Source organism: Pseudomonas sp. NFACC39-1, from assembly GCF_900110355.1.
Classification (GTDB): domain Bacteria; phylum Pseudomonadota; class Gammaproteobacteria; order Pseudomonadales; family Pseudomonadaceae; genus Aquipseudomonas; species Aquipseudomonas tehranensis.
On record NZ_FODL01000004.1, the window covers coordinates 1 to 111,983 of the forward strand.

General features: G+C 60.7%; 103 protein-coding genes and 1 tRNA gene (1 of these 104 running past the window's edge). 44 read left to right on the forward strand and 60 right to left on the reverse strand.

What is annotated here, in order from left to right:
- Positions 1-8 precede the first annotated feature (8 nt).
- Positions 9-85: transfer RNA gene (locus BMY45_RS09410), tRNA-Met, on the reverse strand.
- Positions 86-366: 281 nt separating this feature from the next.
- On the opposite strand from BMY45_RS09410, the gene dinB reads away from it, so the two are divergent.
- On the forward strand, positions 367-1,428 hold the full coding sequence (gene dinB, locus BMY45_RS09415; protein WP_092396932.1) for a DNA polymerase IV: 1,062 nt from the start codon (positions 367-369) through the stop codon (positions 1,426-1,428).
- A 175-nt stretch (positions 1,429-1,603) separates the two neighbouring features.
- Here the strand turns inward: dinB and BMY45_RS09420 are convergent, their stop codons facing one another.
- From BMY45_RS09420 to BMY45_RS09435, 4 genes are all read right to left on the reverse strand, one after another.
- Positions 1,604-2,557 carry a hypothetical protein gene (locus BMY45_RS09420; protein WP_092396934.1) on the reverse strand — a complete coding sequence of 318 codons (954 nt, stop codon included), beginning with the start codon at positions 2,555-2,557 and terminating at the stop codon, positions 1,604-1,606.
- A 17-nt stretch (positions 2,558-2,574) separates the two neighbouring features.
- Positions 2,575-4,290, reverse strand: coding sequence for a proline--tRNA ligase (locus BMY45_RS09425; RefSeq protein ID WP_092396936.1), 1,716 nt, complete (start codon positions 4,288-4,290; stop codon positions 2,575-2,577).
- Positions 4,291-4,419: 129 nt separating this feature from the next.
- Positions 4,420-5,985 (reverse strand): AmpG family muropeptide MFS transporter, encoded by a 1,566-nt coding sequence (locus tag BMY45_RS09430; protein WP_092396939.1) that lies wholly within the window; start codon positions 5,983-5,985, stop codon positions 4,420-4,422.
- Between the two features lie 44 nt (positions 5,986-6,029).
- A complete protein-coding gene (locus tag BMY45_RS09435) occupies positions 6,030-6,401 on the reverse strand; it encodes an MGMT family protein (protein WP_256573638.1) in 372 nt (123 codons plus the stop codon).
- A 145-nt stretch (positions 6,402-6,546) separates the two neighbouring features.
- Between BMY45_RS09435 and BMY45_RS09440 the strand changes: the two genes are divergently transcribed.
- A complete protein-coding gene (locus BMY45_RS09440; protein ID WP_092396943.1) occupies positions 6,547-7,554 on the forward strand; it encodes a DUF481 domain-containing protein in 1,008 nt (335 codons plus the stop codon).
- A gap of 194 nt (positions 7,555-7,748) precedes the next feature.
- On the opposite strand, the gene BMY45_RS09445 is transcribed toward BMY45_RS09440, so the two are convergent.
- Complete coding sequence (locus BMY45_RS09445) at positions 7,749-7,958, reverse strand: cold-shock protein (RefSeq protein WP_002554837.1); 210 nt, start codon at positions 7,956-7,958, stop codon at positions 7,749-7,751.
- Between the two features lie 354 nt (positions 7,959-8,312).
- Here BMY45_RS09445 and dcd point away from each other — a divergent pair, with 354 nt between their 5' ends.
- Positions 8,313-8,879: a dCTP deaminase gene (gene dcd / locus BMY45_RS09450; protein ID WP_003184751.1), complete on the forward strand. Its 567-nt coding sequence runs from the start codon at positions 8,313-8,315 to the stop codon at positions 8,877-8,879.
- A gap of 102 nt (positions 8,880-8,981) precedes the next feature.
- On the forward strand, positions 8,982-9,191 hold the full coding sequence (locus BMY45_RS09455) for a hypothetical protein (protein WP_092396945.1): 210 nt from the start codon (positions 8,982-8,984) through the stop codon (positions 9,189-9,191).
- A gap of 15 nt (positions 9,192-9,206) precedes the next feature.
- Here the strand turns inward: BMY45_RS09455 and pdeM are convergent, their stop codons facing one another.
- From pdeM to BMY45_RS09490, 7 genes are all read right to left on the reverse strand, one after another.
- Positions 9,207-9,863, reverse strand: coding sequence for a ligase-associated DNA damage response endonuclease PdeM (gene pdeM, locus BMY45_RS09460; RefSeq protein WP_092396947.1), 657 nt, complete (start codon positions 9,861-9,863; stop codon positions 9,207-9,209).
- Positions 9,863-12,349: a ligase-associated DNA damage response DEXH box helicase gene (locus BMY45_RS09465; protein ID WP_092396949.1), complete on the reverse strand. Its 2,487-nt coding sequence runs from the start codon at positions 12,347-12,349 to the stop codon at positions 9,863-9,865. The genes pdeM and BMY45_RS09465 overlap by 1 nt, the downstream gene beginning before the upstream one ends.
- Positions 12,350-12,551: 202 nt before the next feature.
- Positions 12,552-13,316 carry an ABC transporter ATP-binding protein gene (locus BMY45_RS09470; protein ID WP_092396952.1) on the reverse strand — a complete coding sequence of 255 codons (765 nt, stop codon included), beginning with the start codon at positions 13,314-13,316 and terminating at the stop codon, positions 12,552-12,554.
- Positions 13,317-13,329: 13 nt separating this feature from the next.
- Positions 13,330-14,448, reverse strand: a complete 1,119-nt coding sequence (locus tag BMY45_RS09475; protein WP_092396954.1) for a succinylglutamate desuccinylase/aspartoacylase family protein — start codon at positions 14,446-14,448, stop codon at positions 13,330-13,332.
- Between the two features lie 27 nt (positions 14,449-14,475).
- The gene (locus BMY45_RS09480; RefSeq protein ID WP_092396956.1) at positions 14,476-15,186 is read right to left on the reverse strand and encodes an ABC transporter permease; all 711 of its coding nucleotides are present in this window, start codon (positions 15,184-15,186) and stop codon (positions 14,476-14,478) included.
- Positions 15,183-15,911, reverse strand: a complete 729-nt coding sequence (locus BMY45_RS09485; RefSeq protein WP_092397737.1) for an ABC transporter permease — start codon at positions 15,909-15,911, stop codon at positions 15,183-15,185. Before BMY45_RS09485 ends, BMY45_RS09480 begins: the two co-directional genes overlap by 4 nt.
- A gap of 57 nt (positions 15,912-15,968) precedes the next feature.
- Complete coding sequence (locus BMY45_RS09490) at positions 15,969-16,751, reverse strand: transporter substrate-binding domain-containing protein (RefSeq protein ID WP_092396958.1); 783 nt, start codon at positions 16,749-16,751, stop codon at positions 15,969-15,971.
- A gap of 325 nt (positions 16,752-17,076) precedes the next feature.
- Here BMY45_RS09490 and BMY45_RS09495 point away from each other — a divergent pair, with 325 nt between their 5' ends.
- Positions 17,077-18,987: a hypothetical protein gene (locus BMY45_RS09495; RefSeq protein ID WP_092396960.1), complete on the forward strand. Its 1,911-nt coding sequence runs from the start codon at positions 17,077-17,079 to the stop codon at positions 18,985-18,987.
- 36 nt (positions 18,988-19,023) lie between these two features.
- On the opposite strand, the gene BMY45_RS09500 is transcribed toward BMY45_RS09495, so the two are convergent.
- The 4 genes from BMY45_RS09500 to BMY45_RS09515 form a co-directional block, all read right to left on the reverse strand.
- Positions 19,024-20,715, reverse strand: a complete 1,692-nt coding sequence (locus BMY45_RS09500) for an ATP-dependent DNA ligase (protein WP_092396962.1) — start codon at positions 20,713-20,715, stop codon at positions 19,024-19,026.
- Positions 20,712-21,737 carry a ligase-associated DNA damage response exonuclease gene (locus BMY45_RS09505; RefSeq protein WP_092396964.1) on the reverse strand — a complete coding sequence of 342 codons (1,026 nt, stop codon included), beginning with the start codon at positions 21,735-21,737 and terminating at the stop codon, positions 20,712-20,714. Before BMY45_RS09505 ends, BMY45_RS09500 begins: the two co-directional genes overlap by 4 nt.
- Positions 21,738-22,003: 266 nt before the next feature.
- Complete coding sequence (locus tag BMY45_RS09510) at positions 22,004-24,454, reverse strand: penicillin acylase family protein (protein ID WP_092396966.1); 2,451 nt, start codon at positions 24,452-24,454, stop codon at positions 22,004-22,006.
- Positions 24,455-24,735: 281 nt separating this feature from the next.
- Positions 24,736-25,380 carry a glutathione binding-like protein gene (locus BMY45_RS09515; RefSeq protein ID WP_092396968.1) on the reverse strand — a complete coding sequence of 215 codons (645 nt, stop codon included), beginning with the start codon at positions 25,378-25,380 and terminating at the stop codon, positions 24,736-24,738.
- 140 nt (positions 25,381-25,520) lie between these two features.
- Between BMY45_RS09515 and BMY45_RS09520 the strand changes: the two genes are divergently transcribed.
- Positions 25,521-26,078, forward strand: coding sequence for a cysteine hydrolase family protein (locus BMY45_RS09520; protein WP_092397739.1), 558 nt, complete (start codon positions 25,521-25,523; stop codon positions 26,076-26,078).
- Positions 26,079-26,343: 265 nt separating this feature from the next.
- On the opposite strand, the gene BMY45_RS09525 is transcribed toward BMY45_RS09520, so the two are convergent.
- The 4 genes from BMY45_RS09525 to BMY45_RS09540 form a co-directional block, all read right to left on the reverse strand.
- Positions 26,344-26,547, reverse strand: coding sequence for an SEC-C metal-binding domain-containing protein (locus BMY45_RS09525; RefSeq protein WP_047228413.1), 204 nt, complete (start codon positions 26,545-26,547; stop codon positions 26,344-26,346).
- A 5-nt stretch (positions 26,548-26,552) separates the two neighbouring features.
- The gene (locus BMY45_RS09530) at positions 26,553-27,038 is read right to left on the reverse strand and encodes an LEA/WHy family protein (RefSeq protein ID WP_092396970.1); all 486 of its coding nucleotides are present in this window, start codon (positions 27,036-27,038) and stop codon (positions 26,553-26,555) included.
- 67 nt (positions 27,039-27,105) lie between these two features.
- The gene (locus BMY45_RS09535; RefSeq protein ID WP_092396972.1) at positions 27,106-27,582 is read right to left on the reverse strand and encodes a YchJ family protein; all 477 of its coding nucleotides are present in this window, start codon (positions 27,580-27,582) and stop codon (positions 27,106-27,108) included.
- 14 nt (positions 27,583-27,596) lie between these two features.
- Positions 27,597-28,094: a DUF6231 family protein gene (locus BMY45_RS09540; protein WP_092396974.1), complete on the reverse strand. Its 498-nt coding sequence runs from the start codon at positions 28,092-28,094 to the stop codon at positions 27,597-27,599.
- Between the two features lie 193 nt (positions 28,095-28,287).
- Between BMY45_RS09540 and BMY45_RS09545 the strand changes: the two genes are divergently transcribed.
- The 4 genes from BMY45_RS09545 (at position 28,288) to BMY45_RS09560 (ending at position 30,968) form a co-directional block, all read left to right on the forward strand.
- A complete protein-coding gene (locus BMY45_RS09545; RefSeq protein WP_092396976.1) occupies positions 28,288-28,983 on the forward strand; it encodes a PA1041 family peptidoglycan-binding anchor lipoprotein in 696 nt (231 codons plus the stop codon).
- Between the two features lie 90 nt (positions 28,984-29,073).
- Positions 29,074-29,799, forward strand: a complete 726-nt coding sequence (locus BMY45_RS09550; RefSeq protein ID WP_092396978.1) for a PA1041 family peptidoglycan-binding anchor lipoprotein — start codon at positions 29,074-29,076, stop codon at positions 29,797-29,799.
- 145 nt (positions 29,800-29,944) lie between these two features.
- Positions 29,945-30,217: a DUF1145 domain-containing protein gene (locus tag BMY45_RS09555; protein ID WP_047228407.1), complete on the forward strand. Its 273-nt coding sequence runs from the start codon at positions 29,945-29,947 to the stop codon at positions 30,215-30,217.
- The gene (locus BMY45_RS09560) at positions 30,210-30,968 is read left to right on the forward strand and encodes a hypothetical protein (protein ID WP_092396980.1); all 759 of its coding nucleotides are present in this window, start codon (positions 30,210-30,212) and stop codon (positions 30,966-30,968) included. The genes BMY45_RS09555 and BMY45_RS09560 overlap by 8 nt, the downstream gene beginning before the upstream one ends.
- 154 nt (positions 30,969-31,122) lie before the next feature.
- Here the strand turns inward: BMY45_RS09560 and BMY45_RS09565 are convergent, their stop codons facing one another.
- Positions 31,123-31,587, reverse strand: a complete 465-nt coding sequence (locus tag BMY45_RS09565; protein ID WP_092396982.1) for a CopD family protein — start codon at positions 31,585-31,587, stop codon at positions 31,123-31,125.
- A gap of 99 nt (positions 31,588-31,686) precedes the next feature.
- Between BMY45_RS09565 and dinG the strand changes: the two genes are divergently transcribed.
- The 4 genes from dinG to pdxH all read left to right on the forward strand — a co-directional run bounded on the left by dinG (position 31,687) and on the right by pdxH (position 37,167).
- A complete protein-coding gene (gene dinG / locus BMY45_RS09570; protein ID WP_047228404.1) occupies positions 31,687-33,831 on the forward strand; it encodes an ATP-dependent DNA helicase DinG in 2,145 nt (714 codons plus the stop codon).
- A 286-nt stretch (positions 33,832-34,117) separates the two neighbouring features.
- On the forward strand, positions 34,118-35,263 hold the full coding sequence (locus BMY45_RS09575; protein ID WP_092396984.1) for a serine hydrolase domain-containing protein: 1,146 nt from the start codon (positions 34,118-34,120) through the stop codon (positions 35,261-35,263).
- 119 nt (positions 35,264-35,382) lie between these two features.
- Positions 35,383-36,495, forward strand: coding sequence for an OmpA family protein (locus BMY45_RS09580; RefSeq protein WP_092396986.1), 1,113 nt, complete (start codon positions 35,383-35,385; stop codon positions 36,493-36,495).
- Positions 36,496-36,519: 24 nt separating this feature from the next.
- Positions 36,520-37,167 (forward strand): pyridoxamine 5'-phosphate oxidase, encoded by a 648-nt coding sequence (gene pdxH / locus BMY45_RS09585; RefSeq protein WP_092396988.1) that lies wholly within the window; start codon positions 36,520-36,522, stop codon positions 37,165-37,167.
- Here the strand turns inward: pdxH and BMY45_RS09590 are convergent.
- Complete coding sequence (locus BMY45_RS09590) at positions 37,115-37,399, reverse strand: hypothetical protein (RefSeq protein WP_092396990.1); 285 nt, start codon at positions 37,397-37,399, stop codon at positions 37,115-37,117. The genes pdxH and BMY45_RS09590 overlap by 53 nt on opposite strands.
- Before the next feature lie 172 nt (positions 37,400-37,571).
- Here BMY45_RS09590 and BMY45_RS09595 point away from each other — a divergent pair, with 172 nt between their 5' ends.
- Entirely contained in the window at positions 37,572-38,036 is a 465-nt protein-coding gene (locus tag BMY45_RS09595; RefSeq protein ID WP_047228399.1) for an outer membrane lipoprotein, read from the forward strand.
- 1,078 nt (positions 38,037-39,114) lie between these two features.
- On the opposite strand, the gene nhaA is transcribed toward BMY45_RS09595, so the two are convergent.
- A complete protein-coding gene (gene nhaA / locus BMY45_RS09600; protein WP_092396992.1) occupies positions 39,115-40,305 on the reverse strand; it encodes a Na+/H+ antiporter NhaA in 1,191 nt (396 codons plus the stop codon).
- 266 nt (positions 40,306-40,571) lie between these two features.
- On the opposite strand from nhaA, the gene BMY45_RS09605 reads away from it, so the two are divergent.
- Complete coding sequence (locus tag BMY45_RS09605) at positions 40,572-41,666, forward strand: PLP-dependent cysteine synthase family protein (protein WP_092396994.1); 1,095 nt, start codon at positions 40,572-40,574, stop codon at positions 41,664-41,666.
- A 154-nt stretch (positions 41,667-41,820) separates the two neighbouring features.
- Here the strand turns inward: BMY45_RS09605 and BMY45_RS09610 are convergent, their stop codons facing one another.
- From BMY45_RS09610 to BMY45_RS09620, 3 genes are all read right to left on the reverse strand, one after another.
- On the reverse strand, positions 41,821-43,434 hold the full coding sequence (locus BMY45_RS09610) for an NAD(P)/FAD-dependent oxidoreductase (protein WP_092396996.1): 1,614 nt from the start codon (positions 43,432-43,434) through the stop codon (positions 41,821-41,823).
- A 74-nt stretch (positions 43,435-43,508) separates the two neighbouring features.
- Positions 43,509-44,183 carry a COG3650 family protein gene (locus BMY45_RS09615; protein ID WP_092397741.1) on the reverse strand — a complete coding sequence of 225 codons (675 nt, stop codon included), beginning with the start codon at positions 44,181-44,183 and terminating at the stop codon, positions 43,509-43,511.
- 59 nt (positions 44,184-44,242) lie between these two features.
- Positions 44,243-44,842, reverse strand: coding sequence for a short chain dehydrogenase (locus BMY45_RS09620; RefSeq protein ID WP_092396998.1), 600 nt, complete (start codon positions 44,840-44,842; stop codon positions 44,243-44,245).
- A 104-nt stretch (positions 44,843-44,946) separates the two neighbouring features.
- Between BMY45_RS09620 and BMY45_RS09625 the strand changes: the two genes are divergently transcribed.
- Positions 44,947-45,861 (forward strand): LysR family transcriptional regulator, encoded by a 915-nt coding sequence (locus tag BMY45_RS09625; protein ID WP_092397000.1) that lies wholly within the window; start codon positions 44,947-44,949, stop codon positions 45,859-45,861.
- Positions 45,862-45,987: 126 nt separating this feature from the next.
- On the opposite strand, the gene BMY45_RS09630 is transcribed toward BMY45_RS09625, so the two are convergent.
- The 9 genes from BMY45_RS09630 to BMY45_RS09670 form a co-directional block, all read right to left on the reverse strand.
- On the reverse strand, positions 45,988-46,464 hold the full coding sequence (locus BMY45_RS09630) for a DoxX family protein (protein WP_092397002.1): 477 nt from the start codon (positions 46,462-46,464) through the stop codon (positions 45,988-45,990).
- On the reverse strand, positions 46,461-47,231 hold the full coding sequence (locus BMY45_RS09635) for an HvfC/BufC N-terminal domain-containing protein (protein ID WP_092397004.1): 771 nt from the start codon (positions 47,229-47,231) through the stop codon (positions 46,461-46,463). Before BMY45_RS09635 ends, BMY45_RS09630 begins: the two co-directional genes overlap by 4 nt.
- The gene (locus BMY45_RS09640) at positions 47,228-48,097 is read right to left on the reverse strand and encodes an MNIO family bufferin maturase (RefSeq protein ID WP_092397006.1); all 870 of its coding nucleotides are present in this window, start codon (positions 48,095-48,097) and stop codon (positions 47,228-47,230) included. Before BMY45_RS09640 ends, BMY45_RS09635 begins: the two co-directional genes overlap by 4 nt.
- A 25-nt stretch (positions 48,098-48,122) precedes the next feature.
- On the reverse strand, positions 48,123-48,428 hold the full coding sequence (locus BMY45_RS09645) for a BufA1 family periplasmic bufferin-type metallophore (RefSeq protein WP_092397008.1): 306 nt from the start codon (positions 48,426-48,428) through the stop codon (positions 48,123-48,125).
- A gap of 285 nt (positions 48,429-48,713) precedes the next feature.
- Positions 48,714-49,415, reverse strand: coding sequence for an ABC transporter ATP-binding protein (locus BMY45_RS09650; RefSeq protein ID WP_092397010.1), 702 nt, complete (start codon positions 49,413-49,415; stop codon positions 48,714-48,716).
- A complete protein-coding gene (gene livG, locus BMY45_RS09655) occupies positions 49,416-50,183 on the reverse strand; it encodes a high-affinity branched-chain amino acid ABC transporter ATP-binding protein LivG (RefSeq protein ID WP_047228388.1) in 768 nt (255 codons plus the stop codon).
- Positions 50,180-51,436, reverse strand: coding sequence for a high-affinity branched-chain amino acid ABC transporter permease LivM (locus tag BMY45_RS09660; protein ID WP_092397012.1), 1,257 nt, complete (start codon positions 51,434-51,436; stop codon positions 50,180-50,182). Before BMY45_RS09660 ends, livG begins: the two co-directional genes overlap by 4 nt.
- Positions 51,433-52,356 carry a high-affinity branched-chain amino acid ABC transporter permease LivH gene (gene livH, locus BMY45_RS09665; protein ID WP_047228386.1) on the reverse strand — a complete coding sequence of 308 codons (924 nt, stop codon included), beginning with the start codon at positions 52,354-52,356 and terminating at the stop codon, positions 51,433-51,435. Before livH ends, BMY45_RS09660 begins: the two co-directional genes overlap by 4 nt.
- A 230-nt stretch (positions 52,357-52,586) precedes the next feature.
- Complete coding sequence (locus BMY45_RS09670; RefSeq protein ID WP_092397014.1) at positions 52,587-53,714, reverse strand: branched-chain amino acid ABC transporter substrate-binding protein; 1,128 nt, start codon at positions 53,712-53,714, stop codon at positions 52,587-52,589.
- A 340-nt stretch (positions 53,715-54,054) separates the two neighbouring features.
- Here BMY45_RS09670 and BMY45_RS09675 point away from each other — a divergent pair, with 340 nt between their 5' ends.
- Positions 54,055-54,360 carry a DUF2288 domain-containing protein gene (locus BMY45_RS09675; RefSeq protein WP_092397016.1) on the forward strand — a complete coding sequence of 102 codons (306 nt, stop codon included), beginning with the start codon at positions 54,055-54,057 and terminating at the stop codon, positions 54,358-54,360.
- Between the two features lie 297 nt (positions 54,361-54,657).
- On the opposite strand, the gene BMY45_RS09680 is transcribed toward BMY45_RS09675, so the two are convergent.
- On the reverse strand, positions 54,658-56,835 hold the full coding sequence (locus BMY45_RS09680) for a hypothetical protein (RefSeq protein WP_092397743.1): 2,178 nt from the start codon (positions 56,833-56,835) through the stop codon (positions 54,658-54,660).
- A 363-nt stretch (positions 56,836-57,198) separates the two neighbouring features.
- Between BMY45_RS09680 and BMY45_RS09685 the strand changes: the two genes are divergently transcribed.
- A complete protein-coding gene (locus BMY45_RS09685; RefSeq protein WP_092397018.1) occupies positions 57,199-58,548 on the forward strand; it encodes a spinster family MFS transporter in 1,350 nt (449 codons plus the stop codon).
- Positions 58,549-58,686: 138 nt separating this feature from the next.
- On the opposite strand, the gene BMY45_RS09695 is transcribed toward BMY45_RS09685, so the two are convergent.
- Positions 58,687-60,222: an MDR family MFS transporter gene (locus tag BMY45_RS09695; RefSeq protein ID WP_092397022.1), complete on the reverse strand. Its 1,536-nt coding sequence runs from the start codon at positions 60,220-60,222 to the stop codon at positions 58,687-58,689.
- A 51-nt stretch (positions 60,223-60,273) separates the two neighbouring features.
- The gene (pobA, locus tag BMY45_RS09700; protein WP_047228382.1) at positions 60,274-61,464 is read right to left on the reverse strand and encodes a 4-hydroxybenzoate 3-monooxygenase; all 1,191 of its coding nucleotides are present in this window, start codon (positions 61,462-61,464) and stop codon (positions 60,274-60,276) included.
- Between the two features lie 163 nt (positions 61,465-61,627).
- On the opposite strand from pobA, the gene BMY45_RS09705 reads away from it, so the two are divergent.
- Positions 61,628-62,521 carry a helix-turn-helix domain-containing protein gene (locus tag BMY45_RS09705; RefSeq protein WP_092397024.1) on the forward strand — a complete coding sequence of 298 codons (894 nt, stop codon included), beginning with the start codon at positions 61,628-61,630 and terminating at the stop codon, positions 62,519-62,521.
- 7 nt (positions 62,522-62,528) lie between these two features.
- Here the strand turns inward: BMY45_RS09705 and BMY45_RS28150 are convergent, their stop codons facing one another.
- The 6 genes from BMY45_RS28150 to arcD (BMY45_RS09735) all read right to left on the reverse strand — a co-directional run bounded on the left by BMY45_RS28150 (position 62,529) and on the right by arcD (BMY45_RS09735) (position 68,276).
- Positions 62,529-62,705 carry a hypothetical protein gene (locus BMY45_RS28150; protein ID WP_177193333.1) on the reverse strand — a complete coding sequence of 59 codons (177 nt, stop codon included), beginning with the start codon at positions 62,703-62,705 and terminating at the stop codon, positions 62,529-62,531.
- Positions 62,706-62,959: 254 nt separating this feature from the next.
- Positions 62,960-63,319, reverse strand: a complete 360-nt coding sequence (locus BMY45_RS09715; protein WP_092397029.1) for a DUF5064 family protein — start codon at positions 63,317-63,319, stop codon at positions 62,960-62,962.
- Between the two features lie 64 nt (positions 63,320-63,383).
- Complete coding sequence (gene arcC, locus BMY45_RS09720) at positions 63,384-64,313, reverse strand: carbamate kinase (RefSeq protein ID WP_092397031.1); 930 nt, start codon at positions 64,311-64,313, stop codon at positions 63,384-63,386.
- A 166-nt stretch (positions 64,314-64,479) separates the two neighbouring features.
- The gene (locus BMY45_RS09725) at positions 64,480-65,490 is read right to left on the reverse strand and encodes an ornithine carbamoyltransferase (protein ID WP_092397033.1); all 1,011 of its coding nucleotides are present in this window, start codon (positions 65,488-65,490) and stop codon (positions 64,480-64,482) included.
- Positions 65,491-65,558: 68 nt separating this feature from the next.
- Positions 65,559-66,815 carry an arginine deiminase gene (gene arcA, locus BMY45_RS09730; RefSeq protein WP_092397035.1) on the reverse strand — a complete coding sequence of 419 codons (1,257 nt, stop codon included), beginning with the start codon at positions 66,813-66,815 and terminating at the stop codon, positions 65,559-65,561.
- 33 nt (positions 66,816-66,848) lie between these two features.
- Complete coding sequence (gene arcD / locus BMY45_RS09735; RefSeq protein WP_092397037.1) at positions 66,849-68,276, reverse strand: arginine-ornithine antiporter; 1,428 nt, start codon at positions 68,274-68,276, stop codon at positions 66,849-66,851.
- Between the two features lie 400 nt (positions 68,277-68,676).
- On the opposite strand from arcD (BMY45_RS09735), the gene arcD (BMY45_RS09740) reads away from it, so the two are divergent.
- Positions 68,677-70,104 carry an arginine-ornithine antiporter gene (arcD, locus tag BMY45_RS09740; RefSeq protein WP_092397039.1) on the forward strand — a complete coding sequence of 476 codons (1,428 nt, stop codon included), beginning with the start codon at positions 68,677-68,679 and terminating at the stop codon, positions 70,102-70,104.
- An 88-nt stretch (positions 70,105-70,192) separates the two neighbouring features.
- On the opposite strand, the gene BMY45_RS09745 is transcribed toward arcD (BMY45_RS09740), so the two are convergent.
- From BMY45_RS09745 to gap, 7 genes are all read right to left on the reverse strand, one after another.
- On the reverse strand, positions 70,193-71,539 hold the full coding sequence (locus tag BMY45_RS09745) for a CoA transferase (RefSeq protein ID WP_092397041.1): 1,347 nt from the start codon (positions 71,537-71,539) through the stop codon (positions 70,193-70,195).
- A gap of 33 nt (positions 71,540-71,572) precedes the next feature.
- Complete coding sequence (locus BMY45_RS09750) at positions 71,573-72,016, reverse strand: YbaN family protein (RefSeq protein ID WP_092397043.1); 444 nt, start codon at positions 72,014-72,016, stop codon at positions 71,573-71,575.
- Between the two features lie 135 nt (positions 72,017-72,151).
- A complete protein-coding gene (locus tag BMY45_RS09755) occupies positions 72,152-72,742 on the reverse strand; it encodes a biliverdin-producing heme oxygenase (protein ID WP_092397045.1) in 591 nt (196 codons plus the stop codon).
- Positions 72,743-72,909: 167 nt separating this feature from the next.
- On the reverse strand, positions 72,910-75,504 hold the full coding sequence (locus BMY45_RS09760; RefSeq protein ID WP_092397047.1) for a TonB-dependent receptor: 2,595 nt from the start codon (positions 75,502-75,504) through the stop codon (positions 72,910-72,912).
- Between the two features lie 118 nt (positions 75,505-75,622).
- Positions 75,623-76,585, reverse strand: coding sequence for a FecR family protein (locus BMY45_RS09765; RefSeq protein ID WP_092397049.1), 963 nt, complete (start codon positions 76,583-76,585; stop codon positions 75,623-75,625).
- A 112-nt stretch (positions 76,586-76,697) separates the two neighbouring features.
- Positions 76,698-77,216 (reverse strand): RNA polymerase sigma factor, encoded by a 519-nt coding sequence (locus BMY45_RS09770; RefSeq protein ID WP_092397051.1) that lies wholly within the window; start codon positions 77,214-77,216, stop codon positions 76,698-76,700.
- A gap of 177 nt (positions 77,217-77,393) precedes the next feature.
- Entirely contained in the window at positions 77,394-78,395 is a 1,002-nt protein-coding gene (gene gap, locus BMY45_RS09775) for a type I glyceraldehyde-3-phosphate dehydrogenase (RefSeq protein WP_092397053.1), read from the reverse strand.
- 219 nt (positions 78,396-78,614) lie between these two features.
- Between gap and edd the strand changes: the two genes are divergently transcribed.
- From edd to BMY45_RS09830, 11 genes are all read left to right on the forward strand, one after another.
- Positions 78,615-80,441, forward strand: a complete 1,827-nt coding sequence (gene edd / locus BMY45_RS09780; RefSeq protein ID WP_047228367.1) for a phosphogluconate dehydratase — start codon at positions 78,615-78,617, stop codon at positions 80,439-80,441.
- Positions 80,438-81,397, forward strand: a complete 960-nt coding sequence (locus BMY45_RS09785) for a glucokinase (RefSeq protein WP_047228366.1) — start codon at positions 80,438-80,440, stop codon at positions 81,395-81,397. Before edd ends, BMY45_RS09785 begins: the two co-directional genes overlap by 4 nt.
- A 180-nt stretch (positions 81,398-81,577) precedes the next feature.
- Positions 81,578-82,309, forward strand: coding sequence for a response regulator (locus BMY45_RS09790; protein WP_092397055.1), 732 nt, complete (start codon positions 81,578-81,580; stop codon positions 82,307-82,309).
- A 31-nt stretch (positions 82,310-82,340) separates the two neighbouring features.
- Positions 82,341-83,768 (forward strand): ATP-binding protein, encoded by a 1,428-nt coding sequence (locus tag BMY45_RS09795; RefSeq protein ID WP_371264111.1) that lies wholly within the window; start codon positions 82,341-82,343, stop codon positions 83,766-83,768.
- 244 nt (positions 83,769-84,012) lie between these two features.
- Positions 84,013-85,272: a D-mannose isomerase gene (locus tag BMY45_RS09800; protein ID WP_092397059.1), complete on the forward strand. Its 1,260-nt coding sequence runs from the start codon at positions 84,013-84,015 to the stop codon at positions 85,270-85,272.
- Between the two features lie 117 nt (positions 85,273-85,389).
- Positions 85,390-86,691: an ABC transporter substrate-binding protein gene (locus BMY45_RS09805; RefSeq protein ID WP_092397061.1), complete on the forward strand. Its 1,302-nt coding sequence runs from the start codon at positions 85,390-85,392 to the stop codon at positions 86,689-86,691.
- Between the two features lie 117 nt (positions 86,692-86,808).
- Entirely contained in the window at positions 86,809-87,717 is a 909-nt protein-coding gene (locus BMY45_RS09810) for a carbohydrate ABC transporter permease (protein ID WP_092397063.1), read from the forward strand.
- Positions 87,710-88,555 (forward strand): carbohydrate ABC transporter permease, encoded by an 846-nt coding sequence (locus tag BMY45_RS09815; protein WP_092397065.1) that lies wholly within the window; start codon positions 87,710-87,712, stop codon positions 88,553-88,555. The genes BMY45_RS09810 and BMY45_RS09815 overlap by 8 nt, the downstream gene beginning before the upstream one ends.
- Before the next feature lie 2 nt (positions 88,556-88,557).
- Positions 88,558-89,718, forward strand: a complete 1,161-nt coding sequence (locus BMY45_RS09820) for an ABC transporter ATP-binding protein (protein WP_092397067.1) — start codon at positions 88,558-88,560, stop codon at positions 89,716-89,718.
- 221 nt (positions 89,719-89,939) lie between these two features.
- Entirely contained in the window at positions 89,940-91,286 is a 1,347-nt protein-coding gene (locus tag BMY45_RS09825) for a carbohydrate porin (RefSeq protein ID WP_092397069.1), read from the forward strand.
- 316 nt (positions 91,287-91,602) lie between these two features.
- Positions 91,603-92,457 carry a D-hexose-6-phosphate mutarotase gene (locus tag BMY45_RS09830; protein WP_092397071.1) on the forward strand — a complete coding sequence of 285 codons (855 nt, stop codon included), beginning with the start codon at positions 91,603-91,605 and terminating at the stop codon, positions 92,455-92,457.
- A gap of 157 nt (positions 92,458-92,614) precedes the next feature.
- Here BMY45_RS09830 and BMY45_RS09835 read toward each other — a convergent pair whose 3' ends face one another.
- Positions 92,615-93,475, reverse strand: a complete 861-nt coding sequence (locus BMY45_RS09835; RefSeq protein ID WP_171061416.1) for a MurR/RpiR family transcriptional regulator — start codon at positions 93,473-93,475, stop codon at positions 92,615-92,617.
- Positions 93,476-93,671: 196 nt separating this feature from the next.
- Between BMY45_RS09835 and zwf the strand changes: the two genes are divergently transcribed.
- From zwf to BMY45_RS09850, 3 genes are read left to right on the forward strand one after another with little or no spacing between them, the layout of a single operon-like run.
- Positions 93,672-95,141 carry a glucose-6-phosphate dehydrogenase gene (gene zwf / locus BMY45_RS09840; RefSeq protein WP_092397073.1) on the forward strand — a complete coding sequence of 490 codons (1,470 nt, stop codon included), beginning with the start codon at positions 93,672-93,674 and terminating at the stop codon, positions 95,139-95,141.
- Complete coding sequence (gene pgl, locus BMY45_RS09845; protein ID WP_092397075.1) at positions 95,128-95,841, forward strand: 6-phosphogluconolactonase; 714 nt, start codon at positions 95,128-95,130, stop codon at positions 95,839-95,841. The genes zwf and pgl overlap by 14 nt, the downstream gene beginning before the upstream one ends.
- 17 nt (positions 95,842-95,858) lie before the next feature.
- On the forward strand, positions 95,859-96,524 hold the full coding sequence (locus tag BMY45_RS09850) for a bifunctional 4-hydroxy-2-oxoglutarate aldolase/2-dehydro-3-deoxy-phosphogluconate aldolase (RefSeq protein ID WP_092397077.1): 666 nt from the start codon (positions 95,859-95,861) through the stop codon (positions 96,522-96,524).
- Between the two features lie 243 nt (positions 96,525-96,767).
- On the opposite strand, the gene BMY45_RS09855 is transcribed toward BMY45_RS09850, so the two are convergent.
- Positions 96,768-97,955: an aminotransferase class V-fold PLP-dependent enzyme gene (locus BMY45_RS09855; protein ID WP_092397079.1), complete on the reverse strand. Its 1,188-nt coding sequence runs from the start codon at positions 97,953-97,955 to the stop codon at positions 96,768-96,770.
- 12 nt (positions 97,956-97,967) lie between these two features.
- Positions 97,968-98,204, reverse strand: coding sequence for a DUF3820 family protein (locus tag BMY45_RS09860; protein WP_092397081.1), 237 nt, complete (start codon positions 98,202-98,204; stop codon positions 97,968-97,970).
- Positions 98,205-98,409: 205 nt separating this feature from the next.
- Here BMY45_RS09860 and BMY45_RS09865 point away from each other — a divergent pair, with 205 nt between their 5' ends.
- The 4 genes from BMY45_RS09865 to BMY45_RS09880 all read left to right on the forward strand — a co-directional run bounded on the left by BMY45_RS09865 (position 98,410) and on the right by BMY45_RS09880 (position 102,104).
- The gene (locus BMY45_RS09865) at positions 98,410-98,877 is read left to right on the forward strand and encodes a PA2169 family four-helix-bundle protein (protein WP_092397083.1); all 468 of its coding nucleotides are present in this window, start codon (positions 98,410-98,412) and stop codon (positions 98,875-98,877) included.
- Between the two features lie 159 nt (positions 98,878-99,036).
- On the forward strand, positions 99,037-101,037 hold the full coding sequence (locus BMY45_RS09870; RefSeq protein ID WP_092397085.1) for an FUSC family protein: 2,001 nt from the start codon (positions 99,037-99,039) through the stop codon (positions 101,035-101,037).
- Complete coding sequence (locus BMY45_RS09875; protein ID WP_092397087.1) at positions 101,024-101,230, forward strand: DUF1656 domain-containing protein; 207 nt, start codon at positions 101,024-101,026, stop codon at positions 101,228-101,230. The genes BMY45_RS09870 and BMY45_RS09875 overlap by 14 nt, the downstream gene beginning before the upstream one ends.
- A gap of 10 nt (positions 101,231-101,240) precedes the next feature.
- A complete protein-coding gene (locus tag BMY45_RS09880) occupies positions 101,241-102,104 on the forward strand; it encodes an efflux RND transporter periplasmic adaptor subunit (RefSeq protein WP_092397089.1) in 864 nt (287 codons plus the stop codon).
- A gap of 155 nt (positions 102,105-102,259) precedes the next feature.
- Here BMY45_RS09880 and BMY45_RS09885 read toward each other — a convergent pair whose 3' ends face one another.
- Both BMY45_RS09885 and BMY45_RS09890 read right to left on the reverse strand, forming a co-directional pair.
- Positions 102,260-102,730: a MaoC family dehydratase gene (locus BMY45_RS09885; RefSeq protein ID WP_003184579.1), complete on the reverse strand. Its 471-nt coding sequence runs from the start codon at positions 102,728-102,730 to the stop codon at positions 102,260-102,262.
- A gap of 40 nt (positions 102,731-102,770) precedes the next feature.
- Entirely contained in the window at positions 102,771-103,715 is a 945-nt protein-coding gene (locus tag BMY45_RS09890; protein WP_092397091.1) for an alpha/beta hydrolase, read from the reverse strand.
- A gap of 246 nt (positions 103,716-103,961) precedes the next feature.
- Here BMY45_RS09890 and fadD2 point away from each other — a divergent pair, with 246 nt between their 5' ends.
- Together fadD2 and fadD1 are read left to right on the forward strand one after the other, a co-directional pair.
- A complete protein-coding gene (gene fadD2 / locus BMY45_RS09895) occupies positions 103,962-105,650 on the forward strand; it encodes a long-chain-fatty-acid--CoA ligase FadD2 (RefSeq protein ID WP_092397093.1) in 1,689 nt (562 codons plus the stop codon).
- A gap of 343 nt (positions 105,651-105,993) precedes the next feature.
- Complete coding sequence (gene fadD1, locus BMY45_RS09900) at positions 105,994-107,685, forward strand: long-chain-fatty-acid--CoA ligase FadD1 (protein WP_092397095.1); 1,692 nt, start codon at positions 105,994-105,996, stop codon at positions 107,683-107,685.
- A 226-nt stretch (positions 107,686-107,911) separates the two neighbouring features.
- Here the strand turns inward: fadD1 and BMY45_RS09905 are convergent, their stop codons facing one another.
- A complete protein-coding gene (locus BMY45_RS09905; protein WP_025212261.1) occupies positions 107,912-108,289 on the reverse strand; it encodes a hypothetical protein in 378 nt (125 codons plus the stop codon).
- A 195-nt stretch (positions 108,290-108,484) separates the two neighbouring features.
- On the opposite strand from BMY45_RS09905, the gene BMY45_RS09910 reads away from it, so the two are divergent.
- From BMY45_RS09910 to def, 3 genes are all read left to right on the forward strand, one after another.
- Complete coding sequence (locus BMY45_RS09910; protein ID WP_092397097.1) at positions 108,485-108,676, forward strand: CsbD family protein; 192 nt, start codon at positions 108,485-108,487, stop codon at positions 108,674-108,676.
- Between the two features lie 174 nt (positions 108,677-108,850).
- On the forward strand, positions 108,851-109,795 hold the full coding sequence (locus BMY45_RS09915; RefSeq protein WP_092397099.1) for a YihY/virulence factor BrkB family protein: 945 nt from the start codon (positions 108,851-108,853) through the stop codon (positions 109,793-109,795).
- 2 nt (positions 109,796-109,797) lie between these two features.
- A complete protein-coding gene (gene def / locus BMY45_RS09920; RefSeq protein WP_092397101.1) occupies positions 109,798-110,337 on the forward strand; it encodes a peptide deformylase in 540 nt (179 codons plus the stop codon).
- Positions 110,338-110,464: 127 nt separating this feature from the next.
- Here the strand turns inward: def and BMY45_RS09925 are convergent, their stop codons facing one another.
- Positions 110,465-110,887 carry a GNAT family N-acetyltransferase gene (locus BMY45_RS09925; protein WP_092397104.1) on the reverse strand — a complete coding sequence of 141 codons (423 nt, stop codon included), beginning with the start codon at positions 110,885-110,887 and terminating at the stop codon, positions 110,465-110,467.
- A gap of 292 nt (positions 110,888-111,179) precedes the next feature.
- On the reverse strand, positions 111,180-111,983 hold the 3' portion of the coding sequence (locus BMY45_RS09930; protein ID WP_092397106.1) for an HTH-type transcriptional regulator GntR. Its footprint extends 228 nt past the window's final position; 804 of the gene's 1,032 nt are visible here — the last part of the coding sequence; its start codon lies off the right edge, out of view — the gene reads right to left on this strand; the stop codon is at positions 111,180-111,182.

Genomic DNA, 111,983 nt, shown 5'->3' on the forward strand with positions numbered 1-111,983 from the left:
TTGATGTTTGGTTGCGGGAGCCGGATTTGAACCGACGACCTTCGGGTTATGAGCCCGACGAGCTACCAGACTGCTCCATCCCGCGTCTGTGTGGCGGCATTCTACAGAGGATCGGCTGGCTGTCAACCCTGGCGCGAGGAAAATCTGTTCAGCTTCAATTGCTTAGCCTAAGTCATTGGCATTGTGACAGCGCTGTGACGCAAGCCTGGCAAGGGCTGGCGCTCTATTGGACGCTTCGCTGCGATTGAAGAAATAAATTCAGGTGGGTTTTTTCCAGTCGCAGTGAAGGATTTTTCAACTACTGGTGCTATATACAGTTGTCGGTGCGATACTGGCGTCCCGACTCGTCGCACATCCGCTTCTCTTATGACGCAACGCAAAATCATCCACGTCGACTGTGACTGCTTCTACGCCGCTATCGAGATGCGCGATGACCCGCGGCTGGCCGGCAAACCCTTGGCGGTCGGTGGTTCGGCGGACCGGCGCGGGGTCATTGCGACCTGTAACTACGAGGCCCGGGCCTACGGCGTGCGCTCGGCCATGTCATCCGGACACGCCTTGAAGCTCTGCCCCGACTTGACCATCGTCAAGCCGCGGATGGAGGCCTACCGGGAGGCGTCGAAGGAAATTCATACGATCTTCAGCGATTACACTGACTTGATCGAGCCGCTTTCCCTGGATGAGGCCTATCTGGATGTCTCCGCCAGTGCCCATTTCGGTGGGAGTGCCACCCGCATCGCCCAGGACATTCGGCGGCGGGTTTCCAATCAACTGCACATCACGGTGTCCGCTGGCGTCGCCCCCAACAAGTTTCTGGCCAAGATCGCCAGCGATTGGAAAAAGCCCAACGGCTTGTTCGTCATCACCCCGGATCAGGTCGAAGACTTCGTCTCGGCCCTGCCGGTGAGCAAACTGCATGGGGTGGGCAAAGTGACCGCCGACAAACTGAACCGGCTCGGCATTGTCGACTGCCTGCAGTTGCGTCAATGGGACAAGCTGGCGCTGGTGCGCGAATTCGGCAGTTTCGGTGAGCGACTCTGGAGCCTGGCTCGTGGGATTGATGAACGTCTGGTGCACAATGACAGCCGAAGGCAGTCCATCAGTGTGGAAAACACCTACGACGTCGATCTGCCTGATCTGACAAGCTGCCTCGATAAGTTGCCGGAGCTGATGCAGTCCCTGAGTGGGCGCATCGCACGGATCGACAGTAGTTATCGACCGGGCAAGCCGTTCGTCAAAGTGAAATTCCACGACTTCACTCAGACCACCCTGGAGCAGGCCGGGGCAGGGCGCGATCTGGGCAGTTACCAGTTGCTATTGACCCAGGCGTTCAACCGCGGGGGCAAGCCGGTGCGTTTGTTGGGGATAGGGGTACGGCTGGAGGATCTGCGAGGCGGGTTTGAGCAGTTGGAGTTGTTTGAGCGGTGAGGCTGCCACTTACATGAAGGCCTTGCCGGCTCTTGTGGCGAGGGCTGTAGGAGCTGTCGAAGGCTGCGATCTTTTGATCTTTTGATCTTTCGCTTGAGACTCAAGTGTCTGGGGAAAGATCGCAGCCTCGCTTCGCTCGACAGCTCCTACAGGTCCAGTGGGAGCAAAGGGGATTTCAGTGAGCCCCCGGATCCGCCACCAAGCGCCCGCCATCCTTGGTCAGGGCTTTCAGAAACTCGGTCTGTAACTCCGGATCATTGCGGGTCAGTTCGATCAGGCTCTGTTCCAGTTCGCTGGCTTCTTCTTCAAGCCCCAGCTCCGATAGTCGCTTGACCCGATGAACCCATTGCTCCACTTCGTCATCTTCCAGATCGTCGTAGATCAGCGCGTGGGCTTCCACCAGCTTGCTGCGCAACGTGCTGCTGATGCTCAGGGACGAGTCGGTGTGTACCTCGTCCAGGGCGTCCGTCACGCTGATCTGCAACTTGCCGAAGTGGCTCAGATCATGCTCGGCGAATGGGCTTTCCAGCAGATTCAAACGCAACACGCCATTGCGGTCGGTGCTCAGTTCGAAGGTCTGCCGGGCAGCCTTGACCTGTACTGGGCGTTCGCTCCAAGGCAGGCTCGTGTGTTCGACGCGTTTGTCGTGTTGCACTTCGTCGATTCCGGCCAGGTTCTGCTGGGCGCGGCCATGGGATGGCACGTTCATGAAGGGATTGAGCCCAGCGAAACCGTAGCTGATCCAGTCTCGGGTCGCGCTCTCCGGGAGGTTGCCAAGGGCGAACACATTGACCACATTGGCGCCGACACCCGCCACCACTGCCACCGCGCCCAGCGGAATTTCGTAAACTTCGCGCCAGGGCTGATACGGCGTATAGCGATCATAATGGCGGGTGACTTCGAATTCGGTGACTTCGAAGGTCTTCTGCTCATTGATCCGCACCCGACGTTGCGGCAGTTCGAGCACTTTGGGCTCGCCCACTTCGATATGCAGGCTATGGTCGAGCAGTTTGCGCTCGACCCGCTCTTCGTGCTCGCTGCGCTGCGACATTTGGTTGGCACAGCCGCTGACCAGCAGGGCGCCGCATAGCGCGGCGCCCCCGAGGCCTAAGGTGTTTCGCTTGAACATGACGTCTCTATCTGGTGTCAGCGGCGGATACGGGCCTGGAGGAACGACAGCACGTCAGCGACCGGCAGCGCTTGCGGCTCGGCCTCGGTGCGACTTTTGTATTCCAGGTTGCCTTCGGCCAGGCTGCGGTCACTGACGACGATCCGATGCGGGATGCCGATCAGTTCCATGTCTGCGAACTTGATGCCGGGGCTGGTTTTTTTGTCGCGGTCGTCCAGCAGCACTTCGAAGCCGGCCGCCGTCAGTTCGGCGTAGAGCTTGTCGGTGGCTTCGCGAACCAGTTCGGTCTCGTAGCGCAGCGGCACCAGGGCGATCTGGAATGGCGCCAGGGCGTCGCTCCAGATGATTCCTTTCTCGTCGTTGTTCTGCTCGATGGCCGCGGCGACCACGCGGGATACGCCGATGCCGTAGCAGCCCATTTCCAGGGTCACCGGCTTGCCATTCTCGCCCAGCACTTCGCACTTCATCGCCTTGCTGTATTTGTTGCCCAGCTGGAAGATGTGCCCGACTTCAATGCCGCGCTTGATTTCCAGGACCCCTTTGCCGTCCGGGCTCGGATCACCGGCCACGACGTTGCGCAGGTCGGCCACGGTCGGAACCGGCAGGTCGCGCTCCCAGTTCACGCCGAAGTAGTGCTTGTCATCGATGTTGGCGCCGATGGCGAAATCGCTCATCAACTCCACCGAACGGTCGATGATGATCGGCAGCGGCAGGTTCAGCGGGCCTAGGGAACCGGCACCGGCGCCGATGGCGTCGCGCAGTTCGGCGTCGGTGGCCATGACCAGGGGGCTGGCAACGCCAGGCTGGTTGCCGGCCTTGATTTCGTTCAGCTCGTGATCGCCACGGATGATCAGGGCGATCAGCTTGCCTTCTTCTTCGGCGCGCACGATCAGGGTCTTGATGGTGCGTTCGATCGGCAGGTTGTAGCCTTCCACCAGTTGGGCGATGGTCTTGGCGTTTGGCGTGTCCACCAGGCGCAGTTCTTCGGCCGGTGCAGGACGGGAGGTTTCCCGGGGCACGGCCTCGGCTTTCTCGATGTTGGCGGCGTAGTCGGAGCCGTTGCTGAAGACGATGTCGTCTTCGCCGGACTCGGCCAGTACGTGGAATTCGTGGGAGCCGGCGCCGCCGATGGAGCCGTTGTCGGCCTCAACCGGGCGGAATTTCAAGCCCAGGCGGGTGAAAATGTTGCAGTACGCCTGGTGCATGCGGTCGTAGGTGACTTGCAGCGAGGCCAGGTCGGTGTGGAACGAGTAGGCGTCCTTCATGATGAATTCGCGGCCGCGCATCAGGCCGAAGCGTGGACGGATTTCATCACGGAATTTGGTCTGGATCTGGTACAGGTTGATAGGCAACTGCTTGTAGCTGCTCAACTCGTTGCGCATCAGGTCGGTGATCACTTCTTCGTGAGTCGGGCCGGCGCAGAAGTCACGACCGTGACGGTCTTTGATGCGCAGCAACTCCGGGCCGTACTCTTCCCAGCGCCCCGATTCCTGCCACAGCTCGGCCGGTTGGGTGCCCGGCATCAACACTTCCAGAGAGCCGGCGGCGTTCATTTCTTCGCGAACGATGGCTTCTACCTTGCGCATCACACGCAGACCCATCGGCAGCCAGGTGTACAGGCCCGAGGCAAGTTTGCGGATCATGCCGGCACGCAGCATCAGCTGGTGGCTGATCACGACGGCGTCGGAAGGCGTTTCTTTCTGTGTGGCGAGCAAAAATTGACTGGTGCGCATGGTTGGCCGTTGTCGGTTGCTGATGACGAGAAGTGACGGAGCATTGTACGGGCGAGATGCCCTGGCGTACAGGCGCGTGGCTGGTCGCCAGGCACGAGCGCCGGTTTCGCCGGCGCTTGCTGAAGTTTCCTACGATTCTTGCGCAGGTCGCGTGGGTGTCGGTTCCGGGTCCGAAGCCGAGCCTGAACCCTGGCGGCGGTTTTCCTGATACCAGTGCAAGGCGATCAGCAACAGGGTCGGAACCCCCAGCAGGGCGGTGATCAGGAAGAAGTCGTGATAGCCGAATTTCTCCACCATCACCCCTGAGTAACCGCCGATCAAGCGCGGCAGCAACAGCATGATCGAGCTGAGCAGGGCGTATTGGGTGGCCGAGAACTTCAGGTTGGTCAGGCTCGACAAGTAGGCGACGAACGCCGAAGTGGCCAGGCCTGAGCTGAAGTTGTCCAGGGAGATGGTGACAACCAGCATCTGCAGATTTGCGCCCATGTCGGCGAGCATCAGAAACAGGATATTGGTGCCGGCGGAGGCCACGCCGCCGATAAACAGGATCGGCAGAATGCCGAAACGCACGATCAACAAGCCGCCCATGCCAGCGCCGACGAGCGTCATGATCAGCCCGAAAATCTTGCTGACGCTGGCGATCTGGTCCTTGGTGAAGCCTTGGTCGATGTAGAACACGTTGGCCATGACGCCCATGACCGTGTCGGACATCCGATAGGTGGCAATCAGCCCAAGCAGCAACAGGGCCTGCCAGCGGTAACGCAGGATGAAATCGTTGACCGGTGTCAGCACCGGCGCCAGCCCGCGGCGCCCCATGGCCGAGAGGCACAGGGCAGTCAGGGTGATATAGAGGATGGCCCGCAGGAAGGCGCGGTCTTCGAGAAGCAGGTCCAGCAGGCTGACGCCTTCGAACAGGACGCTGGCAAAGTCGGTGTTATAGAGCTGGGTGAACATCGCCGGCACCGACACCAGCAGCACGATGAGGACGAACACCGAGGCCAACTGGTGGACGAAGCTATAGCGACCGGCCTGCAACTGGGTGCGCAGCGGCACCGGCGGTTCGCGCATGAACAGCGAGGTGAGCAGGGCAGGGACCATCAGCACGCCGAACAATAGATAGGTGCCTGCCCAGGCCGAGTGTTTATAGCTGAAACCGGTGGAGCCGAAGCCTTCGGCGAAGAACAGTGCGCCGGCGGTGGCCAGCAATGCCGCGATTCGGTACCCGGACATGTAGCTGGCGGCGAGGGCCGCCTGGCGGGTGTCGTCGGCGATCTCCAGGCGATAGGCATCGACGGCGATGTCCTGGGTGGCCGAAGCGAACGCCACGATCACGGCGATGGCGATCAACCATGACAGGTGTTTTTGCGGATCGCAGAAGCCCATGCCGATCAGACCGAGGATCACTAGGGCCTGGGAGAGCACCAGCCATGAACGCCGACGTCCGAGTTTGCCCAGCAGCGGCAGGCGCCATTGGTCGAGCAAGGGGGACCAGACCCATTTAAAGGCATAGGCCAGGCCGATGAGGCTCGCGTAACCAATGGTCTCGCGGGCCACGCCGGCTTCGCGCAACCAGACCGAAAGCGTGGAAAACACCAGCATGTAGGGCAAGCCGGCGGCGAAGCCAAGCAGCAACAGCACGAGCGTCGAGGGACTGGCATAGGCGGCGAGGGCGGCGCGCCAGGTTTTACGGGGCATGGGCTGGAGTCTGCCTCAAAAATTGCGAAAACAAAGCGCGCACTCTAACCGCTGTGCTCTACCGGGCGCCAGCCATGGCGCTGAATATCAACACGATTATTCAGGACACTGACCCCTTCCATGCGCAGGCGCGCGCGTTGTTCATCCCCTGAAGCGCTGCCGACCGGCAGGCTTATCCGACCACCGGCGCCCAACACTCGATGCCATGGCAGCTTTGTGTCGTTCGGCAGCTGACTGAGGGTACGCCCTACCCAGCGCGCCGCTCGGCCCAGACCGGCCATCTCGGCGAGCTGGCCATAGGTCACGACCTTGCCGGCCGGCACTTGTGCCAGGGTCAGGTAAAGGGTGGTGCGGCGGATCTGGGCGGCGTTCTCTGGGGCCGCGGGAGCATCAGTCACGTCAGGTGTCCTGGGCAAGGGCGTATTGCCGTTTGTAGATTAAATGCCGCAAGGTTGGTTGAGAAATGAACTCATTACAAATACTTCGGTCAGTCCTTGCTAAGGTGTCGTCCCGGGGGATAATGCCGCCTTTTTACCGCAAACTTGAGCTCTTTATACGCTTATGTTGTCTAGAACCCTGCTATGCCTAGCTGTCACCAGCGCCTCCATGCCATTGCTTGCCGATACCGTCTGGTTGAAAAACGGTGACAAGCTCAGCGGCAAGATCACCGTTTTCGATGGCGGCAAGTTGCTGATCCAGACCGATTACGCTGGCGCGATTCCCATCGACTGGAAACAGGTCAAGACCCTTGAGAGCGACCAGCAGTTGCTGGTCAAGCAGGATGCCTACACCGGCGAAAAAGCCAAGGCGCTGCAGGCGGCCGAGGACGGCAAGGTGACCCTGGCCAATGGCGATGGGCCCAAAACCGTCGAGCTGGCGAGTATCCAGCAAATCCTCAAACCCAAACCGGTGGTCGAGGATCTGGTGTGGAAGGGCAATATCGATGCTGCCCTGGATTATCAGCGCGCGGAAAACGATACCGATGACTACGACATCGATTTCAAGACATCGGCGCGCCACGGCAGATGGCGGCATACCGCTGAGGGCGAATACAATCGTGAATTCCAGGATGACGTGGTTTCCACCGACAACTGGAGGCTGGAGTATTCCCTCGACCGATTCCTGACGGATAAATGGTTCTGGCAAGGGCGTCTGAACTACAAGCGCGACAAAGTCGAAGATCTGGCCCGCCAACGCGTGGTGGGTACCGGTCCGGGCTACCAGTTCTGGGATGACGAACTGGGGGCTTTCTCGTTGGGCTCGCTGTTCAACCGCACCGATTACGAATACCGCGACGGTGGGACCGACAACTTCTATTCCATCGCCATGAAGTGGGACTACAACCGCTACCTGATTGGCAAGCGCGTCGAATTCTTCACCAATGGCGAAGTCGGCAAGCCGCTGTCCAGTGTTGCCGAATACGCCTACGACGCCGAGGTGGGGCTGCGCTACAAAGTTACCGATTGGGCTTCGCTCAACCTCAAGGCCGAGAAAGATGTCATTGAGGGCACCGAAGACAGCGACTTGAGCAAGACGCGCTACACCGCCGGGTTTGGCGTGACCTGGTAATCCCGGGCTAACCAACAAACCAGTGTGGGAGCGGGCTTGCTCGCGAAAGCGGGGTGTCAGTTAACGTTAATGTTGCTGATCCACCGCTTTCGCGAGCAAGCCCGCTCCCACATTTTTTGTGCGTGGGCAAAAACACACAGGCACAAAAAAGCCCCGCTTTTGAGGGCGGGGCTTTTTACTAAAGCAAGGACAAGTTAGATAACTTGAACTTCTTCAGCTTGCATGCCTTTCTGACCGCGGGTAGCGATGAAAGAAACCTGTTGGCCTTCTTTCAGGCTTTTGAAGCCGTCGGATTGGATTGCTTTGAAGTGAACAAACAGGTCGTCACCGGATTGTGGAGTGATGAAGCCGAAGCCTTTTTCATCGTTGAACCACTTAACGGTACCAGTTTGGCGATTAGACATGGTGTAACTCCTTGAACAAAGATAACTGCGACTCAGGAAGAACCCTGGCCGAGACTGAGTGCAAAGAGCAGGAAAAATTCTTGTAGATGGTTGGATCGAAATTCAACATATCGTGTAGAGATTCTCAGTGACACAAGCAGCACAGTGGCGCCACCTTAACCCTTTTTCCGGTACGTGCCAATGGTCTTTGCGAAGGTTTCTCGGTTTTGGTGACTGACGGCGAGCGGTATTGCCGTCAGGACCAGGAAATCAAGGTGGATCGGCGAGATTTACGTCCCGCACTTTGAACCCGGCCTCGTGCCCCGGTAAGATGCCGGACGTATTTTTTCCACCTCGCTATTTCAGGAAACCGCCATGAGCATCAAATCGGACAAGTGGATTCGCCGCATGGCGCAAGAGCACGGCATGATCGAACCCTTCGTCGAGCGCCAGATGCGTGGCGAAGGCGCCGATCGGCTGATTTCCTTCGGCGTCTCCAGCTACGGCTACGATGTGCGCTGCGCCGATGAATTCAAGGTGTTCACCAACATCAACTCGGCCACCGTGGACCCGAAGAACTTCGACGAGAAGAGCTTCGTCGACGTCAAGAGCGACGTCTGCATCATTCCACCGAACTCATTTGCCCTGGCGCGCACCGTCGAGTATTTCCGTATCCCGCGTAACGTGCTGACCATCTGCCTGGGTAAAAGCACGTACGCGCGCTGCGGCATCATCGTCAACGTCACGCCGCTGGAGCCTGAATGGGAAGGCCATGTGACCCTGGAGTTCTCCAACACCACGACCTTGCCGGCAAAAATCTATGCCAACGAGGGTGTGGCGCAGATGCTGTTCCTTGAGTCCGATGAAGAATGTGAAGTGTCCTACAAGGACCGTGGTGGTAAATACCAGGGCCAGCGCGGCGTAACGCTGCCGCGTACCTGATTCTGACGAACAGTTTGAATTCCTGGGCGGGCAGGCACTCTATGGGGTGTACTGCCCGTTTTTTTGCCTCAGCGCAGCGGGCCTTCGCCCAGGAGTTGCTCTATGAAGATCGATCCGCGAATCAGTGCCGAACTGGCAAAGCTTGAGCCCAATCAGATCGGTGTCATGGCGTGGTCACTATTGGCCCACCCTGCCGAAGCGGCGGGCGGTATTCCAGGTCAGCCTGATCCCGATACCCCTAATGAACCACCCGCTGAGCCTGATCCCGGCGAGCCTACGCGGCCGGACGAGCCCCCTCCAGTTGTTACCTGATGGATGGGTGGCCTGTTAGCTGACCGGCCATATTTCGTCATCGCCGATGACGAAAATGCTGCAGTCGTTGTCCTGCTTGACCCGATAGCCCCCCGTGAATGCGCCGAACGCCGGCAGCAGGCTGATTTGCGTGCCCAACCGGAAGCACGCCAGGCGCAGCCGTTGCCGACCTTTGCCGCTCAGGTGGTAGACGGGATGCACATGGCCGGCCAGGACGTGGCGGCTGGGATGCGGATCGGGCTCATGTTGTACGGCGAAAGGCCCGAGCAACAAAGGCTCCGGCACGACCCGGATGTTCAGCGCTGGCGGCGGATCGCCGGCGCGTTTGTCGTGATTGCCGCGAATCAGCGTCATGGCCAGGTGCTGATGGCGTTCACGCCAGCTAAAAAGGGCCTTCAACGTGCCGGGGGCATGGGAACCTGGACCGTGGAGAAAGTCGCCCAGGAAGATCAGTTGGCGACACCGCAGGCTCGCCAGTAGCCCGTCCAGCACGGCGATGTTGCTGGCCGTCGTGCCATGGGGCACCGGTTGGCCAAGGCTGCGATAAGCAGCGGCCTTGCCGAAATGCACATCGGCGACCATCAGGGTTTGCTGGGCGGGCCAATACAGGGCTTTTTCCGGCAATAGCCAGAGCTCTTCACCGGCCAGGCTGACGGGATAGGGCGCCGGCATCAGGCGTCACCACGGTCGGCGGTCTTTTCCAGTTCGCTGACCATTCGCCGGATGCGATCGGCGAGCTTCTCCGAACTCATGCTTTCCCTGAATCGCTCCACCAGCAATGGGAAACCCAGTGGGGTGGGGCGTTTGATGGTATGCAGGTCGAGCTTCAAGGTCTTGAGGCGTTCCAAGGTCTGCTCCAGTCGACGTATATCCAGTTCTTCACGCAGGACTTCCTCCCCGGCCTGGGCCAGCAGGAGGTTGTCGGCGTCATATTGCTTGAACACCTTAAAGAACAACCCGCTGGACGCCTGGACTTGGCGGGTACTTTTGGGCGCGCCGGGATAGCCGGCAAATACCAGTCCGGCGATCCGGGCGATTTCGCGAAAGCGTCGAAGCGCCAGCTCTCCGGCGTTCAGGCTCGCCAGCACATCGGCCAGCAGGTGGTCGGCGCTCAGGAGTTCCGGCCCCAGGTGCTGCGTCCAGTCCAGTGCCGTGGCGCTGAGCAGTTCCAGGCCGTAATCGTTCACTGCGATGGAAAACGTCACCGGCTGTTGTTGGCTGACGCGCCAGGCCAGCAGGCTCGCCAACCCCAGATGAACCTGACGCCCGGCAAAGGGATACAGAAACAAGTGCCAGCCCTCGCGGGATTTAAGGCTCTCGGCCAACAGTGTTTCTTGCGTGGGCAAACCGGACCAGCGTTGTTGAGTTGATAACAAGGGCTGCACGGCGTTCATCTCCGGGCCATCGAAGCGACCTGCGGCGGCCTCGCTCAGACGGGCCACGACGGCGGCGGCCAGCTCGCTGGAAAGCGGCATCCGCCCACCGTTCCAGCGCGGCACGGCGGCTTTTTTGGCCTGACTGCGTCGCACGTAGGCGGTCATGTCTTCAACGCGGACCAATTCCAGCAAGCGTCCGGCAAACAGAAAGCCGTCTCCGGGCCGCAGGCGAGCGATGAAGCCTTCCTCCACGCTGCCCAAAGTCTTGCCGCCACCGCCTTTGCTCCAGAACTTCAATTGCAGGCTGGCGTCGCTGACGATGGTGCCGATGCTCATGCGATGTCGTCGGGCCAGTCGCGCATCGGGGACTCGCCACACGCCGTGTTCGTCCGGCTCGACCCGCCGGTAGTCGGGATAGGCGGTCAATGACAGCCCGCCATGGCGCACGAAGGCCAGGGCCCAGGCCCATTCGGCTTCGTTGAGGTCCCGGTAGGCCCAGGCACCGCGCACTTCCTCGAACAGTTCGTCAGGCAGGAAGCCGCCGCCCAGGGCCATGCTGACCAGATGCTGGACCAACACATCCAGCGGCTTGTGGGGCGATTCCCGGGGTTCGATGCGCCGTTGAGTCACGGCGTCTTGCGCGGCGGCGGCTTCGATCAGCTCCAGGCTGTGGGTCGGCACCAGCGTGACCCGCGAGGTCCGCCCCGGCGCATGACCGGAACGCCCGGCGCGCTGCATCAGCCGCGCCACGCCTTTGGCCGAACCAATTTGCAGGACTCGTTCGACTGGCAAGAAGTCCACCCCCAGATCCAGGCTGGAGGTGCAGACCACCGCCTTGAGCTGCCCTTCCTTGAGGGCCTGCTCTACCCAGTCGCGAGTTTCCCGGGACAATGAACTGTGATGCAGCGCGATCAGCCCGGCCCAGTCCGGTCTGGCTTGGAGAATGGCCTGATACCAGATTTCCGATTGCGCCCGGGTATTGGTGAAAACCAGACAACTGTTGCTCGCGTCTATTTCAGCAATGACCTGGGGCAGCATCTTCAGACCGATGTGGCCGGCCCACGGGAAACGTTCGGGGGCCGGGGGGAGCAGCGTATCGACCCGTAGCGCCTTGCCGTTGGCCCCTTGCACGCTAATGCCGTTGCCTTGTGGGATGAGTACCTGCGCGGCGTGGGACTGGTTACCCAAGGTGGCGGAGACGCCCCAGACGATGAGCTGGGGATGCCAGCGCCGCAAGCGCGCCAAAGCCAATTGCAACTGCACCCCCCGTTTGTTGCCAAGCAACTCGTGCCATTCATCCACCACGACCATGCGCAGCGTCGAGGTGGCCGTTTGCGCATTGGCACGGGCGAGCATCAGGGTCAGGCTTTCGGGTGTGGTGATCAGCGCAGTGGGCAGGCGTCGGCCCTGGCGGGCGCGTTCGTTGGCGCTGGTATCGCCGGTGCGAAGGCCGACGCTCCAGGGAATCTGCAGCTCTGCCAGGGGGGCTTCGAGGGCTTTGCCTGTATCGGCGGCCAGCGCGCGCATCGGCGTGATCCACAAGACCGTCAGCGGTTCGGCCACGGGTTTGCGTTTACGGGGTTTATCCGGCGGTGGCGCCGGGCGGGCGAACCGGTTGAGCGCCGCGAACCACACAGCGTAGGTCTTGCCGGCCCCGGTGTTGGCGTGCAACAGCCCGGATTCGCCACGTTTGACCGCAGCCCACACTTGTTTTTGAAAGGCGAACGGCTTCCAGCCGCGGGCGCTGAACCATTGGTTTGCGAAATTGCTGGATGTCGCCATACCCGCCGCGTGCGCTCTGAAAGTCTTCTTTCAGTGACCGCGGCGGGATGTGAAAGGTTTTAACGCATCATGTACGAGCTGCCCTGTAGGAGCTGCCGAGTGAAACGAGGCTGCGATCCTTTCCACTGCAATTGAGTCCCGAGCGAGGCATCAAGATCAAAAGATCGCAGGCTTCGCCAGCTCCTACGGGTTGCATCGAGGTTTATTTCAGGTTGCCACTGAGAAATTGCTGGAGCCGCTCGCTCTTGGGATTGCCCAGCACGTCTTGCGGCGCGCCTTCTTCTTCCACCAGGCCCTGGTGCAGAAACAGCACCTGATCCGACACTTGGCGGGCGAAGCTCATTTCGTGGGTCACCATGATCATGGTCCGGCCTTCTTCGGCCAGGCCCTGGATCACTTTCAAGACTTCTCCCACCAACTCCGGGTCAAGGGCTGAGGTGGGTTCGTCGAACAGCATTACCTCCGGCTCCATCGCCAGTGCGCGGGCGATGGCCACGCGCTGTTGCTGGCCACCGGAAAGAAACGCCGGGTATTGCTCGGCCACTCGCGCCGGCAGGCCGACCTTGTCGAGATAACGACGGGCACGGTCCTCGGCCTCCTGCTGACTGACGCCCAACACCCGGCGCGGCGCCATGGTGATGTTTTCCAGTACGGTCATGTGGCTCCACAGGTTGAAGTGCTGGAAAACCATGGCCAGGCGGGTGCGGATGCGCTGCAGCTCATTCTCGTCGGCCACGCGCATGCCGTGGCGGTCGTTGATCATGCGGATCGCCTGGCCGTCCAGGGTCATTGCGCCGTCGTTGGGTTGTTCCAGAAAGTTGATGCAGCGCAAAAAGGTACTTTTGCCCGAGCCGCTGGCGCCGATCAGACTGATGACGTCGCCGGTCCTGGCCTTGAGCGAAACGCCTTTGAGCACCTGATGTTCGCCATAGCTCTTATGCAGGCCTTCGATGGTCAGTTTGTACATGGGGCATGCATCCTCAAGGCGAAAGTAGGTAGCCGCTGCGGTAGGCTTCGGCGCCGGCGATATGGGCGATCACCATGCCGGCAGTGGCCATGCGACGCAGCGAGCGGGCGTACAGCAGCCCGGCATTGCAGCAATGAACGGGGGTGACGGTGTCGTTGATGGGGTCGATGATTTGCGCCACCTGTTGCCCCGCCTCCAGGTACTCCCCGGGCACGGCGCTGTAGACCAGCAGGCCGCCGACCGGCGTCGCCACCGGCTCCACGCCGGCCAGCGGCGTAGCCGGGTAGGGCAGGTCGGGCAAGGGCATCGGTTCGCCGTCAATGGCGCCGAAACGGATCAGGTATTCGATCAGGGCCTGGCAGTCGAGGCTCGCCAGGTCGTGGGTGACGTCGCCCTGGCCGCGCAGTTCGACGGTGACCGAAAAACTGCCCAGCGGAATTTCGAACTGTTCGCCGAAGCGCTCCTTGAGTTGCCACCAGAGCAGGGTGAAACATTCATCGAACGACTGACCGCCCGAATCCGTGGCCAGCAGGCTCGCCTCGGCGCCGATGTAGCGGGCCAGCGGCTCGACCTGGGGCCAGGCTTCGGGGGTGGTGTAAAGGTGGGCGACCGCTTCGAAATCACAATGCAGGTCCAGCACCATGTCGGCGTCGCAGGCCAGTCGTTGCAGGACCAGGCGCTGTGATTGCAATTGCGTGCTGGCGGTCTGGCGGGCGAGGGCGTCGCGCAGGTGTTTGCGGATCAGCATCAGGTTGTGCTGTGGATCGTCAGTGAGCTGGCCTTCGATCTGGTTGCCGATCTCTTCGCTCAGGTCGACGAACCGGCGGTTGAAATTCTGCCCGCTCTCCATTTCGTAGCGGCCCAGCGGCACGTCCATCAGCACTTGTTCCAGGCCGATGGGGTTGGCCACGGGCACCAGCACAATCTCGTGCCGCAGGTGGCCCGAAGCTTCCAGTTCGGCCAGACGCTGCTTGAGGTGCCAGGCCACCAGCATGCCGGGCAACTCGTCGGCGTGCAGGGACGACTGGATGTAGATTTTGCCGACGGCTTTTTCCGGGCCGAAGTGAAAGCTGTGGATTTTGCGTGCGGTCCCCGGCAGTGGGGCCAGCAGGTCATGAATCTGGTGGCGCATGTGCGTGTATGTCCTGAAACAGAAGCCCTAGTGAGTCGGCCCGAGAAAGGCCAGCCAGCGGCGTTCGGCGAGGCGGAAAAGGCCCACCAGTGCAAAGGTCACGGTCAGGTAGATCAACGCGGCGATACCGAACGACTGGAAGGTCAGGAAGGTGGCCGAGTTGGCGTCCCGGGCGACTTTGAGCACGTCTGGAACGGTAGCGGTGAACGCCACGGTCGTCGAGTGCAACATCAGGATGACTTCGTTGCTGTAGTACGGCAGCGAACGCCGCAACGCCGAAGGCATGATCACGTAGGCGTACAGCTTCCAGCCCGTCAAGCCATAAGCCTTGGCTGCTTCGACTTCGCCATGGTTCATGTTGCGAATCGCCCCGGCGAAAATTTCCGTGGTGTAGGCGCAGGTGTTCAGGGCGAAGGCCAGGATCGTGCAGTTCATGGCATCGCGAAAGAAGCTGTCGAGCAGGGGCTGGGCGCGCACCGCTTCGAGGCTGTAGATGCCGGTGTAGCAGATCAATAGCTGTATGTAGAGCGGCGTGCCGCGGAACAGGTACGTATAGAACTGCACGGGCCAGCGGATGTAGACCTTGGGTGAAACCCGGGCGATGGACAGCGGGATCGAGATCACGAAGCCGATCAGCAGCGAGGCGCTGAGCAGCCACATTGTCATGGCCAGGCCCGTGATGTGATTGCCGTCGCTGTAGAGGAACGGCCGCCAGTATTCCTGAAGAAGTTCGATCATCGCACCGCCTCCCGTGCGCCGGCAGCGTAACGGCGTTCAAGCCAGCGCAGGACGACATTGGACACGCTGGTGATCAGCAGGTAGATCAGCGCCGCGAGCACGAGGAAGTAAAACAGTTGGTAAGTGCTTTTGCCGGCATCCTGGGCGGCCTTGACCAAATCGGCCAGGCCGATGATCGACACCAGTGCGGTGGCCTTGAGCATCACCATCCAGTTATTGCCAATGCCCGGCAGGGCAAAGCGCATCATTTGCGGAAACACTACGAAACGGAACCGCTGGCCACGCTTGAGGCCATACGCCGTGGCGGCTTCGACCTGGCCCCGGGGCACCGCGAGAATCGCGCCGCGAAAGGTTTCGGTGAAGTACGCGCCATAAATGAAGCCCAGGGTGATGACCCCGGCGCCGAATGGGTTGATCTCGATGTATTCCCATTCCATGAAGTCGGTAAAAGAGGTCAGCCAGGTTTGCAGGCTGTAGAAGATCAGCAGCATCAGCACCAAGTCCGGCACGCCACGAATCAGCGTGGTGTAGAGCTGGGCCGGGATACGCAGCAGTTTGACGCTGGACAGCTTGGCGCTAGCCCCCAGCAGGCCGAGCAAAACGCTCAGTAACAAAGACAGGACCGCCAGCTTGATGGTCATCCAGGTGCCCTGCATCAGCAGCGGGCCGAAGCCCTGCAGGCTGAAGGCGCTGAGCCCCAGATTTTGTAGGAGTTGTTCGAACATGAAAGAGGCCTTTGGCAGAAAAAAAGCGCCCATCCGAGGCCGGATGGGCGCTGCGCATTATTTGCCGCTGTACAGATTCAGATCGCCAAAGTGTTTCTTCTGGATCTTGGCGTACGTGCCATCGTCGTGTAACGCTTTGATACCTTTATCCAAAAGTGCCTTCAGCTCTTTGTTACCTTTCATGATGCCGATGGCGGTCTTGGAAGGCAGCAGTTCGCTGTCCACGGGTTTGCTGACTTCATAGTCACCCCCTTTTGGCGATTTCAAGAAGCCCAGTTCGGCCTGCAGCATGTCCTGGATCGACGCATCGAGGCGGCCGGAGGTCAGGTCGGCATAAACCTGGTCCTGGTTCTGGTAGGCCTGGGTCTTGACCCCAGCCTTGTCCAGTACGGTTTTGGCATAGGTTTCCTGGATGGTGCCTTGCTCGTAACCGACGGTCTTGCCTTTGAGAGACGCGACATCTTCACTCAGGCCGGAACCCTTCTTGAACACATACGAGGTCGGGCCGGAGAACAGCTCGTTGGAGAAGTCGATGACTTTTTCTCGCGCCGGGGTCACGGTCATGGACGAGATCACGCCGTCGAACTTGTTGGCCTTCAGGCCCGGGATCATGCCGTCGAAATCGCTTTCGACCCAGCGGCACTTGACCTTCAATTCGTCGCAGATTGCATTGCCCAGGTCGATATCGAAACCTACCAGGCTACCGTCGGCGGCCTTGGATTCAAACGGGGCATAGGACGGGTCGACACCAAAACGCAGTTCCTTGTATTCCTTGGCCGTGGCGACGCCGGCGGCCATGCACAACGCCAGTGCAGAAAGGGTCAGCAGTGCTTTTTTCATTATTCAATCCCTAAAACCAATATGAGCGCTTGTGGCGCGTAAGTATTGTTACCGGTGAAGGCGAGAACGGTATGACGGCATAAAGGTAGCAATTTCCGAACCAGAGTGCCGAACAAGCGTTTTAAAAACTTTGGCGGCAGCCGACGGGACGTGATGGTGCGCGGGGAGGAACAGACCTCAAAAGGCGCACCAGAATGACGCGGACGCGATAGGCGCTGGGGGAGATTCACACTATTTTCCTCACGCCTGTTTCATAGCGGCTACTGTATAGGTCGATGATGGCAGTGCGCCAAGCGCCTAAGTTGAAGACTGTGGAAAGCACACGATGAAATGCATTGCTGTGATAGTCACGCTAGCGTTCAGCAGTCTGGCTCTGGCCGCACCCATGCGCTGGGGCGATGTTCGGGACGGCAGTCTCTATTTGCAGGCGGGGCGCGACGACACGTTGCACGTCAGTTGGGTACCGGCCTGGCAAGACGATGCTAATGAAGAACGTATTTACCTGCTGGACGGGCAGGGGCAGTTGCGCGACGAGCGTTTTATTTCCGCCAGCGAAGGTAGCGGCAAACAAGACTGGGCATTGCCCGCCAGCGCCGCCAGCTACCGCGTCGAAGTCCCGGGCTATAGCTTCAGGCGCTATCGCTTCGAGCACGACGACAAGACTGTCGCCCTGTTCGCGCCGACGAAAGTGCACTTCAGCGTTGAGACTCCCGCCAACGTCGAGTTGTATTTCAAGGTCCGCGGCGGCGAGCAGGCGATCTTGGCAGGCAAGTATTTCGGCGGCGTCAGGGCTCTGAATGCCGAGCGCCTGGGCGATGGCAAAAAAGTCGAACTGAGGCTCAAGCCCTACCAGGAGTATCCGAAGTTCGACCAGATAGCCTTACCCGTCAGCGATAAGGATCAAGATTGGCGCCTGCGCCTGCAAGGCAAAGGCAAAGCGGCTTTCTGGCTGGACGGTACCGCCAACCTGTTCGCCCAGCGTCCTCAGCACTTGCAGCCGCTGCGACAGGACAGCGGCCGTACCGAACTCGCCCTGCACCCCGAAATGCTGGGGCCCACGCCGCGCCTGGGCTTAGCCTTGCCCTACCTGCTTGCGCCGCCGGCAAGCTATGACGCTCTCGAGGCGCTCAAGCCCCGCGCGGGTAGCTTTTACAGCATTATCGACGTCATGGCCGCTGAGCCCCATTACGAAGATGCTTTCAGGCGTTTTTATCTGGAACGCGGTGGTATCGATACCAACGTCACCTTGCTCGCAGGCTCCGGGCGTAAGGCCGACCTGGAGGCCGACAGCCAGACCTTTGCCGGCCTGAACGCCTGGCTGGCGGCCACCGTGGCCCTGGGTAGCGGCAGGCACTACCTCTCGTTTGCCGACGAACCCAACTACAACTATCCGGATTATGCGACGTACAAGCGCTTCTTCGACGTCATGTATCGTCAGGTGCTCAACTACCCAGGGGCGCGGGAGGCCGGCGTGCGTATCGCCATGCCCGCCAGCTCGCGCTTCGTCAACGGACCGTTTATGCGACGAGGTGCCCAGCACCGTGGCATCGACTGGGCTCGGCGCATGCTCGAAGAATCGGCACCGAAAATCGATGCCTTGGCCTGGCACGAGTGGATGATTCGCGACCTGCTGGCTACGCGGGTCTATCGCGACTCCGTGCGCCGGGCCGCCGAAGTCGTCGGCCTGCAAGCCGATGGCCGGCCACGCAAGGCGTTGTTGCTGGACCAGACCAATATCTCCAGTGGCTCAAGCGTGAGCCCCTACGAACAGGAGACGCACTTCGCATCGCTCTGGTGGGCCTCGGTTGCGATCAACTCAGCCCAGGATGGTTTGCTCGACGTGCTCAATTGGTTTCCGGCCGCTGACGATCCGCATCACCTCAAAGGCATGATCCGCCTGACAGGTCCTGATCGCTTCGAGCTCAAACCGGTAGGCTTGGCGCAGCAATTCATCCAGTCGCACTGGCTCGATCAGGTTGTGCGTATGGACAACAGCGCGTTCGAGGTCGATGCCCTGGCGATGGCCCGCGGCAACGAACGCAGCGTGCTGGGCGTAAACAAGGGCGACCGTCTGCAACGGATCAGCCTGCAGGGCGCGGGCACTGCCTGCCCATCCCTCGTCCTTTTCGGTCCTGATAGCCGCCAGCGCGATGCCCCGGTCCAGTGCCGGGATGGACGCATCCGTTTTGAAGTGCCGAGTGAAAGTATTTTCGCCTTGACGTGGAGGGCGTCATGATCCGGGCCGACGCTGGCCCTGTTCGGAGCAGAGCGGTCACGCTTTCAACAGATCCTGAAGCGCCGCCAGCGTATCCGCCTCCTCGACGCTCTTGTCCTGGCGCCAGCGCAGCATCCGCGGGAAGCGCACAGCGATCCCGCTCTTGTGGCGCTTGGATAATGCAATGCCCTCGAAGCCCAGCTCAAAAACCAGGGTCGGCGTGACGCTGCTCACCGGGCCGAATTTCTCCACGGTGGTCTTGCGCACGATGCTGTCGACCTGACGCATTTGTTCATCGGTCAGCCCCGAATACGCCTTGGCGAACGGCACCAGTGTGCGTTCGCGGCTGCCCGGCGGGTTGTCCCAGACAGCAAAGGTGTAGTCGCTGTACAAGCTGGCGCGGCGGCCATGCCCGCGTTGCGCATAGATCAGGACCGCGTCGACACTGAACGGGTCGATTTTCCACTTCCACCACACCCCCATGTCCTTGGTCCGGCCAACGCCGTACAGTGCGTCGCGGGCCTTGAGCATCATGCCTTCGACGCCGAGGCTGCGGGATGCTTCGCGCTGCCGGGCGAGGTCGAACCAGTCATCGCCAGTGACGATCGGCGACGTCAGCAGCACCGCGCTGCGACAATCGGCAATCAGCGCCTCCAGCTGCTCGCGGCGCTCGGTCTGGGGACGACTGCGCCAGTCCGCGCCTTGCCATTCCAGCAGGTCGTAGGCCATCACCACCACGGGGGCGTCTTCGAGGACTTTCTTGCCCAGGGTTTTGCGGCCGATGCGTTGTTGCAGCAGGGCAAAGGGCTGCACCCTCGGTTCCAGCGGCGCATCCGGATCGAAGGCATCCGCGGTGGTTGGCGGCGCGGCTTTCCAGACCACGATTTCGCCGTCGATCACCGTGCCGTCGGGCAACGCCTGCGCCAGGCTGTGCAATTCGGGGAAACGCTCGGTGACCAGCTCTTCGCCCCGGGACCAGACCCACAAATGGCCATCGCGCTTGACCACCTGGGAACGGATTCCGTCCCACTTCCATTCCACCTGCCAGTCGCTGGCCGGCCCCAGCGTCGTGTCGAATTGCTCCACCGCTTGCGATAACGCGTGAGCCAGGAAGAACGGATAAGGCTGGCCGCCGCGCTGGGCGTGCTCATCCTCGGATTCGGCAGCGATGAGCTTGAGGTAGCCAGCAGCGGTCGGACGATGGGACAGGTCGGTATACCCCACCAGCCGCTGGGCGACCCGTTTGCTGTCCAGCCCGGCCATGGCGGCCAGCGCGCGGGTGACCAGCAACTTCGACACACCCACCCGGAAGCTGCCGGTGATGAGCTTGATGCACAGCATCAGGCTGGCTCGGTCGAGTTGCGCCCACAACGCCGGCAGCCGCAGCGCCAGCACCTCGGGCGATTCACCGCGCAGCGGCAGGAGTTTCTCTTCGATCCACAGCGCCAGGCCTTCGTCGGAGCGGTGAGGTGACTCCGGCAGCACCAGCGAGATGGTTTCAGCCAGATCGCCCACGGCCTGATAGCATTCTTCGAACAGCCACAGCGACAAGCCGGATATCTGCACCGCCAATTCCCTCAAGGTCTTGACCGGCACCAGTTGTCGCGGACGCCCTCCAGACAGGAAATACACGGCCCACGCGGCATCCTGGGGCGGGGCCTTGGTGAAGTAATCCTGCATGGCAGCGAGCTTGGCATTGCTGGAAGTGGTGGCGTCCAGTTCGGCATACAACTGGGCGAAGGCTTTCATAATGCGTCCTCGCCGGTGGCGCTGCCCAAGTCTTCTTCATCGTCACCGTATTCGGTGCTGAAGCCTTGGGCATCCAGGCCTTGCTCGCACAAATGGCGCACCAGTACGCCCACTGAGCCGTGGGTGACCATCACTCGCTCGGCGCCGGTCTGTTCGATGGCCCAGAGCAGGCCGGGCCAGTCGGCGTGGTCGGACAGCACAAAACCCCGATCCACGCCGCGCCGCCGACGGGTGCCCCGAAGGCGCATCCAGCCGCTGGCGAAGGCGTCGCTGTAGTCACCGAAACGGCGCATCCAGGTACTGCCACCGGCTGAAGGTGGGGCGATGATCAGCGCCTGGTTCATGATCGGGTCGTTCTTTTTGATATCGCCGGCATAGATCGTCGCTGGCAAACGGATCCCGGCTTCGCGGTAGACCCGGTTGAGGGGTTCTACCGCGCCATGGGCCAGGATCGGCCCCAGGCTCTCGTCGATTCCGTGGAGAATCCGCTGGGCCTTGCCAAAGGAATAGCAGAACAGCACGCTGGCCCGGCCGGCGGCAATGTTGCCGCGCCACCACTGATTGATTTCGTCGAAGACCTGCGCTTGTGGCTGCCAGCGATAGATCGGCAGCCCAAAGGTGGATTCGGTGATGAACGTATGACACCTCACCGGCTCGAACGGCGCGCAGGTGCCATCGGGTTCGACCTTGTAGTCCCCGGATGCCACCCAGACCTCGCCTTTGTATTCCAGGCGCACCTGGGCCGAACCCAGTACGTGGCCGGCAGGATGAAAACTCAAGGTCACCCCGTGGCGCAGCAAGCGCTCGCCGTAGGCCAGGGTTTGCAGGTTGATGTCCTGGCCCAGCCGCGACCGCAAAATGCCTTCGCCGGGGGCCGCTGCCAGGTAGTGTTGGTGGCCACCACGGGCGTGATCGCCGTGGGCGTGGGTGATGACCGAACGTTCCACCGGACGCCAGGGGTCAATGTAGAAATCTCCAGGCGGGCAGTACAGGCCTTCGGGGCGGGCAATGACAAGATCCATGCATTCACCGGGAAGATGGGCTTGTCTGGTAGAGGCGGGGGCGGGAAGAGAAGTTCTATCGGGTTTTGTTGCGCGCCAGCACCGAGAATCTTGGACTGCACGCTCTGACTGGGCAGCGCCCCTGTAGGAGCTGTCGAGTGTAACGAGGCTGCGATCTTTTGACCTTTCGCTCAGGACTCAATTGGAGCGGGTAAAGATCGCAGCCTCGTTGCACTCGACAGCTCCTACAGGGGGTGCTAGTGCCCTTGCCGTCGTAAACCCTGCGGTTATTTGCCAGGCACCAGGGTCAAGCGCGCCTTGCCATACGCCCGCTCAAAGTTCTGCGGCTGCAGTGGCAGGTTCTGATAGTGCCCCTTGATCCATGGATCAATGCCGTTGACGTAGTTCGGGCTGGCGGGGTTGCCGGACTGGCCGGTGCCGCCCTGAATCATCAACGGCTCGGGCTGGCCGAAGTCGACGATGAACCGCATGGCCGGCGCCAGGGTGGTGTTGAAATCCTTGCCCCAGGAGAATGCCGAGCTGTTGAGCGTGGAGGCATCGCCGCCAGCAGGCAGCGGGCCGCGCACGCTTTGGCCGCTGCTGTTCTTCCATTCGTAACGATGCAGCTTGCCCCACTGCCAGGCCTTGTGGTCACCGCCCAACAGGCTGTCGCCAGCCGTGATGGCTGCTGCCAGGCTGCGGGCCAGGATCACCGATTTGTCTTCCTTTTGCGGTGTGCGCACGTCGTCCCAGAACGGGCTGTCTTCGCGACCGAGCAAGTGATCGGCCTGGGCCGAGTAGGACAATTGGCCGTTGGCGAGCAGCGCTTTCCACGCCGGGCTGCTGTCCGGGCCAAGTTCGTCGAGGAAGATCTGCTGCATGCTTTCCTGCAGAAACAGTTCATAAATCGCCGCATCGGCGGAGCCTGGGCTGAGCCGGCCATCGAAAGCCATCAGTCGGGTATAGGCCTCGCGAGCCTTGGCCCGGTCCGCCACTGGCAGCGCGTCGATCGCCTGCTTGAGCGGTTGGGCCATGCCCGGGGCTTCGAAGACTTTCTTGAGCTTGGCGGCAAAGGTCGTGGTCTGGTCATATTGCATGGCAGTCAGGCTGCGGCTGTCGTGCTTGCCGGCCCCGGCCAGCTCGGCCATGCGCTCGCCGCGCTCCGGTGCGCCCCAGGAATTGGACAACTGCATGCCGTAGCCGTCGGGAATGACCCGCTGGTTGGCGGCGCCGAGCCAGCCCTGGGTCGGATCCTGATCGTAGGGGTGCAGCATCGGGTCGGCGTAGCCATCCCAATCGTAGCGACCTTCCCAACCGGGCGATGGCAACAGGCCTTCGCCTTCGCGGCGGTTCGGATAGCGCCCGGTAACTTGCCAGCCAATGTGGCTGGCGTCGGCAAAGATCATGTTCACCGCAATGGCGCGGATTTCACGGCTGGCATCAGAGGCTTTCTCGACATTTTGCGCTCGGGACAAGTCGAAGAACGCGTCCAGGGTTTTGTCGTCGCTAAAGCTCGGCGTCTGCAAGGCCAGGCCAAGACCGTTGGCCATGGCCGAGCCCTGGACGCTGTTGAGCAGCGGGCCGTGGCGGGTCTCATACACGGCTTCGCGAATCGGCCGCTGGCCTTTGATGAAGTAGGTCTCGTTGCGGACCATAACCGGTTGCCATTTGCCGTTGACCTCGTAGGACAGACCATTGCCCTGGCGTCGGATTTTTTCCAAGAACAGGTCCTGGTTGTCGCCCAACACGCTGCTCATGCTCCAGGCCACTTTGCCGTTGAACCCCGCCAGAATCATCGGGATGCCCGCCACGGAAACCCCGGCTGCCTGATACTTGGGCGCACGAATCTGTACGGGAACCCACAGTGACGGCACGCTCAATGGGCCATGGCTGTCGCTGGCCAGCAGACTCTTGCCGTTGCGGCTGCGATGCGGGGCGATGGCCCAGTTGCTGGAGGACGCAATATTCAGCAAGTTCAGCTCGGACAACTGAGCGCTGGCCTTGCTGATCTCGTTCAGGCCCGGAACCTGGCCATTGAGCCGGACGCCCTGGAGCTTTTCGGCCTCAGCCATGGGCAGTTGTTCGTCCGGGTAGGACGGGCTCAGCCAAGCCAGTTTGTCGTTGCTCACGGTCTGGGCCAGCACCAAGGCGGCGATTTCTTCCGGCAGGTTGGCCGACTGGCTGAAATTGAGCAGGCAAAACAGCAGCGCCGAATCTTGTGGTTTCCAGTATTCGGGTTTGTAGCCGGTGGCGGCCAGGTCCGGCGGCAACTTGTCGCGATAGCGGAACAGATAGGCGTTGACGCCGCGGGCATAGACTTCGAAGAAGCGTTTGAGCCGCGGCGAGGAGGCTTTGTACAACTCGTCGGCGCTTTTCTTCAGGTTGACCGCACGCATGTAGCGATCGACGTCCAGTCGTTCGGCGCCGGACATTTCTGCCAGACGACCCTGAGCCAGCAGGCGCATGGTCACCATCTGGCTGATGCGGTCGCTGGCATGGACGTAGCCGAGACTGAACAGGGCGTCATGGAAATTGTTGCTCTCGATCAGCGGCATACCCATGGCATTGCGTCGAACCGAAACGTTCTGCGCCAGCCCCTTGAGCGGTTGTACGCCGGACGTCGGAGGAACAGTGTCCTGGGCGTTCCAGGTCTGGCAACCGCTCAGACCGAGCACACTGGCCACTGCGGCGGCAACGCCGAGCCGGGGGAAGGAAAAAATAGAGGCTGGCGAGGCCATGGCAAAGCTCCTGCGGGAGGGGGGACACCGATAAAGGCGCTACGTTAGTGAGCAGGAGGAGGGCGCGCAAGCGGGGGCGGGAGTTATTTGTTGGTTGGGCGATGAAAGCCTGCACATCAACGATGTTCACGCTTTTGTGGCGAGGGGATTTATCCCCGCTGGGCTGCGGAGCAGCCCCCTGCGTCCCGCCGGACATTGCGCGGTGCAGGGATACGGGGCCGCTTCGCGCCCCAAGCGGGGATAAATCCCCTCGCCACAGGGTGTTAGGTGTTTCAGAAGGGTTAGGCTTTAGGCGGGTTGACCTTGTCCACCAGGGCATAGGCCTTGGCGGTGGCCGGGCGCTCCTGGATGCGATTGAACCAGCGCTGCACGTTCGGGAAGTCTTCCAGCCGCTGGCTTTGCCATTGGTGTGAAACGGTCCACGGATAAATCGCCATATCGGCGATGCTGTACGCGTTGCCCGCCACGAATTCACGGTCCGCCAGGCGGCGATCCAGCACACCGTACAGACGAGCGGTTTCGTCGACATAGCGCTTGATCGCGTAGGGGATTTTTTCCGGGGCGAACCGGCTGAAGTGATGATTCTGCCCGGCCATCGGCCCCAGGCCGCCCATCTGCCAGAACAGCCACTGCAACACTTCTTGCCGTCCGCGCAAATTCTCTGGAATGAACTGGCCGGTTTTTTCCGCCAGGTACAGCAGGATCGCGCCCGACTCGAACAGCGAAATCGGCTCGCCGCCATCGGCGGGTTCGTGGTCGATGATGGCCGGAATGCGGTTGTTGGGGGCGATCTTCAGGAAGTCGGGTTTGAACTGCTCGGCCTGGCCGATGTTGATCGGGTGCACCTTGTAGGGCATGCCGGCTTCTTCGAGGAACAACGAGATTTTGTGGCCGTTGGGCGTGGTCCAGTAATACAGGTCGATCATGGAGGGCTCCAGATAAGACAGCGTGATGGATGGACAACAAATGACGGCGGGAGGTCGTCCTGATTGCCGAAAGGCTTGCCTGTAGGAAGAGGTGATGCTCAAGTGTGGAAAATTCAATGATCGAGCACGAGAAAACCGGCATGGAGTTACAGAAAAACGCAGCGTTGATTCTTATCGATCAACAAAAAGGCATCCTTCACCCCAGACTAGGCCCTCGCAACAACCCCAATGCGGAGCTGCGCATGCTCGAGTTGCTCGATTTCTGGCGACAATCGGCACGGCCGGTGATTCATGTCCACCACCTGTCCCGCTCGCCGGACTCAGTGTTCTGGCCCGGGCAATCGGGAGTGGAGGTTCAGGAACGGTTCGAGCCATTGGCCGGGGAAAGGCTGGTTCAAAAGCAGGTGCCAGATGCGTTCTGCGGCACATGCCTGGAGGCGGACCTGCATGAAGCAGGGATTGGACAATTGGTGATCGTGGGCGTGGCGACGAACAACTCGGTGGAGTCCACGGCGCGTACGGCCGGCAATCTGGGATTCGACACCTGGGTGGCCGAAGACGCGTGTTTTACCTTCGACAAGGCTGATTATTTTGGTAATGCCCATTCGGCTGGCGAGGTGCATGCCATGTCGCTGGGCAACTTGCATGGCGAGTATGCGACGGTGGTCAGCGTGAAGCACATCCTCGAGGCCGATTGATTAACCGTGGGAGCAACTGTCTTGGAGGGTTTATTTAGCCTTCGATTTCCCGGCCACCCAAACTTCTTCTGTGGGAGCAAAGCTTGCTCGCGATAGCGGTGGGTCAGCTTGCATCAATTTTGAATGTGCCTCGGTCATCGCGAGCAAGCTTTGCTCCCACAGCGGTCTTGTGGTGGTTCCGGTTTCCCTGCACCCCAAATCCCTGTGGGAGCGAGCTTGCTCGCGAGGACGATTCAACAGGCGAAGATAATCTTCGCCCTGGCCATCAAGCCCCGTGGCACTTCTTGAATTTCTTGCCATTGCCGCATGGGCAAGGGTCGTTGCGGCCGACATCCTTGAGGGTGTTGCGCACCGGTTCCTGGTGGGCGTGGCCACAGTTCGGGCCATGGACATGCCCGTGATCATGATCGTGGTGATGGTCATGATCGTGGTTGCAATCAGGGCCATGAACGTGGGGTTGCTGGGTCATCGGGGTTACTCCGCAATAAAATCGGCGGCGATTATCACGCCATTGCGCCTCAGGTGCACGTAGTGAGCGATGAATAAACCGGTTTCCAGCTCACCTTCCAGGCGGTAGGGGATCTGCTGGCGAGGTTTTTCGAGCATTTTCACCAGCTTGCGCACTTGCGGCCACAGATTGGTGCGGATCGGAACCCTGAAGTAGCGGCTATGCCCGGGACGCACCGTGAACCAGTGCTCATGCTCGCCTTCGGTCAGCAACAGGTCGCCCAGATGAATGCGGTAGGTTATGCCGCGCACGGTCAAATCGCTGTCGTCGGGGTTGTCCACACGAAAGTGCAGCATGAACTTCTGCTCCACCAGCCGGGCCCGCACCACCTCGACCTTGGTCAGATGCACCTGCGGTTCAGGGGCCTCATCACCTCGCCAGGACGCACAACTGCCGAGCCCGACGAACAGCAGCAGGCAAGTGATGCGCAGCAGATGTGATGAAAGGGTCATGTCCGTGCCTCTGGTTTATCCCAGTCTAGCCTGCTGGCGTGCGCAGCAGCGTCGGACGATTGCGATATCAGCGATTAAAGTAGCCTGCGCAGCACTTCTTGAATTTGTGTCCACTGCCGCACGGGCAGTTGTCGTTGCGTCCGGTCTTCACTGGCACCGTCGGGTCGATGAAGTACCAGCGTGCGCCGTTCTGTACGAAGGATGACTGTTCGCGGTGGCTGTGTTCCCCTTGGCCGTCGTGCCAGCGTGCGGTGAAGGTGACAAAGGCGTGTTCGGGTTGGCCACCGAAGACTTCGCTGCTTTCCACCTCCAGTCCCAGCCAGGTGCTTTTGGCGCTCCACTCGCTGATGGATTGGCGATCCAGGCCGTCCTGCTGAGCAGGCAAGGTTGTGGCCACCAGATAGTCCACCAGTCCCAGCACGTAGGCGCTGTAACGCGAGCGCATCAAGGCCTCGGCGCAGGGCGCCGGGTGGCCATCGTGGTAATGGCCGCAGCAGGCGTCCAGTGGGTTGCCACTGCCGCAGGGGCAAATGGTTGTGTGCATGCTTGTGTTCACGGCTACCACCAGTATTTTCCAAAGTTTTCCGGGTTGGCCCAAAAGCGTGAGTTGAGCCAGTCAGGGACTTGTTTGTATTCAAGCAGATCGTAGGTAAACAGGGTCAGCACCTGCTCCTCGCGCTGGAATCGCTCGCTGGCCTGCAGGGCCAGGGAAAAGAAATCTGTTTCTTGCCAGCCGCAGGCATTGAGGTCCGCCAGCACAGCGATACGGCTGGCGTTGAGATTGCGGATGCCACCCAACAGGTTCAGACCGTCGCGTTTGGGTAAATGCTCCAGACAATCAAGGGCCAGGGCCAGGTCAAAACGCCGCGCCGCCACGTCCGCCGGAAGGGCGCCAGGGGCGGCGTGGACCACTTCAGTATCTGGATGCGCCTGTTGGAACGCTTCAAGGGCAGGGAAGCTGCTGGCACCGATCAACAGCAGTTTTTGCGGGGCATAACGGTCCAGCACGGCAGCCAGGGCTTGCTGGGGCGTACGGGAAGAAATGGCAACGGTCATCGAAGTTCCTCAGTCAGAGCCGCCACGATAGCCTGCGCGGACCCCATGGCCTAGAGCGGTTTGTGCTTAAACGTATCGATCTACGGCAAATAGGGGGCAAAAACCTCGATAGCGTGATGCTGGCGCGGATGCGGAGTCGGGTCTTTACTCCCCTGAATCGGCGCAAAGCCGATCCCTCAAGGAGAAAACCCCAATGAGCATAGTTCGCACAGCGTTACCCTTGGTTCTGCTGACCGGTGTGTTGACTGGTTGCGCAGGTTTGCAGAAAACCGACTGGCCGACCTGCGCGGCGGTCGGCGGCGTGACGGGCGCTGGATTGGGCGCCATCGAAAGCACCTCCTGGGCCGGCGGCGGTGCATTGTTTGTCGGCACCATGGCAGCGGCTTACTGCTGGGTGCATGGCGACGGCGATGAGGATGGCGATGGCGTGCCGGACAGCCGCGACAAATGCCCGGGCACGCCTAAGGGCGTGCAAGTCGATGCCGACGGCTGCCCGCCACCGGCACCGGCGCCGATGGTTGAAGAAGTCGTGGTGGTCGAGGAAGAAACCATTGTGATCCGTGACGTGCATTTCGAATTCGACAAGGCCACGCTGACCGCGGCAGACAAGGAGGTCCTGAGCACGATTGCAACCCGACTGAAACAGGAAACGTCCACCGCGCAACTGCGCGTCACTGGTCACACCGACAGCGTTGGCAGCGATGCCTATAACCAGCGCCTGTCTGATAAGCGGGCCAACTCGGTGGTGCAATACCTGGTCGAGAGCGGCGTGCCCCGTGCCAGCTTCGTTTCGGTGGAGGGGGCCGGTGAGAGCCAGCCGGTGGCGGACAACAGCACCGCCGATGGTCGGGCCATGAACCGCCGCACGGAGATCAAAATAAATCGCTGAAGCCCCCGTCAGCCGCGGCTTGTACAGTCGCGGATGCGGGTCTTTACTCCTGTGTGACCGGTATGGGCCGGTAACACAGGAGCATTCACCATGAACGTGCTACTCAGGGCCGCCTTACCGGTAATGCTGGCGGGCAGTCTATTGTCAGGTTGTGCCACTCACAGCGATGGCGGCGCACCGCTCAATCAACGCACCTGGCCAGTCTGTAGCTTGATCGGCGGTCTGGTTGGCGGCGGCCTGGGGGCCCTCGAAAGCAGCGGCTGGGCGGCGGGTGGCGCTGCGCTGGGGCTGCTGACCGGTGGCCTGATCTGCTACGCCCAGGATGGCGACGAGGACGATGACGGCGTGTTCGACCGCCGTGACCGTTGTCCCGACACGCCGGCCAATACCCCGGTTGAACATCACGGCTGCCCGTTGCCGCAATACCCGGCCAGCGCACCGCCGGTTGAACCTCAGGCACCGGCCACTGAAGTGATCACCCTCAACGATGCCGGCAAGGTGCTGTTTGACTTCGACAAATCCGATCTCACTCAAGACGCGCGAAGCCAACTCGATGGGCTGATGAGCAAATTGAGTCATGCCAATGTCGCCAGTATCCGCGTGGTGGGGCACACCGACAGCGTAGGCACTGATGTCTACAACCAGGGGCTGTCCGAGCGCCGAGCAAGCAGCGTGGCGGAATATCTGCTCACCCAGGGGCTTTCACCGGACAAACTCACCAGCGAGGGCAAGGGTGAAAGCGAGCCGGTGGCCGACAACGAGACCGATGAGGGGCGAGCGCAGAACCGTCGGGTCGAGCTGCATATCCAGCGCTGAGCCGCGTGCCAGAGCCGTTGGGTCGCCACAGGGGCGACCCGGCGAGTCGAGGTTTGTGTCAGATTAAATTTGCCCTGGCCTCTGGCTTATTCTGCGCGCAAGCCGTTACTGTGCGTGCAAAGAATAATACCTACCGGGGGGATGTATGAAGCTGTTGTGGGCGCTGGGGCGCTTGTTGACCCTGCTGTTCTGGCTGGTGGTGCTGGTCAACCTGGTCATGCCGTTCGTTCATCCGCTGCATCTGCTGGTCAATTTCGGCGCAGCGATGTTGCTGGCGATCCATTTGCTGGAACTGGTGTTGTTTCGAGCCAGCCTGCGCGGTCGGCCCGCTTCAGGCCGTGATCGCCTGCGAGTGCTGCTGTTCGGCATCTTCCACCTGCAAACCCTCCCGATCGCCGCCGAGGCTTCCCATGCGTAAATTGTGTCTGCTTGTCGCACTCGTGTGTCCCTGGGCCAGTGCCCAAGTGATCCAGGTTGAAAGCCATTCCTTGATGCGCCTGCCCAATACCACCAGCGCCCTGACACTGGAGCGGCTGGAGGTGGCCGATTACGGCACGTTGCTGGTGCCTGCCAACGTCACTGAGTTGTCCATTGGCCAGTTGCACCTGGGGCGCGAAGCGCGGATCGCCATCGTGCCCGCGCAACAGGCACTGCAGATAAAAGTTGCCGAGGGGGAACTGGCCGACGGCAGTCAGATCACGGCTCGGGGCGCGCCCGGAACCTATACCAAAGCGGCACGACCGGGGCGTGATCTCAATCTGCGCTTCAATGCCTTGAATGCGCCGTTGTTGTCGGTGGATGCCCGCGGTGGAACCGGTGCGCCAGGTTACGTGGGCCTCGACGGCGCCAACGGCCAGGCGCCGGGTTGTACGTGGGGAGCAGCCGGTCGCGGTGCCGACGGCAGCAATGGCAGTGATGGCCAGCCGGGTGCGGCCGGTGCGCAGGTGCGTCTGGAACTGCCCCGTGACTATCCAGCCGAGCAGATCAAGGTAACGGTGGAGGGGGGCGCGGGCGGCGCCGCCGGCCCCGGAGGTAAACCCGGCGCTGGCGGCAAGGCCAAGGGGTGTTTCGTCTATACCGCCGACGGTGGCAAAAGCGGTCGCCCGGGTGCCGATGGCCAGCCAGGACCAGCCGGAGCAGCGGGGGCGGTGACGGTGCAGCGGTTCTGAAGCATCGATCTGCGAATACCCTGTAGGAGCTGCCGAAGGCTCGGGCCGCGTTCGGACGATCTTTTGATCTTGATCTGTGAGGCGTTTGCTCACGATTCAATTGTCTGGGGAAAGATCGCAGCCTCGTTGCACTCGACAGCTCCTACAGGGCGCGTCAGAACATCGGTCGCGCGGCGCCAATCGCCACCACCAGCAACCCGATCAACAGATTGATCCCCACCAATTGCCGGATTTTCCCCAGCACCGCCGCGCCAGTCGGCCAGTCCTGGGCTGCTACGGCGTTGCGCAGTGCTGGCAACTGCAACCCCTGGATGCGAATAAACAACGCCGTCATCACCACATACAAGCCCATCATGATCTGCACATAACGTGGCGCGGTTTCAAAGCCGGCGAAGCGCATGTGGATCAGGCCCACACCGCTGATCGGCAAAAGCACCACCGCCACCCAGACCCAAACGAAAAAACGCTGAAACACTTCTACCCATAACTTGAGTCGGGCCGGGCCCTCAAGGGCCGCAATTGCGGCGGGGCGCAGGATCATCCAAGCGAAGAACATGCCGCCGACCCAGATCAGGGCCGCCAGTAAATGCAGGGTGTAGACGAGGGCAAAGGGTGTCATTGAGTTACTCCGTTCTGCGCAGGATTCATTAGCGGGGTATGATAGCCGCCGATCCGAACCACTGAAAATTTATCCAGCGTTTTTAGCGCCCGACCATTCATGATCAGCACCGAACTCAAAACCACGATCCAGGGCGCCTATTCGCGTTTTCTCGAAGCCAAGAGCCTCAAACCGCGATATGGCCAGCGCCTGATGATTGCCGAAGTGGCAAAAGTCCTGGGTGACATCGACACCGACGACGAAGGCCGGCGCAGTGGCGAGCCTGCCGTCGTGGCGGTGGAGGCCGGCACCGGCACCGGCAAGACCGTGGCCTACAGCCTGGCGGCAATCCCCACCGCCAAGGCCGCCGGCAAACGCCTGGTGATCGCCACGGCCACGATTGCCTTGCAGGAGCAGATCGTTTTCAAGGACCTGCCTGACCTTATGCGCAACAGCGGGCTGAATTTCAGCTTCGCCCTGGCCAAGGGCCGTGGGCGCTACATGTGCCTGTCCAAGCTCGACATGTTGCTCCAGGAAGGCCAGGCGCAGACCGCCACGGCCCAGTTGTTCGAAGAAGAAGGCTTCAAGATCGAAGTCGATGAGGCCAGTCAGAAGCTGTTTACCAGCATGATCGAAAAACTGGCCGGCAATAAATGGGACGGCGACCGCGACAGCTGGTCCACCGCCCTGGAAGACGCCGACTGGTCACGCCTGACGACCGATCATAGCCAGTGCACCAACCGTCATTGCCCGAACTTCGGCCAGTGCGCCTTCTACAAGGCCCGCGAAGGCATGGGCAAGGTCGACGTCATTGTCACCAACCACGACATGGTCCTGGCCGACCTGGCCCTGGGCGGTGGCGCGGTGCTGCCGGATCCGCGTGACACGATCTATGTGTTCGACGAAGGTCACCACCTGCCGGACAAGGCTATCGGCCATTTTGCCCATTACACCCGGTTGCGCTCTACCGCTGACTGGCTGGAAACCACCGCCAAGAACCTCACCAAGCTGTTGGCGCAACACCCGCTGCCGGGCGACCTGGGCAAGTTCATCGAGCAGGTGCCCGAGCTGGCGCGTGAGATCAAGACGAACCAGCAGTTCATGTTCAGTGCCTGCGAGCAAGTGGCGGATTTCAAGCCCGGCGAAGATGTCGAGGGTCGTGATCGACCTCGTCATCGCTTTGTCGGCGGCGTCATTCCCGAGCACATGCGCGAGATGGGCATCGAGCTCAAGAAAGGCTTCGCCCGCCTGACCGACCTGTTCACCCGTCTGACCGACCTGCTCAAGGAAGGCATGGATGGCGAGGTCAATATCGGTATTGCCAGCAACCAGGCCGAGGAGTGGTACCCGCTGTTCGGCAGTCTGCTGTCCCGCTCCCAGGGCAACTGGGAGTTGTGGACCGCGTTCACCACTGAAGACCCGGAAGACAACCCGCCGATGGCGCGCTGGTTGACCCTGGCCGAAAGCGGCTCGCTGTTCGACATCGAGGTCAATGCCAGCCCGATCCTGGCGGCGGAAATGCTGCGTCGCAACCTGTGGAATGTGGCCTACGGCGCGCTGGTGACTTCCGCCACGCTGACTGCCCTGGGCACGTTCGACCGTTTCCGCATGCGCGCCGGCCTGCCGAAAAAAGCCGTGACCGCCGTGGTTCCGAGCCCCTTCCATCATGCCGACGCCGGCGTGCTGCGGGTCCCGGACCTCAAGGCCGATCCGCGGGATGCCGCCGCCCACACGGCGGCGATCATTCGCGACCTGCCGGAACTGGTGGAAGGCTCACGGGGGACCCTGGTGCTGTTTTCCTCGCGCAAGCAGATGCAGGATGTATTCGACGGCCTCGACCGCGACTGGCGCAAGCAAGTGTTTATCCAAGGCAACCTGTCCAAGCAGGAAACCCTGAACAAGCACAAGGCGCGGGTCGACGGCGGGGATTCCAGCGTGCTGTTCGGCCTGGCGAGTTTTGCCGAAGGCGTGGATTTGCCCGGTGCCTACTGTGAGCACGTGGTGATCGCCAAGATCCCGTTTTCGGTTCCGGACGACCCGGTGGAAGCCGCGTTGGCCGAATGGATCGAAGCCCGCGGCGGTAACCCGTTCATGGAAATTTCCGTGCCGGACGCCTCGCTGAAACTGGTCCAGGCCTGTGGTCGATTGCTGCGCACCGAAGAAGACCGCGGCACCATCACCTTGCTCGACCGCCGACTGGTGACCCAGCGCTACGGCAAGGCGATCCTCAACGCCCTGCCGCCGTTCCGCCGGGAGATTTCCTGATACGTGCAATGACTTGCTGTGGCGAGGGACCGCTGGGCCTGTAGGAGCTGGCGAAGCCTGCGATCTTTTGATCTTGATCTTTCGCTTGCGACTCAACTGTCTGGGACAAGATCGCAGCCTCGTTGCACTCGACAGCTCCTACAGGTGCAGCCGAGCGGGAGCAAGCTCCCTCGCCACAAAGGCCAGTGCCAGTCCGGTCAGCCGTCTCCCAGCAGTTCCCAAAAACCTCAATGGCTGAAACAATACAGGCCACTTCAAAAAAGTGTTTGTTTCAAGGGAGTTGCGGGTGCAGATTCAAGGCCATTATGAGCTTCAATTCGAGGCGGTGCGTGAAGCCTTCGCGGCGCTGTTCGACGATCCTCAGGCGCGCGGCGCGGCGTTGTGCATTCAGGTCGGCGGCCGCACGGTCATCGATCTGTGGGCCGGCACGGCCGACAAGGATGGCAGTGAAGCCTGGCACAGCGACACCATCGCCAACCTGTTTTCCTGCACCAAAACGTTCACCGCCGTTACCGCCCTGCAACTGGTGGCCGAAGGCAAGCTGCAGTTGGATGCCCCTGTCGCCCGTTATTGGCCCGAGTTCGCGGCAGCCGGCAAGCAAGCCGTCACGCTCCGTCAGTTGCTTTGCCACCAGGCCGGGTTGCCGGCGTTACGTGAACTGCTGGCGCCCGAAGCACTTTATAACTGGCAGACCATGGTCGATGCATTGGCCGCTGAAACGCCCTGGTGGACGCCGGGAGAGGGTCACGGCTACGCGGCGATCACTTACGGCTGGCTGGTCGGCGAACTGCTGCGCAGGGCTGACGGTCGTGGGCCGGGGGCATCCATCGTGGCCCGGATTGCCAAGCCGTTGGGTCTGGATTTCCACGTCGGCCTGGCTGATGACGAGTTTCATCGCGTGGCCCACATCGCTCGCGGCAAAGGCAATGTGGGCGATGCGGCGGCCCAGCGCCTTTTACAAGTGACGATGCGCGAACCCACGGCCATGACGACCCGGGCCTTCACTAACCCGCCCTCGATCATGACCAGCACCAATAAGCCGGAGTGGCGGCGCATGGAGCAACCGGCGGCCAACGGCCATGGTAACGCCCGCAGCCTGGCCGGGTTCTATGCCGGTCTACTGGACGGCAGCCTGCTGGAGGGCGAAATGCTCGACGAACTGACTCGCCAGCACAGCTTCGGCGAGGACAAGACCTTGTTGACCCAGACCCGTTTCGGCCTGGGTTGCATGCTCGATCAGCCGGATGTGCCGAACGCGACCTATGGCCTCGGCCCTCGGGCATTCGGTCATCCTGGGGCAGGGGGCTCCATCGGTTTTGCCGACCCGGAGCACGATGTGGCTTTTGGCTTTGTGACAAACACCCTCGGGCCATACGTTTTGATGGATCCGCGGGCGCAGAACCTTGCGCGGGTACTTGCCACTTGTCTATAAAACGTTAGCGAAGGCGGCGGGCACAGGAACCTCGTGTTCCTTTCAGTTTCCAACCGTCTGTTTATGCGGCCCGAACATGGCCTTTTGTTTTTTCATTTACATCATTTTGTGGATATCCAATGTCATCGAATAAAACCCTCGCTCTGGCGCTGTGCTTCGCTATCACCGGTTGCGCACAAAACCCACAAAATGATGCCGAGGGCGGCAGTGGCTGGTGGCCGTTCGGCGCCTCCGACAAGGTCGCGGCCAAAGAACCGACGTCAACGGCGCCGCTGAAACCGGCTGCTGTCGCGCCACAAGCCAAGACCGAGGGTGCCTCTCACTGGTGGTGGCCGTTCTCTTCCGATGACGCCACCGACGGCGTCGCCAAAAAAGTCGACACCAAACCTGAAGTCAAGACGCCGGTTACCGTCGCCAAGGCCGAAGCTGAAAGCAACGGCAAGTGGTGGTGGCCATTCGGCGGCAACGATCAGGAAACCGCCAAGGCGGTACCGATGCCGGATCCGAAAGTCACGCAGGCCTGGCTCGACGACTACGAGCCGAAATTGCGCACGGCCATCAAGGACAGCAAGCTCGAACTTGAACGCCGCGACGACGTGCTGGTGGTCACCGCGCCGGTGGACGGCTCTTTCAACCCGGACCGTCCGGCCATGCTGCTGCCGGTGAGCCTCGGCCCGTTCACCCGCGTGGCGAAAATTCTGGAAGCTGATCCGAAAACTGCCGTGCTGATCCTCGGCCACGCCGACACGTCGGGCGCTGCGCCGGTCAACCTGAAGCTCAGCCAGGAACGCGCCCAATCCGTGGCGGCGATTTTCCGTCTCAGCGGCTTGCAGCGTGATCGCCTGATGCTGCGTGGCATGGGTTCGGTTGCGCCCCGTGCCGCCAATGACAGCGTTGAAGGTCGCGCTTTGAATCGTCGTGTCGAACTGCTGGTCACGCCGCAAAACACCATGGTTGCGCTGCTGAGCAAGTACAACATGCCGGCGCCGGCGCCAGTAAGGTTGGTGGCGGTCCAGGACGTGAAACCTGCGGCTTTGGCGCCAGCGCCTGCGCCAGCGGCTAACAAATCCAAGGCTGTTGCCACCAAAAAATCTCCAGTCAAAAAGGCCGCCGCCAAGGCTCCTGCCAAAAAAGCCCCGGCCAAGAAAGCGACGGTGGCGAAGAAGCCGCAACCGACCAAAGCCGCTACCGATGCCAAGAAAGTCGCGGCCGCCGATGCATCCAAGCAGTGATGGGCTAATTACAAGGAGCGCGCCATGACCCAGACGCTGGCTGATATGCGCCGCGACTACACCCGCGATGGCCTGACCGAGGCGCAGGCCCCGGCGGAGCCGTTCGCGCTGTTCCACCAATGGTTCGCCGACGCGGTGAAAACCGAACAGGCGCCGGTGGAGGCCAACGCCATGACTTTGGCGACCGTGGATGCCGATGGGCGCCCGCATTGCCGGATCCTGCTGCTCAAGGGGCTCGATGCCCAAGGCTTCACATTCTTCACCAACTACGACAGTGCGAAGGGTCAGCAACTGGCCACGAACCCGTTCGCGGCCATGACTTTTTTCTGGCCGACGCTGGAGCGTCAGGTGCGTATCGAGGGCAAGGTGCTGAAGGTCACGGCGCAAGAGTCGGACGCCTATTACCAGGTGCGGCCATTGGGCAGTCGCCTCGGCGCCTGGGCTTCACCTCAAAGCCGGGTGATTGCCGGTCGGGGTGAGCTGGAAGACTTGCTCAAGGCCACCGAACAACGCTTCAGTGACAGCCAGCCTCACTGCCCGGAGCATTGGGGCGGCTATCGTCTGCTGCCCGAGCGTATCGAGTTCTGGCAAGGGCGGGCGAGCCGTCTGCATGATCGCCTCAACTATCGCCTGCAAGAGGCGAACTGGGTCCGCGAGCGTCTGGCGCCTTAACCTGGGGATAGCCCGCGGCGGCGGCCTGAAGCCATTGCGGCAGGTCGCGCCGCTTGATGCCTTGCTGTTGGGCGTCGGCCAATTGTTGCAGCATGTAAGCTTTTTTCAGCTCATCCTGCCCCGCCAATGACAGTGCCAGATCGCGGTCCATCCAGCGCTTGATCCGCACGTACAGCCACCAATGAAAGTACAAACCGGCTACGGTGGTAGCGGCTATGATGAAGTAATCCATGAGAAACCCTCAGGTCAGTGACGCGGATAGCGGAAATTGGCGCTACTGTTTGGGTGAATTTTTCGGGCGAGTCTGTATCCCACCTGAATGAAAACAATTTTATCCCGGCGAAGCCGTGACAGGCGTCAAGCTGCGGAGTTTAATGAATACCTGTCTTTTGGAGTTTGATGCTATGCGTAAGTCTGTTTTGCTGGTTGCTTCCTTTTCCACGATGGCGATGTTGCTCACTGGCTGTCAGTCGAGCCTGACCGGTGACTCCTATTCCCGTGACGAAGCGCGTCGCGTGCAGACGATTCGCATGGGGACCATTGAAGCCTTGCGTCCGGTCAAGATCGAAGGCACCAAGACCCCGATCGGCGGCGCGGCGGGTGCGGTGGTAGGTGGTGTGGGTGGCAGCGCCATCGGTGGTGGCCGTGGCAGTATCGTTGCTGCCGTGATCGGCGCCGTGGCCGGCGGCCTGATCGGCTCCGCGACCGAAGAAGGCCTGACCCGTACCCAGGGTGTGGAAATCACCGTTCGCGAAGACGACGGCAGCATGCGCGCCTATGTGCAGCAGGTTCAGGAAAACGAAGTGTTCCGTGTGGGTGAGCGGGTTCGTATTTCTACTGTGGATGGTACGAGTCGCGTATCGCACTAAGCTGGAATCGCTAAGAGAAAACTGCGCTTTTTCCTGAACGGGGAGGCGCGGTTTTTTTATGGCTTCGTTTTGGGGGGCGGTGTGTATATCCGTTTGTTCGGTGACGGCCACTGGCGGTTCCGCCCTTACGGCGGGTCACTTTTGGAAGAGCCGGGTGCCGGACCAGCCAAAAGTAACCAAAAACGCTTTGCCCCACCACTCGGCACCTCGCCTAGGCTCGGTGTGCCCTCACTCCGGCATTGCTCCGTGGGCCCGCCGCGAAGGGCCATCCATGGCCCAGCGCGGCTATCCCGGCATCCTGCCGGGATGCCCACTCCACAATGCCTGCGTTCAGCCTGCGTGGTTAACGGGGCGTCCGAGATCAACGTCCACCGCGAGGCGGCCTTATAGCCGGCCTGATTCTTGGTGGGACCGCGTTTCTCCTGTGGGAGCGGGCTTGCTCACGCAAGCGGTATCACAGTCGATGAAGATGTTGGGTATGTTGGCCTTTTCGCGAACAAGCCCGCTCCCTCAGTGGTTCTGTGTTGGATATAAATTTGTGCTCACTGAAAGGTCGAATGTGGGAGCGAGCCTGCTCGCGATGACGGCAGTCCATTCAATCGCTATGTAACTGAACTATCGCAAGGCTGAAAAGGCGGCTACACAGTTGACGAAGATGTTGCATGTGTCGACCTCTTCACGAGCAGGCTCGCTCCCACAGGAAAAACGCGATCATCAAAAAAAACAGGTCGGCTATAAGGCCGCCTCGCGGTGGACGTTGATCTCGGACGCCCCGTTAACCACGCTGGCTGAACGCAGGCGTTGTGGAGTGGGCAACCCGGCATGGATGCCGGGTTAGCCGCGCTGGGCCATGGATGGCCCTTCGCGGCGGCCCACGGAGCAATGCCTTCGTTCAGGCATGCCGAGCCTAAGCGAGGCACCGAGTGGTGGGGCAGAAGCGTTTTGGTTACTTTTGCGCTGTTCAAAAGTGACCCGCCGTAAGGGCGGAACCGCCAGTGGCCGTCACCGAAGAAACGGATATACACACCAATATACACACCAATAAATACACAACAAACATCACCACGATCAGGTGATTTTAGTTGGCTTTAAATGCAGTCTGCTTACGACTAGCCGCCGCCGTCACCGCGTAACCCAGCAACGCCGCCAGCAGCGAGCCGGTGAGAATCCCCATCCGGTCCATGCCGGCGTATTCGCTGGCGCCGGGCACGAAGGCCAGGGACCCGACAAACAGGCTCATGGTGAAACCGATACCGCACAGGATGGCCACACCCAGTATCTGGCCCCAATTGGCATTGGCAGGCAGACTGGCGATGCCGATCTTGACCGCCAGCCAGGTCAGGCCGAAGACGCCCACGGTCTTGCCCAGCAACAGGCCGACGGCGATGCCCATTGGCACATGATGGGTGAAGCTCTCGAGGGTGACGCCACTCAGTGACAGGCCGGCGTTGGCGAAGGCGAACAGAGGCAGGATGCCGTAGGCCACCCAGGGGTGCAGGGCGTGTTCCAGGGTCAGCAGTGGTGAGGTCTCGGCGTTTTTTGTGCGCAGCGGAATGCAGAACGCCAGGGTCACCCCGGCGAGGGTGGCATGGACGCCGCTCTTGAGCACGCAGACCCAGAGAATCAGGCCGACGATCATGTAAGGGCCGAGCTTGACGGCGCCCATCCGGTTCATCGCCACCAGCGCAGCGATACAGGCGGCGGCAAGCGCCAGTGACAAGGTGGACAATGTGCCGGAGTAGAAGACGGCAATGATGACAATGGCACCCAGGTCGTCGATGATCGCCAGGGTCATCAGGAACAATTTGAGCGACACTGGCACTCGCTTGCCCAGCAAGGCCAGCACGCCGAGGGCGAAAGCAATGTCCGTGGCTGTAGGGATCGCCCAGCCTGCGAGGGCGCCCGGGTTGTCACGATTGAGGAACCAGTAGATCAGCGCCGGCACCACCATACCGCCAATCGCCGCGGCACCCGGCAAGACGATTTGCGAGGGATTCGACAGCTGTCCGTCGAGTATCTCGCGTTTGACTTCCAGGCCGATCAGCAGGAAGAACAGGGCCATCAGGCCGTCATTGATCCACAGCAGCGCCGGCTTGGCGATTTTCAGCGCTCCGATCTGGGCCACCACGGGGGCGTCCAGAAAGTCCGTATAGAGCCAGGACAGCGGTGAGTTATTGAGTATCAGTGCCAGGACGGCGGCGGCAATCAAAAGCAGGCCGCCAGCGGCTTCCAACTGAAGAAAACGTGCCAAAGTGCTACGGATAGCCAAGGTAGCTCTCCCTATCAAATCAAAAAGATGGCCCACCCTAACCCGTACTGTTAGTAGTTAAAACAAAAGTTATATTCTTTTTTGTTATATGTCGTTACAGCACATGGGCTGCACTCGGTGGGCAGTGACAGGCCATATTGGACCTTAGCTGTACCTGTGCGCGATGTCGGTTTTTTCCTAAGCTTGCGCCTGGTTTTTCCGAGACAAATCGTGCCTGCCTGAACGTCAGGTTACCCCGCGTCGCATCGATCCAGTGAGAAGACACCATGAATGACCACCGCCAGTGGGCGCGTGAAGCGATCCGTATTATCGAAGCTGACTTCCAGCGCAGCGCCGACACCCATTTGATTCCACTGGCGCTGCCAGGGCTGCCGGGTATCGAGTTGTACTTCAAGGATGAATCCAGCCACCCCACCGGCAGCCTCAAGCATCGACTCGCCCGCTCGCTGTTCCTCTACGCGTTGTGTAACGGCTGGCTCAAGCCTGGAGCACCGGTGATCGAGGCTTCAAGTGGATCGACGGCCATTTCCGAGGCTTACTTCGCGAGGCTTTTGGGCTTGCCCTTTATTGCGGTGATGCCGGCGACCACGTCCAGGGAAAAAATCGCACAGATCGCCTTCTATGGTGGCCAGAGTCACCTGGTGGACGATCCTACGCAGATCTACGCCGAGTCCGAGCGTTTGGCCCGTGAGCATGATGGCCACTTCATCGACCAGTTCACCTACGCCGAGCGCGCCACTGACTGGCGTGCCAATAACAACATTGCCGAATCGATCTTCCAGCAGATGCGTTTCGAGCGGCATCCGGAGCCGAGCTGGCTGATTTCCAGCCCCGGCACCGGCGGCACCACCGCGACCCTGGGCCGTTACGTACGCTACCGCCAGCACTGTACCCGTGTGCTGTGTGCCGACGCCGAGCGTTCGGTGTTCTTCGACTACTACCGCAGCGGCGATGCGAGCCTGCGCCTGGATTGCGGTTCGCGGATCGAAGGTATCGGCCGGCCACGGGTCGAAGCGTCGTTTTTGCCCAAGGTGATCGATGCGATGGTCAAAGTGCCGGATGCCTTGTCGCTGGCGGCCATGCACTATCTGGCCCAGCGATTGGGCCGACGGGTCGGCGGATCCAGCGGCACTAACCTGATCGGTGCGCTGATCGCCGCCTGGCAGATGGTGGAAGCCGGGGAGACGGGCTCGATCGTGGCAATCTTGTGTGATGGGGGAGAGCGCTATGCCACGACCTACTACGATCCGGCGTGGCTCAAGGCCCAGGGCTACGAGTTGAGTGGGTTGATGGATGCTGTGGCGGCGAGTGTCGAGCGGGGTGAGGTGCTGCCGGAAAGTGTGCTTCGAGCCAATATCTGAACACTGGAAAACACTGAGATCCCTTGTGGGAGCGGGCTTGTGTGGGAGCTGGGCTTGCCCGCGATACCATCACCTCGGTTCACCTGATAGACCGAGTTGCCTGCATCGCGGGCAAGCCCAGCTCCCACAAAGCTTCTCCCACAGTGGGATGGTGTCAGGCTTCCAGGCCCAGGATATCCCGCGCCACCGCCTCGGCAATCCGGATCCCGTCCACGCCCGCCGACAGAATCCCGCCCGCGTAGCCAGCGCCTTCGCCAGCCGGGAACAAGCCCTTGACGTTCAGGCTTTGCAACGTTTCGTCGCGGGTGATGCGCAGCGGCGACGAGGTGCGGGTTTCAATGCCGGTCAGCACGGCGTCGTGCAGCGAGTAGCCGCGGATCTGCTTTTCGAACGCTGGCAGGGCTTCACGGATGGCTTCGATGGCGAAGTCGGGCAGGGCCAGGGCCAGGTCGCCCAAAGACACCCCCGGTTTGTAGGACGGCTCGACGCTGCCCAGCACCGTAGACGGTTTGCCGGCAATGAAGTCGCCCACCAGTTGTGCCGGGGCTTCGTAGTTGCTGCCACCGAGCACGAAAGCGTGGGATTCCAGACGCTCCTGCAGTTCGATGCCTGCCAAGGGGCCGCCCGGGTAATCCACTTCCGGGGTAATGCCCACCACGATGCCGGAGTTGGCGTTGCGTTCGTTGCGTGAATACTGGCTCATGCCGTTGGTCACGACGCGGTTCGGCTCGGAGGTGGCCGCCACCACGGTGCCGCCCGGACACATGCAGAAGCTGTACACCGAGCGACCGTTCTTGGCGTGGTGCACCAGTTTGTAATCGGCGGCGCCAAGCTTCGGGTGGCCGGCATATTTGCCCAGGCGCGCGCTGTCGATCAGCGATTGCGGGTGTTCGATACGGAACCCCACCGAGAACGGCTTGGCTTCCATGTACACGCCGCGGCCGTGGAGCATGCGGAACGTGTCCCGGGCGCTGTGGCCCAGGGCCAGAATCACATGTCTGGAATGAATACGTTCGCCACTGGCCAGTTCAACACCGACCAACTGGCCGTCCTCGATCAACACATCCGTGACCCGCTGCTGGAAGCGTACTTCACCGCCGAGGGCGCGAATCTGCTCACGCATGTTTTCCACGACGCCTGTCAGGCGGAACGTACCGATGTGCGGCTTGCTGACGTAGAGGATTTCTTCCGGCGCGCCGGCCTTGACGAATTCGTGCAGCACTTTGCGACCCAGGAACTTGGGGTCCTTGATCTGGCTGTAGAGCTTGCCATCGGAGAACGTCCCCGCACCGCCTTCGCCGAACTGCACGTTGGATTCGGGGTTGAGCACGCTTTTGCGCCACAGGCCCCAAGTGTCCTTGGTGCGCTGGCGCACTTCGGGGCCGCGCTCGAGGATGATCGGCTTGAAGCCCATCTGTGCCAGCAACATGGCGGCGAAGATCCCGCACGGGCCGAAGCCGACCACGATCGGCCGCTCGCTCAGGTCAGCGGGCGCCTGGCCTACCACTTTATAGCTGACATCCGGCGCCGGGTTGACGTTACGGTCATCGGCGAACTTGCGCAGCAAGCCGGCTTCATCGCGCACCGTCAGGTCGATGGTGTAGATGAAGCACAGTTCGGAGGACTTCTTACGTGCATCGTAGCTGCGTTTGAACAGGGTGAAGTCGAGCAGGTCATCGCTGGCGATGCCCAGGCGCTGCACGATGGCTGGGCGCAGGTCTTCTTCGGGATGGTCGATCGGCAGCTTGAGTTCGGTGATTCGTAACATGACAGGATCCGGTTCGCGGGACGCACAACTGCGCCAGGGCGTGAGGCGGCGATTATAAGCCAAAAACCTTCGAATCAGTCGTTACGCGCACCGCCGAAGTAAGCGCAGCCGCGCTGTACCTGACCGTTGACCCGCAGCTCGGCGCTCATGTGCTGCACGCTGCCGGTCGCGCTGTCGACGCAGCGCTGGGGAGTGACCCAAAGCTCGACCTTCTGGCCGTTGGCTTCGGTGCCGAGATTGAAGCGGCCATCGCCCAGTTGTTCTTCAACGAAAGGCACTGCCAGAGGTGGCTGGCCCTCACGTTCGAGCACCAGGCCCTTGCCGCTGGCGTCCAGATTCCACTCGGGGCCATGGCCGGCGGCGCGCAGGAGCAGCCGCTTGAAGTCAGCGTCGTCGCAAGCGTTGCCTGAACGCTCCAGGCGATACAGTTGTTCCAGGTTCAATTGGCTGTCGGTACCGGCCGCTGCGCTGGTGACGATATGGCCTCGCACATCGGCAAACAGTTTGCCCTGGTCATCGGCCAGGTTGGCGGCCTCTTGCAACACGCTGGTGCCGCCGCTGTCGTTGACGATGTAACGACGCTGTTCCTGGCACGGCTGAAATACCAACTTGCCATCGGCTGCAGTCAGTTCGCCCTGCATGCGCATCTGGCCGGCATGGGAAACGCTCTGGCGTGGAGCGTCGAGCAACTGGCAGCCGGCGAAAAGCGGCAGGAGGGCGACAAACAGCAGGGAACGGGCGGCACGCATCATTGAGTCTCCAGACAAGTGCCGCCACGTTACGCAGACTGATCCTGCATCACAAGGGGTCAACCAACGTGAAAGGTCTGCCCGGTCTGCAGGCCTTCGACACTCTTGGCGTAGGCCAATGCGACATCGGCGGCTGGCACCGGCTTATAGCCACGGAAGTACGGTGCGTAGCTGTCCATGGCTTCGAGCAGCACGTTCGGACTCACCGAGTTGACCCGCAAGCCCCGGGGCAATTCGATGGCCGCGGCCCGCACGAAACTGTCCAGGGCACCGTTGACCAGGGCCGCCGATGCACCGCTTCTGATCGGATCGTGGCTGAGCACGCCAGTGGTGAAGGTGAAGGACGCCCCGTCGTTGGCGAATTCGCGGCCGATCAGCAGCAGGTTGACCTGGCCCATCAGTTTGTCTTTCAAGCCCAAGGCGAAGCTGTCCTGCGTCATCTCGTCCAAGGGGGCAAAGGTGACGTTACCCGCTGCGCAGACCAGCGCATCGAAGTGGCCGGTCTTCTCGAACAGGGCGCGGATCGAGCTGCTGTCACTGATATCCACGTGCAGGTCGCCGCTGTGACGGCCGATACGCACAATGTCGTGACGCGGCGACAGTTCGTTATCAATGGCCGAACCAATGGTGCCGCTGGCGCCGATCAACAGGATTTTCATTAGCTGTTCCTCAATGGGCTGGATGAGACATCAGTCTAGAGAGGTTCTTTCTCTTGATAATCGTGCTAATAGGCAACCTTTGGTTTTCAATTGGAAACAATCTGATGAGCGAAATGGACGACCTGGCGGCGTTCGCCGTGTTGATCGAGGCGGGTAGTTTCACCCTGGCGGCCCAGCAATTGGGCTGCAGCAAGGGCCAGTTATCCAAGCGCATCAGCCTGCTGGAGAGTCGGTTCTCGGTGGTGTTGCTACAGCGCACCACGCGGCGCTTGAGTCTCACGGCAGCGGGGGCTGCATTATTGCCCCAGGCCCAGGCGTTGTTGGTGCAGGTGCAAAGGGCGCGTCAGGCTCTGGCTCGCCTGAAGGACGAAATTTCCGGGCCGGTGCGTATGACGGTTCCGGTGTCGTTGGGCGAAACCTTCTTTGAAGGTTTGCTGACGGAGTTCGCCCAGCGCTACCCCGACGTGCAGATCGAACTGGAGCTCAACAACGGCTACCGGGATCTGTCCCGTGATGGCTTCGACCTGGCGATCCGCTCCGACGCGGCCCTTGATGAGCGCCTGGTAGCGCATCCGTTGCTGGCCTGGCATGAGCTGACCTGCGCCAGCCCGGCCTACCTCGAACACTACGGCGAACCCCTGACACCCCAGGGCCTTACGGCACACCGCTGCCTGCTCAACAGTCATTACAGCGGTCGGGAGGAATGGCTCTATCACCAGCAACACGAATTGTTGCGGGTGCGGGTATCGGGGCCGTTCGCCAGCAATCACTACAGCCTGCTGAAAAAAGCCGCCCTGGCCAGCGCCGGGATCGCCCGGTTGCCGTCCTATCTGTTGCATGAGGAATTGGCTGACGGGCGTTTGCGCTGGTTGCTCAGGGACTTTCAGACCCGTCGCATGCCGATGTACCTCGTGCATCCGTACCAGGGCGGTTTGCCCAAGCGCACCCAGGTGCTGGCCGATTATTTGATCGACTGGTTCAAGCGCAGTGGCGAGGCGCTGGATCGGCTTCAGCGATAGCAAGGCATCACACGAGCCCTTGTGGGAGCGAGCCTGCTCGCGATAGCGGTGAATCAGTCAACCACTGCGTTGACGCTGATATTGCTATCGCGAGCAGGCTCGCTCCCACAGGAGTCCCGACCTTGATCAGCGAGCGTAGTGCCTGGCGATCAGGTGGTCGATGGACAGTTTGCCCGGCCCGCGCGCCATCAAATAGAGCAGTACCGCCGCCCAGGTGCCATGGGTCGGATAGGCGTCGGGGTAGACGAACAGTTGAATGGTCAAGGTCATGCCCAGCAGGGCCAGGGCCGAGAAGCGTGTCGCCAGGCCAAACAGAATCAGGGTCGGGAACACGTGCTCGGCCACTGCCGCCAGATGCGCCGCCAGTTCTGGCGACAGCAGCGGCAAGGCGTATTCGCTTTTGAACAGGGGAATGGTCGAATCGGCCAGTCGCGGCACGCCGAGCTGGAAGGTGCCGTCGATCAGGTCGATGGCCAGGCCTTCGATTTTGGTCTGGCCGGATTTCCAGAACACCGCGGCTATGGAGAATCGTGCGACGAAGGCGATCAGGCTGTGAGGGATTTTATCCAGCCATTGGATGGCGCGAGTGATCAGGGCGTTCATGGCAATACCTGCTCAGGTAACAAATGGATGATGGCTCGGTGGCTGATGAGCTGCGCCAGGGTGTGCTCCAGTTCCAGATCGCTGTCGCGCCCGGTTGAGGCATCAATGGCCGCGGACAGGGACACACCTTGCAGCAGGTCCTGGATGAAATCGTGGGTACCGGGGCTGATCGCAAACACTTCCATCTCCAGGTCGTTGCGCAGTACCAGGGCGCATTGCGGTGAGAAGGGGTCGAACGGCACGACGGGCGCTTGTTGATGGGCCGCCCAGATCGCCACCACGGCGAAGGGTGATTGCAACAGGTGCAGTGACGGGTGAAGACCAACCCTCAGATGATCATGGGATGCGGGGGATGACAGCACTTGCATGACCTGGTGTGCGTCCATGGGCCGGGCGTCGGCGGCGTGCCAGGCTTGCACCTGCAAGCGCTCCAGTCGGGCGACATCCGCCAGGTACGGCACGCTGGCGGCGGGTTCGAAATGTTCGATGAACCCGGCAAAGTCGGCACCGTAGTCGCTCATCATCGGGCTTCGCGGCGCGGCGGACTGGACGTAGGTCCCGGCCATGGCGCGGAAAAAATCTTCACCCACCAGTTGCGCCACCACCGGGTAGTTGTCGGCCAGGGCGTTGATCAACGAGCTGAGCACGTTGTTGCGGTACACGGCGAACCGGCTCGCTGGATCGGCGCCCGTGGCGCAGGTCAAACCCTGCGGGCAAGCTTTGCGCGGGTCGAGCAGGGCAGCGGCGAATTCGCTGTAGCGGCTCATGGCCGGCCCCCTGCGGTGTTTAACAGTTGATCGGCTTGAGCGGCTTCGGCCAGCAGCACTCCCAATGCAGGGATGCGGTTGTCCCATTCGATCAGCGTGGCGACTGGCCCGGTCCGCGCCAGTACCGTGCGATACAAGCGCCAGACCTCGTTATCGATGGGCGCACCGTGGTCATCGATCAGCAAACGTTCACCCAGGTTGTCGGCGTCTTCGGCAAACCCGGCCAGATGAATTTCCCCGGTGGCCTGCAGAGGCAATGCGTCGAGGTAGGCCAAGGGATCACGGCAATGATTGATGCACGAAACGTAGACGTTGTTCACATCCAGCAGCAGTCCACAGCCGGTGCGACGGATGACTTCACTGATGAAGTCGGGCTCGTCGAGAGTTGAATCCTCGAACGCCAGATAAGTGGCCGGGTTTTCCAGTAGCAGCGTGCATTTGAGGCTGGACTGGACCTGATCGATGTGTTCGCAGACGCGCTTGAGCGTCGTTTCATCGTAGGCCAGGGGCAACAGGTCATTGAGGAACATCGGGCCATGGCTGGACCAGGCCAGGTGTTCGGAAAAAGACTGGGGCTGATAGCGTTCGATCAGTGCTGCCAGACGTTGCAGATGCGCATTGTCCAACGGACCCTCGCCACCGATCGACAGACCGACACCGTGCAGTGACAACGGATACTGTTCGCGTATCCGCCCCAGGAAGTGATGAAACGGCCCGCCGGCCACCATGTAGTTTTCCGCGTGCACTTCGAAGAAGCCCAGATCCGGTCGGGTCTGGAGCACTTCACGAAAATGCTCGGTCTTGAGCCCCAACCCTGCCCTTGGCGGTAGCCGGGTATCGGTGGCGAGGGAGGGGGCTTTCGACATGGAGATTGGCCTCAGGCAGATGCGATCAAGACTTGGCTTTGAACGCTTCGAGCTGGCCGAAACCAGTCGGGGAGGTTTTGCTTTCCATGGTGGTGCAGGTGCCTTTAGGGACCGATTTCCAGGCGTTGGCCTGATAGTCCATTTTCGCGGTGCCGGCACAGGTGGTGCCAGCGCCGGCGGCGCAGTCGTTCTGGCCTTTGAGGGCGACACCGAAGCATTTTTCCATGGTGTCGTCAGCGGCATGGACAGTCGAGACGCCTGTCATGCTCAAGGCGGAGCCAAGGGCCAGGGCCAGGGCGGCGGCGGACAGGGTGCGGGTCGAAGCAGTCATGATGATTCTCCAGTTTCAGGAAATGAACCGGCGTTAGCGCCGGTCTGCTGAACTAGAGAGGGTAGGTGGGAAAGTGTTACAGCGGCTGTAGATTTTTTTTGGTTATCCCCAAACCTGTGGCGAGGGAGCTTGCTCCCGCTGAGATCTGTAGGAGCTGGCGAAGCCTGCGATCTTTTGATCTTTCGCTTGGGACTCAAAAGTTCTGGGAAAGATCGCAGCCTCGTTTCACTCGACAGCTCCTACAAAAAAAAACGGCCCGAAGGCCGTTTTTTCATTGCGACAGGCTCAACCGCCCAGGTACGCCTCGCGTACTTTCGGGTCGGTCAGCAGCGCTTCGCCAGTGCCTTGCATCACCACCCGGCCGTTCTCCAGCACGTACGCCCGGTCAGCGATTTTCAGCGCCTGGTTGGCGTTCTGCTCCACCAGGAATACCGTCACACCATCCTTGCGCAGTTGTTCGATGATGTCGAAGATCTGCTGGATGATGATCGGCGCCAGGCCCAGGGAAGGTTCGTCGAGCAGCAGCAGCTTGGGCTTGCTCATCAGCGCACGACCGATGGCGAGCATTTGCTGTTCGCCACCGGACATGGTGCCGCCACGCTGACTAAAGCGTTCTTTGAGGCGTGGGAAAAGGTGCAGCACCTTGTCCATTTGCTCCTGAAAGTCGCCCTTGTCGGTGAAAAAACCGCCCATGGCGAGGTTTTCTTCCACGGTCAGCCGGGCAAATACCCGACGGCCCTCCGGCACCACGGCGATGCTCTTGCGCATGATCTGCGAAGAGTCCTGGCCCACCAGTTCCTCACCCATGTAGCGGATGCTGCCGCTGTGGGCCTGGGGCGAACCGCAGAGCGTCATCAGCAGGGTGGATTTGCCGGCACCGTTGGCACCGATCAGCGTCACGATTTCGCCCTGGCGGACTTCAACGTTGACGCTGTGCAGGGCCTGGATCTTGCCGTAGAAGGTGGAAACGTTTTCGAACTGCAGCATTTACGCTTCCCCCAGGTAGGCTTTGATCACTTCAGGATTGTCGCGGATCTGTTCCGGCGAACCGTCGGCCAGCGGCGTGCCCTGGTTGATCACGACGATATGGTCGGAAATGCTCATGACCAGCTTCATGTCGTGCTCGATCAGCAACACGGTGACATCGTGCTCCTCGCGCAGCACGCCGATCAGCGCTTTGAGGTCTTCGGTTTCCTTCGGGTTCAGGCCGGCGGCCGGTTCGTCGAGCATGAGGATCCGCGGACGGGTCATCATGCAGCGGGCGATTTCCAGGCGCCGTTGCTGACCGTAGGCCAGGGTTCCGGCGGTACGGTTGGCGAACTCCTTGAGGTTGACCTTCTCCAGCCAATACTCGGCGAACTCCATGGCCTCGCGTTCGCTCTTGCGGAACGCCGGGGTCTTGAACAGGCCGGCAAAGAAGTTGGTGTTCAGGTGACGGTGCTGGGCGATCAACAGGTTCTCGACCGCCGTCATGTCCTTGAACAGCCGCACGTTCTGGAAGGTGCGCACCACACCCTTGCGGGCGATGTGGTGACCCGGCAGGCCCTGGATCGGCTCGCCGTCCAGCAGGATGGTGCCGCCGGTAGGCTGATAGAAACCGGTCAGGCAGTTGAACACGGTGGTCTTGCCCGCGCCGTTCGGCCCGATCAGTGCAACGACCTGTTTCTCTTTCACGGTCAGGGCCACGCCGTTGACCGCCAGCAAGCCGCCGAAGCGCATGCTCAGATTTTCAACCTTGAGGATCTCGCGGCTCATTTGCGCAGCTCCATGTGTGGGCGTTGCATAGGCAGCAGACCTTGAGGACGCCAGATCATCATCAGCACCATCAAGGCGCCGAACATCAACATGCGGTATTCGCTGAATTCACGCATCATTTCAGGCAACAGGATCATCACGATCGCCGCCAGGATCACACCCAGCTGCGAGCCCATCCCGCCCAGCACCACGATGGCGAGGATGATCGCCGACTCGATGAAGGTGAAGGATTCCGGCGTCACCAGACCCTGACGGGCAGCAAAGAAGCTACCGGCAAAACCGGCGAAGGCGGCACCGAGGGTGAAGGCCGAAAGCTTGATCACGGTCGGGTTCAGACCCAGGGCACGGCAGGCGATTTCGTCTTCACGCAGCGCTTCCCACGCGCGCCCGATAGGCATGCGCAGCAGGCGGTTGATGACGAACAGCGCAGCCAGGGCCAGCAACAGCGCAACCAGGTAGAGGAAAATCACCTTGTTGATCGAGTTGTAGGGCAGTCCGAAGTACTCGTGGAAGGTCTGCAGGCCTTCAGCGGCTTTGCGTTCGAAGGTCAGGCCGAAGAACGTCGGCTTCTCGATGTTGCTGATGCCGTTCGGACCGCCGGTGATGTCGGTCAGGTTGCGCAGGAACAGACGGATGATCTCGCCGAAACCCAGGGTCACGATTGCCAGGTAGTCACCGCGCAAGCGCAGCACCGGGAAACCCAGCAGGAAACCGAAGGTGGCGGCCATCATCCCGGCGATGGGCAGGCAGATCCAGAAGCTCAAGCCGAAGTAGTGGGACAGCAGCGCGTAGCTGTAGGCGCCGACGGCATAGAAGCCGACGTAACCCAGGTCCAGCAACCCAGCCAGCCCTACCACGATGTTCAGGCCCAGGCCCAGCATCACGTAGATCAGGATCAGGGTGGCGATGTCCACCGCACCGCGAGAGCCGAAAAACGGCCAGACCAGTGCTACGACGATCAGGGCCAGGATGATCCAGCGCTGGGTCGTCGGCAGGGTCAGGAAGTTACTGGCCTTGGCCGGGACTATCGGCAGGCCGGGCGATGCCTTCCAGGCGGCGCTGATCTGCGTGCTGAACAGCACCCGCAGGAACATCAGCACCGAACACACGGCGATGGTCGCCAGGATGGCCGGGCTGGTGCCGTGCACTTCAAGGTCGATGCCGACGATGGTCAGTTTCAGGCCGAGTACCGGGTACGCGACCGCCCAGACCAACAGTGCGCTGAAGAGCGCCGATTTAAGATGTTTAGTCATACCTTCTCAACCTCCGGACGGCCCAGGATGCCGGTCGGCCGGAACAACAGCACCAGAACCAACAAGCCGAACGCCACGACGTCCTTGTATTGATCGCCGAAGATGTCGGCGCCAAAGGCTTCCGCCACGCCCAGCACCAGCCCGCCGAGCATGGCTCCGGGGATGCTGCCGATGCCGCCCAGTACCGCGGCGGTGAAGGCCTTCAGGCCCACGAGGAAACCGGCGTTGGGGTTGATCACACCGTATTGCATGCTCAACAGCACGGCGGCGATGGCCGCCAGGGCCGCGCCGATGACGAAGGTCAGGGCGATGATGTTGTTGGTGTTGATGCCCAGCAGGTTGGCCATCTTGATGTCCTCGGCACAGGCGCGACAGGCGCGGCCCAGACGGGAACGGGAGATGAACAGCGTCAGGCCGAGCATGGCGACCAGGGTCACCACGAACACCACGATTTGCATGTAGGAAATCAGCACTTCCTGTGCCCCCCCTGGCCCGAAGGTAAAGTTACCCGGAATCAGGTTGGGAATGGATTTGTCCTTGGAGTCTTGCGAAAGCAGAACCGTGTTCTGCAGGAAGATCGACATGCCGATGGCCGAAATCAGCGGGATCAGACGGTTGCTGCCGCGCAAGGGGCGATAGGCGATCCGTTCGATGCTGTAACCATAGGAACTGGTCACCACGATGCTCGCGATGAAAGCTGCGGTCATCAACAGCGGGACACTGTCGAGTCCCATCATGGCCAGCCCGGCGATGGCGATGAACGCCACGTAGGAGCCGATCATGTACACCTCGCCGTGGGCGAAGTTGATCATTCCAATGATGCCGTAAACCATCGTATAGCCGATGGCGATCAGGGCATACGTGCTGCCAACGGTCAGACCGTTAACCAGCTGCTGGAAGAAGTGATAGATGTCAGGCATTACAGCGCTCCTAAAAACCTGATACGCATTTCACTGGTGGAGTCATTTTCCCGCCCGGGCCCCGTGGATCTGCATCCACTTCGAGCACGAGGTTTGCCAGCGAACCGCTGATGACGGTTTTGAGATTTTCAGGTGGGGAGACTGGCGGATCACGCCAGCGCGGCCCAATACATTTAAAACAAAGCCCACGGCACGCCGTGGGCTTTATTGGCAGTCAGTCAGGCCAGGCCTTACTGAGGCGAAGCTTCGGTTTTAGGTTTGCCGAAATGCCACTGGTAAACCACAAACTTGAAGTCCTTCAGGTCGCCCTTGTCGTCAAAGCTCAGGTCACCGGTCGGGGTCTTGAAAGTACCGGCGTGGATGGCTTCAGCCACTTTTTCCGGGTCTTCGCTCTTGGCTTCGGTGATGGCCTGGGCAATCACTTGAACGGCCGAGTAGGACGGGAACACGAACGGACCGCTTGGGTCTTCCTTCTTGGCTTTGAACGCGTCAGCCAGGGCGATGTTGGCCGGATCCTGGTCGAAGGATTTCGGCAGGGTCACCAGCAGGCCTTCGGAAGCTTCCTTGGCGATCTGCGAGATCGAGTCGTTACCCACGCCTTCCGGGCCCATGAACTTGGCGTTCAGGCCTTTTTCCTGGGATTGACGCAGGATCAGACCCAGCTCCGGGTGGTAGCCGCCGTAGTAGACGAAGTCGACGTTGGCTTGCTTGAGCTTGGCGATCATCGAGGAGAAGTCTTTGTCGCCGGCGTTCACGCCTTCGAACACGGCGACTTTCACGCCTTTCTTCTCGAGGGTCGTTTTCACGGCACTGGCGATACCTTCGCCGTATTGCTGCTTGTCGTGCAGGACCGCAACGACTTTCGGCTTGACGTGGTCGGCAATGTAGTTGCCGGCGGCAGGGCCCTGGGCGCTGTCCAGGCCGATGGTGCGGAAGATCATCTTGTAGCCGCGAGCGGTGATGTCCGGGCTGGTAGCGGCCGGCGTGATCATGATCACGCCTTCGTCTTCGTAGATGTCCGAAGCCGGTTGGGTGGAGCTGGAGCACAGGTGGCCGACCACGAACTTGACGCCGTCGTTGACGACTTTGTTCGCCACAGCGACCGCTTGTTTTGGATCACAGGCGTCATCGTATTCAACGGCGACCAGTTGCTTGCCATTGACGCCGCCCTTGGCGTTGATCTGCTCGATGGCCATTTTGGAGCCACTGAATTGCATGTCGCCGTATTGGGCTACGGGGCCGGTTTTTGGGCCGGCGATACCGATCTTGATGGTGTCGGCGGCGAACGAATGGCTGGCAACCCCGGCCAGAACCATAGCGGCAAACAGTTTGGAAATCTGCTTAGTAGCCTTAGTCATAGTGCTCCACTCATGCTGTTGTAGTTTTTATAGTCCTGGCGCCGTAGCAGCAGAACCGGGTCAGATATCTTGGATATCCTCGCGGAAAATGCCCCCGGCAACTGTACCGGTACAGTGTAGAGCGCCGATTGTTGGCAAGGGAAGCTGGCGCTTGGGGGCAAAACCTGAGGGTGTCGCTTAATTGAAAGAAAAAGACAGAATGGCGGCGGGGTTTGTCCGGTGAAATCGGCAATCCTTGGCTTTCCTGCGCTTTTCAATCGGTGCTGCAAATTGCTACCGGGTTTTTCTGCCAGACCACCGACGTTATCATTCGCGCCGATTTCTTTTCCGGACAGGTCCCATGAATCAAGAACCTAGCACCCTCTATGCCAAACTGCTTGGTGAAACCGCACCTATTACCTGGAAAGAGCTGGAGCCGTTCTTCGCCAAGGGTGCCCTATTGTGGGTCGACCCGGCCCTGGATCTGATCGCCGCGGCCGAGGCCGTTGCCCAGGACGAAGGTACCAAAGTCGCCGCCTGGCTGGCTGCCGACCAACTGGCCAAGCTGTCTGAAACGCGGGCGCTGGACTTTTTCGAACGCGATCCGCAGCTATGGGCGGTGGTGGTTTCACCGTGGATTATGATCCAGGAAAGGGCGTCGATTTAATGCTCGCACCAAGTTGGTTCGTATTTTCTCCGGGTAAAAGTGTGTAGGTGAGTAGCGTGATGGCATCCTGCCGTGGTGAAACGCCACAGCGGAGGGTGACGTATACGTAACGGGAACAGTTTATTGGGCGGCCTTTGGGCTGCTTAATTGTTTCTGAATGTTGATTTTGTGTTTTGGTCAAGGCCGCCAATCGCGAGCAGGCTCGCTCCCACAGTGAACCGCGTTTCTTCAGAAAGAATGCGATTAATGTGGGAGCGAGCCTGCTCGCGATTGGCGCGACGCGGTCCTGCGCCTGCCTCAATAACTCTTGCCCGTATGGTTATTCAAAGAAATAACCTTGGTCTTGCCAATGCGGTGACGGTAGATCTCGCGCAGATACTTGATCGACTTCTTCACGCAGTCGCGGGACAGGCGGATGTCGTTGATCGAGACAAACTTGTCTTTGTCGCTGATCAGCTCGCGGTATTTCTTCTCGTACATCGGCTTGATCGCGTACCAGTTGGTGTCGAGGATCTTCGCCGGGTTTTCGAACTCGTTGAGCAGGTCGTCGATGCGCTCTTCGTCGAAGTCTTCATTGATGATGTAGTCCAGGATCGAGTTGTCCAGGGTGTCGTCGAAGCGATACGGGGTGCGGGCAAAGCAGCGTTTGATAAACGCCACGATCAGGGTCAGGAAGTCATCCGACAGGCAAGGACTCTTGGCGATCAGGGTGGTCAGCGACAGGTTGGCCGAGGCGCCGATCACCAACGCGTAACGCTTGAGGGTGGTGTTGGGGAACAGGCTGTTGAGGTGGGTCTTGAGCCGGTTCAGGTCCATGTAGGACAGCTTGTAGTCCTTGGGCAGCGAGACGATCGACACCACCGACGAGCAGTTCTTGAAAAAGTGCAGGTCATGCAGCGCGGCGGCGTCGTAGCCGGAGTTCTTGTACTGCTCCAGCGAGGCGCGGTAGCGTTTGGATTCGATCGGCAACAGGCTGATGCCTTCGATGGCCTGGGTGACTTTGTTGAAGTGCGGCAGGTCGATGGAGCGGAAGAACAGGTCGTCGATGTTCAGGCGCGGCGGCTCCTTCTCGAACACCTTGAACTTGTCGCCGCTGGGCGCTGGGGTTTCCGGAACGACGGACTCGGCGTAGGCGATCGCCACCGGGCCGGCCAGGCTCATGAACAGGTCGTTGGCGTCCAGGCGAATGGTTTCGCCAATGTCGATGCCGGCACGCCGGAAGTAATTCTGGTCGTAGTCGGTGGTCACCGCCTGGGCGGTCAGGATGTTGAAGATCTGCTGGGAGATGTACTGGTTGGCGTGCTTCTCCATGGCATTGACATCAATGTTCTGGATATTGCCGTCATCGCTCTCTTCGGCGTAGCGCATGATGTCGTTGGAGATCAGCATCATCGCATTCCAGGGGCGGATGCGGCCCATCACGCTGGCTTCGCTGCTGTCGTCGTTGGCGAAGTTGTACGAGAAATCCCATTCTTCCGACAGGTACTTGCACAGCAGGCGTCCGGCGTTGATGTGCAGCGCCTCGGACATTTCGCTGCGGTGATCGGAAATGTTCGGCAGTACGCAAATGCCGCTGGTGAAGATCGGTTCGAAGACGAAGGAATGACCGCTCTTGCTGTCGTGTTCGTCCATCGGCTTGGTGTCGAACGTCTTGTTCATGTACGAGTATTGCTGGGCCAGGCCGAACTCCGAGGCCATGCCCGAGCCGGTCCCGCCGCCGGCACTGAAGATCGAAAAGTACAGGCGCGACTGGTTGGCCTTGATGCCGCAGCTGTCGATCAGGTACGAGTGGATCATTTTCCAGTCGGGGCTGGAGAACCGCTGGGTGTCCTTGTTCAGGATGATCTTGGCCAGGTACTGCCCCAGGATCGGTGCGTTACCGGCGCCCCCGGCATGGACTTCCGACAGGTCCATGATTTTCATTTTGCTGTAGTCACGCAAAAAGCCGCTTTTTTCGCCTTTGCGCGAAAAACGGATGCGTCCGGCGATGTCCTTGTCCAGGTCGCCGAGCATCACCAGGGGTTCGACCAGAAACACCGGCTTGCTGGCTTTGCTGGTGCCCAGGCGCAAATTGTTACGGATCCACTGCGCCGGGCTGTAGCCCTTGTCGTTATAGCCTTTGTCCTCTGTGTTGAACTCGTTGAGGTAGAACTTGCGGGCGTTGTACACCAGCTCGGCTACGTCCAGGGCGATGTTGGAGCCACAGCGACCCAGGCCGATCAGGCATACGGACGGGAACTCCTGCTGATCGCGTTCGCTTTCGTCGTCCACCAGGTGCGGCGGGCGCGGGAACACGCTGTCACGCAGGCCGTCGAGGTTGTCGAGGATGCGGTCGGTATTGGTTTCGGTGAAATACAGATACTGCTGAGTCGCCAGGGGACGCGAGCTGCTCGATGGTTTCGAGGTTTCAGGGCCGTTTGCGGCCGGGCTCAGCGTCAGATCGGATACCGCAGTGGCTGTTTTTTTAGAAGTCATTGTGCGCCATATGCCTGAACTGGTCGGTTCGATGACCACTGTCATCGGACCGTCGCGGATGGGAGCTCGCGTCCTTGACGACGCGAAGGTCGGCCCAAGCGTTCAGGGGGCAGCCTGAGCAGCGCTCGGGAAAATCTTTTCCTGATAGATTGAGTCGGCCATCGCGGGATGATCTTTAATCGAGAAAAGGCAAAATGATGGCAATGTTTCCGGGAAATTGACCGTAGTCACGAAACACGACGCTTGCCATGGTCGTATATCAGCCATGCGAATGATTGGAGACAGCCTGGGCGCCGCTGTCTAGATTGCAGACTCCGGGTTCGGATGCCTCGCCGTGCCCCATAACAATAAAGAGACGGACCCATGCAGAACTCGACCCAAGCGGCGAATGCCTGGCGCATTCTGTTCCTGCTGTTCCTGGCCAACCTGTTCAACTTCTTTGACCGCACCATCCCGGCGATCATCATCGAGCCGATCCGTATGGAGTGGAGCCTCAGCGACTTCCAGATCGGCATCATCGGCACCGCCTTTACCATCGTCTATGCCATCGCCGGGCTGCCACTGGGGCGCCTGGCCGATACCGGTTCGCGCAGCAAGTTGATGGGTTGGGGGCTGGCGACCTGGAGCGGGCTGACGGCGGTCAATGGCTTGGTGGGCAGTTTCTGGGCGTTTCTGGTGGTGCGCATGGGCGTGGGGATCGGTGAAGCCAGTTACGCGCCAGCGGCCAACTCGCTGATCGGCGACCTGTTTCCGGCCCACCGTCGGGCGCGGGCCATGGGCATTTTCATGCTGGGCCTGCCGATCGGTCTGCTCCTGGCGTTCTTCACCATCGGGGCGATGGTCAAAGCCTTCGACAGCTGGCGCGCGCCGTTCTTTATCGCGGCGGTGCCGGGGCTGGTGCTGGCGGTGTTCATGTTTTTCATCAAGGAACCCAAGCGCGGCGCGGCGGAAACGGTGCAGATCTCCCAGGAAAAAATTGACAGGCCGATCCATCGGGTGCTGGCGATTCCTACTTTCCTGTGGCTGGTGCTGGCGGGCCTGTGTTTCAACTTCGCCACCTATGCCTGCAACTCGTTCCTGGTGCCAATGTTGCAGCGCTATTTCCTGATGCCGCTGCACGACGCGGCGGTTGCCACCGGGATCATGGTGGGCGTGACCGGGCTGTTCGGGTTGACCCTGGGCGGCTGGATTGCCGACAAGATTCATCAACGGGTGCCCAACGGACGCTTGCTGTTCGCCGCGTTCAGCCTGGTGATCTCCACGGCCACCACCGCGTGGGCGTTGTATGCCGGGCGGATTGAAATTGGTGTGTTCGTCGCGGTGTTCAGTGTCGGCTGGCTGTTTGCCTACACCTTTTATACGTGCGTGTACACGGCAATCCAGGACGTCGTCGAACCGCGTCTGCGGGCCACGGCGATGGCGTTGTTCTTTGCCGGGTTGTATCTGTTGGGTGGAGGCATGGGGCCGGTGGTGGTGGGTGGTTTGTCTGACTACTTTGCCCATGCGGCCATGGCCGCGGCCGGCGCCGCGCAAATGACCGAGGCGTTCAAGGCCATTGGTTTGCATGACGCGATGTTCCTGATCCCGGTGGCGCTGTTTCTGACCATGGTGTTCCTGTTCCTGGCGTCGCGCTGTTTTGTACGCGATGCCAAGCGGATGAAGGATGGGATGAGTGCGCAGGTGGTGCCGGAGGGTGTCGCGGCGACGGCTTGAAGAGACTTTGTGGCAACGATGCCTTTGTGGCGAGGGAGCTTGCTCCCGCTCGGTTGCGCAGCGACCGCAACATTTTTGGGGCCGCTTCGCAGCCCAGCGGGAGCAAGCTCCCTCGCCACAGAGGTGGTGTGTTACAGGTTACCCAAACTTCTCATCCCGCCCACGCAGCAAGCGATTGGGCATCGCCACCGCGGCCGCCAGCCCCAGCAACGACACCGCCGCGCTGATCAACAGCAAATGCCGGAATGTTGCCTGCAATGCCTGGCGCAAGAGCTCCTGCGCCTCGCCCGGGGCGGCGTTCAGACCGTCCAGCAAGACATTGCCGGAATGACCTTCACCCAACGGCGACGATCCGGCGAGTTGGGCAACGTTTGAATCCTGCAGCAAGGCCAGCAGCAACGCCGACATCAGCGCCACGCCCACGGCGCCGCCGAGGGAGCGGAACAGGTTGGTGGTGCTGGTGGCGACCCCGATGTCCTGCTGTTGCACCGAGTTTTGCGACCCCACCAGCGAAGTTGGGAACTGCATGCCGGAAGCGATGCCGCTGAGCAGCATGAACAGGCTACTGAGCCAGAACGCGTCGGGCGGGGTGAAGGCCATGCCGAGGATGGCGAACGGGAAGAGCAGGGCGCCGCAGAGGATCATCGGTTGGTAATGGCCGGTGATCGAGGTACGGCGTCCGGCAAAATACGCACCCATGGGCAGCCCCATCGCCAACGGCAACAGGTGCAACGCCGCGCTGTCGGCACCGGCGCCGGTCACGCTCTGGAAGCGCAACGGCACCAGCACCGTCAGGGAAATCGCCTGGAAGCTGGTGAAAAACACCGTGCACCAGCACAGCACCGCGCTGCGGTTGGCGAACAGGTGCATCGGCAGCAACGGTTCCCGCGCCCGACGCTCGTACCAGACGAACACCCCCAGGGCTATCCCCGCGCAACCCAGTAATCCCAGCACTTCACGGCTGTGCCAGGCATGGCCCTGGCCGACCTCGGTGATCCCCAGCAGCAACGCAGTCAGGCCAATGATCAACAACACGGTGCCCAGGTAATCGATGATCGGCGTGCGTTGCGGCACTGGTAGCCCCACCAGGGTGCGGCGAGCCACCCACCAGGCCGTGAGGCCCAGCGGCAGGTTGATCCAGAACACCCAGCGCCACGACAAGTATTCGGTCATGTAGCCACCGAGCACCGGCCCGGCCACGCTGGCCACCGCGTACATGCTGCTGAAATACCCTTGGTAGCGACCCCGCTCGCGTGGCGGGATGATGTCGCCGATGATCGCCTGGCTCACGGAGATCATCCCGCCGGCGCCGATGCCCTGGAATATGCGCGCCAGCACCAGTTGCTCCATGTTTTGCGCCAGCCCACAGAACAGTGAGGCCAGGGTGAACAGCCCCATGCCGAACAGCATCAACGGCCGCCGACCGTAGAGGTCACCGAGCTTGCCGTAGATCGGCACCGCCACGGTCATGGCGACCATGTAGCCGGAAATCACCCAGGCCAGCAGCCCGACATCACCCAATTGGGCGGAAATGGCCGGCATCGAGACGGCGACGATGGTCTGGTCCAGTGCGCCGAGAAAAATCGCCAGCATCAGGGCCACCAGCACACTACGGATGGCAGGCTGTGGGGCTTGGGAGGTATGGGCTTGAGTCAAGGCAGAACCTGCGGGCATCACGCCTGGTTGGCGAAGAGGACTGAGCCCGCAGTTTAAGTCGATAGCCGGCTATTCGATAGCCTCGTAAGGAAGTCCGACGTAGTTTTCCGCGATGGTTTTTCGACCCGCCTCGGAGTCGACGAAATATTCCAGCTCCGCTTCGCTGATGCGCTGGTTGAAGGCGTCGTCGTCGAAGCGGTGCAGCATGGAAGTCATCCACCAGGAAAAGCGCTCGGCTTTCCACACCCGTCGCAGGCAAATGGCCGAATATTTTTCCAGCAAGTCGGTACGGCCGTCGCGATAGACCTTGAGCAGAATGTTGAACAGCGTGCTGACGTCGCTGGCGGCCAGGTTCAGCCCCTTGGCGCCGGTGGGCGGAACGATGTGGGCCGCGTCACCGACCAGGAACATCCGTCCATACTGCATCGGCTCGACCACGAAGCTGCGCAGCGGCGCGATGCTCTTCTCGATGGAGGGACCTGTCACCAGTGCCTGGGCCAGGTCGGCTGGCAGGCGGTTTTTCAGTTCAGACCAGAAGCGCTCGTCCGGCCAATCGGCCACTTGCTCCTCGGCAGGCACTTGCAGGTAATAACGGGTGCGAGTCTTGGAGCGCATGCTGCACAGGGCAAAACCACGTTCGTGGCGGGCGTAGACCAGCTCCTCGTGCACCGGCGGGGTGTCGGCCAGGATGCCGAGCCAGCCAAACGGGTAGACCCGCTCGAAGACCTTGAGTTTTTCCGCCGGGATTGACTGGCGCGCCACACCATGGAAACCGTCGCAACCGGCAATGTAATCGCAGTCCAGGCGCCAGGTTTGCCCTTGGTGCTCGAAGGTTACGAAGGGGCTGTCGGTCTGCATGTCGTGGGGCTGGGCATTGCCGACCTGATAAAGCGTGCGGGCGCCGGCGGCCTCCCGGGCGGCCATCAGGTCGCGGGTGACTTCGGTCTGGCCGTAGATCATGACGTTTTTACCGCCAGTCAGGCCCTTTAGATCGATGTGCACCCGCCGACCGTTGAGTGCCAGCTCAAAGCCGTCATGGGGCAGCCCCTCGGCGTCCATGCGCTGGCCGACGCCGGCCTGGCGCAGCAATTGGGCCATGCCTTGCTCCAGCACACCGGCGCGGATGCGGCTCAGCACATAGTCCGGGGTCTGGCGTTCGAGGATCACCGTGTCAATTCCAGCGTTGTGCAGCAATTGGCCGAGCAGCAGCCCAGAGGGGCCGGCACCGATAATGGCAACTTGGGTCTTGAGGGTTTTCATTGTTGTTATGGCTCGCACGAAGCACACGACCAGGGTCGGTGTTGATTGGGGTGCTTGCATTTTTCGCTTGCGGACCTGTCAATTGAAGGGGAAAACTGAGCCGATACCTGTACTTTCTACCAATCGGTGCGATTATCGCCCGCAACCCAGGCCGATCCTCGTGATGAAAAAAACAGACCTGCCTTCAATCCCGGTATTCAAGCTCTACGGCGAAAGCCAGGATTGGCCGACTCCGGACCTGCTGCACTGTGAAACCATCTCCAAGCGCAGCCGAGAGCACCAATGGGAAATCAAACCCCATCGGCATGCCGATCTCTGCCAGTTGTTGTTTGTCTTCAAGGGCCAGGCGGAGTTGGAAATCGAAGGCCAGCGCACACAGCTCGACGAGCCGGCGGTGCAGATCCTGCCGCCGTTGTCGGTGCATGGCTTTCGTTTTTCCGAGGATGTGGACGGTTACGTGGTGACTCTGGCGGCACCGCTGGTGACGCACCTGCAATCGCAGTTGGGTCATTCGGTCAACGTGCTGGCCCAGGCTGAAAGCTACCCGGCCCTGGAAGATGCCGAATACCTCAATAGCCTGTTCAGCGCCCTGCAGGCTGAATATGGTGGGCATCAGCCGGCCCGGGAAATGCTGATGCATGCCTTGGTCAGCGTGATCATGGTCTGGGTCAGTCGTCAGGTGATGCAGCGGCGCACGCAGGCCCAGCGCCCACAACGCGCGCGGGAGTACCTCAACGGGTTCATTCAGTTGGTGGAAGAAACCTATCGCCAGCATGTCAAGGTCGAAGACCTGGCCCATCGTCTGGGCATCTCCGTGTCGCACCTCAACGGCACCTGTCGGGAATTGGCGGGGCAGCCGGCCCTGCAGATCATGCATGAGCGCCAGCTACTGGAAGCCAAGCGGCTGCTGACCTACACCGGCATGACGATCTACGAGATTTCCGAAATGCTCGGTTTTTCTGACCCGACCAATTTCACCCGGTTGTTTCGCCGACGGGTTGGCATCTCTCCCAAGGCATTCCGTGACCGGCTCAAGACCGATCAGCAGGACGACTGAACACGCCTCAGCGCAAAGCGTTCAGGGTCGCGCTATGGGGAATGCAGCGCTCCAGGTTGCAACTGGCGTGTTCACGGGGCAGTTGCCTGGCCTGTTCGACCCGATAGGCCGCCGTGCCATAGAGCGCCAGCGTGACGGTACAGGTGACAAAAATGGCGAGGCGTCTTCTTGTTTTGATGTTCATGGCGGTGACCTCTGAACGAATACCCTTGGGTACTACTTTCAGCATAGGTCAGCCATGGCGGGTTGCCAGCCAGGCAGTGAGCGTGTTTAACCCGATATTCAGAACACTGATAACCCTTGTGGGAGCGGGCTTGTGGGAGCAAGGCTTGCCCGCGATGCAAACACCTCGGTGTAGCTGATAGACCGAGGCGATACCATCGCGGGCAAGCCTTGCTCCCACAGGGCACGCACACGTAGAGGTGTTTTTGGCGTGGGTTATTCCAGATGCTCAGGTTTCATCGGATCGCCCGGCTTGATGTCCAGTTGCTTGCGCACGTCTTCGAACATTTTGTCGTAGTACTCGTGCATCGAGCCAATGCTGGCGCTCTTGGGCATGCCGTGTGTCTGAGCGATGCGCGTGGCATGGCGGGCGAAGTCGAAGGCCTGGTCCTTGGCCAGGAAAAAAGTTTCGTCCACGGATTTATCCTCGACCGTGCCGTGCAACCGGAACGACATGCCCTGGCCCTCCTTGGGGTCCTGCGCCAGCTCATAGTCGATACACAGGTTGTAGCTGAAATCATCCTTGTTCAGCGCGTGGCGCTCCATATGCAGGTGACCGGGTTCGAACATGGCCATAAGCGACTCTCCTTCGAAGGCGTGGGTGTAAGGCAGACCCTGGATCCGCCCCGCAAGTTTCCTGTTATCGATAGGCGATGCCGGGTGTTGCCGTGCTGATGCGCGTACCGGCGGTGCCCTGGACGATGGCCTCAATGTCTGAGAGTGATCCAATCACCGCGACCTTGCCAGTGTTGCGGGCAAATTCGCAGGCGGCCTGGACTTTCGGCCCCATCGAGCCGGCGGCAAAGCCCAGCCTGTCCATTTCATCGGGGTGAGCCTGGGCAATGGCTTTCTGGGTCGGCTTGCCGAAGTCGACGAACGCGGCGTTGACGTCCGTGGCGATCACCAGCAGATCGCTTTCCAGCTGTTCGGCCAGCAGCGCCGAGCACAAGTCTTTGTCGATCACCGCTTCCACGCCCTGGAGCTTACCGTCGGCGTCGTACATCGTCGGGATGCCACCACCGCCGGCGCAGATCACGATGCTGCCCTTTTCCAGCAGCCACTTGATCGGGCGGATTTCGAAGATGCGCTTGGGCCGCGGGCTGGCGACCACGCGGCGGAACTTGTCCCCGTCCGGGGCGATCGCCCAACCTTTTTCAGCCGCGAGTTTTTCCGCCTCAGCCTTTGTGTAGACCGGGCCAATGGGCTTGGTGGGGTTCTGGAAACCCGGGTCGTTGGCGTCCACTTCGACCTGGGTCAACAGCGTTGCGAACGGCACTTCGAAGTCCAGCAGGTTGCCCAGCTCCTGTTCGATGATGTAGCCAATCATGCCCTCGGTCTCGGCGCCGAGCACATCCAGCGGATACGGCGTGACCGAGGTGTAGGCCGCGGCCTGCAGCGACAGCAGGCCGACCTGGGGGCCATTGCCGTGGGCGATGACCAGCTCGTTGCCGGGGTGGATCTTGGCGATCTGTTCGGTCGCCGTGCGGATGTTGGTACGTTGGTTGTCGGCGGTCATGGGTTCACCCCGACGCAGGAGGGCGTTCCCGCCAAGGGCTACGACGATGCGCATGGTGCTGTCCTCTGACAGAGAAATAATGGACGACTCGGTCCCCTTGTGGGAGCGAGCCTGCTCGCGATGACGGCAGCACATCCAACATCAATGCAAGCTGATACTCCGCTATCGCGAGCAGGCTCGCTCCCACAGTGAAAAACACTTCAGCTGGGGGCGGCCGGTGTCAGATATCCGCCAGCGCCGACACCAGGATCGCCTTGATGGTGTGCATGCGGTTTTCCGCTTGCTCGAAGGCGATGTTGGCCGGGGATTCGAACACCTCCTCGGTCACTTCCACACCATTGGCCAGGTTCGGATAGCGCGCGGCGATGTCTTTGCCGACCTTGGTTTCGCTGTTATGGAACGCGGGCAAGCAATGCATGAATTTCACCCGAGGGTTGCCCGAGGCTTTCATCATTTGCGCGTTGACCTGATAGGGCAGCAGTTGTTCGATGCGCTCGTCCCATGCCTCGACCGGCTCGCCCATGGACACCCAGATGTCGGTGTGGATGAAGTCCACACCCTTGACGGCTTCCTTGGGGTCTTCGGTGATGGTGATGCGTGCGCCGCTTTCAGCGGCGAAGGCCTGGCACTGGTCGATGAAGTCCTGTTGCGGCCAGAGGGCTTTGGGTGCGCCGATGCGCACGTCCATGCCCAGTTTGGCGCCGATCATCAGCAGCGAGTTGCCCATGTTGTAGCGGGCGTCGCCCAGGTAGGCGTAGCTGATGTCATGCAGCGGCTTATCGCTGTGTTCGCGCATGGTCAGGGTGTCGGCGATCATTTGGGTGGGGTGGAATTCAGCGGTCAGGCCGTTGAACACCGGCACGCCGGCGAACTTGGCCAGTTCCTCGACGATCTCCTGTTCGAAGCCGCGATATTCGATGGCGTCGAACATCCGTCCCAGTACCCGGGCGGTGTCTTTCATGCTCTCTTTGTGGCCGATCTGCGAAGAGACGGGATCGATGTAGGTAACGTGGGCGCCCTGGTCATGGGCCGCGACTTCGAAGGCACAGCGGGTGCGGGTCGAGGTTTTCTCGAAGATCAGCGCGATGTTCTTGCCCTTGAGGTGTGGCCGCTCGGTGCCGGTGTATTTGGCACGCTTGAGGTCCCGTGACAGGTCCAGCAGATAATGCAGCTCGCGATTGGTGTGGTGCATCAAACTCAGCAGGCTGCGGTTGTGCATGTTGAAAGCCATGATGGATCTCCTCAGGTGGGGGTTATCCCCTGGGCGGCGTTGGATAAACACCAACCCAGGCTCAAAGGTCAGTAGTCGATCGGGTCGCGAATGATCGGGCAGGTCATGCAATGGCCGCCGCCACGGCCTCGGCCCAGCTCGCTGGCGCTGATGGTGATGACTTCCACGCCGGCCTTGCGCAGCAGGGTGTTGGTATAGGTATTGCGGTCGTAACCGATCACCACGCCCGGTTCCAGGGCCACCACGTTGTTGCCGTCATCCCATTGCTCGCGTTCGGCGGCGAAGCTGTTGCCGCCGGTTTCCACCACGCGCAGCGCTTTGAGGTTCAGGGCCTTGGCCACGGTGTCGAGGAAGTTGGTTTCTTCGCGACGAATGTCGATGCCGCCGGGTTTGCTTTCGTCAGGGCGCAGGGAGAAGGCGACGATCTGGCTCACCACTTCCGGGAAGATCGTCACCAGGTCGCGGTCGCAGAAACTGAACACGGTGTCCAGGTGCATGGCGGCGCGGGACTTGGGCAGGCCGGCGACGATCACGCGTTCCACGGCCTTGTGCTTGAACAGGTTCAGCGCCAGTTGGCCGATGGCCTGGCGCGACGAACGCTCGCCCATGCCGATCAGTACCACGCCGTTGCCAATCGGCATCACGTCGCCGCCTTCCAGCGTAGCGTTGCCGTGATCCTGGTCGGGGTCGCCGTACCAGACCTGGAAGTCGGCCTGGGTGAATTCGGGGTGGAATTTGTAGATGGCGCTGGCCAGCAGGGTTTCCTGGCGTCGCGCCGGCCAATACATCGGGTTCAAAGTGACGCCACCGTAGATCCAGCAGGTGGTGTCGCGGGTGAATTGAGTGTTGGGCAATGGCGGCAGGATGAAGCTGGAGTGACCGAGGAAGTCGCGGAACATCTGGATGGTCTTGCCACCGAAACTGTCCGGCAGATCATCGGCCGAGACGCCGCCGATCAGGAATTCGGCGATCTTGCGCGGCTCCAGGCTGCGCAGCCAGGAATCGACTTCATGCACCAGGCCAATGCCGACCGAGTTGGGGGTGATCTTGCGTTGCAGGATCCAGTCCAGGGCTTCGGGATTGGCAACGATATCGGTCAACAGGTTGTGCATTTCCAGCACATCGACGCCGCGCTCGCGCATTTTGGTGACGAAATCGAAATGGTCGCGCTTGGCCTGGTTGACCCACAGGACATCGTCGAACAGCAGTTCGTCGCAGTTGTTCGGGGTCAGCCGCTGATGGGCCAGGCCAGGGGAACACACCATGACTTTGCGCAGCTTGCCGGCTTCGGAATGAACGCCGTACTTCACTTTTTCCGTGGTCATTACAAAGATCCTCCAGATAAAACAATCAGTCAGTTACAAGGTCAGGAAGCCGTCGTAGAGCCCGTAGGCGGCCACCAGGGCGCCTGCGATCACTGCGGCGAAAATCAGCTTCTCGACGGAGGTGAAAACCGGTTTGCCCAACTCGCGCTTGGCCTTGGCGAACAGGATCGCGCCGGGGGCATAGAGCAGGGCGGACAGCAGCAGGTATTTGATCCCGCCGGCATACAACAGCCACACCGCGTAGATCAGGGCGATGGCGCCGATGATCAGGTCCTTGCGCCGCTCGGCCGCGAAGCCTTCGTAGGTCTCGCCGCGCACCGCCAGCAGCACCGCATAAGCCGCCGACCACAGGTACGGCACCAGGATCATCGAGGTGGCAAGGTAAATCAGTGACAGGTAAGTGCTGGCCGAGAACAGGGTGATGACCAGGAACAGCTGGACCATCGCGTTGGTCAGCCACAGGGCGTTGGCGGGTACGTGATTCACGTTTTCGCGGCGCAAGAACTCCGGCATGGTGTGGTCTTTGGCAGCGGCAAACATGATCTCGGCGCACAGCAGTACCCAGGACAGCAGGGCACCGAGCAGCGAGATGATCAGACCGACGCTGATCAGCACCGCGCCCCAGTGACCCACCACATGCTCGAGCACCGCAGCCATGGACGGATTCTGCAACTTGGCCAGTTCCGGTTGGGTCATGATGCCCAGGGACAGCACGTTCACCAGCACCAGAAACAGCAGCACGGTGATGAAACCGATCACCGTGGCCTTGCCGACATCCGTGCGTTTCTCGGCACGGGCGGAAAAGATGCTTGCCCCTTCAATGCCAATGAACACCCATACGGTGACCAGCATCATGTTGCGCACTTGATCCATCACGCTGCCCAGGTCCGGGTTCTTCAGGCCCCAGATGTCGGCGGTGAAGATATCGAGCCTGAAGGCGAACACCGCGATCAGCACGAACAGCAGCAGCGGCACCACCTTGGCGATGGTGGTCACCAGGTTGATGAACGCCGCTTCCCTGATGCCCCGCAGGACCAGGAAATGCACGGCCCAGAGCAGCACTGATGCACCGATCACCGCCGCGACGGTATTGCCTTCGCCGAAGATCGGGAAGAAATACCCCAAGGTGCTGAACAACAGGACGAAGTAACCGACGTTGCCCAGCCAGGCGCTGATCCAGTAACCCCAGGCCGACGAGAAGCCCATGTAGTCGCCGAACCCGGCCTTGGCGTAGGCATACACACCGCCGTCCAGATCAGGTTTGCGGTTGGCCAGGGTCTGGAATACGAAAGCCAGGGTCAGCATGCCGACGGCGGTTATCGCCCAACCGATCAGCACGGCACCGACATCGGCACTGGCGGCCATGTTTTGTGGCAAGGAAAAGATTCCCCCGCCAATCATCGAGCCGACCACCAGCGCGACAAGCGCACCCAATCGAAGTTTTGCGGGGGTATCAGACATTGTATGACTCCAATGCAGGAGAAGAGAGTTAGCAAAGCCTAAGTCGCTTTAAAGTTTCTCGAGCTGATCTGGATCAGTGCATGACGACATTCCATTGTTAATAAAGGAGTTGATAGCGTCCGTTGTCGTGGCGAAGTTCTATGAAAGGCTCGTTTCAGAGCCTCTGAGGTGGGGAAATAGGCAGGATTCATGCCCCGTAGGACACTTCACGCTAGTTGAATTCTGCGTCGGCGCAACTATTTTGTAGGCGGCTTTCATGACAAAAATAATCGGCTGCCCTGCCTTTTTTTATTTGTGTCTTGGGCCAGGGTCGCGTAATAAGCCCATGGACTTTAAACAGATGACGTTATTTAAAAACGTTATGTCGCTTTAGTTACTTAATTCAAAGGTGAGCCAGAAAATGCCGCAACCGGTTGAAAAACTGCGACTTGGCGCGCTCATCGCGCTGGTGGTGGGGTCGATGATCGGCGGCGGGATTTTTTCCCTGCCACAAAACATGGCCGCCCGCGCCGATGTGGGGGCGGTGCTGATCGGTTGGGGCATCACCGCTGTCGGCATGTTGACCCTGGCCTTCGTGTTCCAGACCCTGGCCAATCGAAAACCGGAGCTGGACTCGGGCGTTTACGCCTACGCCAAGGCGGGGTTTGGTGACTACATGGGGTTCTCGTCGGCCTGGGGCTACTGGATCAGTGCCTGGATGGGCAATGTGGGTTACTTCGTGCTGCTGTTCAGCACCCTGGGGTATTTTTTTCCGGTGTTCGGCCAGGGCAATACCCCGGTGGCTATCGCGTGTGCCTCGTTGCTGCTGTGGGCGGTGCATTTCCTGGTGCTGCGGGGGATCAAGGAGGCGGCGTTCATCAACCTGGTGACCACCGTGGCCAAGGTCGTGCCGCTGTTGATGTTCGTCGTCATCGCTGGCGTGGCGTTCGAGGCCGAGATTTTCACCCGCGATATCTGGGGCGTCATGAATCCGGATCTGGGCAGCGTGATGGACCAGGTACGGCACATGATGCTGGTCACTGTGTTCGTGTTCATCGGCATCGAAGGTGCCAGCGTGTACTCGGCGCGGGCGCAAAAACGCGCGGACGTGGGGCGGGCGACGGTCATCGGGTTCCTCGGGGTTCTGGCACTGCTGGTGCTGGTCAACGTGCTGTCTCTGGGGATCATGGCCCAACCGGAACTGGCCAGGCTGCAGAACCCATCCCTGGCCGGTGTACTGGAACACATTGTCGGGCCCTGGGGCGCCGTGCTGATCAGCCTGGGCCTGGTGGTGTCATTGCTCGGTGCGCTGCTGTCCTGGGCGCTGCTGTGCGCAGAAATCCTCTTTGCCACCGCCCGGGACAAGACCATGCCGGCGTTTCTGACCAAGGAAAACGCCAACCATGCGCCGGTCAACGCGCTGTGGCTGACCAATGGCATGATCCAGCTGTTTTTGTTGATCACCCTGTTTTCAGCAGGCACCTACACCAGCCTGATCTATCTCGCCTCGTCGATGATTCTGGTGCCGTATCTGTGGTCGGCGGCCTATGCGGTGCTGCTGTGCGCACGGGGAGAAACCTACGGCCAGGCCTCGGCACGGCGCATGAAAGACCTGTGTATTGGTGGCGTCGCCCTGTGTTACGCGGTGTGGCTGCTGTATGCCGGTGGGGTGAAATACCTGCTGTTGTCGGCGCTGTTGTATGCACCGGGGGTGATTTTGTTTGCCCAGGCCAAGCGTGAGCAGGGGTTGCGGTTGTTTACGCCGATGGAAAAGGGCGTCTTTGCGTGTGTGATGTCAGGGGCGGGCGTGGCGGCGTATGGGTTGTACAGCGGGTTTTTGGCGATTTGAAGCGAAGGTCATCTTTTTGAAGGAGTTGAGGGGGCTGTGGGAGCAAGGCTTGCTCCCACATAAATCCCCTCGCGACAACGGACGGTCGTCACCACCGGGCCCGATGCGCGCCCAATTCCGCCGCCGGCGAGGCCCATTGCAGCGGCGTCCCGGTGATTTTCAAGGGCACCTGCAGTCGATGGGCCGGGCCCCAGGGTGTCTGTTCGACGAGCAGTCCCTGATCGTTCTCGTCCTCGGCTCGCAACGCAATCCCGGCGCCCGCGCCACGTTCAATCAACAGCTTCGCCGTGCGCGCCAGTGACAAGCGTGCCGAGCCGCCCTGGCCGCTTGCCAACCGTCGGGACAGCAACACAATCGTGCTGGCGGCCATCAGGTATCCGGTGCCATGGTCCAGCGCCTGGACCGGCAGCGGGGTCGGCTTGTCTGTCTGTTTCCAGCCCATGCCGGCTTCGGCAATGCCGCTGCTCATCTGCACCAGGCTGTCGAAGCCGCGGCGGTTCTGCCAGGGGCCGCTCCAGCCGTAGGCGTTGAGGCTGACGTCGATCAGGCCAGGCGCTATTCGCTGGCGTTGTTCGGCACCGTAGCCCAAACGTTCCAGGGCGTCGGCGCGGTAGCCATGGAGCAGGATGTCGGTGTCTTTGAGCAGCGCCTCAAACGCAGCGCGGTCGTCGGGCTGATGCAAGTCGAGGCGGGCGCAGCGTTTGCCGAGGGTGACCTCCGGCACCACGCCGGGCTCGTTCCAGCTCGGTGGGTCGATGCGCAGGACGTCGGCTCCCAGGCCTGCGAGGAAACGGCTGGCGATGGGGCCTGCCAGTACGCGGGTCAGGTCAAGCACCTTGAGGCCCGCCAATGGCTGGGCCACGCTACCGAGCCAGGGGTTGGGCTGTTGAGCGGCGGTGGCGTCCAGATGAACCAGCGGCTCGGCATTCACCGCCATGCCCTGGGGATGAATCTGCCACGCCTGCCACGCGCGCATTTCGGCGGCACAACCACCGGCCTGGACCACCGCGTGTTCCAGTTCGGCTTTGTTCCAGCGCGCCACCTTGGTCGCCATGTCGGCGCGGTCGATGCACGCGCCCAAGACCTTTTCGGCGGCGAGGCGATGGTGAGGCGCATTGGTGTGCAGACGAATCCAACCGTCGGCGGTGGGGTAGTCGCCGGCCACCGGATCCCACATCGGCGGTACGCTCCAGCCGATGGGACGCAGGGAGGTGGAGAACCAGAACGAGGCCAGCCGTCGATCGACCTCCAGGCATGGCCGGCGGCCGGTTTGCTGGCAGATAAGTTCAGCGGTCGCCTGACCGGCCGTGGCGATGCTGGCGCAGGCCAGCTCCGTGACGGCGAACGCCGAGGGCAGAGCGCCCTTGTCGGTGAAGGGGATTGGCGTCGTGGGTAAGCCGAGTGCGGCTTGCATGGACGTGAGCAGATCTGTCATCGAAGGCCCTCCAAATCAGAGAGCGAGCATAGATCAAAAATCCGTAGGGGGCTGCTTCGCGGCCCAGCGGGAGCAAGCTCCCTCGCCACGGGAATGGCTATGGATATGCTCTGGGCGCGACCAGATCCACAGGTTGCTCAGGCCCATGCCGGCCAGGGCCAGATACACCGGCCAGCCATGGTCGAGCATCACCAGCATCAGCCCGGCGCAAAGCAGCATGCTGACGCTGGCCGCAACCTTGGCCCGGCGAGGGACGACTTTACCGTTGCGCCAGTTGCGCAGCATCGGCCCGAACAGCCGGTGGTTTTCCAGCCAGGCGCTCAGGCGCGGCGAACTGCGGGTCGCGGCCCAGGCGGCCAACAGAATGAACTCGGTCGTCGGCAGGCCGGGCACGACTATGGCGAGCAGGCCGATCGCCAGGCTTATGTAGGCGAGCAGGCCGAAGAGCAGTTGGGCGAGTTTCGTGGGGCGGCTCATCAGCGTTTTTCAGTCATGCACAACCTCTGTGGGAGCGAGCCTGCTCGCGATGGCGGTGTGTCAGACGACATCTGTAGCGAATGAACTTGCGTCTTCGCGAGCAGGCTCGCTCCCACAATGGAAAGTTCGGACACTTCAGGCCAACTCGGCCGCATAAGCCTGTTCCAACAACACCGTAAACCGATTGAAGGCATCCAGTGCGCCTTTGTCCGCTTCGGCTTCCTGCTGTTCAGTGAAGGCCAGGTTGTCGAGGCTGCGGATGAAGGTTTTCCAGCCTTCGGCGCGCCCGCCCGCAGGCTCTGCCAAGTGACGGGCGCCGAAGGTTTCGCTCAGGCCCAGGCCGACGGCGCGCTTGATCAAAAACGCCGCGCCGAGCTTGGAGCCTTCAGAGACAAACAGCCAGCCCAAGGCCTCGGCCAGGGTCGGATTGTTGACCGCGCCGGCCACGGGTGCGGGCACGTCGGTGTTCAGGTCCGCCAGGTCCGCTCTGGCCGCTTCCGCGCGGCAGCGCTGCGGCAGATCGGGGATCAATGCGCTCAGTTGCGCATCGTTGTACAACGCCACCAGTTCCGATTGGAACAGGTATTGGGCGACGACGAACCGGGCGAAGTTGGCCGGGGTTTCGAACGGGGCGTGGGCTTTGACCAGGGCGTCGAGCTTGCTATGGGGCTCATGGGTGATTTGGTTCAGGCGTTGGGAACGTAAAACGGGATGTTGTGTAGTCATGAAAAATTCCTTCGAATGAGCACATGGTGGCGAGGGGCTGTGGGAGCAAAGCTTGCTCGCGAACAGGCGCCTCCATTTCTGAAAGATCGCATCACGTTCATCGCGGGCAAGCCTTGCTCCCACATGACGCTCCTCGCCACAGGTATTTGTTTGGCCTGGCAACCTGGTCAGATGTCCCAAATCAGGTTGACTGCGAAGTTGCGCCCCGGCTGAGTCAGGCGATCGAGGTTGGCCGGGCTCAGCACCGCGGCTTCTCCCACGCTGTCGTAGCCACGCACGTCATCCCACAGCCAGTACTTCTTGTCGGTGAGGTTGTAGAGACCGCCGCTGACGGTGACGTCGTCGGTCACTTTGTAGAACCCGGTCAGGTCGAGGATGCCGAAGCCAGGGGTCTTGAACTGGCCGCTGACGCCATCGGGCGAGTTGAAGTTGCTGTCGTCGACGCGGTCTTTTTTCTTGACCAAGGTCCAGTTGAGCAAAGTGCCGAACCGGTCCTGCTCGTAACCCAGGCCGAACACGCCGGTCAGCGGGTTGACGCTGTTGATCGGCTCGCCGGTGTCGTTGTTGCGACCGTAGGCATAGGCCACAGAGCCTCGGGTGTACAGGCCTTGCGGTGCGCCGAACAGATCCAGGTTCAGGCGTCCCTTGACCTCGGCGCCCTTGATGGTGGCGTGCTTGATGTTGTTGCTCTGGAAGGTCAGCTCGTCGGCTCCGGGCGTGATCGCATCTTCATTGATGAAGTCGCGATACTTGTTGTAGAACACCGCCACATCGAACGAACCGGCTTCGAAACGGCCCCGCAGGCCAGTCTCATAGCTTTTGCTTTTTTCCGGTTCCAGATCGGGGTTGGGTGCCACGCTGTAGCCGGCGTCGGGATTGTCGAAGCGACCATACAGCGCCTTGGCGGTTGGCGTGCGGAAGCCTTCGGCGTACTGGCCGTACCAGGTGTACTGGTCGGTCAGGGCGTAGGTCAGGCCGAATTTGGGCGAGACGCGATGCCAGGTCTTGTTCTTGTCGCTGACCTCACCGCCGCCGGTGGGGTCCGCGGTGTTGAGGAATGCCTCGGTCAGGTGCGGCTTGAGCCGGGTGTAGTCGTAACGCAGGGCTGGCGTGAAAGTCCACCGATTCCAACTGATCTGATCCTGGGCGAACAGGCTGTAAGTGTTGATGGTCGGGTCCGGGAAATCACTGGCCTTTTCCAGTACGTCCCGGGTGCTGATGGCTCCGACGGCGGAGCAACCCACGCCGACGGCCAGGCAGACGCCATTGCCGCTGCGCGAGCCGGTGACTTTCTGTTGCTTGATCGTAGTGCCGTAGGTCAGCGCGTGATCGGTGTCGGCGAGGCTGAAGGCCTTGTCCAGTTGGGCGTCGAAAACCCACTGTTTTTCTTCGTAGAGGGTCTCTCGTGTGCGGAGCACCTGGCGGGTGATGGGAAAGTAGAACTCGGCGGTGCTCTGGTCGGTCTTGGCGATCTGGTGGTTCAGGCTCCACTTCACGTGGTCGGCCAGCAGGCTGTCGAGGACGAAGCTGTGCTCCAGGCCGAAGCGCTCGCGGCTGATGGTGTCGTTACCGGTGCGCCACTGGTACATGCCGCCGGGCAGCACAAAGTCAGGAATTGCCGGCTGGCCGTCGGAGTAGGGGCCGCCATAGGCGCTTTTCAAATCGGTGTCTCGGTCATCCTTGTACTTCTCGTAGACCAGGCCCAGGCGCGAGTCGTCGTTGTAGTTCCAGCCGAGCTTGGCCAGCACATTGTGGGTGCGCACGTCTTCCGGGTTGGCTGCGGTGCGGTCCAGGCCGGTGCCATTGTGATTGCCGTAGGATTGAGTTTCATGACCGTCGCGCTGGCTGTAATGCAACAGGCCGTCGAACTGCCCGCTGCGCCCGGCGACGGTGGCGGACTTGAGCCAGCTCTCGTCGGCGGAACTGTAGCCGGTCTTCAGGCGGGCGCCGACGTCTTTACCCGGTTTGATGATGTCGTCCGGATCAAGGGTGAAATAGCTGACGGCACCGCCGATGGCATTGCTGCCGTACAGCACCGAGGCCGGGCCGCGGAGGATCTCCACGCGCTTGACGATTTCCGGGTCCACGTAATTGCGCTGGGTTTTGGCGTACGGGCCGTTGAAGAAACTGTCGGGAATTTCCACGCCGTCGACCTGCGTCAGGACCCGGTTGCCGTCGATTCCGCGAATGTTGTAGCCGCTGATGCCGCCGCGCTGGCCTGCCCCACCGACTGAAACGCCGGGTTCATAGCGCACCAGATCCTTGAGGGTGTTGACGTTGTTGCGGTCCAGTTCCTGCCGGTCGTGGACGGAAACCGTGCTGGGCACGCTGGCGATGTCCTGTTCCTGGCGGGTGGCGCTGATGGTCACCTGTTGCAGGTTCACCACGCTGCCGGCGCTGCGCTTTTCCAGGACGATGCTGTTGTTGCCCAGTTTGCGGTAGCTCAGGTTGGTCCCCACCAACAGGCGCTCCAGGGCTTTTTCCGCCGGCAGCGAGCCGTTGACGCCGGGCGAGGCAACGCCTTCGGCCAGTTCTGCCGGCAAGCCGACCTGCCAGCCCGTGACGGCGGTGAACGCATTCAACGCTGAAACCAACGGTTGCTGGGCAATGGCAAAGGTGTAGTCACCGATGTTGCGCGCAGCCGGCTGCGCGGTGGTAGCGGCCAGTGCGGCCGGCGCGGTGCCGGCCATCAGGACGGCGGCGGTCAGCAACGATAGCGTGCAGGCAGGGGCAAGGGACCGGCGGGTAAGACGAGAGGACATCGATAGCGCTCCGTGTCGCATCTGTTATAGGTGCAGATGATGTCGCTAGATGCGAATCAATTGCATTGGCTATAACGAGACGGACCAGCGGAGCCTATCGAGTAAAAATAATTCTCATTTAGTTCAAGATCACCAGCGCCGGGAATTCCTGGAGACGGGCAGAGGTGATATGGGCCAAAGAGCGCACCACGTCCAGCGGCTGGTCGAGGCGGTAATTGCCGGTCACGGCGACCTGGGCCAACTGTTCGTTGTTGTTGATGATCCAGCCGGGGTAGTAGCGTCGCAGCTCGGCCAGCACCTGGCTCAACGGTCGGTTCTCGAACACCAGTCGCCCCTGCACCCACGCCAGATCGGTGCCGGCATCCATCTGTACAGGGCGGTCGAAGCCGTTGGGACCGATGCGGATGCTTTCCCCGGCCGACAACCTGATATGGGCGTCATAACGCGTGGCCCGCAAATCCACATCACCGCGCTGCACCTGCACTTGCGTCACGCCATCGAGGTAGCGCACCGCGAAGGAGGTGTCGCTGACGCTGGCGATAACCGGACCGGCGTCGATTTGCAGGGGCAGGTGGCGAGTGTCCGGGACTTCGAAAAACGCTTCGCCTTTGTACAACCGGGCCATGTGTCGTTGGTCGTTGAATGTGCTGGAAAAGGCCGAATCGGTGTTGAGCAGGACCTGGGAGCCATCCTCCAGTTGCAGGCGCTGGCGTTCACCGACCACGGTCAGGTGATCGGCCTGCAGACGCAGGGGCAGGTCGCTGAAGTTGAACAGGCCCAGAAACAGCACGGCAGCGGTGGCCAAGGGTTTCCAATGGGCGCGCAAGCGTGACAGTGCGCTGGCCTGGGGGCGGCTTTTGAGTTGCCGGGCGCTTTGCATCACTTGCGGGCCGTTCCAGATCGCCTGGGCCCGCTTGAATGCCTGGCCATGGCGCGGATCGGCCGCCAGCCAGGCCTGGAACTGCCGGGTCTGCTCCTCGCTGGGGTTGTCCAGCAGAATGAGCCAGTCCAGCGCCTGTTCCATGGCATGGGCGGTGTCCTGCGCCGCAGCGTGCTCAGGGGCACGGTGTTTGTCTGTCACGGTGGTTCCTCGCAGTGTCTTTTGCACGGCTATTTAGCGTCAGCGACCTAGCCTAGCAGGGCCGCAGGCCAGCGCAATCGGCGACGGCCTCTTAGAGAAAATCCTTACAGGCTCAGTCGCAACCAAGGCGTTCGGCCACGCCCACACAGATTGCCATGATCAGCTTCAGTTCCTTCTGCACGGTGCTCAGCGACACGTCCAGCCGCTTGGCGATGTCCTGATAGCTGTGACCATGCAGCCGGCTGAGGATAAAAATCTGTTGCTGTCGCGGGCTAAGCGCTTGCAGCCTGACATTGAGGCGTTCGAGCATTTGCTCGGCATGGGCCGCGTCTTCGGCGCTGCTTTGGGGGGCGATCACGTTGTGGATAACTTCTTGCGGCACGTCGTCCAGCAGGGTCCGGGACTGAATACGCCGCGCACGCAAGTGGTCCAGCGCCAGGTTGCGGGCGGTCTGGAAGACAAACGGCTCAAGATGCTCGACCGTGCGTTCAGCCAGTGCGCGGGTGACGCGCAGGTAGGTTTCCTGAAGCAGGTCTTCGGCGGTGCTGGGGTTGTTGACCATGCGCTGGAGGGTGCGCAGCAGTGGCGTACGCTGGGCAAGGAAGACGTGATGGAAGCGCGATTGACTCACGGTAGGGCCCGATTCGGTTTGACTAGATGATAATGCTTATCATCTACCGCGATGGTCAAGGCCTGATTTCATGTAGGAGCTGCCGCAGGCTGCGATCTTTTCCGGCTCAATTGAGTCGCAAGCGAAACATCAAGATCAAAAGATCGCAGCCTTCGGCAGCTCCTACGGTGCCGAACATTATTCGGCGTTACACAACGCCAGGCAGTTATCCAGCATGCGGTTGGAGAAGCCCCATTCGTTGTCATACCAGGCCAGTACCTTGAGCAGCTTGCCGCTGGCCTTGGTGTGGTTGGCGTCGAAAATCGACGACAGCGGGTTGTGGTTGAAATCGCTGGAGACCAGCGGCAGGGTGTTGTAACCGAGGATCTTCGAATGCTGGCTGGCCTGGCGCAGCAGTTCGTTGACTTCTTCGGCCGACGCTTCACGCTTGAGCTGCACGGTCAAATCCACCAGCGACACGTTGATCACCGGCACGCGCACGGCCATACCGGTCAGCTTGCCCGCCAGTTCCGGCAACACCAGGCCCACCGCCTCGGCGGCACCGGTCTTGCTGGGGATCATGTTCTGGGTGGCCGAACGGGCGCGGTATGGGTCGCTGTGATAGACGTCGGTCAGATTCTGGTCATTGGTGTAGGCATGGATCGTGGTCATCAGGCCGCTTTCGATGCCCAGTTCGCGGTGCAGCACCTGAGCCACCGGGGCCAGGCAGTTGGTGGTGCACGAAGCGTTGGAAATGATCTGGTGGGACTGGCGCAGGATGTCGTGGTTCACGCCATACACCACGGTGGCGTCGGCACCCTTGGCCGGGGCTGAAATGATCACCTTGCGGGCGCCGGCGCTGAGGTGGGCCGCGGCCTTGGCGCGGTCGGTGAACAAACCGGTGCATTCGAACACGACGTCGATTTTTTCGGCGGCCCAAGGCAGTTCGGCCGGGTTGCGGATAGCGCTGACCGAGATACGGTCGCCATTGACCGTCAGGCTTTCGTGATCGTGCTGCACGTCGGCATCGAAGGTGCCGTGAACCGTGTCGAACTTGAGCAGATGAGCATTGATTGCACTGTCGCCCAGATCGTTGATGGCGACGATCTGCAAGTCGCGACGATAACCTTGGGTATACAGTGCACGGAGGACGTTGCGGCCGATGCGGCCAAAACCATTGATTGCGATTCGAAGAGTCATTAACTGCGCCGCCGTCGATTTGTTGTTGGAATTACAAGATTATTCGCATAAAAATAGAAAACAAGCCTTTTTAGTGGCAATATTTTGTTTTATCTACAACGAGTGACCTGAATCAACTGGTCCGAATGGTCAAGAAATCCGCTGTCGCCCAATGCGTGGCGGGGTTTTGACCAGCATAGACAATCAGGTCGCCACACCCGTTAGCCTGGAGTTCTACACATGCATCCCCGCGTTCTTGAGGTCACCGAACGGCTTATCGCCCGCAGCCGCGCCACGCGTCAGGCTTACCTTGCATTGATCCGCGGTGCGGCCAGCGACGGACCGATGCGCGGCAAGCTGCAATGCGCCAACTTCGCCCACGGCGTGGCCGGTTGCGGCACCGAAGACAAGCATCACCTGCGGATGATGAACGCAGCCAACATCGCCATCGTGTCTTCCTACAACGACATGCTCTCGGCCCATCAGCCCTACGAAACCTTCCCGGAACAGATCAAGAAAGCCTTGCGCGAGATCGGCTCGGTTGGCCAGTTCGCCGGTGGCACGCCGGCCATGTGCGATGGCGTGACCCAAGGCGAGGCGGGGATGGAATTGAGCCTGCCGAGCCGTGAAGTGATCGCGCTGTCGACGGCGGTGGCGTTGTCCCACAACATGTTTGACGGCGCACTGATGCTCGGCATCTGCGACAAGATCGTGCCAGGCCTGATGATGGGCGCGCTGCGTTTCGGTCATTTGCCGACGATTTTCGTGCCAGGCGGACCTATGGTCTCGGGCATTTCCAACAAGCAGAAAGCCGATGTGCGTCAGCGTTATGCCGAGGGCAAGGCCACCCGCGAAGAGCTGCTGGAGTCGGAGATGAAGTCCTACCACAGCCCCGGTACCTGCACGTTCTACGGCACCGCCAACACCAACCAGTTGTTGATGGAAGTCATGGGCCTGCACTTGCCGGGGGCCTCGTTCGTCAACCCGAACACGCCGTTGCGTGATGCCCTGACCCGCGAAGCGGCGTTCCAGGTCACGCGCCTGACCAAGCAGAGCGGCAACTTCATGCCCATCGGCGAAATCGTTGATGAGCGCTCGCTGGTCAATTCCGTTGTCGCGCTGCACGCCACCGGCGGTTCCACCAATCACACCTTGCACATGCCGGCCATCGCCATGGCCGCCGGTATCCAACTGACCTGGCAGGACATGGCCGACCTCTCCGAGGTGGTGCCGACCCTGAGTCACGTCTATCCGAACGGCAAGGCCGACATCAACCATTTCCAGGCGGCGGGCGGCATGTCATTCCTGATCCGCGAGTTGCTGGAAGCCGGCTTGCTCCACGAAAACGTTAACACCGTGCTGGGCCACGGCCTGAGCCGCTACACCCAGGAACCGTTTCTCGAAGACGGCGAACTGGTATGGCGCGAAGGCCCGATCGAAAGCCTCGATGAAAACATCCTGCGTCCGGTGGCCCGCGCGTTCTCCGCCGAGGGCGGCTTGCGGGTGATGGAAGGCAACCTGGGGCGCGGCGTGATGAAAGTCTCGGCAGTGGCTCTGGAAAACCAGGTCGTCGAAGCCCCGGCCATGGTCTTCCAGGATCAACAGGACCTGGCCGATGCGTTCAAGGCCGGCCTGCTGGAAAAAGATTTTGTCGCGGTGATGCGCTTCCAGGGCCCGCGCTCCAATGGCATGCCGGAGCTGCACAAGATGACGCCGTTCCTCGGCGTATTGCAGGATCGCGGTTTCAAAGTGGCCTTGGTGACCGATGGGCGCATGTCTGGTGCGTCGGGGAAAATTCCGGCGGCGATCCACGTCAGCCCCGAAGCCTACGTCGGCGGCGCATTGGCCCGCGTGCAGGAGGGCGATATCATCCGCGTCGATGGCGTCAAAGGCACCTTGGAGTTGAAGGTGGACGCCGAGGAATTCGCCGCACGCACACCGGCCAAGGGCTTGTTGGGCAACAACATTGGCACCGGTCGCGAGCTGTTTGGTTTCATGCGCATGGCCTTCAGCTCGGCAGAGCAGGGCGCCAGCGCCTTCACTTCTGCCCTGGAGACGCTTAATTGAAACTGGCTTTGGTCGGTGACATCGGTGGGACCAACGCACGGTTCGCCTTGTGGAAGAACCACAACCTGGAAAATATCCAGGTGCTGGCGACCGCGGATTACGCCTGCCCCGAAGATGCCATCAAGGTTTACCTGAGCGGCGTGGGCCTGAAACCGGGCTCGATCGGTTCGGTGTGCCTGTCCGTGGCGGGGCCGGTCAGCGGCGATGAGTTTCGCTTCACCAACAATCACTGGCGCCTGAGCAATCTGGCCTTTTGCAAGACCCTTGAGGTCGAGAAGCTGTTGCTGGTCAATGACTTTTCGGCCATGGCCCTGGGCATGACGTGCTTGCGTCCCGATGAATACCGGGTGGTTTGCGAGGGCACGCCGGAACCGTTGCGTCCGGCGGTGGTGATCGGCCCTGGCACCGGGCTGGGTGTGGGTACGTTGCTGGATTTGGGCGGCGGTCGTTTCGCGGCATTGCCGGGGGAGGGCGGTCATGTCGACTTGCCCATGAGCAGCCCGCGGGAAACCCAGCTGTGGCAGCACATCTACAACGAGATCGGTCATGTCAGCGCCGAAACCGCCCTGAGCGGCAGCGGGTTGCCTCGGGTGTACCGCGCCATCTGCGCGGTGGATGGCCATACTCCGGTGCTCGACACGCCCGAGTCCATCACCGCCGCCGGCCTGGCCGGAGACCCCATTGCCCTGGAAGTGCTCGAGCAATTCTGCCGCTGGCTGGGGCGGGTGGCCGGTAACAATGTGCTGACGGTGGGTGGGCGTGGCGGTGTCTACATCGTCGGCGGGGTGGTCCCACGCTTCGCCGATTTTTTCCTTGAAAGCGGTTTCGCCCGCTGCTTCGCCGACAAGGGCTGCATGAGCGATTACTTCAAGGGCATCCCGGTCTGGCTGGTGACGGCGCCTTATTCCGGGCTGATGGGCGCGGGTGTGGCGTTGGAGCAGTCGAACCCGGTTTAGAGTTGAAATGTGCCCCCTGTGGGAGCGAGCCTGCTCGCGATAGCGGTGTATCAGCCAACATTCGTGGCGACTGAGACACTGCTATCGCGAGCAGGCTCGCTCCCACAGGGTTTGCAGTGTTTGTAGATTCCGTCCTTCAGGCATAATCCGCCCCAACCCAAACAACAAGGACGAGGCCCCGTGAGTTCAGTGAACAAATCGATTTTGTTGGTCGACGACGACCAGGAGATTCGCGAACTGCTGGACACTTACCTCAGCCGTGCGGGTTTTCAGGTGCGTACTACCCCTGATGGCGCCGGGTTTCGCCAGGCACTGAACGAAGCCCCCAGCGATCTGGTGATCCTTGACGTGATGCTGCCCGACGAGGACGGCTTCAGCCTTTGCCGCTGGGTTCGCCAGCACCCGCGCCAGGCCCATGTGCCGATCATCATGCTCACGGCCAGTTCCGACGAGGCCGACCGGGTCATCGGCCTGGAGCTGGGGGCCGACGATTACCTGGGCAAACCTTTCAGTCCGCGTGAACTCCAGGCGCGCATCAAGGCGCTGTTGCGTCGGGCGCAGTTTGGCCAGGAACGCGCCGGCGGCGAAGTGCTGGCCTTCGACGAGTGGCGGCTGGACATGGTCAGTCATCGGCTGTTCCACGCCGACGGCGAAGAAGTGATTCTTTCCGGCGCCGATTTCGCCTTGCTCAAGCTGTTTCTTGACCATCCCCAGGAAATCCTCGACCGCGACACCATTGGCAACGCCACTCGCGGTCGCGAGTTGATGCCCTTGGATCGAATCGTCGACATGGCCGTCAGTCGCTTGCGCCAGCGTCTGCGTGACACCGACAAGCCACCACGGTTGATCCGCACGGTGCGCGGCAGTGGTTATCAACTGGCGGCCAGTGTGGTTGCCAGCAATGGTCATTGATTGGATCAAGAAAATAGCCCGACGGGTGCCGGTGCCGCGTTCGTTGCTTGGAAGAATGCTGCTGTTGACCCTGCTGGTGGTGCTGTTCGCCCAGACCCTGTCCAGCTTGATCTGGGTCTCGCAACTGCGCGCCACCCAGCTCGAAGGGCTGGTCACCAGCGCCCGTAGCCTGGCCCATTCGATGACCGCCAGTGTCAGCTATCTGCGCTCGTTGCCGGTGGCTTACCGGCCATTGGTGCTGGATCAATTGCGCAGCATGGGCGGCACGCGGTTTGTCGTCACGCTCAACGACAAACCCCTGGGCATGGACGTGCTGCCGGTTACGCCGCGCAAGCTGGCGGTGCTCAAGGCGGTGGACGATGTACTGCGCAAATCCCTGGGCAAGGATGCCGACATCTCGGTGAAGTTTGTCAGCCCCGAAGATCTGCGGATTTTCAACGGCGGCCTGAAGCTTGATGAATTGCCGCGCTCTTGGGCCCATTACGCCTTGACCCTGGAACCGGTGAACCCGCCGGTGCTGGTCACGCAAATCCAGATGGCGCCGGGCGAATGGCTGTACATCGCTTCGCTGCTGCCCGAACCCTACACCAGCCTTGAAGAACAGGACCTGCCGGCGCAGCAGGTTGGCTTTATCGTGCTGACCAGCAGCCTGTTGTTGCTGTTCATCGGTTTGCTGGTGCATTGGCAGAGCCGGCCCCTCAAACGCCTGGCCCGGGCGGCACGCGACATGTCCCTGGGCGCCGAAGTGGAACCGGTGGCCGAAGGCGGTGGCAGCGAAGTGGTGGAAGTGGGCAGGGCATTCAACGCCATGCGTGAGCGCATCAGCCGTTACCTGACCGAACGCAGCCAATTGTTCAGCGCGATTTCCCATGACCTGCGCACGCCGATCACCCGCCTGCGGCTGCGGGTCGAACTGCTGGAAGACGAAAACCTGCAAGCCAAGTTCGGCCGCGATCTGGACGAACTGGAGTTGTTGGTCAAAGGCGCGTTGCAATGCGTCAAGGACACCGATATTCACGAAAACATCGAGCCGGTGGACCTCAACCATGTACTCGACTGCCTGGTCGAACCGTATCTGGCGCCCAACGGCAACGGTCGGGTGACCCAGGATGGTCGCGCGTTGGCGCCGTATCCCGGCAAGCCGCTGGCCCTCAAACGCTGCATCGGCAACCTGATCGACAACGCGCTGAAGTACGGGCAGAACGCCCACCTGCACATCGATGACGATGACACCGCGTTCATCCTGCACGTCGACGACGAGGGACCGGGTGTGCCGGAGCAACGCCTGGAGCAAGTCTTCGAACCGCACTTTCGCCTGGCCGGGCAGCAGCAAGGATACGGCCTGGGCCTGGGTATCGCCCGCAACATCGCCCATAGCCATGGTGGCGAAGTGAGCCTGCAAAACCTGCGTGAAGGGGGGTTGCGGGTGACGTTGCAGTTGCCTCGCAGTGTCGATTAGTCAGACCGCGTTATCGTTCTTCGCGAGCAGGCTCGCTCCCACAGGGTTCGGTGGCGACCACAAAAATTGTTTATTCCCTGGCGCCAATGTGGGAGCGAGCCTGCTCGCGATGACGCCGTCTGGTTCAGCACATCTCTCAAGTGAATGTCACAAGTCGGTGACATAACTCGCCCCTTTCGTTACCTGCCGGCCGCCATCCCTTGTTTAGACTCCCTGCGTCAAAACAACAAAAAAAGGTACTCCCATGGACACCTTCCAACCGGCCTTCAGTAGTTGGCTGAACGCACCTGCCCACCAGCAATGGCTTGCCGCCGAAGGCTTGCGCCTGCTGGCGTTCGCCAAAGCCGCGAAGCTGCCGGACGGCTTTGGCAATCTGGACGACCAGGGCCGCCTGCCGGACGATGCCCGGGCTGAAACCATGAACACCGCGCGCATGACCCATAGCTTTGCCATGGCTCATATCCAGGGGCTGCCCGGTTTCGCCGAACTGGTGGACCACGGTGTCCAGGCCCTCAGCGGCCCTCTGCGGGACGCCGAGCACGGCGGCTGGTTCGCCACGGCGCAACCCCATGAGAGCGACACCGGCAAGGCCGCCTACCTGCACGCATTTGTCGCCTTGGCGGCCAGTTCCGCGGTGGTGGCCCAACGTCCTGGCGCCCAGGCGCTGCTGGATGAAGCCGTGCGGGTGATCGATGCGCACTTCTGGAGCGAAGAGGAGGGCGCCCTGCGCGAGTCCTTCAACCGCGACTGGAGCGGCGAGGAAGCCTATCGCGGCGCCAACAGCAACATGCACGCCACCGAAGCGTTCCTGGCGCTGGCCGATGCCACGGACGAGCCCCGCTGGCTGGTCCGCGCGCTGCGTATCGTTGAGCGGGTCATCCACGGCCACGCCGCCGCCAATGACTACCTGGTGGTGGAACATTTCGATCGCCACTGGCAGCCGCTTCGCGAGTACAACCACGACAACCCCGCCGACGGTTTTCGCCCTTACGGCACCACGCCCGGCCACGGTTTCGAATGGGCGCGGCTGCTGTTGCACCTAGAAGCCGCGCGGGTGCAGATTGGCATGTTGACGCCCGGCTGGCTGGCCCAGGATGCGCAAAAACTCTTTGACCAGAACTGCCGTCACGGTTGGGAGGTCGATGGCGCGCCAGGCATTGTCTACACCCTGGACTGGGACAATCGCGCGGTGGTTCGTCATCGCCTGCATTGGGTGCATGCCGAAGCAGCGGCCGCCGCCAGCGCCTTGCTCAAACGCACCGACGAGGCGCAATACGAAGTCTGGTACCGGCGGTTCTGGGAGTTCTGTGACAAACATTTCATCGACCGTTGCAACGGTAGTTGGCACCACGAACTCGATCCGCAGAACCGCCCCAGCGCCGACATCTGGCCGGGCAAACCGGACTTGTATCACGCCTGGCAGGCGGTGCTGATCCCGCGTTTGCCCCTCGCCCCCAGCATGGCGACGGCGTTGGCGAAACTCTCCAGCCCCGCGCCTGTGTAACCATGCCGTGACATTTACGCGTCCCTTCGTTACCTGCCAAGGGATTTCCCCTGTTTAGAATCCATGCAGCGCAAGCATCAGACTTGCATGCATAACAACAAGAAAGGTACTTCCTAGATGAATGCGATTTCTCGCCTCGCTACTGTCATTTCTCTTGCTTCCCTGCTTCCCGTCGCAGCATTCCCTGTCAGCGCCCTTGCCGCCGAATCCAAAGGCAGCGTCGAAGTCGTTCACTGGTGGACGTCCGGTGGCGAAAAAGCCGCAGTCGATGTGCTCAAGGCCCAGGTCGAGAAAGACGGTTTTACCTGGAAGGATGGCGCTGTTGCCGGGGGTGGCGGTTCCACGGCCATGACCGTGCTCAAGAGCCGCGCCGTGGCCGGTAACCCTCCGGGTGTGGCCCAGATCAAAGGCCCGGACATCCAGGAGTGGGCGTCCACCGGGCTGCTCGACACCGACGTCCTGAAAGACGTGGCCAAAGCAGAGAAGTGGGACAGCCTGCTCGACAAGAAAGTCTCCGATACCGTGAAGTACGAAGGTGATTACGTCGCCGTGCCGGTGAACATCCACCGCGTCAACTGGCTGTGGATCAACCCCGAAGTCTTCAAGAAAGCCGGCATCACCAAGAACCCGACCACCCTCGAAGAATTCTACGCCGCCGGCGACAAGCTCAAGGCAGCAGGCTTCATTGCGCTGGCCCACGGCGGCCAGCCTTGGCAGGACAGCACCGTGTTCGAAGCCGTGGTGCTCTCAGTCATGGGGGCCAAAGGCTACAAGGATGCCCTGGTCGATCTGAAACCTGGCGCGCTTACCGGCAAGGATATGGTCAAGGCACTGACCGAGTTGAAGAGAGTCGCGACCTACATGGACGTCGACGGCAAGGGGCAGGACTGGAACCTGGAAGCGGCCAAGGTCATCAACGGCAAGGCCGGCATGCAGATCATGGGTGACTGGGCCAAGAGCGAGTGGACCGCCGCCAAGAAAGTCGCCGGCAAGGACTACGAGTGCGTAGCGTTCCCGGGCACCGACAAGGCCTTCACCTACAACATCGACTCCCTGGCGGTGTTCAAGCAGAAAGACGAAGGCACCGCGGCCGGCCAGCAGGATATCGCCAAGGTCGTGCTGGGTGAGAACTTCCAGAAAGTCTTCAGCATCAACAAGGGTTCGATTCCGGTGCGCAACGACATGCTGGCCGACATGGGCAAATACGGTTTCGATTCCTGCGCCCAGACCGCGGCCAAGGACTTCCTGGCGGACGCCAAGTCCGGCGGCCTGCAGCCAAGCATGGCGCACAACATGGCGACGACGCTGGCGGTACAGGGCGCGTTCTTTGACGTGGTGACCAACTACATCAACGACCCGAAAGCCGATCCTGCCGATGCTGCCATGAAACTTGGCGCAGCAGTGCAGTCGGCCAAGTAACCGTTAGCACCGCGCCCCCCTGTGGGAGCGAGTCTGTGGGAGCAAGCTCAGCTCCCACACAGGCTCGCTCCCACAAGGGATGCGAGTAGTCTTTTTTCTCAAGTACTGGATTTCCCCATGAGTTCTGTTGCTGTGTTCAGCAAGGCCTCGCCGTTCGATGCATTGCAGCGCTGGCTACCAAAACTGGTGCTGGCGCCGAGCATGTTCATCGTGCTGGTGGGCTTCTACGGTTACATCTTGTGGACGTTTGTTCTGTCGTTCACCACCTCGACCTTTCTGCCCAATTACAAGTGGGCCGGCCTGGCGCAGTACGCACGGCTGTGGGACAACGACCGCTGGTGGGTGGCGAGCAAGAACCTGGCAGTCTTCGGTGGCATGTTCATCGGCATCACCCTGGTGATCGGTGTACTGCTGGCGGTGTTTCTTGACCAGCGCATTCGTCGCGAGGGTTTCATCCGCACCATTTACCTGTACCCGATGGCGCTCTCGATGATCGTCACCGGTACGGCCTGGAAGTGGTTGCTTAACCCGGGCATGGGCCTGGACAAATTGTTGCGTGACTGGGGCTGGGAAGGCTTCCGCCTGGACTGGCTGATCGACCCGGACCGTGTGGTGTATTGCCTGGTGATCGCTGCGGTATGGCAGGCCTCGGGCTTCATCATGGCGATGTTCCTGGCCGGCCTGCGCGGTGTTGATCAATCGATCATCCGCGCCGCGCAGATCGATGGCGCGAGCATGCCGCGCATCTACTGGAAAGTGGTGCTGCCGAGCCTGCGTCCGGTGTTCTTCAGCGCCGTAATGATCCTGGCGCACATCGCGATCAAGAGCTTTGACCTGGTGGCGGCAATGACGGCCGGCGGCCCGGGTTACTCCTCTGACCTACCCGCCATGTTCATGTACTCCTTCACCTTCAGTCGCGGCCAGATGGGCATGGGCTCGGCCAGTGCGATTCTGATGCTCGGTGCGATTCTCGCAATCATCGTGCCTTACCTGTACTCCGAGCTGAGGACCAAGCGCCATGACTAGTCTCGCTGCCAAACCTGCCATCAGCCTGAGTCGCATCGCGATCTACGCGGTACTGATCCTTGCCGTATTGCTTTACCTGGTGCCGTTGGTGGTCATGCTGTTGACCAGCTTCAAGACACCGGAAGACATCAGCACCGGCAACCTGCTGAGCTGGCCGACCGTGGTCACCGGCATCGGTTGGGTCAAGGCCTGGGCCACGGTTGACGGGTACTTCTGGAACTCGATCAAGATCACCGTCCCCGCGGTGCTGATCTCCACCGCGATCGGTGCATTGAACGGCTACGTGTTGTCGATGTGGCGCTTTCGCGGTTCGCAGTTGTTCTTCGGCCTGTTGTTGTTCGGATGCTTCCTGCCATTCCAGACCGTCCTGCTGCCGGCTTCCTTCACGCTCGGCAAGATGGGCCTGGCCAGTACCACCACGGGCCTGGTGTTCATCCATGTGGTCTACGGCCTGGCGTTCACCACGCTGTTCTTCCGTAACTACTACGTGAGCATTCCCGATGCGCTGGTGAAAGCGGCGCGACTGGATGGTGCGGGTTTCTTCACCATTTTCCGGCGGATCATCCTGCCGATGTCCACCCCGATCATCATGGTCTGCCTGATCTGGCAGTTCACTCAGATCTGGAACGACTTCCTGTTTGGCGTGGTGTTCTCCAGCGGCGATTCGCAGCCCATCACGGTGGCGCTGAACAACTTGGTCAACACCAGTACCGGGGCCAAGGAATACAACGTTGATATGGCGGCGGCGATGATCGCCGGGCTGCCGACCCTGCTGGTCTATGTGGTGGCAGGCAAGTATTTCGTGCGCGGTCTGACGGCCGGCGCAGTCAAGGGGTAATCATGGCAACGCTCGAACTTCGCAATGTAAACAAGACCTATGGTGCCGGTCTGCCGGACACCCTGAAGAACATCGAGTTGTCGATCAAGGACGGTGAGTTCCTGATCCTCGTCGGCCCTTCGGGCTGCGGCAAGTCGACGCTCATGAACTGCATCGCCGGCCTTGAAACCATTACCGGCGGCGCGATCATGATCGGTGACCAGGACGTCAGCGGCATGAGCCCCAAGGATCGCGACATCGCCATGGTGTTCCAGTCCTACGCGCTGTACCCGACCATGAGCGTGCGTGAGAACATCGAGTTCGGTCTGAAGATTCGCAAGATGAATCAGTCGGCCATCGATGAGGAAGTCACTCGCGTGGCCAAGCTGCTCCAGATCGAGCACCTGCTCAACCGCAAGCCCGGCCAGCTTTCCGGTGGCCAGCAACAGCGCGTGGCCATGGGCCGGGCGCTGGCGCGGCGGCCGAAGATCTACCTGTTCGACGAACCGCTGTCCAACCTCGACGCCAAGCTGCGGGTCGAGATGCGCACCGAAATGAAACTGATGCACCAGCGCCTGAAGACCACCACGGTCTACGTGACTCACGACCAGATCGAAGCCATGACGCTGGGCGACAAAGTGGCGGTGATGAAGGACGGCATCATCCAGCAGTTCGGCACGCCGAAAGACATCTATACCAACCCGGCCAACCTGTTCGTGGCGAGCTTCATCGGTTCGCCACCGATGAACTTCATCCCCCTGCGCCTGCAACGCAAGGACGGTCGCCTGCTGGCATTGCTCGACAGTGGCCAGGCCCGTTGCGAGCTGCCGATGGGCATGCAGGATGCGGGTCTGGAAGACCGTGAGGTGATCCTTGGCCTGCGCCCGGAACAGATCATGCTGGCGGGCAACGAGCCCAATGGTTTGCCCACCATTCGCGCCGAAGTCCAGGTCACCGAACCCACCGGGCCGGACACGCTGGTGTTCGTCAACCTGAACGACACCAAGGTTTGCTGCCGCCTGGCGCCGGACGTGGCGCCGCAGGTGGGGGAGACCCTGACGCTGCAGTTCGATCCCTCGAAAGTGCTGCTGTTCGATGCCAAGTCCGGCGAACGCCTGGGCGTGGCCGGCCAGGCACCGGCCGATACCCGAGCCGCCAACGTCGCGCAATTCAAAGGACGGTGAAGAACAAATGTGGGAGCGGGCTTGTGGGAGCTGAGCTTGCTCGCGATGAACGATAACGCGGTCATTTGAAAGACCGAGGTGCTTTCATCGCGAGCAAGCTCAGCTCCCACACAAGCCCGCTCCCACAAGGGGTATGCGGTGAGTGGGGGACCACTCACCGCAATCGTTGTAAACCGCGTTAGATAAAAACAGTTAATAACAATAAAGACGAGGATGTAGGGATGAAGAAGAACAACAACGCCCAGCGTGTCTGCCAATTGTCCGCTGTTGCGGCGATGATGCTGGCCGGTAGTGCGCATGCGGCCGAGGCTTTCAGCGCCGATTCGCAGTGGATGACGGGCGACTGGGGTGGCGAGCGGACCAGGCTGATCGAGCAAGGTATCGATATCAAGGCTGATTTTGTTGGTGAGATGGGGGCCAACCTCGACGGCGGTTACAACGATGACAAGACTGCGCGTTGGTCCCAGCAGTTTGGCTTGGGCGTAGCGCTGGACCTGGAGAAACTGGCGGGTTGGGGTGATACCACGGCCAAGATTCAATTCACTCGCCGGGACGGTCGCAACATCTCCAACGACCGTATCGGTGATCCACGTGCCGGCACCCTCAGCTCTTCCCAGGAAGTCTGGGGCCGTGGGCAAACCACCCGTCTGACCCAGCTGTGGATCAAGCAGCAGTATTTCGACAGTAAGCTGGATGTCAAAGCCGGTTATTACGGGGTCGGTGAAGATTTCAACAGTTTCCCGTGCGAGTTCCAGAACCTGGCGTTCTGCGGTTCGCAAGCCGGTAACTGGGCAACCGGCATCTGGTACAACTGGCCGATCATGCAGGCGGCGATTCGCGTCAAGTACAACCTCACGCCGGAACTCTATGCGCAGATCGGTGCTTACAACCAGAACCCTTCGCAACTGGAAAACGGCAACCGCTACAAGCTTAGCGGCAGTGGCACCCAGGGCACGCTCATTCCGGTCGAGTTGGTCTGGTCGCCCAAGCTCAATAGCCTGCCAGGCGAGTACCGTATCGGTTACTACAAAAGTACGGCCAAGGCTGATGACGTCCGCGAAGATGACAATGGCCAGGATGCCGCGACAACCGGTAACGCCTACCGCAGCCACAGCAGCAAGGATGGCTACTGGTTCGTGGTGCAGCAACAGCTCACCAGCCACAATGGCGACGCCTCGCGCGGTCTGAACATTGCGGCCAACGCCACCTTCCATGACAAGGAAACCAACGTCGTCGACAACTACCAGTCGCTGATGTTCGTGTACAAGGGGCCGTTCAATGCGCGTCCTAAAGATGACGTCGGGATCGGTTTTTCCCGCATCCATGTCAACGAAGATGTGAAGAAAAACGCCGAGCTGGTCAACGCGGCCAATGGTGTCAGCGACTACGACGATCCGTTGTTTTCGCCGTTGCGTGGCACCGAATACAACTACGAAATCAACTATGGTTTCCACGTGACCAACTGGCTGACCGTACGCCCTAACCTGCAATACATCACGCATCCAGGTGGTGTGAATGAAGTCGACGACGCGCTGGTCGCCGGTCTGAAAATTCAGTCGGTGTTCTAACGCTGTTGCGATAAGCTCCTCTCTATGTGCGCATATTTGCGGATGGCCAAGGCTGTCCGCTTTTTTTTGGGGTGTGTGTTCGCTAACACAGGACCTGTGGCGAGGGCGCTTGCTTGCGCTGGGTTTTGTAGGAGCTGGCGAAGCCTGCGATCTTTTGATTTTGATCTTTCGCTCTCGATTCAATTGGCTGTGGAAAGATCGCAGCCTCGCTTCGCTCGACAGCTCCTACAGAACCCAGCGGGAGCAAGCTCCCTCGCCACAAAAAGAGCGCGTTGCAAACAAATGAGCAACTCAATGATTTCCAGGACCGCAGCTCATGCATGAGCATCCGCTACAACGCTTTTTCAGATCTTTGCGCGAGCGCCCGGTGTTTGCGTGGGAGCGCTATCGGCAACGCGATGTGCTGGTGATCGATCATCCGCTGTGCCAGGCGGTGTTCAGTCGTCAGGGCGCGCAGCTATTGCACTTTCAGCCGCGGGGTCAGAAACCCTGGCTGTGGTGCGCGGCCAAGTGGCCACAAGTCGGCGCAATACGCGGTGGGGTGCCGGTGTGTTGGCCGTGGTATGGCCGTCACCCCAGCGAAAACGCCTGGCCGTCTCATGGCTGGGCACGGTTGATCGACTGGAAACTGCTCGACAGCCGCAGCGATGAAACAGGCGTGCACCTGCACTGGCAGCTCCAGTTGTGCGACTGGCAGGTGGACCTGCACGCCGACTTGGGCGAGCGTATGGAATTACGCTTGAGCACCGAGCATCAAGACAGCCTGCCGTGCCAATTGAGCCAGGCTTTGCACGCCTACTGGCGTATTGGTGATGTCGGTGAGATAGCGCTGTCCGGGCTCGAAGGCGCGCAGGGCTACGACCAGTTGAATCGCGCAGTCTGTCAGCAGGAAGGCGACTTGCGCGTCGAGGGCGGTTGTCAGCGGGTGTTCCAGCATGAGGGTGAACTGCAGCTTAAGGACCACGCCTGGCAGCGTGAGCTGTACATCGACACCGGCGCCAGCGCCGATACCGTGGTGTGGCATCCCGGTGCCCGGCCTTTGCTGGGGGTGAGCTGGGATGAAATCAGCGAATTCGTGTGTGTCGAGGCGGCCAGCGGCGGCACCGATAGCCTGTGCCTGGCGCCGGGGGAGCGGGCGCATTTGAGTTTGCAGGCGTGGGTGGGGGCTTAACTCAGGATCTCTGGTGTGGCGACTGGCGCCTTCGCGAGCAAGCCCGCTCCCACAAGGTCCATGTTTGATCACAAATTATGTGAACAACTCGAACCCCATGTGGGAGCGGGCTTGCTCGCGAAGACGGACGATCAGGCACTGAAGATTTTGGATTGAGTCAGTTGAACTCATCCCCCACCGGATACCGGCTGGCATTGAGGCTTTCCTTGATCTTGCGCAGATGCGGCTGGAAGTCCACACCGCGGCGCAAGGTCATGCCGGTGGCGAGCACGTCCAGCACGGTGAGCTGGATGATCCGCGAGGTCATCGGCATATAGATGTCGGTGTCTTCGGGCAGTGGGATGTTCAGACTCAGGGTGCTGGCCTTGGCCAGGGGCGAGCCTTCGGCGGTCAGCCCCAGTACCGACGCGCCGTTCTCCCGGGCAATGCGCGCCACTTCCACCAGCTCGCGGGTACGGCCGGTGTAGGAAATGATCACGAACAGCTCGCCCGTGTGGGCCACTGACGCGATCATCCGCTGCATCAGCACATCGGCGTGGGCGGTCACCGCCAGGTTGAAGCGGAAGAACTTGTGCTGGGCATCCAGCGCCACCGGTGCCGAAGCGCCGAGGCCGAAGAAGTGGATCTGCCTGGCCTGGATCAGCAGGTCCACGGCACGGCTGATCAAATTGGGATCAAGGGCCTGGCAGGCGCTGTCCAATGAGGCAATGGCACTGCCAAAGATTTTCCGGGTGTAGGCTTCCGGATTGTCATCGGCCTCCACCGCGCGACTGACATACGCGGCGCCGCTGGCCAGGCTTTGGGCCAGTTGCAGCTTGAGTTCCGGGTAGCCGCTGACGCCGAATGAACGGCAGAAACGGTTGACGGTGGGTTCGCTGACCGAAGCGGCCTGGGCGAGGGCAGCGATGGAGAAGCGAGTGGCCTGCTGTGGGTTGAGCAGGATCACTTCGGCCACTTTGCGTTCTGCCTTGTTCAGGTCTTCAAGGCGACTCTGGATCTGTTCCAGTAAATTTCGCACGCGGTCCATACAAGATTCCTAGAAAGACGGGTCTTTGATACGACCCTTTGCGGTGGCCTATCCTACTGATGGCTCCGGTGTACCACCACTCGGAATCGGTATTTTCGAAAAATGTTGTGGTTATTACTACATTTTTCCTTGAGTGATGCCTTGAAAAAAGGTATTTGTAGCTTAACTTGATAAAAGAACAAACATCATGCATTCGATTACGGTTGAACCGTGCACCTTCGCCTTGTTCGGCGCGTTGGGCGACCTGGCCTTGCGCAAGCTGTTTCCTGCCCTTTATCAGCTCGATGGCGCCGACCTGCTGCACGAGGACACGCGGATCATTGCCCTGGCCCGGGAGCCGGGCAGCGAGCAGCAACACCTGGCGTTCATCGCCGCTGAGTTGCGCCGCTACGTGGGCGACAAGGATCTGAACGAGACCGTGGTCGAACGCTTCCTAGGGCGACTGACTTATCTGCACGTGGATTTCCTCAAGGCCGACGACTATGTCGCCCTGGCCGAGCAGGCCGGTTCAGCCCAGCAAGTCATTGCCTATTTTGCCACCCCTGCGGCGGTGTATGGAGCGATCTGCGAGAACCTGGCGAAGGTCGGTTTGTGCGAAAACACCCGTGTCGTGCTGGAGAAACCCATCGGCTCGGACCTGGAATCGTCGCGCAAGGTCAACGACGCCGTGGCGCAGTTCTTCCCGGAAAACCGCACCTATCGCATCGACCACTACCTGGGTAAAGAGACGGTACAGAACCTGATCGCGCTGCGGTTCGCCAACAGCCTGTTCGAAACCCAGTGGAACCAGAATTACATTTCCCACGTGGAAATCACTGTCGCCGAGAAGGTCGGCATCGAAGGCCGTTGGGGCTATTTCGACAAGGCCGGCCAACTGCGCGACATGATCCAGAATCACCTGTTGCAGTTGCTCTGCCTGATTGCCATGGACCCGCCGGCCGACCTGTCCGCCGACAGCATCCGTGACGAGAAGGTCAAAGTGCTCAAGGCCCTGGCGCCCATCAGCCCGGAAGGCCTGACCACTCAAGTGGTGCGTGGCCAGTACATCGCCGGCCACAGCGAGGGCAAGTCGGTGCCAGGTTACCTGGAAGAGCCCAACTCCAACACCCAGAGCGATACCGAAACCTTCGTGGCCCTGCGCGCCGACATTCGCAACTGGCGCTGGGCCGGGGTGCCGTTTTATCTGCGCACCGGCAAGCGCATGCCGCAGAAGCTGTCGCAGATCGTCATTCACTTCAAGGAACCGTCCCACTACATCTTCGCCCCCGAGCAGCGCTTGCAGATCAGCAACAAACTGATCATCCGCCTGCAACCGGACGAAGGGATTTCCTTGCGGGTGATGACCAAGGAGCAAGGCCTGGACAAGGGCATGCAATTGCGCAGCGGTCCGTTGCAACTCAACTTTTCCGACACCTATCGCAGCGCGCGGATTCCCGATGCCTACGAGCGGTTGTTGCTGGAAGTCATGAACGGCAATCAGAACCTGTTTGTCCGTAAAGATGAAATTGAAGCCGCGTGGACGTGGTGTGACCAGTTGATTGCCGGATGGAAGAAATCCGGCGATGCGCCCAAGCCGTATGCGGCCGGGTCCTGGGGGCCAATGAGCTCCATTGCACTGATCACGCGGGATGGGAGGTCATGGTATGGCGATATCTGAAGTGAAACTGCCGCAGGGCGTCAGCGCCCACGAATTCAAAAGCCCGATGCTGTTGGCCGAGGGCTTGGCGTTGAAGGTGGCCGAGCAATTACGCACGGCCATCGAGGCGCGCGGCACGGCGACCCTGGTGGTCTCCGGCGGTCGTAGCCCGGTGGCGTTTTTCCAGAGCCTGGCCAAACAGGCGCTGGACTGGTCGAACGTGGTAGTGAGCCTGGCCGACGAGCGCTGGGTGCCGGTTGAGCACGCTGACAGCAACGCCGGTCTGCTCAAGCGTTACCTGCTCCAAGGTGCGGCGGCCAAGGCCCAGTTCCTGAGCCTCTACAGCGCCAGCGCCGACCTGGAAGCCGCAGCCGAGCAGGCCGATCGTTTGCTGGCCGAGCTGCCGCCTATCGACGTACTGGTGTTGGGCATGGGCGATGACGGGCACACCGCCTCGTTGTTCCCCGCCAGCCCGAACCTGGCTCAAGCCTTGGATGCCAATGGCGTTCGCCGCTGCTGGCCGATGCTGGCGCCCACCGTGCCACACCAACGCCTGACCATGAGCCGCGCCCTGCTGGCCTCGGCCAAGCACAAAGTGCTGTCGATTTCCGGTCAGTCGAAATTGACCACCCTGAACGCTGCGGTGGCCGGTGACAATGTTGCCGAAATGCCGGTTCGCGCGTTTTTGCAACCTACGTTAGAGATTTACTGGTGCCCATGAACCAAGGATCAGCCGCTATGAAAAACCCATCCCCGACCGTTTCCATGGCGGACAAAGTTACCCTGATCGACAGCCTTTGCGCCAAGGCGCGGATCCTGCCGGTGATCACCATCGCCCGTGAGCAGGACATTCTGCCGCTGGCCGATGCCCTGGCTGCTGGCGGCCTGACGGCGCTGGAAGTGACTTTGCGTTCCCAGTACGGCCTCAAGGCTATCCAGGTGCTGCGCGAGCAACGTCCGGAACTGGTGACGGGCGCCGGCACGGTGCTCGATCGCCACATGCTGGCCGCCGCCGAGGCCGCCGGTTCTCAGTTCATCGTTACCCCAGGCATCACCCGTGATTTGCTGGAGGCCAGCGTTGACAGCCCGATCCCGTTGCTGCCGGGCATCAGCAACGCCTCCGGCATCATGGAAGGTTATGGCCTGGGCTATCGCCGCTTCAAACTGTTCCCGGCAGAAGTCAGCGGCGGTGTCGCGGCCATCAAGGCCCTGGGCGGCCCGTTCGGTGAAGTGAAATTCTGCCCGACCGGCGGCGTAAGCCCGGCCAATATCAAGAGCTACATGGCGTTGAAAAACGTGATGTGCGTGGGCGGTAGCTGGATGCTTGATCCTGAGTGGATCAAGAACGGCGACTGGGCCCGTATTCAGGAATGCACCGCTGAGGCGCTGGCGCTGCTGGACTGATTGTCTTACCGAACCTTCGTTGGGTGTTCTACGGTTTTACGGTGCGCTTGGTCGGCGCGCCGTTTTTTTTGCCTGGGTTTTATCGTACCGCGCTGGATGAACGCTGGATTTGTGGCGAGGGGATTTATCCCCGTTGGGGCGCGCAGCGGCCCCGAAACCTGACATCTCGGTGCGTCAGATAGGTTAAGTCCCACCTTGCTGGGCTGCTGCGCAGCCCTGCGGGGATAAATCCCCTCGCCACAACTACATTCGGCTCAGGTTAATCAGCGCCGCAGTCAACCGCTCAATGTCACTCGCCAACGTAATCAACCCAGGCGTAATGCGGATACACGGCCCGACACTGGTGTTACGCACCACTGTGAAGATCCCATAGTCATTGAGCAGTCGATCAGCCATCGCCTGTTGATCGGGGTGGTCGGTGAAGCGCATCGACGTGATGCCGCAGTACAGGCGCGGATCGTCCGGCGTCATGATTTCGATACCCGGCACATCACGCACGGCATTCACCCAGAGGTCGCGCAGATAACTGAGCCGCGCGCCCTTGGCCGATGCGCCCCCCAATGCACGGTGCTCCTCCAGTACCAGAGGCAGCGTGAGCAAGGCCGGGATATTGGGCGTGCTGTGGGGCGTTCGCGAGCGCACATCAGTGGCAGGACAATGATCTTCGTCCATGTCCGGGTCGATGTCGGCCAGCCGTTGCGGTGCGATGTATAAAAAGCCCAGGGCCAGTGGCCCGCCGATCCACTTCTGCAGGTTGAACCCGGCGAATTCGATACCGAGCTTTTTCAGGTCGAAATCGATCTGGCCCAAGGCATGGGCACCGTCGAGAATGATATCGACGCCAAACTCACGAGCGGTCTCGGCAATGGCCTGGACCGGCATCACCAGCCCGGTGAGGTGGTTGACGTAAGTCAGCGCCATCAGCTTGAGGCGCGGATAACGAATGAACGCTTGGCGATAAGTGCCCACCAGGCTTTCGAAACTGGCGGGGTAGGGGTGGACGAGTTCAATGACCTGCACGCCCCGCTGCCGGGCCAGCCAGCGCATCGCGCTTTTGACCGACGCGTATTCCAGATCACAGATCAATACCTGATCGCCAGGCTTGAGGCCGTTGTAGTTGCGAATCAGCGTTTGCAGAGCGTCTACAGCGCTGTTGGCCAGCGCTACGCCAGCGGGGGATGCGTGGATCAGCTGTGCCACTTGCTGGCGAATCGCTTCGCCATGGTCCCGGTCGAAATGCTGGCGTACGTACACCGAGTTACCGCGGTTGACGAACTCGATGTTGCGTTGGTACTCCTCGACCACGGTCCGGGACATGCGGCCGAAGTAGCCGTTTTCCAGATTGAGCGGAGCATGAGGGTCGACATCGTAGCGGCCCACGAAAGTCTCCCAGAAGCTTTCATCGTGGGCGCGCAGGGTGTTCTCGGGCATGGCGGGGCTCAATCAATGTTGGGGCTTGGGTTTGCCATGTTTGGCGCGCAGTGGGTCAAGCAGATCCGACAGACCGTTGTGGTCGATCTCCTGCATCAGCGCTAGCAAAGCGCCCAGTTCCCCGTGAGGAAAACCCTCGCGAGCGAACCAGTTCAGGTATTGCCCGGGAAGGTCGGCCAGGATTCGGCCTTTGTATTTGCCGAAAGGCATCTGGCGCGTGACCAGCAGTTCGAGCTTTTGCGGATTCATGGTCTGGGTCTTGATTCAGTCAACCTGGAAAATACAGGCATTCTGCATGCAGGCCAAATGACAGATCATGCAAATAACGCGGATACAGTTTTTTTGTTTTTGACTAACTTATTGATTGTTAAGTGTTTTGTTGGTGGTCTTGGGCTGGCACGGCCGATGCAATATTCCTTGTAGGTTTTTATTCACCAAGCAAAGGAATTGAAAAATGACCGACATCAACAAAGAATCCATCTCCGTCCTGAACGACCTGATCGAAACCAGCAAAGACGGTCAGGAAGGTTTCAAGACTTGCGCTGAAGACATCAAGCATCCACAACTCAAGGCATTGTTCGCCCAGCGCGCCGCAGACTGCGCCACTGCGGCGGCTGAGCTGCAAGCTGCCGTACGTTCGCTGGGCGGCGATCCGGAAACCTCGACCAGCGTGGCCGGTGACCTGCACCGCCGTTGGGTCGACGTGAAAGCCGTGTTCACTGGCAAGGACGAAGAAGCGGTCCTTAACGAAGCCGAGCGCGGCGAAGACCATGCTCTGAAGGCTTACAAGGAAGCCATGGAGAAAATCAGCAAGCACAACCTGGTAGGCATTCGCGACTTGGTTGAGCGTCAGTACCATGGCGTGCAGCGTAACCATGACCAGGTAAAAGCCCTGCGTAACGAGGCGCGCGTGCATTCTTAAACGCGCCCTGAGCTAAAAAACGCCAGCCTGTCTGGCGTTTTTTTATGCCGATCATGTCACTGTGGCGCTGGACTCAAATAGATAGCCAGCTAATAATTGCACCCTCCATCACCCTTTTATTGCATCTATCGTTACTGCGTTCCCAGAAGAGTTTTTCGCGTGCCCATTACTTTCCAGGCCCTGTTCGCCCCCGATCGCCTCGCTGTGCAATTCGCCATCAAGACCGTGCTCGGTGGCGGGCTGGCGCTTTGGCTGGCCTTGCGGTGGGGGTTGGAGCAGCCTTCATGGGCGTTGATGACCGCGATCATCGTGGCGCAACCGCTGTCCGGAATGGTGGTGCAAAAAGGCTTGGCGCGGCTGCTCGGAACGTTGGTGGGCACCGTCATGTCCGTGGTGTTCATGGGGCTGTTTGGCCAGGCACCGTGGTTGTTCCTGCTGGCGCTGGCCCTGTGGCTGGGCGTGTGCACGGCCTGTTCCACACTGCTGCGCAGCGCCTGGTCCTATTCGTTTGTGCTGGCCGGGTACACGGTGGCAATCATTGCCTTGCCGGCGATTTCCCATCCGCTGGGGGTGTTCGATCAGGCGGTGGCACGCTGTACGGAGATCAGCCTGGGCATTGTCTGCGCCACGGCGGCCAGCGCGTTGCTCTGGCCGTTGCGGGTCGAGCGGCAATTGGCCGATCAGGCCCGTGCCGCCTGGCAGAGCGGCATGCAGGCGGCCCGGGCGACGCTAACGGGGGATGCCCAGGCCCGGAAGGGGCTGCTGGAAATCCTCGGCAAGATCGTCGCCGTGGACGCCCAGCGCGAGCACGCCTGGTTCGAAGGCAGCCTGGGGCGGCAACGGGCTCGGGCCATCAGCGCTCTGAGCCAGAAACTGCTGATGCTGCTGCGCATCTCCCGCTCGGTACGGCGGCAATGGAAACAACTCGACCCTGAGGAAGCCGAGGCTCTCAAGCCTTGGATGAGCGAGGTGCAACAAGCCCTCGACGCCGACAGCGCGACCCTGCACGCCCTGCGACCACGGGTGTTGGACGCATCTCACGATCCACTGATCAGCTCGGCGCAAAGTTATTGCCTGGCCCGCTTCGCCTTGTTGCTCGATACCGCCCTGGCCGCCTGCGCAGCCTTGAGGGCGGTGCAAGAGGGCAGGGAGGCGGTGGATCCGCCGCGTACCCTGGCGCCCCATCGTGACCTACCCCTGGCCATGGTGTTCGGTGCGCGCAGCGCCCTGGCATTTCTGGCGGTCGCCTGTTTTTGGCTGGCCACTGCCTGGCCCGCCGCCTCAGGCGCGCTGGTGCTCACCTGTGTGGTGTGCAGTCTGTTCGCCAGTCGTGAAAACGGCGCGCAGATCGGCATGAGTTTTCTTCGGGGAATTCTGTTGGCGGTGCCGACGGCGTTTGTGATCGGCGAGATTTTGCTGCCGCAGTGGAGCAGTTTTGCGATGTTGTGCATGGCCATGGGCGTGCCGCTGTTCCTGGGAGCGCTGGGCATGGCCAAGCCGCAGATTTTCGCTACGGCCACCTCGTTCTGTCTGCATTTCGTGGTGCTGATATCGCCGCTCAACGCCATGAAATATGACGTGGCGGCGTTCTTCAACAATGCGCAAGCGATGATGATCGGAGTGGGCGCGGCGGTATTGGCATTCAACCTGCTGATTCTGCGCGATCCAGCCTGGCATAGCCGTCGTCTGCTGGCTGCCACGCTTGATGATCTGGTGCGCCTCACGCGTCGTAACCTGCGGGGCGCCGAGAGCTGGTTCGGCGGGCGCATGGCTGATCGGCTGCTGCAACTGGCGCGGCATTATCCCGAACTGCCGGTGCCGGCGCGTAGCCGTTGGGATGACGGATTGCTGGGCCTGGACATGGGGGACGAGTTGCTGCACCTGCGTTTGAGTCTGGCCGTCGCCCAAATGCCCGATAACCGGGCCCAGCGCCGTTATTTCGATGCGCTGGAGCAGGTGCTTGAGCGCGGTCCGGCAGTTGATCAGGCCGAAGCACTGGGCCCGGCGAGCGACGAGTTCCTGAAGGTGTTGTCGACGCAACCGCCCGGCGATGCGCTGAAACTGGCCCAGGGCGCGGTGGTGCAATTGCAGAACAGCTGGCGCGCCTGGTGCCGTCAGCATGAACCTGAACAACGGGAGCACAGCCATGGGCTTGCGTGAGTGGTCGATAGGCGGGGTATTGCTCAGCCCGTTTTTGATTTATGTGGTGCTGGCCTTGCTGGTGACCGGTGGGCTACGCCTGTTGCTCAGCCTCGTGCCGGTCGGGCGCTGGATCTGGCATGAAGCCTTGTTCGACTGCGCCCTGTATGTCTGTGTCCTGACTGTTATTACCCTGGTCCTCGGACCGTTATAAGGAGTTGAACATGCGTACCTCCGTACGTGTTGCCGTCACGCTGAGCGTGGTGGCCGTGGCGATCTTCGCCGGGTTTCATCTGTGGCAGTACTACATGCTCACGCCCTGGACCCGGGATGCGCGGATTCGCGCCGACGTGGTGGTGATCGCCCCTGACGTATCGGGTTGGGTGCGTGAGCTCAAGGCGGTGGATAACCAGCAGGTCAAGGCAGGCGATTTGTTGCTGAGCATCGACCGCGAACGTTTTGAGGCCGCGCTGGAGAAAGCCCGGGCGGTGGTTCAGACCCGCCAGCAGCAACTGAGTTTGCGTGAACACGAAGCCAGTCGACGCGCCGCCCTGGGGCCTCAGGCTATCAGCGCCGAGTTGCGCGAGAACGCCCAGATCAACGCCGGCATCGCCCGGGGCGAACTGCGCGAGGCCCAGGCCGAGGCGAAGGTCGCCGAGCTCAATCTGGCCCGCAGCCAGGTGCTGGCCCCACGGGGCGGCCATATCACCAACCTGCGTCTGGCCGAGGGCAACTACGTGAATGCCGGGCAACCGGTCATGGCGCTGATCGACGATTCAACGTTTTACGTGCAGGCCTATTTCGAAGAAACCAAACTGCCCAGGATCCGCGTGGGTGATCCGGTCAAGGTCTGGTTAATGAGCGCTGACCATGTCCTGCAAGGTCACGTCGAAAGCATCAGTCGCGGTATCACCGACCGCAATACCAACCCCGATGCGCAACTGCTGGCCGAGGTCGAACCGACGTTCAACTGGGTGCGCCTGGCCCAGCGGATTCCGGTGCGGATCAAGCTGGACAAGGTGCCCGAAGGGGTGAACCTGAGCGCGGGGATGACGGCGAGCGTGCAGGTGCGTGAAGATCCGCAATAACTTTGTGGCGAGGGGATTTATCCCCGCTGGGGCGCGAAGCGGCCCCAACACCTTTATATCACTGCGGTGTCAGCGCCGAGCGCAGGGGGGCTGCCTCGCAGCCCAACGGGGATAAATCCCCTCGCCACAAGTCATCCACCGTAAATGCGGGTGGATCAACCGACCGTAATCGCCGGCAGCGTCGGCAAGGTCACGGTCTGTTGCTTGCGCGGCGCGAGGATTTCAGCTTCGCCGTCCACCACCAGTTCATCGCGCTGATTGAACACGCGAGTGGCGATGCGTACGCGGAATTTCGGCAGTTTTTCAAGAATTTCCAGGCGCACGGTCAGGGTGTCGCCGATTTTCACCGGCTTCTGGAAGCTCATCTGCTGGCCGATATAAATGGTGCCCGGCCCAGGCAGCTCGCAGGCCACCGCCGCACTGATCAGCGCACCGCTGAACATGCCATGGGCGATGCGCTCCTTGAACATGCTCGCTGCGGCGAATTCGGCATCCAGGTGCACCGGGTTGTGATCGCCCGACATGGCGGCGAACAGCTGAATGTCGCGCTCTTCGACGGTCTTGCTGTAGCTGGCGGTCTGGCCGACTTCGAGGGCTTCGTAGGGGATGTTGGTAACCTGGGTCATCTATCAAATCCTGTGACGAGTAAAGGAAAACGCTGCAAACCTATTCGCTGCGTGGCGGTCGCTTGTGACTCAGGGCCTGGGCAATCCAGGCCAGCACGTCGGCCGTCACTTCATCGCGGTTGGTTTCATTGAACAGTTCGTGCCGGGCTTGCGGGTAAATCGTCAATTGCAAGTGCTGGCTACCGGTGCCGCGCAGGGCGTCGGCCAGATCCTTGAGACGCTTGCCTTCACTCACCGGATCACATTCGCCGCCGATCACCAGCAGGGGCAGGCCCGGATCGATCTGGGCGAGATTGGACGCTTTGCTGATCTGCTGCAAGCCGCCGAGCAGGTCGACCCACAACTGATTGGTGCAACGAAAGCCGCACAGCGGGTCGTGGAGGTACTTGTCGACCTCGGCCGGGTCGCGACTGAGCCAGTCGAAGGGGGTACGCGTGGGTTTGAATTTCTTATTGAAACTGCCGAAGGACAGCCACTCGATCAGGGCGCTGCGGCCCTTGGGACCCTGGCGCTTTCGCTCGAAACAGGCGATCAGGCGCGCGGTACGATAGAGCGCCACGGGCTGGAAATTCGAGCCGCTGAGAATCGCCCCGTGCAAACTGGCGCTGTGATGCAACAGGTACGCCTGGGCGATGTAGCTGCCCATGCTGTGACCCAGCAACATGATGGGAACCTCGGGGTGTTGCTGGCCGATGTGTTGATTGAGGCTGGCCAGGTCGCCGACTACCTTGGCCCAGCCATCCTCGTCTGCAAAATGGCCGAGCGTCGCCGCTTCGCCGGTCTTGCCATGACCGCGCAGGTCCGGCGCATAGACGCCATAGCCTGCATCGCACAGCGTCTGGGCCAGACGCGCGTAGCGGCCGCTGTGTTCGGCCATGCCGTGGGCCAGCATGATCACCGCTTCAGGGGCGGTTTCAGGTAGCCACTGATTGACGAACAGGTGGCTGTGGTCGGTGGCGGTGAGCATGAACGTTTGGTGGATCATGGGCATTCCTTTACTCACGGGCATACACAAGGGCAAACACAGCGTCGCTGCATTGTATAGCGCATCCGTTGCGTCTCGCCTGATCAGGTCACGTTACGTTACGTCGTGGCAGGTAGATTCACACTATCTATGAAGCAGGTTGCCATATTTGCCTGATTGGCCATAGCTGCTAGTGTCCCAAGAGCACCGCCTGTGCAAGAGCCACAGAAGCGGCCCGGACACGTTCAGGTAAAGAGGATAAAAACAATGCAGCCTGATTTCTGGAATGACAAACGCCCGGCCGGCGTGCCCCTGGACATTGACTTGGGGGCCTACAAATCGGTGATCGAGGTGTTCGAGCGTTCCTGCAAGAAATTCGCCGACCGTCCGGCGTTCAGCAACATGGGGGTTACCCTGACCTATGCCGAACTCGAGCGCTACAGCGCTGCCTTCGCCGGTTACCTGCAAGCCCATACCGACCTGGCGCCTGGCGATCGTATCGCGGTGCAGATGCCCAATGTCCTGCAATACCCCATCGCCGTGTTCGGTGCCTTGCGCGCCGGGCTGATCGTGGTCAACACCAACCCGTTGTATACCCCGCGGGAAATGCGTCACCAATTCAAGGACTCCGGCGCCCGGGCACTGGTGTACATGAACCTGTTCGGGCAGAAAGTCCAGGAGGTGCTGCCTGACACCGATCTGCAGTACCTCATCGAGGCGAAGATGGGCGACCTGATGCCAGCCGCCAAAGGTTGGCTGGTCAATACGCTGGTGAGCAAGGTCAAGAAGATGGTTCCTGACTATTCGCTGCCCCAGGCTGTTTCCTTCAAGAGCACGTTGCGCCTGGGACGGGGCCATGACATCAAACCGCTGAAAGTCAGCCTCGGGGACATCGCGGTGCTGCAATACACCGGCGGCACCACCGGCCTTGCCAAGGGGGCGATGCTGACCCATGGCAACCTGGTAGCGAACATGCAGCAGGCCCGGGCCTGCCTGGGCCAGTTCGGCGATGACGGCCAACCGCTGCTGCGCGAAGGCCAGGAGGTGATGATCGCGCCGCTGCCGCTGTACCACATCTATGCCTTCACGGCGAATTGCATGTGCATGATGGTCACCGGCAACCACAACGTGCTGATCACCAACCCGCGGGACATCGGTGGCTTTATCAAGGAGCTTAAGAACTGGCGTTTTTCGGCGTTGCTGGGGCTCAACACGCTGTTCGTGGCGTTGATGGACCATCCGGATTTCAAGACCCTGGATTTCTCCAGCCTCAAGCTCACCAACTCCGGTGGCACTGCGCTGGTCAAGGCCACCGCCGAGCGTTGGGAACAGCTCACCGGCTGCCGTATCACCGAAGGCTATGGCCTGACCGAAACCTCGCCGGTGGCCTGCACCAACCCTTATGGCACGAAGTCCCGGCTGGGCACGGTGGGGCTGCCAGTGCCGGGCACGCTCATGAAAGTGGTCAGCGACGACGGCGCCGAACAGCCATTGGGCGAGCGCGGCGAACTGTGCATCAAGGGCCCGCAAATCATGAAAGGTTACTGGAACAAGCCCGAAGCCACCGCCGAGGTGCTGGATGGCGAGGGCTGGTTCAAATCCGGTGACATCGCGGTGATCGACCCGGACGGTTTCGTGCGCATCGTCGATCGCAAGAAAGACATGATCATCGTCTCGGGTTTCAACGTGTACCCCAACGAAATCGAAGACGTGGTGATGGCCCATCCGAAAGTTGCCAACTGCGCGGTGATCGGCGTGCCGGACGAGCGCTCGGGGGAGGCGGTGAAACTGTTCGTGGTGCCGCGCGAGACGGGCGTCAGCCTTGAAGAGCTCAAGGCTTACTGCAAGGAGAACTTCACCGGTTACAAGATTCCAAAGCACATCGTGCTGCGAGAATCGTTGCCGATGACGCCAGTGGGCAAGATCTTGCGGCGGGAGTTGCGCGATATCGCCTGATTCTTCCGGCAGCATCAAAGAAAAGATCGCAGCCTTCGGCAGCTCCTACAGGGAATCGGATTTCCTGTAGGAGCTGCCGAAGGCTGCGATCTTTTACAGATAAGACCCATTAATCCAAGTGGATAGAATTTTTACTCTAAAAATGACCACTGCATATTCTTGAGTCAGATTTATGACTGTAGGGGCCACTTTTGGCTCTAGGCGACCTTTGGCAAAGCTGCTACTCTCGGCGCGCTTTTGTGACTTCTCGGCGTTGAACTAGGCCAGATTCACCAATAAACACACACCAATAATAATCGCATCAAATGCGGTGAGAATTCGCGTTGCTGAGGAGTGGGCTTCCATGATCGAAGACTTTTGGAAGGATAAGTACCCAGCTGGGATTGCTGCCGACATCAATCCAGACGAGTATCCGAATATTCAGGCGGTGTTGAAGCAGTCCTGCCAACGCTTCGCCGACAAGCCGGCATTCAGCAACCTGGGCAAGACAATTTCCTACGGTGAACTGTATGAATTGTCCGGTGCCTTTGCTGCGTATCTGCAACAGCATACCGATTTGCAGCCAGGCGATCGAATCGCCGTGCAACTGCCCAACGTTCTCCAGTACCCGGTTGCCGTGTTCGGTGCGATTCGCGCCGGTCTGATCGTGGTCAACACCAACCCGCTGTACACCGCGCGGGAAATGGAACATCAGTTCAATGACTCCGGTGCCAAGGCGCTGGTGTGCCTGGCGAACATGGCGCACCTGGCCGAGGCTGTGGTGCCCAAGACGGGCGTCAAGCACGTGATCGTCACCGAAGTCGCCGATCTGCTGCCGCCCCTCAAGCGTTTGCTGATCAACAGCGTGATCAAGTACGTCAAGAAGATGGTCCCCGCTTATCACTTGCCCAAGGCCATCAAGTTCAACGAGGTGCTGAGCAAGGGCCACGGCCAGCCAGTGACCGAAGCCAACCCGACCAGCGACGAGGTGGCCGTGTTGCAATACACCGGCGGCACCACCGGCGTGGCCAAGGGGGCGATGCTCACCCACCGCAACCTGGTGGCGAACATGTTGCAGTGCAAGGCGCTGATGGGGTCCAACCTCAATGAAGGTTGCGAAGTCCTGATCACGCCGCTGCCGCTGTACCACATCTACGCTTTCACCTTCCATTGCATGGCGATGATGCTGATCGGCAACCACAACATCCTGATCAGCAACCCGCGTGACCTCCCGGCGATGGTCAAGGAACTGTCGAAGTGGAAGTTCAGCGGTTTTGTCGGCCTCAATACATTGTTCGTGGCCCTGTGCAACAACGAAGCCTTCCGCAACCTGGATTTTTCGGCATTGAAGGTGACCTTGTCCGGTGGCATGGCCCTGCAACTGGCCGCGGCCGAGCGTTGGAAAGCGGTTACCGGCTGCCCTATCTGCGAAGGTTATGGCATGACCGAAACCAGCCCGGTCGCCACCGTCAATCCGATTCAGAAAATCCACGTGGGCACCATCGGCATTCCTGTTCCGTCGACGCTGTGCAAGATTATCAATGACGCGGGTGACGAACTGCCATTGGGCGAAATCGGCGAATTGTGCGTGAAAGGTCCACAGGTCATGAAGGGCTACTGGCAGCGCCAGGACGCCACCGACGAGATCCTCGACAGCGAAGGCTGGCTCAAGACCGGCGATATCGCGCTGATCCAGCCGGACGGCTACATGCGCATCGTCGATCGCAAGAAAGACATGATCCTGATCTCCGGCTTCAACGTGTACCCCAATGAGCTGGAGGACGTGCTGGCGACCCTGCCGGGCGTCCTGCAGTGCGCAGCTATCGGCGTACCGGACGAAAAATCCGGTGAGGCGATCAAGATTTTCATTGTGCCCCGCCCAGGTGTCACGCTGACCAAGGAGCAGGTGATGGAACACATGCGCGCCAACGTCACGGGCTACAAAGTGCCCAAGGCGGTGGAGTTCCGCGATGCGTTGCCGACCACCAACGTGGGCAAGATCCTGCGGCGCGAGTTGCGCGATGAAGAGCTGAAGAAGCTGGGTCTGAAGAAGTAAGGCCGCTATAAACAAAAAGCCCCGCGATTGCGGGGCTTTTTGTTTGGGATTGTCCCGGCAGGCACCAAAAACCTGTGGCGAGGGGATTTATCCCCGCTGGGTTGCGCAGCAACCCCCTGCGTCTTGTATGACAGATTGGTGTGGCTCATGAAAGCGTGGGGCTGCTTCACAGCCCAGCGGGGATAAATCCCCTCGCCACAGGAAGCCCGGCAGCTATACGGATTGGTTACAACCGAAACTGCGCAAAATCCAGGTTGGTGCCACCCGGCCGCATGTCTTGCAGGTACGAATCCTTGTCGGCACTCAGCTCCAGGCTCAGGGCCGCCTTGCGCTTGCCCTGGTTGCGCACTTCCAGGCCTTCGAGTTTCTCGCGCAGGAACACCGTCGGCACTTTCAGGTGCAGCAATTCATCGGTGGCCGGTGTGTGCAGTAGCAGGTGAATCCATTCGTACTGACCGATGGCCAAGCGTGCCACCGGGATATCGAACCAGAAAATGTTGCGGTTACGGTTCAATTCGCTGAAATGGCAGTTATTGACGCCCAGTACGGCGCCGCCCAGTTCCTGGTTCCTGCGGGCAATGGCCTGCTTTTTATCAAGTTTCATAACGTTCCTACGGGATTGGAGCCTCAGGCCGCAGCCTGAATACGTGGGGCATTCTCGGGGGTGGATCGGCAAACATAAAGCGCAACCTGCATTCGACGATGAAATGTGCCGTTGAAAAAATGAAACTCCCCGCAAATGGCCTCGGTCAACCCCTATGTAATGACTTTTCCCACAGCTGTTCACAGGAGAGACATCATGGGTAGCACGAGCGATAAAGTGAAGGGCGTTGCCAACGAAGCCGTTGGTAACATCAAGCAGGGCGTCGGCAAGGCCACCGACAATGACCGCATGCGCGCCGAGGGCGTGGTCCAGGAGAAAAAAGGCGAGGCCCAGCAATCTGTGGGCAAGGCCAAGGACGCCGTCAAGAAAGGCGTCGACGAGGCATAACCGGCCTGTTGAAAAACGCTTGGAACGGCCATCTGCGGATGGCCGTTTTCATGTCGGCTCGAACTTGCAGCGTGGAAATCGTTCCAAAAGTCGCCAAACAGGTTACTTTTGTCTTGGATAACAATCCCATGAGTCGCCAAGCGACCTACCTTTATGCGGCGAAAGGAGACGCACATGATGTTCCCGGCCTTGAAAGGCTTGCCCTTGCATCGTGTGATGATGCGCACCGTGACCGAGTTCGTCGACGACGAGATGTCGACCTACGCCTCGGCGTTGGCTTACCAGATGCTGTTTTCGCTGTTCCCCTTCATCCTGTTCCTGATCGCCCTGATCGGTTTCCTGCACTTGCCGGACTTCTTCTCCTGGCTGCGCCTGCAATCGGAACTGGTGTTGCCACCCCAGGCCCTGGAGCAGGTCAACCCGGTGATCGACCAGCTTCAGCAATCCAAGGGCGGCTTGTTGTCGGTGGGTATCGTCATTGCGTTGTGGACGGCCTCCGCCGGTGTCCGGTTGATGATGAGCGCGATGAACGCCGCCTATGATGTGGTGGAGGGTCGTCCAGTCTGGAAGCGCTTTCCGCTGTCGATTTTCTACACCATTGGCATCGCCGGCATGCTGCTGGCTGCTGCGGCGCTGATGGTGCTCGGGCCGCAGGTGATGGGCTGGATCGCGGCCCAGGTCGGGCTGGAGGATTTCATCGTTACGCTCTGGACCGTCGTACGCTGGCCGGTGATCGTGTTTTTGCTGATGGTGGCCGTGGCGTTGATCTATTACGTGATGCCCGACGTCAAACAGGAGTTTCGCTTTATCACGCCAGGGTCGGTGCTGGCGGTAGTGGTGTGGATCATCGCGTCCCTGGGTTTTGCGTTTTACGTCAAGACCTTTGCCAACTACAACGCCATGTACGGCAGTATCGGCGCGATCATTGTGCTATTGCTGTACTTCTATATTTCTTCGGCGGTGCTGTTGCTCGGTGCGGAGATGAACGCGGTGATCGAGCACATGTCCGCCGAGGGCAAGGACCGTGGCGAAAAGAGCCCGGGCGAACACGAAAAGCAGCATGTGTCGGGCCTGGGCCGTGACCATTCCATTCCTCACCCCCACACTGACGAAACCTGACCATGATTCGTGAAATCCTGAAAATGGGCGATGAACGCCTGCTGCGTATTGCCCCGCCGGTGCCGCCGGAAATGTTCGACAGCCCCGCGTTGTGGCAGTTGATCGACGACATGTTCCAGACCATGGAAAGCGTGGGTGGCGTCGGCCTGGCGGCGCCGCAGATCGGTATCGACCTGCAACTGGTGATCTTTGGCTTCGAGCACAGCGAGCGTTACCCGGATGCCGAGGCGGTACCCCAGACGATCCTGATCAACCCGCTGATTACGCCATTGGGCCCACTGATGGAGGAGGGGTTCGAGGGCTGCTTGTCGGTGCCGGGCCTGCGCGGCGCGGTTGATCGCTATCAGCACATTCGTTACGAAGGCTTTGATCCCAAAGGTGAGCCGATTGTGCGGGTGGCCTCGGGCTTTCATGCGCGGGTGGTCCAGCATGAGTGCGACCACCTGATCGGGCGGCTGTATCCGTCGCGCATCACGGATTTCAGTAAGTTCGGTTTTACCGAGGTGATGTTTCCCGACCTTGATCCGGCGGCGGACGACTAGCTGATAACCGACATAAAACCCTGTGGGAGCGGGCTTGCTCGCGAATGCGGTGTGTCAGTTGACATCTACTGGGCTGACACTGCGCATTCGCGAGCAAGCCCGCTCCCACATTCGACTGTATTGCACTTCAGGATTGTGTTTTAGGTTCCATCCCCATCGCAATCATCGGCTTGCTGCGCGCATAGCGACTCAGGCGCTCGGCCATCGCATAAGGCAGCACGGGGTCGAAGCTGAACCCCTGCTGCTCATAGAAACCGCGCAAATCCGGGTGACAGAACAACCAGACCGGTCCTTCCACGCCTTTCACCGCTTTGTCGATCAAGCGCGCCGCGATCCCCTGCATGCGATACGCCGGCTCGACAAACAACCCCGTCAGCCAATGTCCCCCCGACACCGGTCGCAAACACAGGGCCGCGATGATTTCATCCCGCCGCGCCACCCACAACTGCGCTTCACGCACGGCTTTCATTGAGGATTGGTGGGCGCGATAGAACTTGTTCATCAGCGGCCACAAGGGTTCATCGAGCAGCGTGTAGTGGATCTGGGACATGGCAACGTCAGGGGCGGTGAAGGGGAGGGTGATTATAAAAGAACATGTCTGCGGCGATAGGTGTATACCTGACTTCACATCCCGTATGAGTGGAGTAGGTATCATGGCCAAAGGCATGGATTCAAAAAAAGCGGCAAAGAAAAAACCGGCGAAAACCGCCGATGAAAAACGCGCTGACAAAAAGACCAAGAAGGTGAATCTGTTCGGTCATTGAATCGACACACATCGCGTAAAAAGCCGGGTCTTTAACCCGGCTTTTTACCGCCCACTGCATCACCGTCGTGGAACAGGCTCAGGTGCTTTCGCGCACCTTGAGCTCAAAACCCATGTCCACCACCGGTTGGGCGATGCGGTTGCCGGCCATCAACGTGAGCATCTGTTCGGCGGCGCGACGGCCGATGGCTTCCCGTGGCGTACTGATGCTGCTCAGGCGCGGCACCATGTAGGCCGAGGCGGGCAGGTCATTGAAGCCCAGGACCGCAACCTGTTCGGGGATCTTGATGCCACAGCGCAGGGCTTCCAACAGCGCGCCGTGGGCCAGGTCGTCGTTGCCGAAGAAGATTGCATCGACGTCCGGATGGCTGGCAAGCAGCTGCAAAAACAACTCGCCACCCAGTCCGACCGAGGATGGCCGTGGCGTCAGCAGTTCCAGATCCGGGTCGTACAAGCCGGCGTGCTGCAGAGCACGGCGAAAACCTTCGCCGCGCAGCAACGTGCGCTGGTCCAGTTGCGCGCCGACATAGGCCAGACGCTTGCGCCCCCGGGCGATCAGGTGTTCGGCTGCCGTCTCACCGGCCTTGAGCTGAGAAAAGCCGACGCAGTTAAGGCCCGCACCGGGGTCCAGCTCCATCATGTACACGCAGGGAATGTTGCTGGCCTCGATCATGCGCCGGGCACTTTCGGTACGGTCAAAGCCGGTCAGCAACAGACCGCGTGGCTGGTAGGCCATGTAGTTGCGCAGCAGGTCTTCTTCTTCGTCCCGGGAATAGTGATAGTTGCCGATCACCACTTCGAAGCCTTTGGGCCTGAGTACACGATGAATGGCTTCCAGGGTGTCGATGAACAACAGGTTGGACAACGACGGCACCAGCACCAC

What these genes read in the sequence shown, in the direction of transcription:
- BMY45_RS09615 (WP_092397741.1), bottom strand. Translation starts at nt 44,183, where the DNA reads ATGCGTGCCGCCCGTTCCCTGCTGTTTGTCGCCCTCCTGCCGCTTTTC.
- edd (WP_047228367.1), top strand. Translation starts at nt 78,615, where the DNA reads ATGCATCCCCGCGTTCTTGAGGTCACCGAACGGCTTATCGCCCGCAGC.
- BMY45_RS09515 (WP_092396968.1), bottom strand. Translation starts at nt 25,380, where the DNA reads ATGATCGACCTGTATTACTGGACCACGCCCAACGGCCACAAAATCTCG.
- BMY45_RS09875 (WP_092397087.1), top strand. Translation starts at nt 101,024, where the DNA reads ATGGGCTTGCGTGAGTGGTCGATAGGCGGGGTATTGCTCAGCCCGTTT.
- dinG (WP_047228404.1), top strand. Translation starts at nt 31,687, where the DNA reads ATGATCAGCACCGAACTCAAAACCACGATCCAGGGCGCCTATTCGCGT.
- BMY45_RS09475 (WP_092396954.1), bottom strand. Translation starts at nt 14,448, where the DNA reads ATGCGCCACCAGATTCATGACCTGCTGGCCCCACTGCCGGGGACCGCA.
- gap (WP_092397053.1), bottom strand. Translation starts at nt 78,395, where the DNA reads ATGACTCTTCGAATCGCAATCAATGGTTTTGGCCGCATCGGCCGCAAC.
- BMY45_RS09495 (WP_092396960.1), top strand. Translation starts at nt 17,077, where the DNA reads ATGAAATGCATTGCTGTGATAGTCACGCTAGCGTTCAGCAGTCTGGCT.
- BMY45_RS09470 (WP_092396952.1), bottom strand. Translation starts at nt 13,316, where the DNA reads ATGTACAAACTGACCATCGAAGGCCTGCATAAGAGCTATGGCGAACAT.
- BMY45_RS09670 (WP_092397014.1), bottom strand. Translation starts at nt 53,714, where the DNA reads ATGACTAAGGCTACTAAGCAGATTTCCAAACTGTTTGCCGCTATGGTT.
- BMY45_RS09590 (WP_092396990.1), bottom strand. Translation starts at nt 37,399, where the DNA reads ATGGATTACTTCATCATAGCCGCTACCACCGTAGCCGGTTTGTACTTT.
- BMY45_RS09760 (WP_092397047.1), bottom strand. Translation starts at nt 75,504, where the DNA reads ATGTCCTCTCGTCTTACCCGCCGGTCCCTTGCCCCTGCCTGCACGCTA.
- BMY45_RS09850 (WP_092397077.1), top strand. Translation starts at nt 95,859, where the DNA reads ATGAAAAACCCATCCCCGACCGTTTCCATGGCGGACAAAGTTACCCTG.
- pdeM (WP_092396947.1), bottom strand. Translation starts at nt 9,863, where the DNA reads ATGCCGGCGCCCTATCCCGTCAGCCTGGCCGGTGAAGAGCTCTGGCTA.
- BMY45_RS09480 (WP_092396956.1), bottom strand. Translation starts at nt 15,186, where the DNA reads ATGATCGAACTTCTTCAGGAATACTGGCGGCCGTTCCTCTACAGCGAC.
- BMY45_RS09565 (WP_092396982.1), bottom strand. Translation starts at nt 31,587, where the DNA reads ATGACACCCTTTGCCCTCGTCTACACCCTGCATTTACTGGCGGCCCTG.
- BMY45_RS09750 (WP_092397043.1), bottom strand. Translation starts at nt 72,016, where the DNA reads ATGAGCCGCCCCACGAAACTCGCCCAACTGCTCTTCGGCCTGCTCGCC.
- BMY45_RS09715 (WP_092397029.1), bottom strand. Translation starts at nt 63,319, where the DNA reads ATGGCCATGTTCGAACCCGGTCACCTGCATATGGAGCGCCACGCGCTG.
- BMY45_RS09830 (WP_092397071.1), top strand. Translation starts at nt 91,603, where the DNA reads ATGCATGAGCATCCGCTACAACGCTTTTTCAGATCTTTGCGCGAGCGC.
- arcD (WP_092397037.1), bottom strand. Translation starts at nt 68,276, where the DNA reads ATGTCTGATACCCCCGCAAAACTTCGATTGGGTGCGCTTGTCGCGCTG.
- pdxH (WP_092396988.1), top strand. Translation starts at nt 36,520, where the DNA reads ATGACCCAGACGCTGGCTGATATGCGCCGCGACTACACCCGCGATGGC.
- BMY45_RS09810 (WP_092397063.1), top strand. Translation starts at nt 86,809, where the DNA reads ATGAGTTCTGTTGCTGTGTTCAGCAAGGCCTCGCCGTTCGATGCATTG.
- BMY45_RS09755 (WP_092397045.1), bottom strand. Translation starts at nt 72,742, where the DNA reads ATGACTACACAACATCCCGTTTTACGTTCCCAACGCCTGAACCAAATC.
- BMY45_RS09550 (WP_092396978.1), top strand. Translation starts at nt 29,074, where the DNA reads ATGAACGTGCTACTCAGGGCCGCCTTACCGGTAATGCTGGCGGGCAGT.
- BMY45_RS09885 (WP_003184579.1), bottom strand. Translation starts at nt 102,730, where the DNA reads ATGACCCAGGTTACCAACATCCCCTACGAAGCCCTCGAAGTCGGCCAG.
- zwf (WP_092397073.1), top strand. Translation starts at nt 93,672, where the DNA reads ATGCATTCGATTACGGTTGAACCGTGCACCTTCGCCTTGTTCGGCGCG.
- BMY45_RS09680 (WP_092397743.1), bottom strand. Translation starts at nt 56,835, where the DNA reads ATGACTTCTAAAAAAACAGCCACTGCGGTATCCGATCTGACGCTGAGC.
- BMY45_RS09890 (WP_092397091.1), bottom strand. Translation starts at nt 103,715, where the DNA reads ATGATCCACCAAACGTTCATGCTCACCGCCACCGACCACAGCCACCTG.
- BMY45_RS09455 (WP_092396945.1), top strand. Translation starts at nt 8,982, where the DNA reads ATGAAGATCGATCCGCGAATCAGTGCCGAACTGGCAAAGCTTGAGCCC.
- BMY45_RS09685 (WP_092397018.1), top strand. Translation starts at nt 57,199, where the DNA reads ATGCAGAACTCGACCCAAGCGGCGAATGCCTGGCGCATTCTGTTCCTG.
- BMY45_RS09880 (WP_092397089.1), top strand. Translation starts at nt 101,241, where the DNA reads ATGCGTACCTCCGTACGTGTTGCCGTCACGCTGAGCGTGGTGGCCGTG.
- BMY45_RS09695 (WP_092397022.1), bottom strand. Translation starts at nt 60,222, where the DNA reads ATGCCCGCAGGTTCTGCCTTGACTCAAGCCCATACCTCCCAAGCCCCA.
- livH (WP_047228386.1), bottom strand. Translation starts at nt 52,356, where the DNA reads ATGCCTGACATCTATCACTTCTTCCAGCAGCTGGTTAACGGTCTGACC.
- BMY45_RS09540 (WP_092396974.1), bottom strand. Translation starts at nt 28,094, where the DNA reads ATGACCGTTGCCATTTCTTCCCGTACGCCCCAGCAAGCCCTGGCTGCC.
- BMY45_RS09595 (WP_047228399.1), top strand. Translation starts at nt 37,572, where the DNA reads ATGCGTAAGTCTGTTTTGCTGGTTGCTTCCTTTTCCACGATGGCGATG.
- BMY45_RS09580 (WP_092396986.1), top strand. Translation starts at nt 35,383, where the DNA reads ATGTCATCGAATAAAACCCTCGCTCTGGCGCTGTGCTTCGCTATCACC.
- BMY45_RS09635 (WP_092397004.1), bottom strand. Translation starts at nt 47,231, where the DNA reads ATGAGCCGCTACAGCGAATTCGCCGCTGCCCTGCTCGACCCGCGCAAA.
- BMY45_RS09865 (WP_092397083.1), top strand. Translation starts at nt 98,410, where the DNA reads ATGACCGACATCAACAAAGAATCCATCTCCGTCCTGAACGACCTGATC.
- BMY45_RS09745 (WP_092397041.1), bottom strand. Translation starts at nt 71,539, where the DNA reads ATGACAGATCTGCTCACGTCCATGCAAGCCGCACTCGGCTTACCCACG.
- BMY45_RS09925 (WP_092397104.1), bottom strand. Translation starts at nt 110,887, where the DNA reads ATGTCCCAGATCCACTACACGCTGCTCGATGAACCCTTGTGGCCGCTG.
- BMY45_RS09815 (WP_092397065.1), top strand. Translation starts at nt 87,710, where the DNA reads ATGACTAGTCTCGCTGCCAAACCTGCCATCAGCCTGAGTCGCATCGCG.
- BMY45_RS09675 (WP_092397016.1), top strand. Translation starts at nt 54,055, where the DNA reads ATGAATCAAGAACCTAGCACCCTCTATGCCAAACTGCTTGGTGAAACC.
- fadD2 (WP_092397093.1), top strand. Translation starts at nt 103,962, where the DNA reads ATGCAGCCTGATTTCTGGAATGACAAACGCCCGGCCGGCGTGCCCCTG.
- BMY45_RS09530 (WP_092396970.1), bottom strand. Translation starts at nt 27,038, where the DNA reads ATGACCCTTTCATCACATCTGCTGCGCATCACTTGCCTGCTGCTGTTC.
- def (WP_092397101.1), top strand. Translation starts at nt 109,798, where the DNA reads ATGATTCGTGAAATCCTGAAAATGGGCGATGAACGCCTGCTGCGTATT.
- BMY45_RS09520 (WP_092397739.1), top strand. Translation starts at nt 25,521, where the DNA reads ATGGAGTTACAGAAAAACGCAGCGTTGATTCTTATCGATCAACAAAAA.
- arcA (WP_092397035.1), bottom strand. Translation starts at nt 66,815, where the DNA reads ATGACCACGGAAAAAGTGAAGTACGGCGTTCATTCCGAAGCCGGCAAG.
- BMY45_RS09445 (WP_002554837.1), bottom strand. Translation starts at nt 7,958, where the DNA reads ATGTCTAATCGCCAAACTGGTACCGTTAAGTGGTTCAACGATGAAAAA.
- arcC (WP_092397031.1), bottom strand. Translation starts at nt 64,313, where the DNA reads ATGCGCATCGTCGTAGCCCTTGGCGGGAACGCCCTCCTGCGTCGGGGT.
- BMY45_RS09535 (WP_092396972.1), bottom strand. Translation starts at nt 27,582, where the DNA reads ATGCACACAACCATTTGCCCCTGCGGCAGTGGCAACCCACTGGACGCC.
- BMY45_RS09485 (WP_092397737.1), bottom strand. Translation starts at nt 15,911, where the DNA reads ATGTTCGAACAACTCCTACAAAATCTGGGGCTCAGCGCCTTCAGCCTG.
- BMY45_RS09465 (WP_092396949.1), bottom strand. Translation starts at nt 12,349, where the DNA reads ATGGCGACATCCAGCAATTTCGCAAACCAATGGTTCAGCGCCCGCGGC.
- BMY45_RS09860 (WP_092397081.1), bottom strand. Translation starts at nt 98,204, where the DNA reads ATGAATCCGCAAAAGCTCGAACTGCTGGTCACGCGCCAGATGCCTTTC.
- BMY45_RS09605 (WP_092396994.1), top strand. Translation starts at nt 40,572, where the DNA reads ATGAATGACCACCGCCAGTGGGCGCGTGAAGCGATCCGTATTATCGAA.
- BMY45_RS09425 (WP_092396936.1), bottom strand. Translation starts at nt 4,290, where the DNA reads ATGCGCACCAGTCAATTTTTGCTCGCCACACAGAAAGAAACGCCTTCC.
- BMY45_RS09820 (WP_092397067.1), top strand. Translation starts at nt 88,558, where the DNA reads ATGGCAACGCTCGAACTTCGCAATGTAAACAAGACCTATGGTGCCGGT.
- BMY45_RS09625 (WP_092397000.1), top strand. Translation starts at nt 44,947, where the DNA reads ATGAGCGAAATGGACGACCTGGCGGCGTTCGCCGTGTTGATCGAGGCG.
- BMY45_RS09805 (WP_092397061.1), top strand. Translation starts at nt 85,390, where the DNA reads ATGAATGCGATTTCTCGCCTCGCTACTGTCATTTCTCTTGCTTCCCTG.
- BMY45_RS09490 (WP_092396958.1), bottom strand. Translation starts at nt 16,751, where the DNA reads ATGAAAAAAGCACTGCTGACCCTTTCTGCACTGGCGTTGTGCATGGCC.
- BMY45_RS09505 (WP_092396964.1), bottom strand. Translation starts at nt 21,737, where the DNA reads ATGGATCTTGTCATTGCCCGCCCCGAAGGCCTGTACTGCCCGCCTGGA.
- BMY45_RS09645 (WP_092397008.1), bottom strand. Translation starts at nt 48,428, where the DNA reads ATGACTGCTTCGACCCGCACCCTGTCCGCCGCCGCCCTGGCCCTGGCC.
- arcD (WP_092397039.1), top strand. Translation starts at nt 68,677, where the DNA reads ATGCCGCAACCGGTTGAAAAACTGCGACTTGGCGCGCTCATCGCGCTG.
- BMY45_RS09500 (WP_092396962.1), bottom strand. Translation starts at nt 20,715, where the DNA reads ATGAAAGCCTTCGCCCAGTTGTATGCCGAACTGGACGCCACCACTTCC.
- BMY45_RS09725 (WP_092397033.1), bottom strand. Translation starts at nt 65,490, where the DNA reads ATGGCTTTCAACATGCACAACCGCAGCCTGCTGAGTTTGATGCACCAC.
- BMY45_RS09660 (WP_092397012.1), bottom strand. Translation starts at nt 51,436, where the DNA reads ATGACTAAACATCTTAAATCGGCGCTCTTCAGCGCACTGTTGGTCTGG.
- BMY45_RS09620 (WP_092396998.1), bottom strand. Translation starts at nt 44,842, where the DNA reads ATGAAAATCCTGTTGATCGGCGCCAGCGGCACCATTGGTTCGGCCATT.
- BMY45_RS09855 (WP_092397079.1), bottom strand. Translation starts at nt 97,955, where the DNA reads ATGCCCGAGAACACCCTGCGCGCCCACGATGAAAGCTTCTGGGAGACT.
- BMY45_RS09905 (WP_025212261.1), bottom strand. Translation starts at nt 108,289, where the DNA reads ATGAAACTTGATAAAAAGCAGGCCATTGCCCGCAGGAACCAGGAACTG.
- fadD1 (WP_092397095.1), top strand. Translation starts at nt 105,994, where the DNA reads ATGATCGAAGACTTTTGGAAGGATAAGTACCCAGCTGGGATTGCTGCC.
- BMY45_RS09800 (WP_092397059.1), top strand. Translation starts at nt 84,013, where the DNA reads ATGGACACCTTCCAACCGGCCTTCAGTAGTTGGCTGAACGCACCTGCC.
- BMY45_RS09640 (WP_092397006.1), bottom strand. Translation starts at nt 48,097, where the DNA reads ATGTCGAAAGCCCCCTCCCTCGCCACCGATACCCGGCTACCGCCAAGG.
- dinB (WP_092396932.1), top strand. Translation starts at nt 367, where the DNA reads ATGACGCAACGCAAAATCATCCACGTCGACTGTGACTGCTTCTACGCC.
- pgl (WP_092397075.1), top strand. Translation starts at nt 95,128, where the DNA reads ATGGCGATATCTGAAGTGAAACTGCCGCAGGGCGTCAGCGCCCACGAA.
- BMY45_RS09825 (WP_092397069.1), top strand. Translation starts at nt 89,940, where the DNA reads ATGAAGAAGAACAACAACGCCCAGCGTGTCTGCCAATTGTCCGCTGTT.
- BMY45_RS09420 (WP_092396934.1), bottom strand. Translation starts at nt 2,557, where the DNA reads ATGTTCAAGCGAAACACCTTAGGCCTCGGGGGCGCCGCGCTATGCGGC.
- pobA (WP_047228382.1), bottom strand. Translation starts at nt 61,464, where the DNA reads ATGAAAACCCTCAAGACCCAAGTTGCCATTATCGGTGCCGGCCCCTCT.
- BMY45_RS09440 (WP_092396943.1), top strand. Translation starts at nt 6,547, where the DNA reads ATGTTGTCTAGAACCCTGCTATGCCTAGCTGTCACCAGCGCCTCCATG.
- BMY45_RS09430 (WP_092396939.1), bottom strand. Translation starts at nt 5,985, where the DNA reads ATGCCCCGTAAAACCTGGCGCGCCGCCCTCGCCGCCTATGCCAGTCCC.
- dcd (WP_003184751.1), top strand. Translation starts at nt 8,313, where the DNA reads ATGAGCATCAAATCGGACAAGTGGATTCGCCGCATGGCGCAAGAGCAC.
- BMY45_RS09525 (WP_047228413.1), bottom strand. Translation starts at nt 26,547, where the DNA reads ATGACCCAGCAACCCCACGTTCATGGCCCTGATTGCAACCACGATCAT.
- BMY45_RS09610 (WP_092396996.1), bottom strand. Translation starts at nt 43,434, where the DNA reads ATGTTACGAATCACCGAACTCAAGCTGCCGATCGACCATCCCGAAGAA.
- BMY45_RS09915 (WP_092397099.1), top strand. Translation starts at nt 108,851, where the DNA reads ATGATGTTCCCGGCCTTGAAAGGCTTGCCCTTGCATCGTGTGATGATG.
- BMY45_RS09510 (WP_092396966.1), bottom strand. Translation starts at nt 24,454, where the DNA reads ATGGCCTCGCCAGCCTCTATTTTTTCCTTCCCCCGGCTCGGCGTTGCC.
- BMY45_RS09555 (WP_047228407.1), top strand. Translation starts at nt 29,945, where the DNA reads ATGAAGCTGTTGTGGGCGCTGGGGCGCTTGTTGACCCTGCTGTTCTGG.
- BMY45_RS09560 (WP_092396980.1), top strand. Translation starts at nt 30,210, where the DNA reads ATGCGTAAATTGTGTCTGCTTGTCGCACTCGTGTGTCCCTGGGCCAGT.
- BMY45_RS09545 (WP_092396976.1), top strand. Translation starts at nt 28,288, where the DNA reads ATGAGCATAGTTCGCACAGCGTTACCCTTGGTTCTGCTGACCGGTGTG.
- BMY45_RS09910 (WP_092397097.1), top strand. Translation starts at nt 108,485, where the DNA reads ATGGGTAGCACGAGCGATAAAGTGAAGGGCGTTGCCAACGAAGCCGTT.
- BMY45_RS28150 (WP_177193333.1), bottom strand. Translation starts at nt 62,705, where the DNA reads ATGAACATCAAAACAAGAAGACGCCTCGCCATTTTTGTCACCTGTACC.
- BMY45_RS09650 (WP_092397010.1), bottom strand. Translation starts at nt 49,415, where the DNA reads ATGCTGCAGTTCGAAAACGTTTCCACCTTCTACGGCAAGATCCAGGCC.
- BMY45_RS09630 (WP_092397002.1), bottom strand. Translation starts at nt 46,464, where the DNA reads ATGAACGCCCTGATCACTCGCGCCATCCAATGGCTGGATAAAATCCCT.
- livG (WP_047228388.1), bottom strand. Translation starts at nt 50,183, where the DNA reads ATGAGCCGCGAGATCCTCAAGGTTGAAAATCTGAGCATGCGCTTCGGC.
- BMY45_RS09705 (WP_092397024.1), top strand. Translation starts at nt 61,628, where the DNA reads ATGAAAAAAACAGACCTGCCTTCAATCCCGGTATTCAAGCTCTACGGC.